The organism is Pseudomonas sp. TH08 (assembly GCF_016651275.1).
Lineage (GTDB): Bacteria > Pseudomonadota > Gammaproteobacteria > Pseudomonadales > Pseudomonadaceae > Aquipseudomonas.
Map to the genome: position 1 here is coordinate 173,014 of NZ_JAEKEE010000004.1, position 115,343 is coordinate 288,356.

Annotated in this window: 94 protein-coding genes and 3 pseudogenes (1 of these 97 running past the window's edge); 53 read left to right on the plus strand and 44 right to left on the minus strand. The window is 58.7% G+C overall.

The features are described from left to right. Window positions 1–46: 46 nt before the first annotated feature. The 4 genes from JFT91_RS17985 to JFT91_RS18000 form a co-directional block, all read right to left on the minus strand. A complete protein-coding gene (locus JFT91_RS17985; RefSeq protein WP_201233359.1) occupies window positions 47–406 on the minus strand; it encodes a DUF6124 family protein in 360 nt (119 codons plus the stop codon). 408 nt (window positions 407–814) lie between these two features. Further along, window positions 815–1,375 carry a hypothetical protein gene (locus JFT91_RS17990; protein ID WP_201203583.1) on the minus strand — a complete coding sequence of 187 codons (561 nt, stop codon included), beginning with the start codon at window positions 1,373–1,375 and terminating at the stop codon, window positions 815–817. A gap of 63 nt (window positions 1,376–1,438) precedes the next feature. Next, window positions 1,439–2,098, minus strand: coding sequence for a DUF3313 domain-containing protein (locus JFT91_RS17995; protein WP_201203585.1), 660 nt, complete (start codon window positions 2,096–2,098; stop codon window positions 1,439–1,441). After that, window positions 2,098–2,412 carry a hypothetical protein gene (locus JFT91_RS18000; RefSeq protein ID WP_201203588.1) on the minus strand — a complete coding sequence of 105 codons (315 nt, stop codon included), beginning with the start codon at window positions 2,410–2,412 and terminating at the stop codon, window positions 2,098–2,100. The genes JFT91_RS17995 and JFT91_RS18000 overlap by 1 nt, the downstream gene beginning before the upstream one ends. A 162-nt stretch (window positions 2,413–2,574) precedes the next feature. On the opposite strand from JFT91_RS18000, the gene JFT91_RS18005 reads away from it, so the two are divergent. From JFT91_RS18005 to JFT91_RS18015, 3 genes are all read left to right on the plus strand, one after another. Beyond that, window positions 2,575–3,282, plus strand: coding sequence for a response regulator (locus JFT91_RS18005; RefSeq protein ID WP_518524880.1), 708 nt, complete (start codon window positions 2,575–2,577; stop codon window positions 3,280–3,282). After that, window positions 3,279–4,607, plus strand: a complete 1,329-nt coding sequence (locus JFT91_RS18010) for an ATP-binding protein (protein WP_201203590.1) — start codon at window positions 3,279–3,281, stop codon at window positions 4,605–4,607. The genes JFT91_RS18005 and JFT91_RS18010 overlap by 4 nt, the downstream gene beginning before the upstream one ends. 96 nt (window positions 4,608–4,703) lie before the next feature. Beyond that, the gene (locus JFT91_RS18015; RefSeq protein WP_201233362.1) at window positions 4,704–5,888 is read left to right on the plus strand and encodes a DUF2252 family protein; all 1,185 of its coding nucleotides are present in this window, start codon (window positions 4,704–4,706) and stop codon (window positions 5,886–5,888) included. 101 nt (window positions 5,889–5,989) lie between these two features. On the opposite strand, the gene JFT91_RS18020 is transcribed toward JFT91_RS18015, so the two are convergent. The 3 genes from JFT91_RS18020 to JFT91_RS18030 are packed head-to-tail and all read right to left on the minus strand — an operon-like array spanning window position 5,990 to window position 10,011. Further along, complete coding sequence (locus JFT91_RS18020) at window positions 5,990–7,801, minus strand: di-heme-cytochrome C peroxidase (RefSeq protein ID WP_201233364.1); 1,812 nt, start codon at window positions 7,799–7,801, stop codon at window positions 5,990–5,992. 41 nt (window positions 7,802–7,842) lie between these two features. Continuing rightward, window positions 7,843–8,640, minus strand: a complete 798-nt coding sequence (locus tag JFT91_RS18025; RefSeq protein WP_201233365.1) for a dienelactone hydrolase family protein — start codon at window positions 8,638–8,640, stop codon at window positions 7,843–7,845. 15 nt (window positions 8,641–8,655) lie between these two features. Next, a complete protein-coding gene (locus JFT91_RS18030; RefSeq protein WP_201233367.1) occupies window positions 8,656–10,011 on the minus strand; it encodes an alpha/beta hydrolase in 1,356 nt (451 codons plus the stop codon). Window positions 10,012–10,167: 156 nt separating this feature from the next. Between JFT91_RS18030 and JFT91_RS18035 the strand changes: the two genes are divergently transcribed. The 5 genes from JFT91_RS18035 (at window position 10,168) to JFT91_RS18055 (ending at window position 14,590) form a co-directional block, all read left to right on the plus strand. Continuing rightward, window positions 10,168–10,605 (plus strand): hypothetical protein, encoded by a 438-nt coding sequence (locus JFT91_RS18035; RefSeq protein WP_201233368.1) that lies wholly within the window; start codon window positions 10,168–10,170, stop codon window positions 10,603–10,605. Continuing rightward, the gene (locus JFT91_RS18040) at window positions 10,602–11,072 is read left to right on the plus strand and encodes a hypothetical protein (RefSeq protein ID WP_201233369.1); all 471 of its coding nucleotides are present in this window, start codon (window positions 10,602–10,604) and stop codon (window positions 11,070–11,072) included. The genes JFT91_RS18035 and JFT91_RS18040 overlap by 4 nt, the downstream gene beginning before the upstream one ends. A gap of 277 nt (window positions 11,073–11,349) precedes the next feature. Further along, the gene (locus JFT91_RS18045; protein WP_201233370.1) at window positions 11,350–12,639 is read left to right on the plus strand and encodes an NAD(P)/FAD-dependent oxidoreductase; all 1,290 of its coding nucleotides are present in this window, start codon (window positions 11,350–11,352) and stop codon (window positions 12,637–12,639) included. Window positions 12,640–12,664: 25 nt separating this feature from the next. Beyond that, the gene (locus JFT91_RS18050; RefSeq protein WP_201233371.1) at window positions 12,665–13,222 is read left to right on the plus strand and encodes a helix-turn-helix domain-containing protein; all 558 of its coding nucleotides are present in this window, start codon (window positions 12,665–12,667) and stop codon (window positions 13,220–13,222) included. 21 nt (window positions 13,223–13,243) lie between these two features. Further along, window positions 13,244–14,590: a glutamine synthetase family protein gene (locus tag JFT91_RS18055; protein ID WP_201233373.1), complete on the plus strand. Its 1,347-nt coding sequence runs from the start codon at window positions 13,244–13,246 to the stop codon at window positions 14,588–14,590. 68 nt (window positions 14,591–14,658) lie between these two features. Here the strand turns inward: JFT91_RS18055 and JFT91_RS18060 are convergent, their stop codons facing one another. The 3 genes from JFT91_RS18060 to JFT91_RS18070 form a co-directional block, all read right to left on the minus strand. Further along, the gene (locus JFT91_RS18060; RefSeq protein ID WP_201233374.1) at window positions 14,659–15,747 is read right to left on the minus strand and encodes a hypothetical protein; all 1,089 of its coding nucleotides are present in this window, start codon (window positions 15,745–15,747) and stop codon (window positions 14,659–14,661) included. Between the two features lie 215 nt (window positions 15,748–15,962). Continuing rightward, window positions 15,963–16,376 carry a hotdog domain-containing protein gene (locus JFT91_RS18065; protein WP_201204267.1) on the minus strand — a complete coding sequence of 138 codons (414 nt, stop codon included), beginning with the start codon at window positions 16,374–16,376 and terminating at the stop codon, window positions 15,963–15,965. A 249-nt stretch (window positions 16,377–16,625) separates the two neighbouring features. Then, on the minus strand, window positions 16,626–17,543 hold the full coding sequence (locus tag JFT91_RS18070) for a LysR family transcriptional regulator (protein WP_201203606.1): 918 nt from the start codon (window positions 17,541–17,543) through the stop codon (window positions 16,626–16,628). Window positions 17,544–17,689: 146 nt separating this feature from the next. Between JFT91_RS18070 and JFT91_RS18075 the strand changes: the two genes are divergently transcribed. The 9 genes from JFT91_RS18075 (at window position 17,690) to JFT91_RS18115 (ending at window position 26,763) form a co-directional block, all read left to right on the plus strand. Continuing rightward, entirely contained in the window at window positions 17,690–17,941 is a 252-nt protein-coding gene (locus JFT91_RS18075) for a hypothetical protein (RefSeq protein ID WP_201203608.1), read from the plus strand. A 75-nt stretch (window positions 17,942–18,016) separates the two neighbouring features. Continuing rightward, window positions 18,017–18,634: an NAD(P)H-dependent oxidoreductase gene (locus JFT91_RS18080; protein WP_201203610.1), complete on the plus strand. Its 618-nt coding sequence runs from the start codon at window positions 18,017–18,019 to the stop codon at window positions 18,632–18,634. A 46-nt stretch (window positions 18,635–18,680) separates the two neighbouring features. Continuing rightward, the gene (locus tag JFT91_RS18085) at window positions 18,681–19,577 is read left to right on the plus strand and encodes an NmrA family NAD(P)-binding protein (protein WP_201203613.1); all 897 of its coding nucleotides are present in this window, start codon (window positions 18,681–18,683) and stop codon (window positions 19,575–19,577) included. Between the two features lie 304 nt (window positions 19,578–19,881). Beyond that, complete coding sequence (locus JFT91_RS18090; protein ID WP_201233375.1) at window positions 19,882–20,223, plus strand: hypothetical protein; 342 nt, start codon at window positions 19,882–19,884, stop codon at window positions 20,221–20,223. 99 nt (window positions 20,224–20,322) lie between these two features. Continuing rightward, on the plus strand, window positions 20,323–21,579 hold the full coding sequence (locus tag JFT91_RS18095) for a TolC family protein (protein WP_201233376.1): 1,257 nt from the start codon (window positions 20,323–20,325) through the stop codon (window positions 21,577–21,579). Continuing rightward, complete coding sequence (locus JFT91_RS18100; RefSeq protein ID WP_201233377.1) at window positions 21,576–22,823, plus strand: efflux RND transporter periplasmic adaptor subunit; 1,248 nt, start codon at window positions 21,576–21,578, stop codon at window positions 22,821–22,823. The genes JFT91_RS18095 and JFT91_RS18100 overlap by 4 nt, the downstream gene beginning before the upstream one ends. Continuing rightward, entirely contained in the window at window positions 22,820–25,978 is a 3,159-nt protein-coding gene (locus JFT91_RS18105) for an efflux RND transporter permease subunit (RefSeq protein ID WP_201233378.1), read from the plus strand. Before JFT91_RS18100 ends, JFT91_RS18105 begins: the two co-directional genes overlap by 4 nt. Then, entirely contained in the window at window positions 25,975–26,310 is a 336-nt protein-coding gene (locus JFT91_RS18110; RefSeq protein WP_201233379.1) for a copper-binding protein, read from the plus strand. The genes JFT91_RS18105 and JFT91_RS18110 overlap by 4 nt, the downstream gene beginning before the upstream one ends. A 132-nt stretch (window positions 26,311–26,442) precedes the next feature. After that, window positions 26,443–26,763 (plus strand): isochorismate lyase, encoded by a 321-nt coding sequence (locus tag JFT91_RS18115; protein WP_201233380.1) that lies wholly within the window; start codon window positions 26,443–26,445, stop codon window positions 26,761–26,763. 659 nt (window positions 26,764–27,422) lie between these two features. On the opposite strand, the gene alaE is transcribed toward JFT91_RS18115, so the two are convergent. Further along, window positions 27,423–27,995, minus strand: a complete 573-nt coding sequence (gene alaE, locus JFT91_RS18120; protein ID WP_242489307.1) for an L-alanine exporter AlaE — start codon at window positions 27,993–27,995, stop codon at window positions 27,423–27,425. A 66-nt stretch (window positions 27,996–28,061) separates the two neighbouring features. On the opposite strand from alaE, the gene JFT91_RS18125 reads away from it, so the two are divergent. From JFT91_RS18125 to JFT91_RS18140, 4 genes are all read left to right on the plus strand, one after another. Then, the gene (locus tag JFT91_RS18125; RefSeq protein ID WP_342367180.1) at window positions 28,062–28,406 is read left to right on the plus strand and encodes an ASCH domain-containing protein; all 345 of its coding nucleotides are present in this window, start codon (window positions 28,062–28,064) and stop codon (window positions 28,404–28,406) included. A 127-nt stretch (window positions 28,407–28,533) separates the two neighbouring features. Further along, on the plus strand, window positions 28,534–30,393 hold the full coding sequence (locus JFT91_RS18130) for an ABC transporter ATP-binding protein (protein WP_201233381.1): 1,860 nt from the start codon (window positions 28,534–28,536) through the stop codon (window positions 30,391–30,393). Window positions 30,394–30,495: 102 nt separating this feature from the next. Then, window positions 30,496–30,987 (plus strand): P-loop nucleotide/nucleoside kinase family protein, encoded by a 492-nt coding sequence (locus JFT91_RS18135; protein ID WP_201233382.1) that lies wholly within the window; start codon window positions 30,496–30,498, stop codon window positions 30,985–30,987. Between the two features lie 132 nt (window positions 30,988–31,119). Then, on the plus strand, window positions 31,120–31,689 hold the full coding sequence (locus JFT91_RS18140) for a DJ-1/PfpI family protein (protein WP_201233383.1): 570 nt from the start codon (window positions 31,120–31,122) through the stop codon (window positions 31,687–31,689). Between the two features lie 269 nt (window positions 31,690–31,958). Here the strand turns inward: JFT91_RS18140 and JFT91_RS18145 are convergent, their stop codons facing one another. From JFT91_RS18145 to JFT91_RS18160, 4 genes and pseudogenes are all read right to left on the minus strand, one after another. Then, window positions 31,959–33,092, minus strand: coding sequence for an aminotransferase class V-fold PLP-dependent enzyme (locus JFT91_RS18145; protein ID WP_201233384.1), 1,134 nt, complete (start codon window positions 33,090–33,092; stop codon window positions 31,959–31,961). A gap of 110 nt (window positions 33,093–33,202) precedes the next feature. Beyond that, entirely contained in the window at window positions 33,203–34,030 is an 828-nt protein-coding gene (locus tag JFT91_RS18150) for an EamA family transporter (RefSeq protein WP_201233385.1), read from the minus strand. A 223-nt stretch (window positions 34,031–34,253) separates the two neighbouring features. After that, window positions 34,254–35,552 carry a carbohydrate porin gene (locus JFT91_RS18155; protein WP_201233386.1) on the minus strand — a complete coding sequence of 433 codons (1,299 nt, stop codon included), beginning with the start codon at window positions 35,550–35,552 and terminating at the stop codon, window positions 34,254–34,256. A gap of 104 nt (window positions 35,553–35,656) precedes the next feature. Beyond that, a pseudogene (locus tag JFT91_RS18160) lies at window positions 35,657–38,060 on the minus strand (glucose/quinate/shikimate family membrane-bound PQQ-dependent dehydrogenase). A 349-nt stretch (window positions 38,061–38,409) separates the two neighbouring features. Between JFT91_RS18160 and solA the strand changes: the two are divergent. Both solA and JFT91_RS18170 read left to right on the plus strand, forming a co-directional pair. Then, on the plus strand, window positions 38,410–39,633 hold the full coding sequence (solA, locus tag JFT91_RS18165) for an N-methyl-L-tryptophan oxidase (protein ID WP_201233387.1): 1,224 nt from the start codon (window positions 38,410–38,412) through the stop codon (window positions 39,631–39,633). Between the two features lie 81 nt (window positions 39,634–39,714). Further along, window positions 39,715–39,954: a hypothetical protein gene (locus tag JFT91_RS18170; RefSeq protein ID WP_401386179.1), complete on the plus strand. Its 240-nt coding sequence runs from the start codon at window positions 39,715–39,717 to the stop codon at window positions 39,952–39,954. Between the two features lie 46 nt (window positions 39,955–40,000). Here JFT91_RS18170 and JFT91_RS18175 read toward each other — a convergent pair whose 3' ends face one another. Together JFT91_RS18175 and msrA are read right to left on the minus strand one after the other, a co-directional pair. Then, the gene (locus tag JFT91_RS18175) at window positions 40,001–40,480 is read right to left on the minus strand and encodes a GNAT family N-acetyltransferase (protein ID WP_201233389.1); all 480 of its coding nucleotides are present in this window, start codon (window positions 40,478–40,480) and stop codon (window positions 40,001–40,003) included. 67 nt (window positions 40,481–40,547) lie between these two features. Next, on the minus strand, window positions 40,548–41,054 hold the full coding sequence (msrA, locus tag JFT91_RS18180; protein ID WP_008088550.1) for a peptide-methionine (S)-S-oxide reductase MsrA: 507 nt from the start codon (window positions 41,052–41,054) through the stop codon (window positions 40,548–40,550). A gap of 250 nt (window positions 41,055–41,304) precedes the next feature. On the opposite strand from msrA, the gene JFT91_RS18185 reads away from it, so the two are divergent. Continuing rightward, window positions 41,305–41,448: a hypothetical protein gene (locus tag JFT91_RS18185; RefSeq protein WP_201233390.1), complete on the plus strand. Its 144-nt coding sequence runs from the start codon at window positions 41,305–41,307 to the stop codon at window positions 41,446–41,448. Here the strand turns inward: JFT91_RS18185 and JFT91_RS18190 are convergent. Together JFT91_RS18190 and JFT91_RS18195 are read right to left on the minus strand one after the other, a co-directional pair. After that, window positions 41,427–42,329, minus strand: a complete 903-nt coding sequence (locus JFT91_RS18190) for a bestrophin family protein (RefSeq protein ID WP_201233391.1) — start codon at window positions 42,327–42,329, stop codon at window positions 41,427–41,429. The two genes, JFT91_RS18185 and JFT91_RS18190, sit on opposite strands and share 22 nt — an antisense overlap. A gap of 157 nt (window positions 42,330–42,486) precedes the next feature. Further along, window positions 42,487–43,377, minus strand: a complete 891-nt coding sequence (locus JFT91_RS18195) for a LysR family transcriptional regulator (RefSeq protein WP_201233392.1) — start codon at window positions 43,375–43,377, stop codon at window positions 42,487–42,489. Between the two features lie 110 nt (window positions 43,378–43,487). On the opposite strand from JFT91_RS18195, the gene JFT91_RS18200 reads away from it, so the two are divergent. The 6 genes from JFT91_RS18200 to JFT91_RS18225 all read left to right on the plus strand — a co-directional run bounded on the left by JFT91_RS18200 (window position 43,488) and on the right by JFT91_RS18225 (window position 51,306). After that, a complete protein-coding gene (locus tag JFT91_RS18200; RefSeq protein ID WP_201233393.1) occupies window positions 43,488–44,495 on the plus strand; it encodes a zinc-binding alcohol dehydrogenase family protein in 1,008 nt (335 codons plus the stop codon). Window positions 44,496–44,711: 216 nt separating this feature from the next. Beyond that, window positions 44,712–45,719 (plus strand): zinc-binding alcohol dehydrogenase family protein, encoded by a 1,008-nt coding sequence (locus JFT91_RS18205; RefSeq protein ID WP_201204329.1) that lies wholly within the window; start codon window positions 44,712–44,714, stop codon window positions 45,717–45,719. A gap of 52 nt (window positions 45,720–45,771) precedes the next feature. Further along, complete coding sequence (locus tag JFT91_RS18210; protein WP_201204328.1) at window positions 45,772–46,956, plus strand: L-dopachrome tautomerase-related protein; 1,185 nt, start codon at window positions 45,772–45,774, stop codon at window positions 46,954–46,956. 29 nt (window positions 46,957–46,985) lie between these two features. After that, window positions 46,986–47,294, plus strand: a complete 309-nt coding sequence (locus JFT91_RS18215; RefSeq protein WP_201233394.1) for a putative quinol monooxygenase — start codon at window positions 46,986–46,988, stop codon at window positions 47,292–47,294. 37 nt (window positions 47,295–47,331) lie between these two features. Next, window positions 47,332–49,995: an alpha-ketoglutarate dehydrogenase gene (gene mdeB, locus JFT91_RS18220; protein WP_201233395.1), complete on the plus strand. Its 2,664-nt coding sequence runs from the start codon at window positions 47,332–47,334 to the stop codon at window positions 49,993–49,995. A gap of 210 nt (window positions 49,996–50,205) precedes the next feature. Then, a complete protein-coding gene (locus JFT91_RS18225; protein WP_201233396.1) occupies window positions 50,206–51,306 on the plus strand; it encodes an alkene reductase in 1,101 nt (366 codons plus the stop codon). Between the two features lie 46 nt (window positions 51,307–51,352). Here JFT91_RS18225 and JFT91_RS18230 read toward each other — a convergent pair whose 3' ends face one another. Continuing rightward, window positions 51,353–52,237, minus strand: a complete 885-nt coding sequence (locus tag JFT91_RS18230; RefSeq protein ID WP_201233397.1) for a LysR family transcriptional regulator — start codon at window positions 52,235–52,237, stop codon at window positions 51,353–51,355. Between the two features lie 377 nt (window positions 52,238–52,614). Between JFT91_RS18230 and JFT91_RS18235 the strand changes: the two are divergent. The 9 genes and pseudogenes from JFT91_RS18235 (at window position 52,615) to JFT91_RS29700 (ending at window position 73,676) form a co-directional block, all read left to right on the plus strand. After that, window positions 52,615–54,737 (plus strand): annotated as a pseudogene (locus JFT91_RS18235) (type I secretion system permease/ATPase). Continuing rightward, window positions 54,737–56,122, plus strand: a complete 1,386-nt coding sequence (locus JFT91_RS18240) for an HlyD family type I secretion periplasmic adaptor subunit (RefSeq protein ID WP_242489308.1) — start codon at window positions 54,737–54,739, stop codon at window positions 56,120–56,122. Before JFT91_RS18235 ends, JFT91_RS18240 begins: the two are co-directional and overlap by 1 nt. 2 nt (window positions 56,123–56,124) lie before the next feature. Beyond that, complete coding sequence (locus JFT91_RS18245) at window positions 56,125–58,266, plus strand: type I secretion system permease/ATPase (protein WP_201233399.1); 2,142 nt, start codon at window positions 56,125–56,127, stop codon at window positions 58,264–58,266. A gap of 82 nt (window positions 58,267–58,348) precedes the next feature. Then, window positions 58,349–59,002, plus strand: a complete 654-nt coding sequence (locus JFT91_RS18250; protein ID WP_201233400.1) for an anthrax toxin-like adenylyl cyclase domain-containing protein — start codon at window positions 58,349–58,351, stop codon at window positions 59,000–59,002. 113 nt (window positions 59,003–59,115) lie between these two features. After that, a complete protein-coding gene (locus tag JFT91_RS18260; protein ID WP_242489309.1) occupies window positions 59,116–67,872 on the plus strand; it encodes a TcdA/TcdB pore-forming domain-containing protein in 8,757 nt (2,918 codons plus the stop codon). 20 nt (window positions 67,873–67,892) lie between these two features. After that, the gene (locus tag JFT91_RS29695; RefSeq protein ID WP_242489310.1) at window positions 67,893–68,429 is read left to right on the plus strand and encodes a hypothetical protein; all 537 of its coding nucleotides are present in this window, start codon (window positions 67,893–67,895) and stop codon (window positions 68,427–68,429) included. Between the two features lie 87 nt (window positions 68,430–68,516). Next, window positions 68,517–69,938, plus strand: coding sequence for a TolC family outer membrane protein (locus JFT91_RS18265; protein ID WP_201233401.1), 1,422 nt, complete (start codon window positions 68,517–68,519; stop codon window positions 69,936–69,938). A gap of 61 nt (window positions 69,939–69,999) precedes the next feature. Next, window positions 70,000–73,368: a PAS domain-containing protein gene (locus JFT91_RS18270; RefSeq protein ID WP_242489311.1), complete on the plus strand. Its 3,369-nt coding sequence runs from the start codon at window positions 70,000–70,002 to the stop codon at window positions 73,366–73,368. An 8-nt stretch (window positions 73,369–73,376) separates the two neighbouring features. After that, window positions 73,377–73,676 (plus strand): hypothetical protein, encoded by a 300-nt coding sequence (locus tag JFT91_RS29700; RefSeq protein ID WP_242489312.1) that lies wholly within the window; start codon window positions 73,377–73,379, stop codon window positions 73,674–73,676. On the opposite strand, the gene JFT91_RS18275 is transcribed toward JFT91_RS29700, so the two are convergent. The 3 genes from JFT91_RS18275 to JFT91_RS18285 form a co-directional block, all read right to left on the minus strand. Beyond that, window positions 73,657–74,577 carry a LysR family transcriptional regulator gene (locus tag JFT91_RS18275; protein ID WP_201233402.1) on the minus strand — a complete coding sequence of 307 codons (921 nt, stop codon included), beginning with the start codon at window positions 74,575–74,577 and terminating at the stop codon, window positions 73,657–73,659. The genes JFT91_RS29700 and JFT91_RS18275 overlap by 20 nt on opposite strands. A 20-nt stretch (window positions 74,578–74,597) precedes the next feature. Beyond that, window positions 74,598–75,575, minus strand: a complete 978-nt coding sequence (locus JFT91_RS18280) for a response regulator (protein WP_201233403.1) — start codon at window positions 75,573–75,575, stop codon at window positions 74,598–74,600. Between the two features lie 125 nt (window positions 75,576–75,700). Further along, window positions 75,701–76,600: a LysR substrate-binding domain-containing protein gene (locus tag JFT91_RS18285; RefSeq protein ID WP_201233404.1), complete on the minus strand. Its 900-nt coding sequence runs from the start codon at window positions 76,598–76,600 to the stop codon at window positions 75,701–75,703. Between the two features lie 135 nt (window positions 76,601–76,735). Between JFT91_RS18285 and JFT91_RS18290 the strand changes: the two genes are divergently transcribed. The 4 genes from JFT91_RS18290 to JFT91_RS18305 all read left to right on the plus strand — a co-directional run bounded on the left by JFT91_RS18290 (window position 76,736) and on the right by JFT91_RS18305 (window position 80,692). Next, window positions 76,736–77,500: an SDR family oxidoreductase gene (locus tag JFT91_RS18290; RefSeq protein ID WP_201225786.1), complete on the plus strand. Its 765-nt coding sequence runs from the start codon at window positions 76,736–76,738 to the stop codon at window positions 77,498–77,500. Between the two features lie 20 nt (window positions 77,501–77,520). Further along, the gene (gene aroE / locus JFT91_RS18295) at window positions 77,521–78,336 is read left to right on the plus strand and encodes a shikimate dehydrogenase (protein ID WP_201203637.1); all 816 of its coding nucleotides are present in this window, start codon (window positions 77,521–77,523) and stop codon (window positions 78,334–78,336) included. Between the two features lie 55 nt (window positions 78,337–78,391). Beyond that, the gene (locus tag JFT91_RS18300; protein WP_201233405.1) at window positions 78,392–79,834 is read left to right on the plus strand and encodes an MFS transporter; all 1,443 of its coding nucleotides are present in this window, start codon (window positions 78,392–78,394) and stop codon (window positions 79,832–79,834) included. A gap of 246 nt (window positions 79,835–80,080) precedes the next feature. Continuing rightward, the gene (locus JFT91_RS18305; protein ID WP_201203630.1) at window positions 80,081–80,692 is read left to right on the plus strand and encodes a dTMP kinase; all 612 of its coding nucleotides are present in this window, start codon (window positions 80,081–80,083) and stop codon (window positions 80,690–80,692) included. 174 nt (window positions 80,693–80,866) lie between these two features. Here the strand turns inward: JFT91_RS18305 and JFT91_RS18310 are convergent, their stop codons facing one another. The 17 genes from JFT91_RS18310 to JFT91_RS18390 form a co-directional block, all read right to left on the minus strand. Further along, a complete protein-coding gene (locus tag JFT91_RS18310) occupies window positions 80,867–81,382 on the minus strand; it encodes a cupin domain-containing protein (protein WP_201233406.1) in 516 nt (171 codons plus the stop codon). Between the two features lie 433 nt (window positions 81,383–81,815). Then, window positions 81,816–83,168, minus strand: coding sequence for an LLM class flavin-dependent oxidoreductase (locus tag JFT91_RS18315; protein WP_201203639.1), 1,353 nt, complete (start codon window positions 83,166–83,168; stop codon window positions 81,816–81,818). Then, window positions 83,161–84,588: an MFS transporter gene (locus tag JFT91_RS18320; protein ID WP_201203640.1), complete on the minus strand. Its 1,428-nt coding sequence runs from the start codon at window positions 84,586–84,588 to the stop codon at window positions 83,161–83,163. Before JFT91_RS18320 ends, JFT91_RS18315 begins: the two co-directional genes overlap by 8 nt. Window positions 84,589–84,668: 80 nt before the next feature. Further along, the gene (locus tag JFT91_RS18325; protein WP_201203646.1) at window positions 84,669–85,418 is read right to left on the minus strand and encodes a tRNA-dependent cyclodipeptide synthase; all 750 of its coding nucleotides are present in this window, start codon (window positions 85,416–85,418) and stop codon (window positions 84,669–84,671) included. 3 nt (window positions 85,419–85,421) lie between these two features. Beyond that, window positions 85,422–86,198, minus strand: a complete 777-nt coding sequence (locus JFT91_RS18330) for a 2OG-Fe(II) oxygenase family protein (protein WP_201203648.1) — start codon at window positions 86,196–86,198, stop codon at window positions 85,422–85,424. A gap of 271 nt (window positions 86,199–86,469) precedes the next feature. Next, window positions 86,470–87,516, minus strand: a complete 1,047-nt coding sequence (locus JFT91_RS18335; RefSeq protein ID WP_201233407.1) for an aliphatic sulfonate ABC transporter substrate-binding protein — start codon at window positions 87,514–87,516, stop codon at window positions 86,470–86,472. Between the two features lie 3 nt (window positions 87,517–87,519). Beyond that, window positions 87,520–89,988: a TonB-dependent receptor plug domain-containing protein gene (locus JFT91_RS18340; RefSeq protein WP_201233408.1), complete on the minus strand. Its 2,469-nt coding sequence runs from the start codon at window positions 89,986–89,988 to the stop codon at window positions 87,520–87,522. Between the two features lie 25 nt (window positions 89,989–90,013). Further along, window positions 90,014–90,511 (minus strand): RidA family protein, encoded by a 498-nt coding sequence (locus JFT91_RS18345; protein WP_201203649.1) that lies wholly within the window; start codon window positions 90,509–90,511, stop codon window positions 90,014–90,016. Window positions 90,512–90,602: 91 nt separating this feature from the next. Continuing rightward, entirely contained in the window at window positions 90,603–92,180 is a 1,578-nt protein-coding gene (locus JFT91_RS18350) for a flavin monoamine oxidase family protein (protein WP_201203650.1), read from the minus strand. A 211-nt stretch (window positions 92,181–92,391) separates the two neighbouring features. Further along, the gene (locus JFT91_RS18355; RefSeq protein WP_201203651.1) at window positions 92,392–93,591 is read right to left on the minus strand and encodes a dipeptidase; all 1,200 of its coding nucleotides are present in this window, start codon (window positions 93,589–93,591) and stop codon (window positions 92,392–92,394) included. A gap of 41 nt (window positions 93,592–93,632) precedes the next feature. Continuing rightward, window positions 93,633–94,601, minus strand: coding sequence for an ABC transporter substrate-binding protein (locus JFT91_RS18360; protein WP_201203652.1), 969 nt, complete (start codon window positions 94,599–94,601; stop codon window positions 93,633–93,635). A gap of 11 nt (window positions 94,602–94,612) precedes the next feature. Further along, window positions 94,613–95,431, minus strand: a complete 819-nt coding sequence (locus tag JFT91_RS18365; RefSeq protein ID WP_201203653.1) for a class II aldolase/adducin family protein — start codon at window positions 95,429–95,431, stop codon at window positions 94,613–94,615. A 12-nt stretch (window positions 95,432–95,443) separates the two neighbouring features. Continuing rightward, window positions 95,444–96,382 (minus strand): D-isomer specific 2-hydroxyacid dehydrogenase family protein, encoded by a 939-nt coding sequence (locus JFT91_RS18370; protein WP_201203655.1) that lies wholly within the window; start codon window positions 96,380–96,382, stop codon window positions 95,444–95,446. Continuing rightward, complete coding sequence (locus tag JFT91_RS18375) at window positions 96,379–97,584, minus strand: acyl-CoA dehydrogenase family protein (protein ID WP_201203657.1); 1,206 nt, start codon at window positions 97,582–97,584, stop codon at window positions 96,379–96,381. The genes JFT91_RS18370 and JFT91_RS18375 overlap by 4 nt, the downstream gene beginning before the upstream one ends. Beyond that, window positions 97,581–98,360 carry an ABC transporter ATP-binding protein gene (locus JFT91_RS18380; RefSeq protein WP_201203658.1) on the minus strand — a complete coding sequence of 260 codons (780 nt, stop codon included), beginning with the start codon at window positions 98,358–98,360 and terminating at the stop codon, window positions 97,581–97,583. Before JFT91_RS18380 ends, JFT91_RS18375 begins: the two co-directional genes overlap by 4 nt. Before the next feature lie 2 nt (window positions 98,361–98,362). Beyond that, complete coding sequence (locus JFT91_RS18385) at window positions 98,363–99,184, minus strand: ABC transporter permease (RefSeq protein WP_242489313.1); 822 nt, start codon at window positions 99,182–99,184, stop codon at window positions 98,363–98,365. A gap of 138 nt (window positions 99,185–99,322) precedes the next feature. Further along, the gene (locus JFT91_RS18390; protein ID WP_201203660.1) at window positions 99,323–100,216 is read right to left on the minus strand and encodes a LysR family transcriptional regulator; all 894 of its coding nucleotides are present in this window, start codon (window positions 100,214–100,216) and stop codon (window positions 99,323–99,325) included. A 104-nt stretch (window positions 100,217–100,320) separates the two neighbouring features. On the opposite strand from JFT91_RS18390, the gene JFT91_RS18395 reads away from it, so the two are divergent. Together JFT91_RS18395 and JFT91_RS18400 are read left to right on the plus strand one after the other, a co-directional pair. Then, complete coding sequence (locus tag JFT91_RS18395; RefSeq protein ID WP_201233409.1) at window positions 100,321–100,950, plus strand: cysteine dioxygenase family protein; 630 nt, start codon at window positions 100,321–100,323, stop codon at window positions 100,948–100,950. Continuing rightward, window positions 100,947–102,528, plus strand: a pseudogene (locus tag JFT91_RS18400) (rhodanese-related sulfurtransferase). The gene JFT91_RS18395 and the pseudogene JFT91_RS18400 overlap by 4 nt, the downstream one beginning before the upstream one ends. A gap of 154 nt (window positions 102,529–102,682) precedes the next feature. Here JFT91_RS18400 and JFT91_RS18405 read toward each other — a convergent pair. Continuing rightward, entirely contained in the window at window positions 102,683–103,537 is an 855-nt protein-coding gene (locus JFT91_RS18405) for a helix-turn-helix transcriptional regulator (protein WP_201233410.1), read from the minus strand. 111 nt (window positions 103,538–103,648) lie between these two features. Between JFT91_RS18405 and JFT91_RS18410 the strand changes: the two genes are divergently transcribed. Beyond that, entirely contained in the window at window positions 103,649–104,851 is a 1,203-nt protein-coding gene (locus tag JFT91_RS18410; RefSeq protein WP_201233411.1) for an MFS transporter, read from the plus strand. 17 nt (window positions 104,852–104,868) lie between these two features. On the opposite strand, the gene JFT91_RS18415 is transcribed toward JFT91_RS18410, so the two are convergent. Next, window positions 104,869–105,531 (minus strand): TetR/AcrR family transcriptional regulator, encoded by a 663-nt coding sequence (locus JFT91_RS18415; RefSeq protein ID WP_201233412.1) that lies wholly within the window; start codon window positions 105,529–105,531, stop codon window positions 104,869–104,871. 142 nt (window positions 105,532–105,673) lie between these two features. Here JFT91_RS18415 and JFT91_RS18420 point away from each other — a divergent pair, with 142 nt between their 5' ends. Beyond that, on the plus strand, window positions 105,674–106,552 hold the full coding sequence (locus JFT91_RS18420; protein WP_201233413.1) for a DAPG hydrolase family protein: 879 nt from the start codon (window positions 105,674–105,676) through the stop codon (window positions 106,550–106,552). 60 nt (window positions 106,553–106,612) lie between these two features. Here the strand turns inward: JFT91_RS18420 and JFT91_RS18425 are convergent, their stop codons facing one another. Next, window positions 106,613–107,209, minus strand: a complete 597-nt coding sequence (locus JFT91_RS18425; protein ID WP_103302446.1) for a TetR/AcrR family transcriptional regulator — start codon at window positions 107,207–107,209, stop codon at window positions 106,613–106,615. Between the two features lie 447 nt (window positions 107,210–107,656). On the opposite strand from JFT91_RS18425, the gene JFT91_RS18430 reads away from it, so the two are divergent. The 6 genes from JFT91_RS18430 (at window position 107,657) to JFT91_RS18455 (ending at window position 114,013) form a co-directional block, all read left to right on the plus strand. Then, window positions 107,657–108,745: a hydroxymethylglutaryl-CoA synthase gene (locus tag JFT91_RS18430; protein WP_207196950.1), complete on the plus strand. Its 1,089-nt coding sequence runs from the start codon at window positions 107,657–107,659 to the stop codon at window positions 108,743–108,745. Between the two features lie 29 nt (window positions 108,746–108,774). Next, complete coding sequence (locus JFT91_RS18435; RefSeq protein WP_201233414.1) at window positions 108,775–109,971, plus strand: thiolase family protein; 1,197 nt, start codon at window positions 108,775–108,777, stop codon at window positions 109,969–109,971. 11 nt (window positions 109,972–109,982) lie between these two features. Continuing rightward, window positions 109,983–110,423 (plus strand): Zn-ribbon domain-containing OB-fold protein, encoded by a 441-nt coding sequence (locus JFT91_RS18440; RefSeq protein WP_201233415.1) that lies wholly within the window; start codon window positions 109,983–109,985, stop codon window positions 110,421–110,423. Between the two features lie 194 nt (window positions 110,424–110,617). Beyond that, complete coding sequence (gene phlD / locus JFT91_RS18445) at window positions 110,618–111,667, plus strand: phloroglucinol synthase (RefSeq protein WP_201233416.1); 1,050 nt, start codon at window positions 110,618–110,620, stop codon at window positions 111,665–111,667. A gap of 130 nt (window positions 111,668–111,797) precedes the next feature. After that, a complete protein-coding gene (locus tag JFT91_RS18450) occupies window positions 111,798–113,069 on the plus strand; it encodes an MFS transporter (RefSeq protein ID WP_201233417.1) in 1,272 nt (423 codons plus the stop codon). 5 nt (window positions 113,070–113,074) lie between these two features. Next, the gene (locus tag JFT91_RS18455) at window positions 113,075–114,013 is read left to right on the plus strand and encodes a fumarylacetoacetate hydrolase (RefSeq protein ID WP_242489315.1); all 939 of its coding nucleotides are present in this window, start codon (window positions 113,075–113,077) and stop codon (window positions 114,011–114,013) included. A 121-nt stretch (window positions 114,014–114,134) separates the two neighbouring features. Here JFT91_RS18455 and JFT91_RS18460 read toward each other — a convergent pair whose 3' ends face one another. Further along, window positions 114,135–115,343 carry the 3' portion of a TonB-dependent receptor gene (locus JFT91_RS18460; protein WP_201233418.1) on the minus strand. The gene runs 1,194 nt beyond the window's last position, so 1,209 of the gene's 2,403 nt are visible here — the last part of the coding sequence; its start codon lies off the right edge, out of view — the gene reads right to left on this strand; it ends in the stop codon at window positions 114,135–114,137.

Consider the following 115,343-nt stretch of genomic DNA (forward strand, 5'->3'; position numbering starts at 1 on the left):
GCAAGAGGGTTACTGAGTAACTCAGCAAGTGCTCACAGTCGCGGCCTCAACCCGGCACCTGCAGATTATCCAACACCCGATTCACCGCCAGTTCTCCGAGCATAATCAGTTGCGCAATGCCCTGCAACGTTCGGCGCTGCGACGCGGGTAGGAGGTTGGCGAAGTCATTGGTGATGGTTCTTGCCGAAGCGAGTGTTTCGCACGCATCGACCAGCATCTCCTCGTTTTTGAAGTCGGCGGTAACGGCGTACATTCTGCGGATTCTACGTGGAGGTGGCGTTGAGCCGGGCGGGCAGAGGTAATGATCGAGCGCGCGGTCGGCGGCTTCGTTGAGCTTTTTCGATTCGAGAGATTCGTAGGGAGAGGTCGGGTCGGTTTCGGGCGGATTAGGTGTTGGTTTGATCATGGCAAAAGCCTCTAGAGTAATGAAGCTGCCACCGTTCGCTGCTAACGAAGGAGGTGGCGGCTGTACGCGGGTTAGCAGACCAGGACTCTAGAACCCGGCGCACCGAAGTGCCCCACGCAAAGCCGCCATAACGACAACGGACCTTGTGCGTCTAGAAGATAACCCGGGCTGCTAAACCCGATCACTGAAATCTCAGCGACCGCACCACAATAGAACCCGCCCCCAAGGCGCACAAGCCGGCGGATTCTGGCGTAGCTGTAGGCAATTACGCAAGGATGTGTAGCCTTGGGCGCGTGTCTGGAAGTGTCTTTTAAACGTGTCCGTGTAGATCAAAAGATCGCAGCCTTCGGCAGCTCCTACATAGGCCGGTGTAGGCGCTGCCGAAGGCTGTGTTTTCTAACGCAACGCCTAATTCGTCAGCGAAACAACGATATCCAGCGCATTGATCGGCAGGTATATCAGGGTGACAGTCGTGTAGGCCTTGCGTGATTTCGCCGCGAAAGCACACAGCGGAAGAATGATCATCAACACATCCAGCACACCCCACAGCGCAATCGGCGAGGCTTGAAACAGGAACACGTTAACGATCAGCCCGAGAAACAGATACGTCGACAACGAGAGCAGGGCGTAGCGGCCGTCCTGTTCGAAATAGACCCGCAAGCCGTTCTGTTCATCTTCGCTTCGACTCGGCAGCAACAGCGCCGAAGAGACGAACAGCGACAGCGCCAACAGCACCAGCAACAAAAACTCCGCGAAGGAAAAGGTCGACTTGATCTGCGGCAGCGAATTGACCGCCCACCAAAAATCCAGCTGCGTGGCGAACAGCGTAACGGCCCAGACCAACGCCACCCAATCCGGCGCCGCCACCCGGCGGATGCGGAACACCGTCAACGCACCGAGCAGCAGCCGAGTGACCGACAGCCCCAGAATCATCGAGAGAATTGTCGCTACGATGGGGAAATTGCTCATCACTGGCCGTGTCCCGTGTGCTGCCAATACCTGCATTTCACGTTAGACGAGAAAACGGCCGCACTACCGACGAATCGCTCCATATGATTGCCCCAGATCACTGGCCCAGCCATCCAGCACCCCTTTGACGTCATCCGCCGTCAGCACCTGTTTGTCGTTTTCCAGCGCCACACCGGTGCCCTTGCGCACGACTTCGGCAACCACTTCGCCGGTCGAGCCATCCTCGAACGAGACTTCGGTGGCTATTTCACTGTCCTGATCGCGAATGCCGGCAGCGGTGCTGACCCCGGCAGCCACCAAAGTGACCGGCAACCATTCATAAAAGCGCAACCCCTGAGTGCTCGCGGCAACCCGGGTAATCGCGGGCCTGACGATCAGCGTATCCGGGCCGGGCATGGACACCAGTTGCAGGACTTTGCCCAGTTCGTTTCTCAGGGCCGCGTCGTAATACTCGGTGACGCCAGACAGCGTGCTCAACGGAATACGCCCGGTCGGTTCAACACCGGGGTAAAACTGGCTCGGCGCCAGATAAACTTTGGTGTAGCGGCCCCTGGCCAAGGCCGGGCTGACCCAACTCAGGACGTTGTGCCCCGACGGTGATTGGTGCTCTTTCAGAACGCTGTAATCATGCAGAAACCCCGTCTGTTCAGCGTTATTGCTGCTGCACCCGGACAGGCTCAGGGACGCGGTGCACAGCAACGACATCAGGCAATGGCCTCTCATCAACGCACTTCCTGTTGCTTGGGCGTGGAGTGGTCCGAGCACTCGATGTGCAACTGGCCGTGGCGCATGATCCAGTCGATAAGGTCGGCGGCGGCGATACTGTGGACGTACTCGACCCAGTGCGCACTGGTCGGGCTGAATTGCTCGAAGTAGCGACGCAGGACGATCCGGCTCTGATCGCTGGACACGCCCAGGCATGATTCCTGAAACACAATCGGCGTGTCGGGGCCGAGCGCGGCGGTACGCTGGCTGAGGATCAAGGGACGACTGCTGTGATGTCCCCCGGTGCTATGGCTGTTGTTCAATACCTTCATGCGAACCCCCTGGATTGGAATGGCTGCAGAGTGCCCGAGGGGTTTTGCCGGACGATGTCCGCTTGATGTCTGTCATGCAGGAATGTTGCTCGATTGAAATAAATGACCCGGGCGGCGAAATGGCTTTAGATAAGCTCTTTTTGGTCCATGGATCCTGTAACCGTGAGCAGACTGCTGATCGTCGACGACGACGTGGAAATCCTCTCGCTGCTGAAGAAGTTTTTCATCCAGCACGCCTATGAAGTCGACGTGGCGCCACACGGCGAAGCCATGTGGGCGGCGATTGCGCAGCAGCGCCCGGACACGATCATTCTTGACCTGATGATGCCCGGCGAAGGCGGCCTGAGCCTGTGCCAGAAGGTGCGGGCGCAGATGGCGATTCCGATCATCATGCTCACCGCCATGGCCGAGCTGAGTGACCGCATTGTCGGCCTGGAACTGGGCGCGGACGACTACCTGACCAAGCCGTTCGCGCCGCAGGAATTACTGGCCCGCGTGCGCCCCCTGCAACGCCGCGCCGGCGAACAGCGGAGCCCGGTTGAACCGTCGCGGCCGGTGATCGGCTTTGCCGGTTGGCATCTGGATATCACCTGCCGCGAGTTGCGCTCGCCGGACAACGTGATGATTCCGCTGTCCGGTGGCGAATTCGATTTGCTGGTGGTGTTTCTCGATCATCCACAACGCATTCTTACCCGCGAGCAGTTGATCGATCTCACCCATGGCCAGGGCCACGACGCTTTCGACCGCAGCATCGATGTGCAGGTCAGCCGCTTGCGGCGCAAGATCGAACCGGACTGCAAACGTCCGGATCTGATCCGCACCGTGCGCAATGGCGGTTATATGTTCACCGCCAAGGTCAGCCGCTCATGATCCGCTCCATCCTGCGTCGCGACACCCTGAGCCGACGGATTGCCCTGACGATCGTGGCGGCGATGCTCACTTCGCTCGCGCTCAATGCACTGTTTGTGCAGGTCGCTGGCATTTGGGCCAAACCGCCAATTGAACGCACTGGCTTGCTCGAGCAGATAGCCGCGACCACCAAAGTAATCGAAGCGGCACCCGCCGGTTTGCGCCCACAACTCGCCGCAGCTGCGACCAGTCCCATGCTGGAGGTCACATGGAATGAGCAACGCGCCGGGGTGGGGTTGCCCATCGGCGGCGAGCCGGTCAAAGCGGGCAGGGTGCCGGTGCTGCATCAATTGCTGGGTGATGATCGAAACATTCAGGTATTCAATCCGGCCGACTGGCCCAGTGACAACCCGCGCGCACGCTATGCCGCGCTGGTGCAGTTGAAGGACGGCAGCTGGTTGTCGTTTTCGCCGCCGGAGCGTTCCTGGGGAGTGGACATCGGTACACGGATCGCGGTCATCATCGCCCTGGGTTTGATCGCCACCTTGCTGGTTGCCTGGATTGCCACCCGCCAACTGGCCAAGCCCCTGCAACGTTTCGCCAACGCCGCCAGACGCTTTGGCGGCGATCTGCGCGCGCCGCCCATCAAGATTGAGGGCCCGGACGAGATCCGTCAGGTCATCGTTGCCTTCAACACCATGCAGGCACAGATTCAGCATTTCATTGGCGAACGCACGCACATGCTCGCGTCGATTTCCCACGACTTGCGCGCGCCGCTGACCCGCATGCGCCTGCGCAGCGAATTCATGGAAGACCTCGATCACCAGGGCAAACTGATTCGCGACATCGAAGAGATGCAATCGATGATCAACGCCGCGCTGGCGTTCTTCCGCGAAGACACCCGGCCAGAGCAACGCACTGCGTTCGACCTGTCGGAGTTGCTGCACACCATCGTCGATGACTATCGCGATCAGCACATCGCCATCGACTACGACGGCCCGGCGCGCCTGGTGTACGAAGGCCGGCCACTCGGCATCAAACGGGTGATCGTCAACTTATTGGAAAACGCCGAGAAATACGCCCAGCACCCACGTATCGAGTTAAGCGCTGATGAGCGCTTGATTCGCATCGATGTCAGCGACGAGGGCCCGGGCATTCCCGAAGAGTCGTTGCAGCGCGTATTTGATCCGTTCTTTCGCCTCGAAGCCTCACGCAACCGTCATACCGGTGGCGTCGGCCTCGGGCTCTCGGCGGCGCGGGCCATCGTGCGCGAACAGGGCGGAGAGCTGACTTTGAGTAATCGCAGCGGTGGCGGGCTGTTGGCGCGGGTCGAGTTGCCGCAGTAAAGGGTGGGCGACGATTATGCGGATAACTCTGTAACACTTTGAAACATTCATGGGGCGCGGGCGGTCAACAGGTCACATTCACGATAAGAAGCGCCCATGAAAATCCCACGGCCATCCGCACGCCTTGAACCGCTGTCGCAACTGCGCAATCTGAAAATGGCCCGCTCGGCGCACGCTTATGTAAGGGGCAGCACCGTGCAGTTTTACGAATGGCTGCACAGTCAACCTGGGCGCAGCCTGCCCAAAGGCCCGGCGGTGTGGATCTGTGGCGACTGCCATGCCGGCAATCTGGGGCCGACCGGCGATTTGAAAGGCAAAATCGACATTCATATCCGCGACCTCGATCAGACCGTCATCGGCAACCCGGCGCATGATCTGGTGCGTTTGGCGCTGTCGCTGGCCACTGCCGCCCGAGGCTCGGATTTACCCGGTGTGGCCACCGCACGCATGCTCGAAGAAATGATGCGCGGCTACGAGCAAGCCTTTGAAGGTGATCTGGATGAAGAGCCGCCGCGCCCGGCTCAGGTCAAAGCCGGGATGCGCAGCGCGGTGCAGCGCACCTGGAAGCATCTGGCTCAAGAACGCATCGAGAACACCAAGCCGACGATTCCGCTAGGCAAGCAATTCTGGACGCTGTCCCGGCCTGAACGGGCGGCGCTGAAAGCGCTGTGTGCCACACCAGAAATCCACACACTGGTGACTTCGCTAAAGGGCCGGTCAAAGGACGACAGGGTAAAAATGCTCGACTCGGCGTATTGGGTCAAAGGCTGCAGTTCGCTGGGGTTGCAGCGCTATGCGGTGTTGCTGGGCGTGGGTGAGGAGGACGATCAGGAATATTGCCTGCTGGATGTCAAAGAGGCCGTTGGCGCCGCCGCACCACGTGCAGCACGCGCCTCGATGCCTCGCGACAACGGCAAACGTGTGGTCGAAGGGGCGCGTTTCCTGTCACCGGGGCTGGGCAATCGGATGATTGCGACACGTATGCTTGATCACGGATTCTTCATCCGCGAGTTGCTGCCGCAGGACATGAAACTTGAACTGGATCAGTTGAGCCAACGCGATGCGATGCTCGCGGCCGGTTATCTGGCGCGGGTCGTGGGGCTGGCCCATGCGCGTCAGATGGATCTGTCGACGAGAGCCTCATGGATAGGCGAGCTGCAAGCCTGCCGTTCGAAAACCCTCGATGCGCCGTCGTGGCTGTGGACGAGTGTGGTGCAACTGGTCGGTAATCATGAGCGCGGGTATCTGGAACATTGTCGTCGGTACGCGTTGGCGCATTGATGAAACGTCGACAGCGTGCCATGGAACTGCTGGCGGCGCGTAATGCAAAAAGTGCCCGGAATGTTGATCCGGGCACTTCGCTGGCCGAGTTGCCCTGTGCATCAAAGGGTTTTCATGTACTCGATCAGCGCATAGCGTTCATCATCATTGAATGAAGACGCGCCATAGTCATGGCCCGCATTGGAGTTGCCCGGTAAAGACGTGTCGAAGGTAAACGGACTGCCGGGACCGTTGGCATCAACAAAACCGACATTCTTCGGATCAAAGATGATCGAACCGGTCTTGAAGCTGGAAGGACGCTCGCTGGGCGGGCGAAGCAGGTCAAACAATGTCCGTACCGAACCATTGTGCAAGTAAGGGGAAGTTGCCCAGATGCCAGTGAGAGGGCGCGCCTTGTAGGCCAGAGTCGGATACTTTTTGATATCGAGGGCAAGCTTGTAGCAGGCGCTGAGCCGGCGGCTCCTTTCTGACTGGAAGGATCGCAGGAAAGCAAACGTGCCTGTGCGCGAAGGCCTTACGGCTACTGGTTCGACGTCAAGGAAATCCGCCAATGCCAACCCTAGTATGTCTGGGGTCTGATTCAATAAAACTTCTCTCGCCGTCACACCCAGTTGAGTCACCAAAGGCGACTGATCGGTGATTTCACCAATGAGTTTGTTCAGGTGCGCGCCTTTTAGCTTGCCGGGGTCGCTGATGAACTGGACGGCGTTGCACGCCATCCATGGGTCGGTCGCAATTGATTTTGAGGTTTCGGTGTCTGCGGTGATCGTCGCCATCTGGGCGAAGACCTTGGTTTTCAGATCATCGCGTGCAAGCGGCAAGTGACAGCTTGAGCAATGGCGGGCGAACAACTCAGCGCCGTGTGGTGTTTTGCTTGTGTCGATCGCACCAAGCTTTTCTGGCCATTTCGGTGGTTTGAGACGCTCCAGCGTGCGCTCAAGTGTATCCAGGTTACTCACTCGTACGCTGGAGTCGAATCCTTTCAGGAACGTATCCGCACGAAACGCCACATCCCCGAACACCCCCACCACTTCGGAGGCGTTGCGCGCGAGAGCACCTATATCCAAGCCGTGTTTGCTCAATCGCGCGTTAGGCGCAACCCCGTTCCACTGCACTTTGTCGTGCTGGGGAGTGTTCCAGAGAAATGGATAGCTGACCGGAGCATCAGATGGATTGGGGGTCGGGTCAGGTGCGTCATTGAGTTGTGCGACGCGGTTGAGAATGTGCCCGACAGCGTCGACACGGCCTGGCCCATATTCAAGATCTGTGTGATTGAGCGAGGCGCTTTTTGCAAGAAACTGGTTCAGCGTGTTCAATGCATTGGATAACAGTCCACGATTTTGTTCGGTGTCTGCGTCAGCCAGGACTTTGACTGCAAAGCGATCGAATTTCTGGCCGTCGCTGTGGGTCTCGGTCAGTGCCTCGCGAAAGGCCTGGAAAAACTTCTGGTAATCGGCATTGGTTGGGCCTCCCTGTATTTCCCAGGTATGGCCGCCGTAGGAAATATTCGCTGTATGGCAGGCCGCACAGTTCATTCCCACCCAGGGTTCCTGATTGGATTGTCCGCTTTGCCAGCGCAGTCGTGAAAACGTCAACGCCTTGTCGTTGCCTTGATCGACGACAAAGCCACGGGGCAACCGATAGCTGCGGTAGGCGAACTCCAGAGTTCGCGGCGTATAGCCAAAAGTCTGGACGTTAGCGTCGGACATAAAGGGCACTTTCGAGCCTTTTATTTCTAAAGCCATCATCCAGCTGAGCGGGATCAAGCGCGAACCTTGAGAGGTGTCCCGCCAGATTGCCAGGTCTTTTGCACTCCAGTTCTGATCCAGCGTGTAGTCGTCTGCCGGAACCAATGTCGAGTTCAGGGAAACGATTACGATGCCTGCCGCTACCAAGGCTGACTTCATTGTCATTTGCTCGTTCCTTCATGGCCGTTGCGTGGGGGGATGGCAGGCTACGCCTGCAAATGGAGATGCAAGAAATCGGTGACTCGTTGCAAGGCCAATCGAGTCGGGTGGTTTTGAGTGGGATTTTTTGCCGAGTCGTACTCATACGTCAGCAACGCGTGGTGGGTGCGCCGACCATCTGCTGGCGGTGCGTACGTGTAGACGATGCCGGTTTCTGCAAACGCCTGTTCGAGTCGCTGGATGCGCGGCGAAGTGCATAGCCGGTCATCGCTGAAGTGCTGGATCAGTATTGCGCAGCCCTTGGTCGCGGCAGTTCGGCTGGCTTCTTCAAGTTCGTCGTCGGCAATGTTCAGTTCGCTCATCCAGGGGCCTTCACCTCTGCCGGTCAGCCAGTATCTGAACTTGAAGGGTATCGCCGGCTGGGATGCCACGGCCGCACCGACATTGGTTTCAAGAACCAGCGGAATGACAAATGCCCCGGTGACACACATTCCAATGACGCCGATACGGTCATGGCCGCGTGTGGCACCCAGCTCTTTGACAAGGGCACGCAACCAATCACTGACAGGTGCACTTCGACCCGCCTTGAGATAGGCAAACTCCTTGCTGATGCAACGGAAGTATCCCTTCAGCAAGGAGCCCTTTTCTTGCGGTTGGCCGAACAGCAGCGGTATGTACACCTGGAACCCGGCGTTGATCAATCGCTCGGCGAATTGCAGGGTGTCGCGGGTTAGCCCTGGCAATTCATGCATGACCAGGATTGGGATACCGTTGCCCTTCATGTAGACGGTATGGGTGTAGTCCGAATGGCTGAAAACAAATGACTGGTATCCACTCATGTCCATTACTGGCCTCCAGCATCAGTTGCTTATTGTCTGGGTGATCAGGCCACCAATGAAGGTCATCAGCTGGCAGCTATAAATTCCCCCGTGTCCGTCAATGATCGGCGCAGACACTTTGACGTTCAGCACGGGGTTGTGGTCCGGTGGATTTTTCAATTGCGGATTCTTCTCAAACATCAGAACAAAGTATTTTGGTGTGCCGTCTTTCTGCTTTTGTTGCGAAGTGAACGTGGCGATGCTTGCGTGCGCCGTCGTTGAAAGTTTGGTCAGGCTCATTCGCAGTTCAGCCCGTTTAAGAGGGTTAACGTACTGTTCGCATCCCTCAAAGGTTTGCCGCTCGGCGCTGTCAGTCGAATATTGCGGAGAAGAAAGAAAGTGTGTCTGGTAGGGGCCGTAGTGACCAACAGCCGTTGAGTTGGCTTGATAACCTTCAGGTACATCAGCGGTGTACTTCTGAAATCTGGCCCTGGGTGCCCGGGCGATGTGAAAAGCCCGCTTTGTCGCCAGATCCGTCGTGCCGGTCACGATTGCCAGAACCGGCTGCTGATCTTTCGTGTAATGACAACCCATACTCAGTTTCTGCAAGGTGGCCAAGCGCATTGCCTCGAACGCAGGGTTGATCAGAACGACCAGATCTCCGACTGTTTTCAGAGATTCCTTCGGGTTCTTCTGGCAACCGGTAGTCGAAAGTTCGTCGGCTGGATCGAAGCTCGTGCTCTGAGTGAATCGCTCGACCAATATTGGTGCCAGCGCTGTATACAGAACAGCGGCACCGAAACTATGACCAATGAATACCAAACGGCTTTGTGTATCTTCTTTTGCCTGAAGCTGGCTGTTGCTGTTACGCCGCACGCGCTCTTTATCCAGACGCAGCAACACTTCGGTGACCGCGCCACTGCCGACACTGTGCGCTGTCTGTTTACGATCCCAGAACGTGATCAGATCAAGTGGCGAGTTTCTGGCAAATACCTGGCCTCGCCACCCCATGTACAGTCCGATCACCTTGCGCTTGCAACCATCCATCGCAGCGATGTTGCGCATTGCCAGTTTGAACTCACGGACATCTTCATCATCCGGCGCCGCGGAGTGCCTCCAGCCGTGCAAGTACGTCACGATTAGGACTGGCCCTTGAACTGCCCGGATGTCTGCCATTTGCGCTTCAAACGCGGCAGGATTCAGCAGGTTGCCGTATTCGTCGAACTCTACGAAACCATGCTGGAAATCAGCCTTGCGGGCGTCATCAGCCGAGCAGGAAGCCAGCGGGGTGTCGAGGTCGTAGTTTTTCAGGTATGGGGGAGCAGGGTGATACTGTTTGAGCGGGGCACAGCCAGGGAGCGTCAGGCCCAACACAATGACCATGATCAGTGCGCGCATCACCATCGTCCTCTGTTTGTTGCATCCTGATTTGCAGAGTAGAAGGTTTTTGTATCGATGCTGGCATTTTGTTATGCCCGTTCAGTGCTCCTGGAGCTGACGTGTACTACTGTTCGATAAAACATCTCCCTGAAACCACAGCAAGGATGCGCGAAATTGAATTCATTTCGGACTTTTGCAAAAGCAGTCCCATGGCTCGCTGTCGTTTTAATGCAGGTGGGTTGCTCTACTGATCAGCAGATTCACCAGTTGAAAGCTGTTCCAGCGAAACCCGGCTCCGCTACATCGACCAGCGCGAAGGGTTCAACTGTCGACGATCCGAGCGTCTTTTTCGCAAAGGATGGGCATTTTTATACCGCTGGTTACGTCGCTTATCTGGCGGGGTATCACGACCTTGATAAGCTCCAGCGAATTTCGTGTTTCACTCAAACTCCCGATGAGGAGTTATGGAAACTCAACGCTGTGCCTGTCTCCATTTACGGCATTGCACCTGGGCTCTGGAGCTATCGACGTCAAGTCGTGAATGGACTTCATTCTTTGCACGGGGGCGACACAGCGGCGGTTGATGAGCGAAGGGCACGCCTGAAAAAATGATTGAGGAGGCCGTCAAACCAGATTCTGGTGTTCCTGATTGGCAATTGGGTTTCTTGATTCACGCGTTTGGCGATAGTTATGCGCATGTGAAAGGAAAACCACCCGAGGCGTATGGGCCGGGTGTCGGGCATTTGTTTGACTCGCTCTTTGGTGATGATCCCGACGCGATTTTCATCAACCATCACTATGAAAAATACAACGCTTACGTGAACTCACTGTTTGCGGCGCTTTCCAGTGGCCACCCCGACTCAGCGCCAGACGAGGCGGCGCTTCAAACTTTTACCGGGGAAATCGCCAGACAGGCCGCCGAAGGTAATGATCCAGACAAAACAGTGACCATCACTATCAAGGGTGGGTCACCCACCTTCGATTGGGACAAGAACGATAAATTGTGCGAAAGCCTGAACACCCGAATTGCCAATAAAGACATTAATGACTTTCTCGAAAAGCTATCGAATGCGCTTTGACGCTAGTTGCAGGCCCCCAGCCATTTGATCGCGAGCTCTTTATTGGGTTGATCGTCCATCCTCGCCAGTTTGGCAGCGGTCGGGGCGACTTTTTCTTTGCAGTTGGCCTCGGCCAGAACCTGTGGGTTGAAGTTTCGCGCGACGTGTTGTGCGGCCAGGGCATTGTCGGGTCGCAGTTGTTGTTCTCAGTTACGATTTTTAATTTCGGGTTGCCGGCGTGAAATTTGTTCTGTAGATTTTCATGAAATTACAAGAACAGAATTTCATGAGGCCGCGAATGTTTCAGCAATCCCGTCAGCATGTCGCCAGTTATTACGCCCACAGTTGCGCCGATATCCTGAGTACCCGACCTGCGCTGGAGGGCGAACATGACACGGAAGTGGTGATCATCGGCGCCGGTTTCAGCGGCCTGCACACGGCGCTGCGCCTAGCGTTGGCCGGCAAACGGGTGACGCTGCTGGAAGCCAGTCGAGTGGCGTGGGCCGCTTCCGGGCGCAACGGCGGGCAAGCGATTCTGGGCTGGTCGTGTGACATGCCGCCGCTGGAAGCTGCGCTGGGCCATGAACGGGCGAAACGGTTGTGGGACGGCATGCGTTGGGCGGCGGAGGAACTGCGTGAACTGCCGGGGCGGCATGGTTTCGACTGCGACTATCGGCCCGGGCATCTGTGGACGTCGGTGATGCCGCGCCGGGTCAGCCTGCTCACCGAATGGCAACACGAGGCCAGCCACAAGTGGGGCCACGATGCCTTGCAGTTCATCCCACGTGAACATCTGCCTGAATGGGTCGCCAGCGAACGTTATCAGGCCGGCCTCTATGACCCGCAAGGCGCGCACCTCAATCCACTGAAACTCGCGCTGGGTCTGGCGGCCGCCATTGAGCAAGCCGGCGGGCGCATCTTTGAGCAGAGCAAAGCGCTGAGTTATCAGGAGGAGGGCACAGGCTTTCGGGTAAATACCGAGCGTGGAACGGTTCGCGCCGATGTGCTGGTGCTGGCGTGCAATGCCTACCTTGATGAACTCGATCCACAACTTGCCCGTTGCATCCTGCCGGTGGGCACTTATCAAGTCGCCACCGCCCCCCTGACGCCAGAACAGGCCACGGCACTGTTGCCAAGCAACGTCTGCGTCACCGACAACCAGTTCGTCCTCGATTACTTCCGCCGCACCCCGGATAACCGTTTGCTGTTTGGCGGCGGCTGCACTTACTTGGGCGGCATGCCCAAGGACATCGCGGCGGCAACCCGGCCGTTTCTTGAACGGGTGTTCCCGCAGCTCAAAGGCGTCGATCTGGAGTTTGCCTGGGGCGGGCACATCGATCTGACCCTCAATCGCACGCCGGACGTTGGCCGCGGGGGCAATCGTTACTGGCTGCAAGGCTACTCCGGCCACGGCGTGCTGCCGACGCTGGCCGCCGCCCGTGCTGTGTCTGCTGCAATTCTCGGCGATGCCGACGAATTGGCGTTGTATCAAGGCCTGAGCAATGGCCGTTTCCCCGGCGGCAAATACCTCGCCGCGCCGCTGGAAGCCATCGGCAAAGCCTGGTATCGACTGCGAGACAGCATTTGATGAGCTATTTTTCGGAATCCCGGCCATGAACAAGCAAGAAGAAATCGCCGCGCTGGCGATCCTCATCCACGACCTGCGCAAGCACAAGAAATGGACCCTGAAAGAACTGGCCGACAAGATCGGTCGTTCGGTGGGTTTTCTCTCGCAAGTCGAGCGCGGTTTGTCGCGGCCCACGGTCGCGGATCTCACCGCGATCAGTGAAACCTTCGGCGTGCCGACCACCTATTTCTACAGTTTGCCCAAGCCCAAAGAGCTGCCATGGGTGACCCGCCCGGACGAACGCCGCACGCTGTATTACGCCAATGGCATCACCGACATTCTGGTGTCGCCGCAGATCCGCGCGTCGTTTTCCATGCTCGAAAGTCATCTCGAAGCCGGCGCCAGCAGCGGCGACCGCCACTTGACCGACAGCTCGGAGCAGGGCGGCTACGTGCTCGAAGGCGAACTGACGCTATGGCTGGGCGATGACGAAGATCCGGTCACATTGAAGGCCGGCGACAGCTTTCAATTCGACAGCCACACCCGCTGCCGCTACGGCAACCTCACCGAGCACCTCACCCGCGTGCTCTGGGTCTACACCTGATAACAAAAAAGGATGAACACGATGGACGCTGTCTGCGCTGACCTGCTCGCTGAAGTACGGGCGTTTCGCCAACACTACCCTGAGGTGCGTTATGTCGACCTGATTTCCCTGGACATTCCCGGGCACTTCTACGGCAAGCGTTATCCCGTGGACATGCTCGAAAAAGTCGCCGCTGGCAGCGCCCTCAAACTGCCGCAAAACTGCGTGTTGCTGGGTGTGCAGGGCGGTTTGTTCGAGATTGGCGATTACTGCTTCAACGATGGCGACCCGGACGCCGTGCGCCGCTTAGTGCCCGGCACCTTGAAGCCGGTGACCTGGGAAGCGCAGCCGCTGGGGCAGATGCTGATCACCTCGGACGGCACCGAAAAACCGATCGAATTCGAACCGCGTGAAGTCCTTGCGCAGGTACTCAATCGTCTTGCGGGCAAAGGCATTCACCCGGTCGTAGCGTTCGAACTGGAGTTCTACCTGTTCGATAAAAAGCTGCGTGACGGCCTGCCGCAATTCCCTCGTGATGACTTCACTGATGACGCCGACGATCAACCGAACATGCACATCGAACGCCTGTCGCGCTTTGCGCCGGTGCTCGATGAAATGGTCGAGGCCACGCGCGCTCAAGGCATCGACGCCACCGTGATCACCGCAGAACTCGGCCCCGGCCAGTTCGAAATCAACTTCGGCCACCTCGACGACGGGTTGCGCGCCGCAGACTGGGCGGCGCTGTTCTGCCGCAGCACCCGAGGCGTTGCGCTCAAGCATGGTTATCGCGCCAGTTTCATGGCCAAACCGTACTTGCAGCATCCGGGGAGCGGCATGCATGTGCACGTCAGTCTTTACGATTCGGCGGGCAACAATCTGTTGGCCGCGAACGCCCAGCAACCGCTGCGCCACGCCGTCGCCGGGTGCCTGGAATTGCTGCCGCACAGCATGCCGATCTTTGCACCGAACCAGAATGCGATGCGACGTTTGGGCGGCACGGTGAACACCGCGACTAAAGCCAGCTGGGGCTTTGAGGACCGTGATGCGTGCCTGCGCATTCCGGAATCGGACGCGAAAAACCTGCGCGTGGAATATCGCCTGGCGGGCGCGGATGCCAATCCGTATCTGGTGCTGGCGGCGATTCTGGTGGGCCTTGAGCATGGGCTGGCATCGGGCAAAGAACCGATTGCGCCGCTCAATGAAGATCGCAGCAGCGGTATTGAATTTCCCAGGGAGATGTTCGAGGCCGTGCGTGCGATGCAGCATCAACCGCAGTTGCGTGAGGGGTTGGGCGCCGAGTTTGTCGATGTGTATTGCGAGAACAAACGCCAGGATCATCTGGCGTTCATGCAGGAGATCAGTGCGCGGGAGTATCGCTGGTATCTGTAAACCTGGCATTCAGCGTACGGCGGCTGCGCTCGCGTGAGTCAGCCGCACGGACGCTCAAACGTGCAGCGTTATTTTATTTGCGCGGCTTCCTTACCGGCATTTCTATCCATGTAGAAGGAGCCGGCAGCGCCAGTACACATCAGCCCTAATGCTACGGGCATGAGGGGTTTCGGGAGGTGCCGCTTGGTCACCGGATTGAGGCCGAAAGCTGTTATGGCTGAGCCCAATAGCGACATGCTGCTGCACGACAGCGCTGCGAGTGAGTCCGCAGTGGCTTCTGGTGTTTTAGCGGCACTGTATTTTTGCCAGTCACCATGGACTGATTTCATGTTTGAGGCGACGTCGAGCGGTGGCAAATATTTGGTGAGGAGGGGAGTGGTAAATGACGCAAATCGTTTAAATTCACGCAAGTCAGCTATCTTGCCTTTCATGTTTCCCAATTCGTGCGCCAACGTACTTTCGATTGTTTGCACGGGAAATTCAGGCAGTGGATGAAAGGACTTGTAGGGCATGTTACGGAAGAGATTCTGGAACCCTTCGGCGGTGGTTTTTGGGTTGGACGTACCCGCAAGCGCTGACTCATACGCTGTATTCATTACCTTATAGAAATCGGGCGACTCCAATATCTTCGTATATTCTCTCTTGCCTATCGGCGTTAAGTACGGTTCTGCGAACAAAACGCCCCTCATTATCTTCATCCAGCCTGAATTATCGGCAATGTGTTGTTTCATCACATGCGTTGAGCCAGTGAGCAGTCTGTTCTTGACCGAGTCGTCCAGCAAGATTTCAGCCAGCCCGGCGCCGGCGCATACGCTGCTGATCACGTTGCTCAACGCGCCATGCGAAGAAGAAACTACCTCCGAAAAAGCCGATTCATCGAAGTGTCTCGAAGCGCTGACAAATTCCGCCTTAGAACTAAAGTAGTGAGTAATCAGAGGAGTCAGTTTGCTGAAAACCGGATAATTCGTGCCTGCCATTTCAACCATGACGCTACCCGCCAAGTGGAGGCACGTCATGCGTTTTTTGTTGGTGTCTGCTTCATCCAGGCCAACATACTCGCCCATGGGGCGACCGGGACTGCTGACTGGCTCCAGCTCGGGTGTTGATGCAACGTCGGAATCGGAATCGGAATCGGAATCGGAATCGTGCTCTGGCATGGTGTGGGCTCCCTGCACAATCGCTGACAACGCGTCAGCGAGAAGACTCGCCCTTAACAACGGGCATCCTTGTCTGATCGGAGCTTAAGCAATAGTTCATGAACAGCGATTACGCAATGAAAGGGCTGGAAGAGGACGGAGAATATGCTCATCAATGCCTGCTTCAGATAATTCCGCCTTCATTTCTCCAGAGCAATGCCTGATGACCTCGCGTTTCAACTCATGGGTACCGCGAACACCGCGCTCGCGCGTGCAACTGTTCGCTCACCGACATGCAGGCTGACGGCGGCAAACGCTAGTTGACGACCCTTTTTCGAGTGTTCAAGGCGCACTTCCAGCCATTCATTGATTTGAACTGCGCCGAGGTAATCCAGGGTCATGCTCGCCGTGATCAACGGCTGCGGAGGGTCGCTGGCAAACGCCATGGCATAGCCCATTCCAACATCGGCCAACGTCGCCAACACCCCTCCATGCAAAGTGCCACGTCCATTGGCATGGCGTGAGTCCGTCAACAACCCCAACTCCAGTTGCAGCCCACTGCCTCTGGCGTAAATCGGGCCGAGCAAATCAAGCAACGGGCTACTGCGGGTAACCGGAGTGAAACCCTCGGGAATCGCGGTGGTGTCCACAGTCTCTCCTTGTGCCGGCTACTGACCGGCGTCATTGACTTGTACTTCGACTCACTCGGGGTTTATGGGGAATCACACAATGGGGCAAGCACTATACGATTGCGGAATTTGCATTGATAACCTTGTGCTCTGAGGGGCTGCAATCGATTTCAAACCGAGACCGTGAGCGAGTAGGTGAACTTCCAGCCTCTAGTAATACTAGAAATCATCGATGCGTTTCGGGAGGCGGTCACCGTTCTCCGTGAGCACTCATTCAGGCTTCCACAATTCATTCCTTTGCATCAAATCACTCACCCAGTCAGTGACTGCCCTGACGCGAGCGGACAAGTGCCGGGTATATGGATAGACCAGTGAAAGGGTAATCGACTCTAGCCTCCAATCCGGGAGAACCTCGGTCAATAACCCCTGCTCAATAAGTGGCTGCGCTTCCGCCCTCGGTACAAAAGCGATTCCCAGTCCGGCAACCGTAGCGGCGGTATGGGCGCTACCGTTGTTGAAGTACATCGATACCGGCACATCCAGGCTGAATGATTTGTCACCACGAAACATAGTGGGCAGGTACCGTCGGTTGTTAGCCGAAAATCTGTAGCCCAAATTACGATGTTGGAATAAATCTTCCGGCGCCGAAAGGCTCGGGGCTTCTCGCAAATAGTCAGGAGAGGCACAGAGTGCCAGTTGAACTTGCCCAATGATCTTGCAGACCAGGTTTGGGTCCGTTACGACGCCGCCCCTGATCGCGCAATCAATGCCTTCTTGTACCAGGTCCACGACTCGATCGCTACAGCCTATATCCAGATGGATATTGGGGTACTGCACGGTAAATTCGCGCAGTGCCGGGACGACTAACAGCAAGCCAACCCCCGCTGGCATTTCAATGTGTACCCGGCCACGCGCAGCGCTGCGGCTCAAAGAAACGGAGGCTTCCAGATCGTCGACATCTTCTAGAACGGCTCTGGCACGCAGGTAGTACGCGGCCCCTTCAGTAGTGGGGGAAACCTTTCGGGTGGTGCGGTGCAACAGCTTGATCCCCAGTAGTAACTCCAAGGCCTGGATTTGTCCCGAAACGGTCGTTTTCGCAAGCCCCAATGACTCGGCGGCACCGCCGAAGCTTCCTATCTCGACGATCCTGCAAAAGGCCCGCATTGCTTCCAGTCGATCCAGTGCCATTGTCCGAGTTCTCGTAATATAAAACCGATTTTGGCTAGATTATCTCGCATTTCCGTTCACGTAAACTGCGCAGCCTTGATAGGTGGTCCTTACATGGCAGGCCTATACATCAACTAGCTATGTTCAATGTTGTCTGGAAAAAGTTTATGAACAGTGTTTTGAAAGTGTTTGCTATTGCGTCTTTGATCGTGGTCCCTGTCGCGAGTTTTGCTGCTGATGGTGCGGAGGCGCTTCAACGGCATCATGAGCGTAACAAACAACGGTTTAATGAGATTGAAATGCGGGTACAGAGTAAAAAAGCTATTGAAACAGATAAACCTGTTGTTTCTCAGGAGGAGAATAAATCTTCAGGCGAGGTGGAAGAAGCTAATGCACGCGCGGCTAAAGAGGCAGGCTGATATCGGCTTGGTTAGTCGGCAACTTCTGGCGAAATTACCAATATTGAATTGAATGTATTAATTGGCAGGACACTTATGAGTAATCAGGTTCGAAAAGCACTTATCGTTGTCACTCACCCCGTTCCAGGTTCCCTCAGTCATGTTATTGCCGATCGTATCAGCGAAGACCTTGTCGGGCGGGACATCGAAGTAGAGATCGCGGACCTTCATGCGGAAGGCTTTTCGCCGGCAATGACTGCAGGGGATGTAATGCTCTACCGCGGGGTCGGTGAAGTTGCCTCTGAGATCGCACGTGAACAGGCGAGGGTAGATCAGGCTGACATGCTCGTGTTCGTTTTTCCTGTTTATTGGTGGTCTGTCCCCTCGATGCTCAAGGGATGGTTCGAGCGCGTATTTAACGGAGGATGGGCTTATAGCGTCGATGAGAAGGGGCGGGTTGTTGGCACCATGCGCGACATTCCCGTGCTGCTTGTCGCAACGGCAGCCGGCAATGAAAGTGGCTATGAACGCCATGGCTATGCACAGGCGATTCAGAATCAGATCGTGGACGGTATCTTCGGATATGTCGGCATGAAAAATACGCAGGTCGCCTATTTCTATGACGCGGACAACGCCACGAACGAGCGGATTGAACAGTTCGTTGAAGCCGCAACCCCGCAGTTGGAAAAAGCGCAGCTTCTGTCCACGGTGTGACGGTCAAAACCGTCACAAGGCATCGGCTCATCGTAAAGGAGATAGCATGGAAAAAGTATTGATCCTGGGCGCGACCGGCAATATCGGCGCCCTTGCAGCAGACCGGCTCGTTCGTGAAAACGTAAGTCTGCGCCTCGTGTCCAGCCGCGAAAGCGGCGTCAAGTCGCTCCGTGAACGTTTTCCCAGTGCTGAGGTTCTGCAGGCGGATTGGTATGACCCCGCGAGCCTGAAAGCGGCGATGCGAGGCGTGGATCGGCTGTTCATCGTCACGCCAGACTTCGTGACGGACGAAACGGTGGTGACACCTAACATCATTGATGCTGTCCGGGAGGCGGGCAGCGTTTCGCAGATCGTGCGCCTGACCGCGATACCACCCGGTTTGAAGGCGACGGATATTTCCAGGGAAGTGCTGGCAACCCGCTGCGGTGCAGCCCAGCATATGGTTGCCAAGCCGCTCCTGGACGCAAGCGGATTGCCGATCACCTATCTTAATGTCGCTTGCTGGATCATGTTCAACTTGTCCTGGTACCTGGCGGAACCGGTCAAGACCCAACAGCAGCTTCTTATGCCGGCTGTGACCGACGCACGCCGCCGTTGGGTGTCCGAGGAAGATATCGCTGATGTTATCGCCAGAATACTCACGGACACACCGGAGGACCATATTGGGCAAGACTACCTGATGACCGGTGCGGAGCAATTCGATTACAAGGATGTTGCGCAACTACTCAGCGATGTGACCGGCAAGACAATCACTTATGTCGACGATGATTCAATGTTAAAGACTTCGATGGGTGACTATTTCGACGCATTGATGACTTACTACACCCACGAGTCGCGTGATTATCTGTCGGTACCGGCCAGCGATGCGAAGTTGAAGATTTTGGGAGTACGTCAGACGACGCTGGCGGAATACCTGGCTCAGAATATTGCTATGTTTATCTGAAGTGTCTGCGGACGTATTTGATTGAAGCGGCATAACTTGATTCTGTATTAGTAGCTTTTGGCCGTAAATGGTCCCGAGGTGAATGTCAGCTAATGGCCGATAGCCGCCGCCCGCGAAAAGCAGCTTTTGGACAAAGGAGGGCAGTGAACAATCACGTTCAGCCGCTTTCGCAGACGGAAAAAACTAATCCTCGCTTAATACTCATGCGTTTATATCCCGCGCATCCAACGTCTCGCGCACGGCATTCGCGGGCCTGTGTTCAATCGATTGTTCGCGCCAGATCTGACGGCTACACTCCAACCCCATGAAACGCTATCTGCGGTTTTGCCTCATTTTCGTCATTAGCCTGGCGCTTCCCCTCAGCGGGATGGCGGGGGTGCAGGCGCCGACAGAACCGTGCCCGATGAAGACGATGGGCATGGCGATGATGGACGACATGGGCATGGATTGTTGCAATGACATGAAAAGTCCGACCGAGCACGGCAAACCCTGCAAACCAGGCCAGGAGTGCAAGACGGGAGGCATGCTGCAAGTGTCGATCGTCAAGCCGCCCGTGACCTTGTTCAGCCCCGTTGTGCTGGCCCTTGCCAGCGATTCCGTTGCTGTGCCGACCCTGTCCGGGGTCTGGCGACCGCCTCGCATCTGATTCCTGTCCGTTATTGAACCTCATCCTGTTTTAACGGGATGGCATGGCTGTGCGCATCTCTTTTGATGCGCTCAGCGGATCATCACAGGAATCGCAAACATGAACTCCAAGTGCTTTTGCACAGGCTGGTCCCTCGTGGCCGGCCTGGCGGCAAGCGTACTGGCCTTGCCGAGCTTCGCTGCCGCGCTGACGCTCGACGAAGCCTTGCGGCTGGCCGAAAACACCGCGCCGTCGCTGGCGGCACAGGATGCAAAGATTCAGGCGGCCAGCAGTGCGGCTATTCCAGCGGGTGAATTGCCCGACCCGAAGCTGCTCGCAGGCTTGCAGAACTATCCCATCGGCGGCCCGGATCGCTGGAGCGTCAACGACGACTTCATGACCATGCAAATGGTCGGCGTCAGGCAAGACATGCTCAATGGTGACAAACGCAAGGCGCGTATCGAGGTGGCCAACGCCGCTGTTGATCGCGCTGCTGCGGAGCGTCAGGTCGAACGGCTGAACGTTCGTCAGGCCACGGCGTTGGCGTGGATCAGCAGCTATTCGGTGGAACGCAAAGACGCGCTGTTCCAGGACTTCTACAAGGAGAACCGCCTGCTCAGCGACACCGTCCGCGCACAGATTGCCGGCGGTCGCGCACAACCGGCCGATGCCGTGACACCCAAGCAGGAAGCGGCGCAACTGGCCGAGCAGCAGGACGACCTGATTCGTCAGCGGGCGCAAGCGCGTGCGGCGCTGAAACGCTGGATCGGTCCCGCCGCCAACGAAACACCAGTGGGTAGTCTGCCGCAGTGGCCGGTCGATAACTCAGGCCTGCCGCATAAGCTGCAACACCATCCCGAACTGGCCGCGTATGGGCCGATGACCCGCGAAGCGCAAGCCCGGGTTCGCGAAGCGCAAGCGGAAAAGAAACCCGATTGGAGTTGGGAAGTCGATTATCAGCACCGCGACCGGCAGTTCGGCGACATGGTCAGCGTGCAACTTTCCTGGGATCTACCGCTGTTTGCGCAGACCCGGCAAAACCCGAAAATTGCCGCCAGAGAAGCGCAAGTCAATCAACTCGAGTCCGAGCGCGAAGCCTTGTCCCGCGAGCACACCCAGCAACTGGAGAGCGAACTGGCTGACTATGAGCGGCTTGATCGTGCGGTCCAGCGCAATGCGCAAAGTCTGCTGCCGCTGGCCAAAGAGAAAGTCGACCTCAGCATGGCCAGTTACCGTGCCGGTAAAAGCGATTTGAATACCGTTGTCGCGGCCCGACGTGAACTCATCGAGGCGCGCCTCAAACAGGTCGACGTCGAGGAACAGCGAGCGCTGATCGGTGCGCGACTCTATTTTGCGTACGGGGAGGCCCGCCAATGAACCTTAAATGGAGCGGGGCATTGCTGGCAGGCGTTTCAATGGTCGTGGGACTTGCCGGCGGCTACTGGTTTGCACCTCAGCGCATCAGCGAGACGCCGGGCGCTGCGCCTGAGCAAAGCGCCAAGACATCGGATGAACGCAAGGCGCTGTATTGGTATGACCCGATGTACCCGCAACAAAAGTTCGATAAACCGGGGAAATCGCCGTTCATGGACATGCAACTGGTTGCGCAATACGCCAGTGGCAGCAACGATCAAGCGACGGTCAGCATCGATCCCGGCGTGGCTCAGAATCTCGGTCTGCGCTCGGCGACGGTGAACCGAGGGGTGGTTGAGTCCAGCCTTGATGTGACCGGTATCCTCGCCTTCAACGAGCGCGATGTCGCGGTCATTCAGGCTCGCACTCCAGGTTTTGTCGAGCGGGTTTACGCGCATGCCCCCGGTGATGTGCTCAAAGCCAACGCGGCGTTGGCGGATATTCTGGTGCCAGAGTGGGCGGCGGCGCAGACCGAATTTCTCGCCCTCAAAGGCAATGGTGATCGCGACTTGCTCGCGGCTGCCCGCCAGCGTTTACGCCTCACGGGAATGCCGCCGGCATTGATTGCGCAGGTCGAGCGTAGCGGTAAGGTCCAGCCTTATCTGACGCTGACCAGCCCGATTGGTGGCGTGCTGCAAGAGCTTGACCTGCGGATCGGCATGACCGTCGCGGCGGGCGAGACGCTGGCGCGTGTCAATGGTTTGAGCAGTGTCTGGCTGGCGGTGGCGGTGCCTGAATCGGTGGCCGGCGCCGTCGCCGTGGGGCAAACGGTCGAGGCGCAGTTCCCGGCCTTCCCGGGGACCAGGGTCAACGGCACCGTCAGCACGATTCTGGCGGACACCAACCCGGACAGCCGCACCCTGCGCGTGCGGGTCGAACTGCTCAATCCCGACGGGCGCCTCAGGCCCGGTCTGACGGCGCAAGTACGCTTGAACCGTGCAACCGGTCAGAGTGTGTTGTGGGTGCCGAGCGAGGCGGTGATTCGCACAGGCAAGCGCGCCTTGGTGATGCTTGCCGAAGACGCAGGCCGCTATCGCCCGGTGGCGGTGCAAACGGGGCAGGACAGCGATGGCAAAACCGTCATCGTCAGCGGTCTGGAGGAAGGCCAGAAAGTCATCACGTCCGGGCAGTTCCTGCTTGACTCGGAAGCCAGTCTCAAAGGCATCGTCGCCGGTCCAAATGATCAGCAGTCGGGAGGTCAGCCATGATCGCTGCGGTCATTCGCTGGTCCGTTGCCAACCGTTTTCTGGTGTTGCTGGCGACATTGTTCGTCACCGCCTGGGGGACATGGTCGGTACAGAACACGCCCATCGATGCGTTGCCCGATCTCTCGGACGTGCAAGTCATCATCCGCACGCCCTATGCGGGACAAGCTCCGCAAATTGTCGAGAATCAGGTGACCTACCCGTTGGCCACCACCATGCTCTCGGTGCCGGGGGCGAAAACAGTGCGCGGTTACTCATTCTTCGGTGACAGCTTTGTCTATGTGCTGTTTGAGGATGGGACCGACCTGTACTGGGCTCGTTCACGGGTGTTGGAGTACCTGAGCCAGATCCAGAGCCGCTTGCCGGCGAGCGCCAAACCGGCATTGGGTCCGGATGCGACGGGGGTAGGCTGGATTTATCAGTACGCACTGGTTGATCGCACCGGCGGCCACGACTTGGCACAGCTGCGCGCATTGCAGGACTGGTTCCTCAAGTTCGAACTGAAGACGCTGCCGAATGTGGCGGAAGTGGCGACGGTCGGTGGCATGGTCAAGCAATATCAGGTGCAGCTTGATCCGGCGAAACTGGCCAATCTCGGTGTCACTCAGACGCAAGTGACCGAGGCCATCGGCAAGGCCAATCAGGAAACCGGCGGCGCCGTGTTGGAGATGGCCGAGACCGAGTTCATCGTGCGTGCCTCCGGTTACCTGAAATCGCTCGATGATTTCCGGGCTATCCCGCTCAAGCTCGGCGCGGGCGGCGTACCCGTGACGCTAGGCGATGTCGCGACGATCCAGCTGGGCCCGGAAATGCGCCGCGGTATCAGCGAACTCGACGGCGAAGGCGAGGCCGTCGGTGGTGTGGTGATCCTGCGCAGCGGCAAAAATGCCCGGGAAACCATTGCCGCAGTGAAAAGCAAACTCGATGAACTGAAAAGCAGCCTGCCGCCCGGCGTGGAAATCATCACCACCTACGACCGCAGCAAGCTGATCGACCGTGCGGTGGAGAACCTCAGCCACAAGCTGCTCGAAGAATTCATCGTCGTCGCGTTGGTGTGCGGGATCTTTCTGTGGCATTTGCGCTCATCGTTGGTGGCAATCATCTCCCTGCCCGTCGGGGTGTTGATGGCCTTCATCGTCATGCGTTATCAGGGCCTCAACGCCAACATCATGTCCCTGGGCGGGATCGCCATTGCCATCGGCGCGATGGTCGATGCTGCCGTGGTGATGATCGAGAACGCCCACAAAAAAATCGAAGCGTGGCATGCGGCGCATCCCGGCGAGGAGCTGAAGGGCGAGCGACATTGGCAAGTAATGACCGAAGCCGCGGCCGAAGTCGGCCCCGCGCTGTTCTTCTGTCTGTTGATCATCACGCTGTCGTTCATCCCGGTGTTCACGCTGGAGGCGCAGGAGGGCAGGTTGTTCGGGCCGTTGGCGTTTACCAAAACCTACGCCATGGCTGCGGCGGCGGGGCTGTCGGTGACGCTGGTGCCGGTGCTGATGGGTTACTGGATTCGCGGGCGTATTCCCGGTGAACAACAGAACCCGTTGAACCGCTGGTTGATCCGGGTTTACCAACCGGCACTGGACGCGGTGTTGCGGCGCCCCAAGATCACCTTGATGGTCGCGTTGTTGGTGTTCGTCAGTGCGTTATGGCCCCTCTCGCGTCTGGGTGGCGAGTTTCTCCCGCCACTGGACGAGGGCGATCTGCTTTACATGCCGTCTGCCTTGCCCGGGCTATCGGCGCAGAAGGCCGCGCAACTGCTGCAACTGACCGATCGACTGATCAAGACCGTGCCCGAGGTGGCGCACGTCTTCGGTAAGGCCGGTCGAGCCGAAACCGCGACAGACCCGGCGCCACTGGAGATGTTCGAAACCACCATTTCATTCAAGCCCCATGAACAATGGCGACCGGGAATGACCCAGGAAAAACTGGTGGAAGAACTCGACCGCGTGGTGCGCGTGCCGGGCCTGACCAACATTTGGATTCCGCCGATTCGTAACCGCATCGACATGTTGGCGACCGGTATCAAAAGTCCCATCGGTGTAAAGGTCGCCGGTAGCAATTTGACGGAAATCGATGCGGTCACCCAAGCGGTCGAGCGCGTCGCGAAAAACGTCTCCGGCGTCAGCTCCGCACTGGCCGAACGCCTGACCGGCGGGCGCTACATCGACGTCGATATCGACCGCAAGGCAGCGGCCCGCTACGGCTTGAACATCGCCGATGTGCAGTCCATCGTCGCCGGCGCCATCGGTGGTGAAAACGTCGGGGAAACCATTGAAGGACTCGCCCGATTCCCGATCAACGTGCGTTATCCACGTGAGTGGCGCGACTCACCGGGCGCTCTGGAACAGCTGCCGATCTACACCGCGTCAGGCAACCAGATCACCCTCGGCACGGTGGCCAACATCAACATCACCGACGGTCCGCCGATGCTCAAGAGCGAGAACGCGCGGCCCTCGGGCTGGGTGTACATCGACGTGCGCGGACGGGACATCGCCTCGGTGGTCGCCGACCTGCGCCGGGTGGTCAACGAACAGGTCAAATTGCAGCCCGGCATGAGCCTGAGCTACTCGGGCCAGTTCGAGTTTCTCGAAAGGGCCAACGCACGGCTGAAACTGCTGGTGCCGGCGACGCTGCTGATCATCTTCGTCCTGCTTTACCTGACGTTCAGCCGGTTCGATGAAGCGCTGCTGATCATGGCCACGCTGCCGTTCGCACTGACGGGAGGCGCATGGTTCCTCTACCTGCTGGGGTTCAATCTGTCGGTCGCCACCGGCGTCGGCTTCATCGCCCTGGCCGGCGTTTCCGCCGAGTTCGGCGTGATCATGCTGCTCTACCTGAAAAACGCCTGGGCCGAACGCACAGAACTCGGCGACAACTCCGAGCGAGCGCTGGTCGCAGCTATTCGCGAAGGCGCCGTGCAGCGCGTACGCCCCAAAGCCATGACCGTGGCCGTGATCATCGCCGGCCTGCTGCCCATCCTGTTGGGCAGCGGCACGGGCAGCGAAGTGATGAGCCGCATTGCCGCGCCGATGGTCGGCGGAATGGTCACGGCGCCGCTGCTTTCGTTGTTTGTCATTCCGGCGGCGTATCGGTTGATGCGTCGGCGCAATCTTTCTGCTGAACCCGTTACCGTTGAAGGAAAAATTGTATGAAACCGAGTTTGATTGTTGTCGCTGGAATAGCGGGTGTGCTGTCGTTTGCTGCGTGGGCGGAGGACATGCCGGGAATGAAAATGGAGGGAATGGCGCCACAATTGAAGCAGGCGCCCGTTGCAAATGCTGAGGGCACGATCAAGGCGATTGATCCTGCCGGGCATACAGTGACGCTTGCCCATGGCGCGGTCCCGGCATTGCAATGGCCGCCGATGACTATGGGGTTTTCCGTGACCGAGGAGCAGTTGGCCGGGTTGGCGGTTGGCGATCGGGTGTCGTTTTCTTTCCGGATGGAGGAGGGGAAGGCGACGATTGTTTCTATGAAGAAGTAAGGGCAGGGCTGTGAGTTGCCGGCATGGGTGACTGTGCCGGTTTTGGCTGTTGTTGAGTTAGGATTTAGCCGTGCGTCAGAGGTGCAGCATGATGCGGCAATTTCACTTTTTTCAGAAAACGGAGTCTCCTGCATGGAAGTCATCAATCATTTGCAGCCCGAAGCGTGTGCAGGCATGGAGGACATCCGACGTGAAATCGATGCCCTCGATCAGGCTGTTATCAATCTGTTGGGCAAGCGTTTTCAATACGTCCTCGCTGCCTCGAAGTTCAAGACCTCGGCGACTTCAGTGCGAGCGCCGGAGCGCTTCAAGGCCATGCTGGCAACACGACGCACGTGGGCAGAGGTCGAGGGCTTGAATCCGGATGCAATCGAGAAAATGTACAACGACCTGGTGAACCACTTCATTGCAGAAGAGATGAAACACTGGGCGGCTAGTCAATCTGAGACTTGAGGCTTGTGTTCGGGGTGTCTGCTTGACGGGTGGGTTTCGGCCAGTCATGACAGGTAAACGGCCAAGATCCGCCAGTCGACGTCCCTTAAATAAGCGCTAAGCAAGGTAAATTTCGCGATGAAAAGCTGGATAGTTAATACGAAAATTAATGCACTGTTAGGGGCTAGTTCTCAAAAATTTGATGGCGTGAAGGTCAGGCGGATCCTTATAGAATACTGCGACAGGTATCAAAAGATTTATCCTTTTGAAATTCTGGAAGAGCCACTTGAATTTCTGAAAAACAATGTAGATTCAGATAGTAAATATAGGGAGATGCGAGCGCTGCTTAGGGTTGCCGCTGAAGAATACTGCATTAGTTTAAACGAGATAGCCGATGCTCTTCTTGACCTGATAGACATTCGTGTCCTTACTACGGACCAAGCAAAAAAATTATTAACCACGTTTTCGAAGCTTTTTCCTGCAATGAAAGCCCCGAAGATTTCATCCCAAGAGAGGATGCCTATTTGTGCAAAAATCTATTTGCGATTACCTCCGGCTAGCAAATGGTTGAAACCTCTAGCCTTGCTCACAATGACGGGCCCGATTGGCGTGACTAGATACTCGCCTCGGGACATTTTTGGGGCTTTGATGACTGGCCGCTTTTGGCCGATAGCAGCCACTCAACTATCCAACGACATCGGCTTGTCGCCCCCAGGAGGCAAGCCAAACACCCTCCGTATCCCATTAAGAAACGCCCCATAAGGTCGCCCCAAAAACAACATCATCAACGCCGCGCCCAGCGTGCCACGCACCAGGCCGACTCCCGACGCACCACTGAAGGCAATGATCGCTGCATAGATAGGCACCTGGAAACTGACCAGGGCGATACTGTCCCAGAGTAGCCTCGAAGCCAGACGCTGACTGGCTCGCCTCATCACCCAGTCCCGCCATAAACCGTAAGGTCTCGCGACCGGAATCATCAGGGCGGCGCCCAGCAGGCGCGCGTGAAGAACCTGATCCCAAGTCATGCCGGCGATGAAACGTTCATTGATGATGCCGGTGGTGGTGAAAAACAGGATCAGCGCAGTGGTGTCTGCCACAAACGCAGTCCAACGCTTTGGCTGTTGCGGGCGTTGCAGCAAAACACATCTCCTGTCATGAGCGTGCAGAAACGTGGTTGTCCCGTGCTGACCTATTGATTCAACATACCCGTCGGTTGCAGCGCTGAACAAATGGCGGCGAATGTCGTTCATGTTTTATCGGAAACAACGCAATAGCGCGGATGACTTCAGGAGCGAACCATCAAGACCTTATCGATTGTGCGGCCCAGTGGAGGGCGAATCGCTTCGGGGGAGAAGACCCTCGAAATTCGCCGTTGGCATCCTGACCTGGATCCTGGCGAAGACCTTTTGATCGTTGAAAACGGGCGCTTTCTGCACACTGAGGGTGACGAAGACGCCGACGGCGTGGCTGTCGCCATCGTGCGGGTAAACGCTGTTCGCCCGTTTGTCCTCGCTGACATGCAAGCGGCCTGTGCGAATTACTTTGAAGAGGGTTGGCTCGCTTGGGAGTTGAGTCACGTCAGGCCGATCATTCACCCTGTGAACGTCCGCGCCGCACGCGGTATTTATGAGGTCGACTTCGTGCCTGCCGATAAAGCGTGATCATCAAACGCGACGAGTGGGGCTATCGGCCGATAGCCGCCCGGATAAAAACACACTTTTTCACAAAGCCCTCCCAGCCACCATTCAATGGCAGAATCCCCGCAACTTGAAAGTTTTGGAGATCACCATGCTTCGTGCGTTCGAACGAAGACTCGACCCTTTTCCCCCTGACGAGGTACCGCCACCGCCCAATGGTCTGGCGCGTTTTCTTTGGGCCTGTACGCGGGGCGCTCGCGGTTACATCCTCGTGCTTGCGCTGTTGAGTGCCGCTGTGTCGATCTATGAGGCCTGGCTGTTTTCCTTCCTCGGGCAGGTCGTGGATCTGCTCTCGACCTGGCAGGCCGGCGGTGAAGCCTCGGCGCAGGAGAGCCGGGTGTTGTGGGGCATGGGCATTGTCATGGTGACCAGTGTCGGGCTGGTGGCGTTGCGCACGATGGTGCAGCACCAGATATTGGCGATCAATTTGCCGCTGCGTCTGCGTTGGGACTTCCACCGGCTGATGTTGCGGCAAAGCCTTTCGTTTTTTTCCGATGAGTTTTCCGGTCGAGTCACGACCAAGGTGATGCAGACGGCGCTCGCGGTGCGCGACGTGCTCTTCACCCTTATCGAGATCCTCCCCGGGATTGGCGTGTATTTCATAGCGATCATCGCGTTGGCCGGCGGCTTCGCCTTGAAACTGATGCTGCCGTTCATTGGCTGGGCGGTGTTGTTTGCGCTGGCCATGTGGTACTTCGTGCCGCGTTTGGGCAAAGTCGGGCAGGAGCAGGCGAATGCGCGGTCGATGATGACCGGGCGTATCTCCGACGCTTACACCAACATTACGACGGTGAAGCTGTTCTCCCATTCCAACCGTGAGGCGCACTTCGCGCGTGCGGCGATGGAAGATTTCAAACTCACCGGTTTTCGCCAGATGCGTCTGGTCAGCCTGTTCGAAATCGTCAATCAGGCATTGGTGGTGGGCTTGATCATGTCGGCGGGTGGCTATGCCCTGTGGCTGTGGCATCAGGGCGACGTTGGCGCCGGTGCCGTGGCGGCGATCACTGCCATGGCGTTGCGCATCAATGGCATGTCGAACTGGATCATGTGGCAGATGACTTCGCTGTTCGAAAGCATCGGCACCGTGCAGGACGGCATGGCGACGCTGACTCAGGGCGCCAAGGTGCAAGACGCACCGGATGCCGGCGTGCTGGTGACTTCCGGCGGCGCGGTGACGTTCGACAAGGTGCGTTTCAACTACAACGGCGAGCGTCAGGTACTCGATGGCCTCAGCCTGAACATTCGCCCGGGCGAAAAAATCGGTCTGGTCGGCCGCTCTGGCGCCGGCAAATCCACGCTGATCAACTTGCTGCTGCGCTTCTATGACATCGACAGCGGGGAGATTTGCATTGACGGCCAGAATATCGCGCACGTGACGCAAGACAGTCTGCGCAGTGCTATCGGCATGGTCACGCAGGACACTTCTCTGTTGCACCGTTCCATTCGCGACAACATCGCCTACGGCCGTCCCGACGCGACCGATGCACAGATCCGCAGCGCGGCGGCCAGTGCCCAGGCCGATGAGTTCATCAGCCAACTCAGCGACCGCCAAGGCCATAGCGGCTATGACACGCTAGTGGGCGAGCGCGGCATCAAACTGTCGGGCGGCCAGCGTCAACGCGTCGCGATCGCCCGGGTGATGCTCAAGAACGCGCCGATCCTGCTGCTTGACGAAGCCACCAGCGCGCTCGACTCGGAAGTCGAAGTGGCGATTCAGGAAAGCCTCGACGAAATGATGCAGGGCAAGACCGTGATCGCGATCGCCCATCGGTTGTCGACCATTGCGGCCATGGATCGGCTGATTGTCATGGACGACGGACGCATCGTCGAGCAGGGCACTCACACCGAATTGCTGGAGAAAAACGGCATCTATGCGCGGCTTTGGCAGCATCAGAGCGGTGGGTTTCTGGGTGAGGACAAGGGCGTGGTCGAGGCGATGGATCAGGCGTGAGCGAGCAGGGCGCATGACGAATTCAATCCATGCGCCCGCCATTGGCCGAAACGGCCTGCAGCTGACAGCCGTTAAACACGTTCAGAGATAAGGAAGGTCTGCATGCCCCAACCAACATTGCACCTGATGTGCGGCAAGATCGCCTCCGGCAAATCAACACTCGCTAAGTCACTGGCAACCGAGCACCGCGCGATTCTTTTGAGTGAGGATCAATGGATTTCACGGCTCTATCCCGGCGAAGTTCAAACGGTGCAGGACTACGTACGCTGCGCAAAACGTATTCGCGATGTGCTGGGGCCTTTGGTTATCGATCTGCTAGGGGCAGGGTTGGATGTGGTATTGGACTTTCCGGCGAATACCGTTGCCGATCGCGCGTGGCTGCGAGGGCTGGCGGACGCGGGTCAATCGCCGCATTGCCTGCATTATCTGGAGGTCGATGACGACACTTGCCGAGCCCGATTGCATGCTCGCAATGAGCGGGGAGAGCATGACTTTGCGGCGACTGATGCGGAGTTTGATTTGATCACCCGTTATTTTCGGGCTCCAGAAGAGGAGGAGGGGTTGGTGATCCTCTTCACCGCACATCAACCGTAAAATCAAGGCCAATAGGTACGAAACCATGGAACATGTGTTGGCATGGCCGACAGACGATAGCGTCGTGATCGGCTAAAACAGACCCAAAAGCTATCGCCATTTGTTATTGGCACTCATGGAGGATTCTGAATAATGGCACGCGTGGGATTGATACTGACACCCGGTTTTGCGGACTGGGAATATGCGTTCATTGCTGGAACTGCGTCCCCGTTTTACGGGATCGACGTCAGGTTTTTCGCTGCTGCTACGGGGCAGTTCTGCTCGCAGGGTGGATTGGCCGTCACGGTAGATAGCAGTTTGCAACAATGTCTGGACTGGAAACCGGACGTTGTTGTGGTCATTGGAGGAATGGTCTGGGAACGTGCAGAAGCACCGGATCTTCGAGAATTTCTTCATGCCTGTCGTTCAAGCGGAGCGACAATTGCCGGTATCTGTGGGGGCACGCTGGCACTGGCGAGGGCCGGGCTTCTTGACACGGTTCCTCATACCTCGAACAGCGCTGACTTCTTACAACAGAATGCCGTGGGTTATGAAGGACGTACGCTTTATAGAAGCAGTTCAGTAGCAGTGGTTGCAGACCGAATCATTACTGCTCCAGGGCCTGCACCCGTCAGCTTCACCTGCGCAGTGTTCGAAGGTGCCGGGTTATCTTCAGAGGTCATTTCTCAGTTCAGATCAATGTTGGCAGCGGAACATGCTTGATCGCGCCGTCCCTGCACGAACACGGTTCAATCCCAGGCAGTTTCACCTGTGATTGAGCCTGGCATTTACGTGTGGGCTAGTTCTCGAATCTTGAGCGGGAGGCGGCATCGCGATTCAGCACTGAGTTGGACTCTCGGCTTTTGACTAGAAAGCGGAAATACTAGCCGGCTGCTCCTTGTACGTCTGCTACCGGCCGATTTCTGTCTGTCCCCGTCGTCAGTTTTGCTGACATTGGGCCACTGGCGTGATTTCCAGATATTCGCTGGGGCTCAGTCAACCATCACCTCATCCAGCGCCTTCTCAAGCGTACTGACCGTGCGTTCGATATTGTGCAGTTTTTCCAGCCCGAACAGCCCGATACGGAAGGTCTGGAAGTCGGCCGGCTCGTCGCATTGCAACGGCACGCCGGCGGCGATCTGCAGACCGTGATTGGCAAATTTCTTGCCGTTTTTGATATCGGCATCGTCGGTGTAGCTGACCACGACGCCCGGGGCCTGAAAGCCGGCAGCGGCCACGCTTTTAATACCTTTGCCAGTCAACAGGGCGCGCACCCGATCGCCGAGAGCCTGTTGTTCATCGCGAACTTTGTCGAAACCGTAGGCTTGCGTCTCTTTCATCACCTCGTTGAATCGAGCGAGGGAATCGCTGGGCATGGTCGCATGGTAGGCGTGTCCGCCCTGTTCGTAGGCTTGCATGATCTGCAGCCACTTTTTCAGGTCACAGGCGAAGCTGCTGCTTTGCGTTTGCTCGATACGTTCGAGGGCCAAATCACTGAACATCACCAATGCGCAGCAAGGGGAGGCGCTCCAGCCTTTCTGTGGCGCGCTGATCAGCAGGTCGACGGCGCATTTGTGCATATCAACCCAAAGCGTGCCCGAGGCGATGCAGTCCAGCACGAACAGACCGCCCACCGCATGCACGGCGTCGCCGACGGCCCGCAGATAGTCGTCGGGCAGGATAATCCCTGATGAGGTTTCAACGTGAGGGGCGAAGACAATCTGCGGCTTTTGCGCAGAGATTGCTGCCAGCACTTCGTCCAGCGGCGGCGGGGCGTACGCGGCCTGATGACCGCTTTCCACCGGCCGGGCTTTCAACACCGTGGTGGCCGCCGGGATGTTGCCCATCTCCAGGATCTGGCTCCAGCGATAACTGAACCAGCCGTTGCGTATCACCAGGCATTGCTGACCGCCGGCAAACTGTCGCGCCACCGCTTCCATGCCAAATGTGCCGCTGCCCGGAACCACCGCAACCGCCTCGGCGTTGTAGACCTGCTTCAGGGTCTTGGAGATGTTTTTCATCACGTCTTGAAATGACTGCGACATGTGGTTGAGCGAGCGGTCGGTGTAGACCACTGAGTACTCGATCAGCCCCTCGGGATCGATACTGGGATAGAGCTTTGACATGAGGTGACTCCTTTGGCAGCGATTTCAGTGGTGTCGACCCTGCCCCAAGCGTTCAGGAAGGACACCAGCCGATCCAATATAGCTGACCAGTGGTTTTGCGCCCCCTGGCGTCAGCCAATGATGATCGTACCGATGGCAATCACCGCGCAGGCAAGGATCTTTCGCACAGTCAGTGTCTCGCCGAGGAAAAAGTACCCGATCAATGCCGCGAACAACACGCTGGTTTCGCGCAATGCCGACACCGCTCCCATGGGCGCGGCGGACATCGCATAGATGACAATGCCGTAGGCCAGCAGTGAAACCAGACCGCCGATGAAGGCCGTGATGAACCCGGGTCGCAAGGTCACCAGGCTCTTCGTGTCGCGTATGCCGACGTACACCAGCGGCATCAACACGCCCCACAAGGCGCACATCCATACCGTGTAGGCCATCGGCGCGCCGGACAGGCGCACGCCAATGCCATCCGTTACGCTGTAAGCCGCAATGAAACAACCGGTTCCGAGGGCGTACGGCAGACTGGGAACGGCCAGTTTGCGCCCTTTGAAGGCCAGCGAGATGATCCCGCCTGACACCAGCAAAATGCCAAACATCGCGACGGCCCCGACCGTTTCCCCGGCAAAAACCGAAGCGGCAAGGGTAATCAGGATAGGTGAGGACCCACGCGAGATAGGGTAAGTCTGCCCAAGGTCGCCAACCTTATAGCTGCGCACCAGGAACAAGTTGTAGCCAACGTGCAGGACTGCTGAAAGCGCCGCGTAGAACCAACTGGCCTTGGCCGGAGCCTGCAAAAACAAAGCAGTTGCGATGCTGACAATCGCTACCGCCACGCACATGATCGTCATCGACCAGAGTCTGTCGGCGCCACCGCGCAACGCGGCATTCCAGCTGGCATGCAAGAGCGCTGCGAAGAGGACGAGGAAGATGATGGGATAGGGCATGCGCGATCCTATAGCGGGCGTGGGCCGTCAGCTAATCTACCTAACAACCCGGTGTCGAGTGAACGAATTTCGCGCAGTATCTGTGGCGAGGGAGCTTGCTCCCGCTGGGCTGCGCAGCAGACCTTCTTTTGCGCAAGAAAAGGGCCGCTTCGCGCCCCAGCGGGAGCAAGCTCCCTCGCCACAGATCAACTTTGGTTCGGGTAAAGGTTTTTATGGCCAGCAATCAAAGCGACGCCTTCACCTGCAAACCCACCACCAACGCATTGTCGATGTCCTGCCCGGAAAACGCCCCCGGTTCGATGATGTACTGCAGATTCGGGCGCAGGGTCAGCCAAGGGGTGGCCTGATATCCGTAGCCGAGTTCGATCAACTGTTCGGCGCTGTCCAGATTCGGGAATGCTGTGCCGTTGTTCTGCGCAGCGTCCTGCTGAACATCGCGACTGCGCGGGTTCGGTACTGCACGACCGTAGCCCAACGCAACGGTGTCACGCGGGCGTCCTTCGAACGGTTTGTACAGAACCACGCCAGTGCCATACCACTTGCTGAACGGCGAGGCCGCTTCGCTGGCCGCCGAGTATTGGCCGAAGGCGTGCAGACTGCGGCCCTCGGAAGTAGGCGAACTCCACACAGCCTGATCAATCAACAGGTAATGACCGCCGCGACCGGACACTTGCTTATCGCTGCCGATGCGTTTCACGTCGGAGCTGTCGTAGTAGTAGCCGACCTTGTATTCGCCAGGCAGGTCACCCGCGTGCTTGTACACCAGCTCGATCGGCACCACGGTGCCTGTCGTGTGTTTCGGCCCCAGGTGCCAGGCGCGGCTGGAGTTGCCGTTGCTTTCCGGGTCGACGTTGAACGCCGCCACGCGCAGTTGCCAGGACGGCGACAGGTCGTATTTCACCCGCACGCCCAAATGAGCGTTGGGGTAGTTGGTCCAGCCGCTGCCACCGGACATGTTCAGCGGGTGGCCGCAGAAACCGGCGTTCATGAAGTTGCAGAGGATGCCGCTGTCGAGGCCGCCGAGGTCGTTGCCCATGGCCATGTAACCGAGCTTTACATTCAGCGACGGGGTAAACAGGCTGCGCTCGTAACTCAGTTCGGTCAGGCGCGTGTACAGCCCGCCGTAGTTTTCCTGGATCGGCAGACGGTTGCCGACGAGGTCTTCCGAGGCACTGTTGCCGCGTCGGTCATTGATAGTCAACTGGACCTTGCCGGCATTGTCGAAGCCGTACAATTTGCTCAGATCGAACTGCACCCCGAGCTTGATGTTCTGCGAATAACGCGCCGAGCGATGCAGGCCACCGTCAGCGTTGTAGGCGGTTTCGCCGCTGTAGTCGCCAGTGAACTTGACGCCTTCTTCGTCCATCTGGTGACGCAAGCCACCCCAGTCACCGGTGAGGGTGCTGCGGGTCAACAGATCAGTATCGTTGTCGGCCAGCGCGGGGAGGGTGGTGGTGCAAGCGAAGCCCATCAACAGGCCTTTGAACAGGTCAGAACGCGAAAAACGAACAGCCGATAGCATGTAAATCTTCCTGCAGAAAACTTGAGCAATAGGGGAAAAGCAGCGCGGCACCCGAAGGTGCCGCGCTCAAAGCAAGCGTCCGCGCTTAACGTGGACGCAGTGGCTTACGGCAGGGCATACGCCATCACGTAATCGCCGCGATCCGTCGACTGGCGAGCGCCGCCGGCGGTGATGACGATGTACTGTTTGCCGGTCTTCGGCGAAACGTAGGTCATCGGGCCGCCCTGGCTGCCGACTGGCAGACGCGCCTTCCAGATTTCTTCACCGTTGCCGCTGTTGAACGCGCGCAGGTAGAAGTCCTGGGTGCCAGCGATGAAGATCAAGCCGCCCTGGGTCGACAGGGTGCCGCCGAGGGTTGGCAGGCCGATTTTGATCGGCAAGTGCATACGAATGCCCAGCGGGCCGGTGTCCTCAACAGTCCCCACCGGAACCTGCCAAGCGACTTTCTGAGTCTTCATGTCGATGGCGGTCAGCGTGCCGAACGGTGGTGCCTGGCAAGGAATGCCGGCAACCGACAGGAAGCGGTTTTTGTTGACCGCATAAGGCGTGCCTTTGAGCGGTACAGCGCCCATGCCGGTATTCAGCGCTTCGCCACCAGAAGAGGCTTGAGCTTTGTTCTGCGACGGGATCATCTGAATCCACAGACCCAGGCGCATGTCGTTGACGAAGATGAAACCGTGCACCGGATCAGTCGAGATACTGCCCCAGTTCATGCCACCCAACGAACCCGGGAAACTCAGGGATTTGTCGGTGCCCGGCGCGGTGTACAAGCCGTCGTAGCGCATGCCCTTGAAGTCGATGCGGCAGAGCAATTGATCGTAAGGGGTTGCGCCCCACATGTCGGATTCGGTCAGGTGCTGAGCACCGATTTCGGGCATGCCCACCGATTTCGGCTGAGTAGGGGAGTACGGTTCGTTCGGGATGTTCGCCGCTTTGACCGGGACTTCTTTAACGTCGGTCAGCGGTTTGCCGGTGGCCCGGTCAAGCACGTAGATCTGCCCGGCCTTGGTGCCGATGACCAGCGCAGGGATGCTTTTGCCGTCCTTGGTGAAGTCGATCAGGCTCGGCTGCATCGGCAGGTCGAAGTCCCAGAGGTCGTTGTGCACGGTCTGGAACACCCAGCGCTCTTCACCGCTGGTAGCGTCGAGCGCGAGGATCGAGGCGCCGTAGGTGTGATCGAGCTTGCTGCGTTCGACACCATAGATGTCGGTGGACGAACTGCCCATCGGCAGGAAGACCGTGTTGGTCGCCGGGTCATAAGACATCGGTGCCCAGCTGTTCGGCGTGCTGCGCACATAGGTACTGCCGTCGGCCGGTGCCTTTTTATCCTGCGGATTGCCCGGGTCGAACGCCCAGCGCATGGCGCCAGTCATCACGTCGAAACCACGGATCACACCACCTGGCATGTCGGTCTGCACGTTGTCGGCCACGCGACCGCCAACCACCACGGTGGTGCCGGCCATCAGCGGCGCGGAAGACAATTGATAGTAGCTGTCCGGGACATCACCCAGACCGGCCTTCAGATCAACCTGGCCGTTGTTGCCGAAACCCTGGCAGAACTCGCCGGTATCGGCATCGACCGCGATCAGGCGAGCGTCGATGGTGTTGGTCAGCAAACGACGCTGGCAATTGGCGGCCGGCGCTGGCCTGTTCGGTCATCGATGAGCTGGTCGGGTTGGCGACGGCGGCAGTGGCGTCGAAATAGGCCATGCCACGGCAACGCTGCCAGACTTTCGACTGCGCGTTGATCGGGTTCTTCCACAGCTCTTTACCGCTGTCGGCATCGAGGGCGATCAGGTTGTTGTGCGGGGTGCAGATGAACACTTTGTTGCCGACCTGCAGCGGGGTGAGCTGGTCTTCGGCGCCGTTGCCATCGCTTTCTGCGACGTCACCGGTGTGATATGTCCACGCGACTTTCAGCTTGTCGACGTTGCTGCGATTGATCTGGTCCAGCGCGGCGAAGCGGCTGCCACCTTCGGTATTACCGTAGTGTGCCCAGTCTTTTTGCGCCGTAGCCGGCTCAACCGGGGTCAAGCCCGGGCCTGTGCCGGTCGCCGCCACGGTAGGGTGGGCGACGAACATATTGCCCGCCGCCACAACCACGCCGACCGCCAGCACCGCAGCCACGGCGTAGGCGCCGCGACCGGCAACGCTACCGTTGGCACGCTTGAGCAGCGGATAGACCAGCGCCACGACCAGGCCAATGACACTGAACATGAACAGACGCGAGAACACCGGCCAGAACACCAGCCCGGCATCGCTCACCGCCCAGATCGCCGTGCCTACCAGGAAAGCCGCGAACAACCAGGCACCGGCCAGTTTGAAGCGCGCGATCAGCAGACCGGAAGCGGCCATCACCAGACCACCGACCAGGAAGTACCAGGAACCTCCCAGGCTGACCAATTTCACGCCGCCAGCGGCCAGCGCAAGGCCGAGCAGGGCGATGACGACGCCCAGCCCGACCAGAATGAATTTTGATATGCCCGAGAGGCGTTGACTCTGCTTCACGTTGAGTGTCCCGTTGAAATGAGGCGCGCATTATATAGTTAGGTAACTACCTAGTTAAATCACAAATTTCAACGTGAAGCGTAGTTCGCCGCTCAAGCACGCGCCTATAGAGCTGCCGGGCATTCGTCATAGGGCTGACGCAATTATCCAAAGGTCGCGGAAAGCGCTGTTTATGTCAGAAGGGTTGTCACTTATGACAGGTATGAAATTTCGGCAATCAGCCAGCGATTGCCCGACGTACGGCAGGATTGAGAGCCGCTCCTTCACACGATCAGGCAAATGCTCCGTCAATCTTTGATTCCTGATAGGTTTACCGCTCAACTGGCGCTTTTTTGATAGGTGGCTATTCATGTCCGAGCGATACGAAGTGGTGGTTCTGGGCTTGGGCGCGATGGGCGCTGCCACGGTTTATCAGTTGGCGAAAGCAGGTGTGAAGGTTGTCGGTATTGATCGGCATCACCCGCCGCATAACCTTGGCTCAAGCCACGGCGACACGCGCATCACTCGGCTTTCAGTCGGCGAGGGCGCGCAATATGTGCCCATCGTGCGCAATTCTCATCGCATCTGGCGTGAACTTGAGGCGTTGAGTGGAGAATCGCTGTTCGAGCAGTCGGGGCTGCTGGTGCTGACATCGAGCGCCGATTTCGATCCTCAAGACCAGACCGACTTCACCTTGCGCACCATCAATCTGGCGCAGACCTACGGCATCGAGCACGAAATCTTGTCCGCCGAACAGATTCGCCAACGCTTCCCGCAATTTGCCAACGTGCACGACAGCGCAATCGGTTACTTCGAGCCCGGCGGAGGCTTTGTACGTCCCGAACGCTGCATCGACGTGCAACTCAAACTGGCCGAGCAACACGGCGCGACGCTTTATAAAGGCGAGACCGTCACCGCGATCACCTCGAGCGAGGAGGGTGTCACGGTCACCACCGACCGCCGCACGCTGTTTGCCAACAAACTGGTGATCAGCGCGGGCAACTGGAGTGGTGAATTGCTCGGTGAGCCCTATGAAAATCTGCTCAGTGTCTACCGGCAGAAGCTATTCTGGTTCGAACTGGAGGAGGGTGCCGGGCTGGTCGGCCACTCCCCGACATTCATCCTCACCCATGGCCGGGGCGACGATAAAGTCAATTACGGCTTTCCCGCGTTACCCGGCGAAGGCAGCCTGAAAATTGCCACCGCGCAGTACCACACCTCATCGTCGCCGCAAACAATCGAGCGAACGGTTTCGGCCGCCGAAGCGCAGGACATGTATGAACATCAGGTGCGCGGCCACCTCGCCGGCGTGACCTCGAAGGTGCTCAAGTCGGCGGTCTGCGCCTACACCGTCACGCCCGATCGCCACTTCATCATCGACGAGCATCCGTCGCTGCAACACACGCTGTTCGTCTCGGCGTGTTCCGGTCACGGTTTCAAACATTCCGCCGCATTGGGCGAGGCGTTTGCCCAGTGGTGCACGCGCGGCTCGACCGACCTGGATCTCTCGTCTTTCTCCCTGAAACGCTTTGAAGGGGAAACCACGAACGCCCACACGCCTGGCCCGCAGCAAAATAATTTGAACCGCGCTTGAGCGCGCTCACCCTAATGATCAGCTTGTGGTCAATTGCACAGGCGTTGTGCCAATACCGGCATATTCCGAGAGGTGGTCAGCGTGGCTAAAGACGAGAAGAAAAACAAAGGTGAAGCTTCGAAAGCCAGCAAGGATTTGAAGGACAAAAAGTCATCACCTGAAAAGAAATCCGCAGCGGCCTCGGCGCTTTCAAAATCGTCCGATAAGAAGGACAAGAAAAAAGACGCCGAACCGAAGAAATCTGCCAAGAAAGCTGACAGCAAGCCAGACAAGGCCAAGGACTCGAAGAAGGCAGACAAGCCTGCGAAAAAGAAAAAGTGATAGCTGCTATCTGCCAGGGCTTTACGCCCTGGCAGATGCTTGCAAATCAGCCGTCAACCCAGCACATGGTCTGCACCGAAATATGCGGGTGACTTTCCAGCGGTTCCCATTCATCCAGGAACTCGAAACCCTGCTTCAGATAGAAGTTTGCGGCTCTCGCGTTGTCGGGAGAGACGTCGAGGAACACCCGATCAAAGCCTCGCTGCGTCGCACGCGCCTTTACGACGTTGACCAACCGAGTCGCCGCAACTGAGCCTCGGGCAGCAGGCTCGACCCACATCCCGATCAGGTTAAAGCGATTAGCACTGCTGACGGCCGCACCGATCATGCCGACAGGTCTGTCTTGCTCGTAAGCCAGCCAGAATTCGGTTCCGGCTGACGAGGCGCGTTCTTGCCACTGTTCATCGGTGTAGGCAGCGGCGGATTGGTAGCTCACGCCAAACGCTGTTGGAGCGTCCAACAGCGCGGCGAGTCGTACTTGCTTGAGCAGCTTCCAGTCCCTGGTTTGCGTCGATCGAATGTCCATGGTCTTCCTTGAAAAATTAACGTCCTCCCCGACGTCGCACAGACGAATGAGGGGAGCAACCTTAGGCTCAGGCGCGCTTCGGCAACTTCCAGTTCGGCCGGATGAAATGGCAGGTGTAGCCATTCGGAATGCGCTCCAGATAATCCTGATGCTCCGGTTCCGCTTCCCAGAACGGTCCCGCCGGTTCGATTTCGGTGACTACCCGGCCTGGCCACAGTTTTGATGCGTCGACGTCGGCAGCCGTGTCTTCGGCGACATCGCGCTGCGCTTCGCTGAGGTAGTAAATCGCCGAACGATAGCTCGGGCCGAGGTCGTTGCCTTGGCGGTTGGGTGTGCTCGGGTCGTGGATCTGGAAGAAGAACTCAAGAATCTGTCGGTAGCTGATCACGGCCGGGTCGAAGACGATTTCGATGGCTTCGGCGTGATTGCCGTGGTTGCGATAAGTCGCATTCGGCACATCGCCGCCGGTGTATCCGACCCGCGTCTGCAGCACACCGGGATAGCGCCGCAGCAGATCCTGCATGCCCCAGAAGCAGCCGCCAGCAAGAATGGCAGTTTCGGTTTGCGTGGTCATGGTGTGTCCTTCCTCTCGGGGACGTGGGTATAGCTGATGTTATGAGGGCGTGCAGGGCAATTCCAAGGGTGAGGCGCATTTTTATGGCCCCATCAATATCCGTCGTAATGGATCTTTCCTTTGCCTGCAGTCAATTTAGACTCGCGACACGCTCATTGCCCTGATGGAACGCAACCCATGCCTGCAACCGTTTTCGACTGCCAACCCACCTTGTCCGGCCCGACGCTGAGGCTTGAGCCGCTGGCCGGCAATGAAGTTGAGGCTGGGCGCCGTGCACCTGTATGACGCCGACCTGACCCTGGCCAACGTGACCAAACCGTGCAAGTGCTACGGCCTCACCCGCGCCCGTTGGGACGAGTTGAAGGGCGGCGTTCAAGCGATTTCTTCCACCTGACGCACGTCCCCCAATGAATCACGCTGCATCGACTGCAGGTTTTTCTCGATGGTTTCACAGAGCGCCTCCATCTGAATCTGATGCTCGCTGTGGCGAAACGGGCTTTGCAGATCGGTGCCGATGCGTTCGATGGCCAGCAACATGAAACCGACCACGGTGGAGGCCAGCGGGGTAAACCAGCCCAGCGACTCCACCAGCCCCACCGGTACGATCAGGCAGAACAGCGAAATAAACAGGCGCGGGAAATACACATAAGGGTAGGGCAGCGGCGTATTGGCGATCCGCTCCATACCGCCCTGGCTGTTGGACAGATCCACCAGGGTCGACTCCAGCCGTGCCAGGCGAATGCTGTCCAGACGCCCGGCCTTGTATTCACGCGCGAGCAGCGCAGCGGAACCGGTCAGGATGTCGTTGGCAAAGTTATTGGTGGTGCCACTGCGGGCGAATTCGTCAGCAGGAATGAATGCACGGATCTCATCAGGGCAAGGCTGGCCTTGCAGATGCGCCGCCAGGCAATTGACATACGCAACGTGGCGTCGCAGCAGGGTCGACTTGACCGGGTTCACCTCACTACCAGGGTCATCCAGTAACGTCAGCACCTGCCGAGCGAAGCTGCGCGAGTTATTGATCATCGAACCCCACAGCGTCCGCGCTTCCCACCAACGGTTGTACGCGCTGCTGTTTCGAAAACTGATCAGCACGATCAATGCCGAACCCAATAAAGTCAGGGGCATCAGCGGCAGATTCAGCTTGGCGTTGAGAAACAGCATGAAGTCCACGGTGACCGCAATGTCCCAGAGCAGCAGCCAGAACAAGGCCCAGCCCACGTAGCCCATGGTCTTGATGATCAAACGGTATTTTTTGACGATGGCAGCTTTCAAACGGAAACCTCGTGGCGAGCGGTAAGCATTGATGCCTTAGCTCGGACGGTGTTTCCGTGGGAAAGGTTCGGCGGCTGACGTCGGTCCGTCGGGAAGTCACGAGCTAAACAACTCCCTGCTCACTCTTCTCGACGCCTGACACCCGCACGCCCCGGATTCAAATTCGCTCCATGCGGGAAAACTGTTCTCGCAACCACGAATAGAGTTGCGAAACGGCAGGAGAGATCTGCTTGCGGTGCGGGCAGACCATACTCAACGGCGAGGCATTGCCCGGATGATCCTCCAGCAATACGACCAGTCTGCCGGCGATCACGTCAGCGCTTACGTCCAGCCAGGACTTGCAGGCAATGCCTTCGCCCTCCAATGCCCAGCGTCGGACTACATCGGCGTCGTCGCTGAACAGCGGGCCCGAGACCTGTATGGTTCGCCCGCCCAGGTTCCATTTGTCGAATACCCGCCCATTCTGCAGATAGAGCAGGCAGGGATGCTCGAGCAGTTGATCCGGCGTTGTCGGCTGACCATGGCGCTCCACGTATTCCGGTGAAGCGACCAGCACCCGACGGTTCCAGGGTGCCAGAGGCAACGCCACATAGTTGGCGTCTTCGTTGGAGCCGTAGCGGATAGCAACGTCCACCGGGTCGCGGAACAGATCGGCGACCTGATCGGACAACACGAAACGTAGTGTCAGTTCCGGGTGCTCACGGCGGAAGGCCGACAGCCACGGCAACAACACATTGCGCCCCAGATCAGACGGGGCGGTGACTTGCAGTGCGCCTCGAAGCGGGGTGTTCTCACCGCGCAGGTTTTCCCGCCCGAGCTTCAGCGCTTCAAGCACCGAATGCGCGGTAGGCAGGTATTGCTCACCCTCGGCGGTCAGTCGAAGGCTGCGGGTGGTGCGTGCGAACAAGCGCACATCCAGTTCGCGTTCCAGGCGCTTGATGGCGGCCGCGACCTGGCCTGGCAACAAGTCCGCTTCCAGCGCAGCCGCCGTGAAGCTGCCCAGCGCGGCACTGCGCGTAAACAAACCAAGATCATCAATGCGAATCATCTTCACTCCTGCTGTGAAAGTGTTGGCGCATTCTGTAGGTTTTTCTTTGTTCAAAGGAGGACGAAAATGTTTGTAAGTGTGTGCGTCAACCCTTCGAACAGCGAGTCTTCATGAACGTCTTCACCTTCACCCCATCGGGCTCATCGATCGAGGACGCCTATTCGCAAGACCCAACCATCAGAGCGGTTCCCGGCCCAAGAGCAATGCAGATTGAACTGCTTGCGGTTGCCGTCAATCCGCTCGAGACAAAGGTTCCAATAGCAACCGGTACCAAAGAATCGAAAATACTCGGCTGGGGTGCCGCTGGCATTGTTCGTCAAGTCGGGCCAGAGGTGACACTGTTTCAACCCGGCGATGAGGTGTTTTACTCCTTTGCAGGGACAATTGCCGCGCCCGGCGGCTACAGCAGATTCCATTGCGTGGATGAGCGAGTTGTCGGAGACAAACCGCGCTCGTTGAGTGCGGCTGAGGCGGCGGCATTGCCTTTATATTGCGTAACCGCGTGGGAACTGCTGTTTGACCGCCTGGGCGTTGCGCAGGATTCGGCGCAAGGCGAATGTCTGCTGATCATGGGAGAGGCCGCAGGCACTGGCGCGATGCTCGTGCAACTGGCCCGTCAGTTGACTCGCCTGACCGTGATTGCAACGGCCTCATGTCAGGACAAGGCAGAGCGGCTTCGGCAGTTGGGTGCGCACCATGTCATCGATCCCGGTCAGCCGCTGGGGGCTCAACTGCAAGCACTCGAGATTGCCGACGTCAGCCATGTCGCCAGCCTGGCAAACACCAATGAGCATTTTTTGCAGTTGATCGAGATACTGCGCCCGCAGGGACGTCTGGGCGTGATCGACGATCCCGGGCACCTGGACGCGACAGCGCTGAAGACAAAGTCTTTATCGTTGCACTGGGAAATGATGTTCACCCGATCGCTGTTTGAAACCACCGACATGATCAACCAGCATCACTTGCTCAATCGTATCGCCAGCTTGATTGACCAAGGTGTTTTGCTGCCCGGCGCCAATGGGCGTGGGAGCGCTGCCGATACGTCAGCCATGAGTCGTACCCGCGCACTGCTCGATGGTTTCAAAGCCAAAAACGGCCGCGACAGCCAAGGTCGCTGAGCACCGCCGCTGAGGGCGTCCTGCCATGCATTTGCGTTTCGTAAGGCGCGAGTGCGAGGTGCTTTGCCGAGTGATCACCATGGGGCTCAGCGCATTGGTGATCAATTTTCACTGCAAAAGTGAAAGTGTTGGCGCATTCTGCTGGTTTTTCTTTGTGCATGGGAAGTCGAAGATGGCGGCAAGTGAGCACGTCAACTCTTCAGACAGCGAGTTTCCATGAAAGCCATCACCTTTACGCAACACGCTTTGCCCATTGATGATCCGCAAGCATTGATCGACATCGATCTGCCAGTGCCCACGCCTGGCCCGAGGGATCTGCTGGTGGAAGTGCGCGCAGTTTCGGTCAATCCGGTCGACACCAAAGTCCGCGCTGGCACTTTCACCAAAGAACCAAAAATCCTCGGCTGGGATGCGGCCGGCATTGTTCGCGAGGTCGGTAGTGAAGTGACACTGTTTCAGCCGGGCGATGAAGTGTTCTATTCGGGCTCGATTGCGCGTTCCGGCAGTTACAGCGAATTCCATTTGGTGGATGAGCGAATCGTCGGGCACAAACCACGCTCGTTGAGTGCAGCCGATGCGGCGGCGTTGCCGTTGACCTCGATTACCGCTTGGGAATTGCTCTTCGAGCGCCTCGGTATCGCCGAAGGCTCGGGGCAGGGCAAGTGCCTGTTGATCACCGGCGCGGCGGGCGGCGTCGGTTCGATGCTGGTGCAACTGGCCCGCCAGTTGACCCGGCTTACCGTGATCGGTACCGCCTCGCGCAAGGAAACTGCTGACTGGGTTCGGCAGTTGGGTGCGCATCACGTCATCGATCACAGCCAGCCCATGCTCGCTCAGTTGCAAGCACTGGGCGTGACCGAGGTTGATTATGTCGCCAGCCTGACGCACACCTCGCAGCACTTTTCGCAACTGATCGATGTGCTTCGACCACAGGGGCGTCTGGGTGTGATCGACGATCCCGACAGCCTCGATGTGATGCCGCTCAAGCGCAAATCGCTGTCGCTGCATTGGGAATTGATGTTCACCCGTTCACTGTACGAAACCGAGGACATGATCAATCAGCATCACCTGCTCGATCGCGTCAGCGCTCTGATTGACCAAGGCATTTTGCACACCACCGTGGGCGAACATTTCGGCGCGATCAACGCGGCGAACATGCGCCGTGCCCATGCGTTGGTCGAAAGCGGCAAGGCCCGAGGCAAGATCGTTCTCGAAGGTTTCTGACCTAACTCATTCATTCAGACGGGCCTGCTGGCGGGCCTGTCAGGAGCTGCTCATGCGTATGAAAACCCTTCCCGCAGTCATGGCGATGGTCTTGGCCGCCACATTCACGGTGCCGTTCGCTCATGCAATCAACGCTGTTGCCTTGCCGGCTGATGCACCGGCCGACCGCTCTTTCGGCAAGCTTGAACAGGTGCATGCGTTCTACGATGCAATGCCCACCGGCGTGACGGTCACCGAGACGGGGCGGATCTTCGTCAACTTCCCGCGTTGGGGCGACAACGTGCCGTTCACCGTGGGCGAGATCCGCGCTGGCAAGGTCGTGGCCTATCCGAACGCGGCGATCAACCAGGAGAATCCAAGCGACCCGAGCGATGGCCTGATCAGCGTGCAAAGCGTGGTGGCCGATGGTCGGGGCCGTGTCTGGTTGCTCGACACGGCAGCGCCGGGCTTTGCAGATCCGAAACCCAAAGGCGCGAAACTGATGGCGGTGGATCTGGCTACCAACAAAGTCGTCAAACGCCTGGTGTTCCCGGACCACGTCATGTTGCCCAGCACCTACGTTAACGACATGCGTTTCGACTTTCGTACTGGCGCGCAAGGCACGGTCTATCTCACCGATTCTTCATTGCGCGGCCCCGGCGCGATCATCGTCATGGACATCGCCAGCGGCCATGCGATGCGCCGTTTGAGCGGAGTGCCGGCGACCTCGGTTGACCCGACATTTGTACCGGTGGTCGAAGGTTTGCCGGTCACGGTCGAGGCTGCGAACGGCCAGCGAAAACCGCTGGGTGTGGCCTCGGACGGTATCGCCCTGTCGGCGGACGGCAAGACGCTGTACTTCACGCCTTTGTCGAGTCGACATCTGTACTCGGTTTCCACCGCGCTTTTACGCGATGCCAACTTCAGCGAGCAACAACTGGCAGCGGCCGTGCAGGATCTGGGCGAAAAAGGTGCATCCGATGGTCTGGAGGCCGACGCTGACGGCGCGATCTACGCCGGTGATTACGAGCACAACGCGATCCGCAAGCGATTGCCGGATGGCCAGTGGCAAACGCTGGTGCATGACCCGCGCCTGCTGTGGCCCGACACCTTGTCCATCGGCCCGGATGGCTATCTGTATTTCATTGCCAACCAATTTCATCGGCAGGCGGCGTTCCGCTCGGGGCAGGATCAGCGGCAAAAACCTTACAGCCTGCTGCGTCTGAAAATCGACGCGGCGCCGGCGCCGACCCGCTGAAAGCTGTTTTAACCATTGGAGAGTTGATGATGAATGCGTCCACTGAAGTGTTGGTGTCGATTGCGGTACTAAAGGCCAAACCAGGCCAGGAACAGGCATTGCAAGAGGGACTGCTGGCGCTGGTTGAGCCGACGCGCACAGAGCCGGGCAATCTCGACTATGTGTTGTTTGAGCTGCGCGACCAGCGTGGCACGTTCTACATGCGCGAGGCTTTCAAAGACCAAGCGGCACTCGATGCGCATTTCGCCATGCCGTACTTCCAGCACTTTGCGGCCACGGCGGATGACCTGCTGGAAGAGCCGCTGCAGTTGATTTTTCTCGAACAAGTCTCGTCCTGATAACGCTTGCCCATTCAACCTTTCGGGGTGTTCTGCAATGAAAGAGTCAGTGCCACGGCCAAATCATTTACTGCCGGTTCCGCAAGACAGCGACGAGATCGAAACCAGCGAATGGCTGGAAGCCCTGACCGGTGTTGCGCGGGTCGGTGGCAAGGCGCGTGTGCGGTACTTGCTTCAGCGTTTGGCCGAGCAGGCTGATCGGTTGGGCGTACAGAGTGCCACGAGCGCCTACTCGCTCTACCAGAACACCCTGGGGATTGAGCAACAGCCCGACTATCCCGGCGATCTGGTGATGGAGGAGCGCATCACATCGATCATCCGCTGGAACGCCTTGGCAATGGTGGCGAAAGCCAACAAGGCCTACGGCGAGTTGGGCGGGCATATCGCGAGTTTTGCCTCGGCCGCCGAGATATTCGAGGTCGGTTTCAACCACTTTTTCCGGGCAGACAGTGAGGCCGGGCGCGGTGATCTGGTGTACTTCCAGGCCCATTCGGCGCCGGGCGTGTATGCGCGGGCATTTCTCGAAGGGCGCTTGCAGGAAGCGCAATTGCAGCGTTACCGGCAAGAAGTGGATGGCGGTGGCTTGTGCTCCTATCCGCACCCTTGGCTGATGCCGGACTTCTGGCAGTTTCCCACCGGTTCGATGGGCATCGGTCCGATCAATGCGATTTACCAGGCGCGCTTCCTGCGTTACCTGCAACATCGCTCGATTGCGACGACGCAAGGGCGGCATGTCTGGGGCGTGTTCGGCGATGGCGAGATGGACGAGCCAGAATCGATTGCCGCGCTGTCGCTGGCGGCGCGGGAAAATCTGGACAACGTCACCTTTGTGATCAACTGCAATCTGCAACGCCTCGATGGCCCGGTCCGGGGCAACGGGCAAATCGTTCAGGAACTGGCGGCGCTGTTCAGTGGTGCCGGCTGGAACGTGATCAAAGTGTTGTGGGGTTCCGAGTGGGACCCATTATTCGCGCGCGATGAGGGGCATGCGCTGTTACGCCACTTCGCCGCCATGGTGGACGGCGAGTATCAGAATCTGGGCGCCAATGACGGTGAATACAACCTCAGTCATTTCTTCAATCAGGACCCGCAATTGCAGGCGCTGGTGGCGCACATGAGCCCGCAACAGATCGATGCGTTGCGCAGGGGCGGTCACGACTTTCGCAAACTGCACGCGGCTTTTTCGGCGGCAAAACAGCAAAAGGGCAGGCCGACCGTCATTCTGGCGAAAACCAAGAAAGGTTTCGGTATGGGCCGGATCGGCGAGTCGCGCAACACGTCTCACCAGCAGAAAAAACTCGATGTCGAAGCGCTCAAGGCGTTTCGTGATCGCTTTGCCTTGCCGCTGGACGACCAGGCTGTGGAAGAAATGCGTTTCTACCGGCCTGCCGACGACAGCCCTGAGTTGCGTTACCTGCATCAGCAGCGACAGGCATTGGGCGGCTATTTGCCCAAACGCAACAGCCGCGCCGCCGCCATCAGCGTTCCGCCACTCGACAGCTACGCGCGCTTCGCACTCACGCCGGATGATCGGGAAAACTCCACGACCATGGCGGTCGTACGCCTGTTCACCCACCTGCTCAAGGACAAACAACTGGGGCCGCGGATCGTCCCGATCGTTGCTGATGAAGCACGCACTTTCGGCATGGCCAACCTGTTTCGGCAGATCGGCATCTACTCCTCCGTGGGGCAGTTGTACGAGCCGGAAGATGCCGGCGCATTGCTCTACTACAAGGAGGCTGCCGACGGGCAACTGCTGGAAGAGGGTATTACCGAAGCCGGGGCGATTTCGTCCTGGGTCGCTGCGGCCACGTCGTACAGCGTCAGCGGCGAGGCAATGCTGCCGTTCTACATCTACTACTCGATGTTCGGTTTCCAGCGCGTCGGTGATCTGATCTGGGCTGCGGCGGATCAACGCGCCCGGGGCTTCCTGATCGGGGCAACGTCCGGACGTACGACCCTCGCCGGCGAAGGTCTGCAACATCAGGACGGCTCCAGCCAATTGATTGCCGCCACCGTCCCCAACTGCCGCGCCTACGATCCGGCCTTCGCCAGTGAGGCGGCGGTGATCATCGACCATGGCAGCCGGCGCATGCTGGAGGAGCAGCAGGACGAGTTCTATTACCTGACCGTGACCAACGAAAACTACGTACAGGCGCCACTTGAACCTGCGCAATACGACGACGTCATTCGCGGGATGCGCCTGTACGCCCGTCATGGGGCTACCCCGGCGACGGTACGTTTGCTGGGTTCGGGGGCGATCTTGCGTGAGGTGATTGCGGCCGCGCAGATGCTTGAGGATGAATGGCAGGTCAGCAGTGAAGTCTGGAGCGTCAGCAGTTTTTCCGAACTGGCCCGTGATGCCCGCGAAGTGCAGCGCCGGCAACTGTTTGCCGGGCACTGCCAGACGCAAAGCCATCTGCAACGCTGCCTGCCCGGCAGCGCGCCGATTGTGGCGGCCAGCGACTACGTCCGCGCCTATGCGCAACTGGTGGCGCCATATCTGGAGGCACCGTATGTGGCGCTGGGCACCGATGGTTTCGGCCGCAGCGACACGCGCTCGGCGTTGCGCGGGTTCTTTGAGGTGGATCGTTTGCACATTGTGCTGGCGGCGCTGGCTTCGCTTGATCCGCAGACCCACGCCCGGGCGCTGGAGAAGTACGGCATTGATGCACACGATGAGGCGCCCTGGAATCGTTGAGTCTTGGTGTCGCAAGGGCTTTTGCAGGTCATCTGCGGTGTGTTGGCGTACGCAGAGTGGCCTGTTCAGCCCGGAGCAGGATCGGCCTACCAGCGTATCGATTATCCGGATTGACCGTAATATGTTTCCCGGTCGGGGCCGATTATCAGAAATCTCCAAAGGGCTATTCTGCGCCCGGAAGATCCACTGAATCTCTACGAGGAGACGCTCATGTCCAAACTCTTTAGTCCCGGCGCGGTTGGTAAGTTACGTACCCCGAATCGCGTGGTCATGGCCCCCATGACCCGCTCCCGCAGCACTCAGCCTGGCGATGTTCCGAATGCCATGAACGCGATCTATTACGCTCAGCGGGCATCGGCGGCGTTCATTGTCAGTGAAGCCACGCAAATCTCTCCGCAGGGAAAAGGCTATTCCTTTACCCCGGGAATCTACAGCGACGAACAGGTAGCAGGCTGGCGTCTGGTGACCGATGCGGTGCATGCCGCGGGTGGACGTATTTTTCTGCAACTGTGGCACGTGGGGCGCATGTCGCACCCCGATTTCCATAACGGCGAGCTACCAGTTGCGCCTTCTGCAATCCCGTTCGACGGCAGCATCTGGAAAGTCGACCCGTCGACGGGTGCAGGCAGTATGGTCAAATGCCCTACGCCACGTGCGCTGAGCCGCGACGAGATTCACGACATCGTCAACGACTACCGCAAAGCCGCCCGCAACGCCATGACGGCAGGTTTCGACGGAGTGGAAGTTCATGGCGCCAATGGCTATCTGATTGATCAGTTCCTGCGTAGCACCTCCAACCTGCGTACGGATGAGTACGGCGGTTCGCGCAAAAACCGCCTGCGCTTTCTTAAAGAGGTCATGGATGCGGTGATCGATGAGGTCGGTGCCGATCGCACGGCGATTCGCGTGGCTCCGTTTCTGACGGCACGAGGCATGGAGTGTCCGGACATTCTGCCGACGATTCTGGAAGCGGCCACCTATTTGCAGGAAAAAGGCATTGCGTATCTGCATCTGGTCGAAGCGGACTGGGATGATGCGCCGGTATTTCCCGAGGCGTTCCGGCGGGCGGTGCGCGAGCATTTTCACAACGCCATTGTGGTGGCCGGCAAGTACGACCTGGAACAGGCCGACTGGATGTTGAGTAAGGGCTATGCCGACTTTGTCGCTTTCGGCCGCAAATTCGTCGCCAACCCGGATCTGCCTCTGAGACTGGAGAAGGGTTATCCATTAGCCGATCTGGAAGGTGCCGAGCTGTTTGGTGGCACCGAACGTGGTTACTCCGATTTTCCTGCCTGGTCTCAGCACGGCTGAGCCAAAAGGCTCAGAAAACCCAGCCACAAATCTCCTTGAATCGGGCTCAAGTCGCCAGCTTCAAGGAGATTTCGTCCATCAGCAATTTGACCCGCCGTGGCAGTGCATGGCTGGAAGGGTAGACAATTTGCAAGTCCACCCCTTGCAGTGAATAGGCCTCCAGCACCTCGATCAGTCGACCCGCTTTCAAGTCATCGCGCACGTCGATGTACGACTTGATACAGATACCATGACCGGCCAGACACCACTGCCGCACTTGATCGCCGTCATTGGCGATGCGCCGGCCCGACACCCGGACCTTGAAAGAACGACCATTGGCGCGGAACTGCCATTCGCGATGAATGTTGCTGCCAAAGCGCATCAGAATGCATTGCTGCTGCGCCAACTCCGATGGGTGTTGTGGCGTGCCATGAACACTCAGATAGGCCGGTGATGCACAGACAACGCGCCGTCCTTCGCTGAGCTTTCGCACACGCAGCGTACTGTCGGACAACGCGCCATAACGAATGGCAAAGTCGATGCCCTGGCCAGCAAGATCGAGGTAACCGTCAGTCAAGTTCAGGTCAAGGCTGACGTCAGGATTTTCTTCGAGAAATTGATCCAGAATGGGCACGAGACGATTTCGCCCCAGGTCAACCGGTGCACTCAGCCGTATCAGGCCGGAAATGCGTTCTGTGCCCAGTTTGATATTGCTCTCGATGTCTTCAGCGTCCGCCAGTAGTCGACGCGCACCCTCCACCAGAAGCCGTCCTTCATCCGTCAAGCTGATCGACCGGGTGGTACGGGTGAGCAATGTCGCCCCGTAATGCTTCTCCAAAGCCCCGAGTCGCTCCGAGACTGATGTCGGCGAAAGCCCTACCTCACGGCCTGCGGCCGACAGGCCACCTTTCTCGACAATCAACAAAAACAGCGCCAGATTTTCGAAGAGCATTATTCGGATTTCCCTGAATGCGATTGCGCTTTTCGCTGGATTCTACGCCATCTGAATCAGCGATAGCGTTCCTCCATTGTCTGGCTGGCGAGGGTTTCTCCAGGCCAAAGACATTCCTCAGCGTGTGAATAACCAGCCGTGGCACGAGGAGCGGCAGAGGGGCGCAATGCACCTGGCAGAGGCTCGTTATCAATTTTTCCTTAACAGTTATCAACTGGGCCGCTGATTATCAATTTGCAGTCGCTGCCACATGATCGGGTTATGCCAGCCCCATCAAGGAAAGCGAGTTTTATGCGAAGCGCTCGTCACACCACACCGTACCGCGCGCCATCGAGCGCCCTGCGATGACGCAGATCTTTGTGACCGAAACTCCTTTTATGGAGCGGCCTGTCGCCAGCCAGGCCGAAGCGATCATGACGGACTCGGCACTCGGCTGTTGCCGACTGTTGTTGCAGCTGAGTCAGCGCCATGAGGCGGATGTCGAGGCCGGACGGTTTCAGACTGACCTGCGCACCGCCGTTAGAGCCTACGGCACCGCCAATGACATTGACCTGCGTCTTGAGCGCCTGTCCTTGCGCAAGTTGACCCCCAAAATGCTGCCACTGGCCTGGCGAAACGAGGCCGGAGACTTTGCGGTGTTGGCCCGACTCTCCGAGACCCAGGCCTTGATCCAGTCTCCCTCGGCCGACACCCCGCAGGTGATCGAGCGCGAGCAACTGGCAGCGCAGTGGAGCGCGCAAGTGATCCGCGTGCGCCAGGGCGGACTGCGTTTCGATCTGTCCTGGTTTGTCCCTGAGTTATTGCGCCATCGGCGAGTGCTGGGCGAAGTGTTGCTGTGCTCTTTGCTGTTGCAAGTACTGGCGCTGGCCACACCGTTGTTTTTTCAGGCGGTGATGGACAAGGTTATGGTCCACCGGGCGCTGGCCACTCTGGATGTACTGGTGGTGACGCTGGTGGTCGTGGGCGTATTCGAAGTCCTGCTCAAGGGGCTGCGCGAATACTTGTCGGCGCATACCGCCAACCGCATCGACATTGGCCTCGGGGTCAAACTGTTCCGCCATCTGCTGGGCTTGCCGCTGCTGTATTTCAAGCAACGGCAGGTGGGCGCGATTATCACCCGGGTGCAGGAGCTGGACAGCATTCGCGAGTTCCTCACCGGCTCCTTGCTGACCCTGTGTGTCGACGTCGCGTTCACCCTGGTGTTCTTCGCGGTGATGGCGTGGATCTCCTGGCCGCTGACACTTTTGGTGCTGGCGACGTTGCCGGTGTATTTCCTGTTGGCTTGGGCCAGCAGCGGGCCGCTGGAAAAACGTATCGAACGGCAATTCCAGAGTGCTGCGCGCAACACAGCCTTTCTCAATGAAACCGTCAGCAGCAGCGAAACGATCAAGAGCCTCGCGGTAGAACCCCGGATGCAACGGCGCTGGGAGGCGCAGACCGCCGAGATGGTCGAGGCCGGGTTTGCCAGCCAATCGCTGGGCAGCGCGATCAGTCAGAGCGTGACGCTGCTGCAGAAGCTCACGGCCGTTGCCGTGATCTGTTGGGGGCACACAAAGTGATCGGCCTGGAGCTGACGCTGGGCCAGTTGATCGCCTTCAACATGATGCTGTCCCACGTCAGTCAGCCGCTGGCCAAGCTGATTGATGTCTGGCAGCAATTCGTCCAGGTGCGGGTGTCGGTGGACAAGTTGGGGGACATGCTCAACCTGCCGGTGGAGCAAAGCCACGGCCAGCAACGCCCGGTCGCGGCGCTGCGCGGTGAAGTGCGTATCGAGCAATTGGCCTTCCGCTATCGCCCCGACCTCGATCTGGTGCTGCAGAATCTGGATCTGTACATCGCCCCCGGGCAGACCCTCGGCATCGTCGGGCCTTCCGGCTCGGGGAAAAGCACGCTCACGCGCTTGTTGCAGAAACTCTATGTGCCCGACGCAGGGCGCATCTTGATCGATGGTCAGCCGCTGCAAAAGCTGGAGCCGGGTTGGCTACGCAGCCAGATCGGCGTGGTGTTGCAGGAAAACTACCTGTTCAACCGCAGCGTGCGGCAAAACATCGCTCTGCGCCATCCGACCGCCAGCCTGGAAGACGTCATCGAGGCTGCGCGCCTGGCCGGCGCTCACGAATTCATCCTGCAATTACCCCTGGGTTACGACACGGTGCTGGCCGAGGCGGGCAGTTCGCTGTCCGGCGGCCAGCGTCAGCGCATGGCCATTGCCCGAGCGTTGATGGGCGATCCGCGACTCCTGATTTTCGATGAGGCCACCAGCGCCCTCGACGATGAATCCCAAGCCCTGATCCAAGACAATATGGCGCGGATCGCCGAGGGCCGCACGGTGATCATCATCGCGCACCGGCTGTCGGCGGTGCGTCACTGCCAACGCATCATTGCGCTGGAACAGGGGCAAATCAGCGAGTCCGGCAGCCACGTCGAACTCCTCGCCAACGGTGGTTGTTATGCACGGCTTTGGGCTTTGCAGCAGGCGCTGCTCAAGGAGGATGCATGATGGCCGGCTCTACACTCAAAGCCCTGCGACAAGCGTGGCGAGCATTACGCGCAGCCCCTGCCGTGCTCAAGCGCAGCAGGGACGAATATGAGTTTCAGCCCGGCTATCTGGAGATCGTCGAGCGGCCACCGGCCCCGTGGGCGCGGGCCACAGCCTTGTTGCTGATAGCGTCGGTCCTGCTGGCATTGGGCTGGGCAATTCTCGGGTTTCTCGATATCCACGCCAGCAGCACCGGCCGGCTGATGGTCTCCAGTTACACCAAAGTGATTCAGGCCCACGAGGCCGGCGAAGTCAGCGCGATCCACGTGCGAGACGGGCAACGCGTCAAAGCCGGCGAGCCTTTGGTGGCGCTGAACCCGATTGGCGTCGATGCCGAGTTGGGCGAGTTGCAGGCCCAGTTGGCCTTCAAGCTGCTGGAGCGGGCGCGGGCGCAGGCGTTATTGAACAACGACCCGCTGGGCAGTTATCAGCCGCCTGCTGGCTTGAATCCAGAGCAGGTGGCGACGGCAAGGGCGCAGCTGGCGAGCACCTGGCGCGAGATCAGCGCCAACCTCGACAGCCTGCGCGCCGAGATCAGTATCAATCACGCCAATCAGCGCGCACGCAGTGTGGAGATTGCCGCCCTGGGGAAACTCGCGAGCAATATTCGCCAACGCTTGAACGCCCGGCGGGCGATGGCGGCGGAGCAACTGATGCCGCAGGTCGAATTGCTTGAGCAGGAAAAAGAACAGTTGGAAGTCGAGCGCTCGCTGGCCCAGCAAAACGCCGAACTCCAGGTGCTCAAGGCTGAGGCACAGAACCGAGTCGAACAACGCGACAGCTTCCTCGCCAGGACCCAGCGCGAGCAGCACGATCTGCTCAACAGTACCCATCAGGACATCGCCGTACTCGAGCAGCAACTGATTCGTGGCCGTGACCGGCAACGCCTGCAAACCTTGCTGGCGCCAGTGGACGGAGTGGTCCAGCAACTGGCGGTGCACACCCTCGGTGGCGCGGTGCAACCGGCCCAGCAACTGCTGGTGATCGTGCCCGAAGGCGCCGAGCTGGATGCCGAGGTCATGGTGCTGAACAAGGACGTCGGCTTTGTCCGCGCCGGGCAACCGGTGGAGGTCAAGATTGATACTTTTCCCTATACCCGCTACGGCACTTTGCGCGGCACTGTCAGCCACGTCTCTGGTGACGCAATCAAGGACGAACAGCAGGGCCTGGTGTTTCCTGCACGCATCCGCCTGGACCGTGCCGCCATCGCCGTAGGTCAGGAATGGCTGACGTTGCAGGCGGGCATGAGTGTCACCGCAGAGATCCGCACCGGCGACCGCCGGGTGATCGACTACTTGCTCAGTCCCATCCAGCAGTATCAATCCGAAGCGTTGCGGGAGCGTTGAGCATGACTGATGCCTTTGCAGTTACGCCCGACCAGGCTCCGCTACTCCTCGATACCGGCTTGCAGGCCCTGGCATGGGCCGCGCGGCACTTTGATCTGAATATCAGCGTGGCGCAGTTGAGTCATCGCCTGGGACGTATTGAAGGTACGGCCGATCGCCTTGATCTGTGCCGCTGCGCCGGCTGGGTCGGCCTGCGGGCGCGCACCGTGCACAGCACGGCCCAGCGTCTGGAACATCTACCGCTACCGGCGCTGCTGGAAACCGTTCACGGCTGGGCAGTGCTCAACAGCATCGAAGAGGACCAGGTCGATATTTACTGGCCACTGGAAGATCGTTGCCAGACGCTACCCCGCGAAATGCTGAGGTCTGTCTGGCACGGCCAGACTCTGCTTTTGGCCGAGCGCCACACGGGCCTGAAGCCTCCGGCATTCAGCATTGCCTGGTTCCTGCCATCGATCCTCAAGCACCTGCGTCAGTTTCGCAGCGTGTTGCTTGTCTCGCTGATGTTGCAACTGGTCGCGCTGGTCACGCCGATGCTGTTCGAGAACATCATCGACCGCGTCCTGGTCAGTCGCGGTCTGTCCAGTTTGCAGGTGCTGGGTATTGCCCTGCTGGCGTTGGCGATATTCGAGCCGCTCTATGGCTTCATACGTTCGTGGTTGTTTTCCAACCTGGCCAGCAAGGTCAATGCCGAACTGTCGGCACGCCTGTATCAGCACTTGGTGCAGTTGCCGTTGGGCTATTTCCAGCAACGCCAGACGGGCGAGATCATCGCTCGCGTCGGTGAGATGCAGCAAATCCGTCAGTTCCTCACTGGCTCGGCGCTGACTCTGGTACTGGACCTGGCGTTCTGCGGGTTGTTTATCGGCGTGATGTACAGCTACGCGCCGACGCTGACCTGGGTGGTCGTCGGCTCCCTTGCGTTGTATTTCCTGTTCTGGTTGTGCGTGGGGCCGTTGCTGCGCAGTCGGGCGCTGCGCGAATACGAGCTGGGTGCTGATAACACGGCTTTTCTGACCGAGGCCGTGACGGGCATCGAGACCATCAAAACCGGCGCCACCGAAGGGTTGTTCCAACAGCAGTGGCAACGCCAGTTGGCCGCTTACGTGCGCGCTGCTTTCTCGACCCGTCTGGTCGGAATCTGGGCGGGGCAGGGCATTGGCCTGATCCAGAAACTCACTTCGGCAATCTTGCTGTGGTGGGGCGTGACCCTGGTGATGGACGGGCAGATAACCCCGGGCCAACTGGTGGCGTTCAATATGCTCGCCGGTCATGTGGTGGAACCGATCCTTCGTCTGGCTCAGGTCTGGCAGGACTTCCAGCACACCCTGATTTCGCTGCGGCGCTTGGGCGACATCCTTGAAACCGAGTGCGAAAGCGGCAGCGGTGGTCTGGCCTCGGTGCCGGCATTGGCGGGGAGCATGAGCTTTCAAGGCGTGCGCTTTCGCTATGACGAAGACGGCCAGGAAATACTGCGCAATCTCAATCTGGACATCCAGCCCGGGGAATTTGTCGGCATCACCGGCCCCTCGGGTTCCGGCAAATCGACCCTGACCCGCTTGTTGCAACGCCTCTATGTGCCACAGCACGGCCGCGTGCTGGTGGATGGCATCGACCTGGCCATCGCCGACCCCGTGGCGCTACGTCGCAACATGAGCGTGGTGCTGCAGGAAAGCGTGCTGTTCGCCGGCAGCATCGCCGAAAACATCCGGCTCTGTCGGCCACAAGCCACGGATGCCGAGGTGCACGAAGCGGCGGCTCTGGCCGGTGCTGATGAGTTTATCCAGGCCCTGGGCCAGGGCTATGACACCCAGGTCGGCGAGCGCGGCGGCCAGCTTTCCGGTGGTCAGCGCCAGCGCATCGCTCTGGCCCGAGCCCTGCTGACCCAGCCGGCCATTCTGTTGCTCGACGAAGCCACCAGCGCTTTGGACTACGAGTCCGAAGCCGCGGTCATGGCTAACCTGCACCGCATCGCCCAGGGCCGCACGGTGATCAGCGTTGCCCATCGCCTCAATACCTTGCGCCACGCCTCGCGAATTCTGGTGATCGACAAAGGCCAGGTGGTGGAGCAGGGCAGTCATGAACAGTTGCTCGACCTGGACGGGGTGTATGCCCGGCAGTGGGCATTGCAGATGAAGGATTGACGAAAAGACTGTCGGCGCCAAGGACGATTGAAAGCGCCACTTATTTTTATTCGGACGAAGAGAAGGTAACGGGGTGAATACTATGAAGTTCAATCAAGAAGGTATTAAAGCCGACCAGGCATCAGGCGTTCCACAAGCACTGGTGGACGAATATAAAACCATCGCCAAAAACAATAAAACCATCTTGTTGTTCAGACTGGTCAATCCGTTTTCCACCGGGCTGATCAGTGAGGGGAGCAGCACCAAAAACCTCCAGGTTCACGCGAAGTCTGCCGATTGGGGGCCACAGTCTGGCTATATTCCCGCGGATCCGTCGTTGTCCAAGCTCTGGGACGGCATTACCGCCGTATTTGAAAAGGCGAAAGCTGATGTCAGCCACAGCCTTGAGCTGGGGTATACATCGCCGCAGTTGAAGTTGAGTGAGCAGCGATTTCAATTTCTGCTGCAATCCAGGCTGATCAGCACGATCAAACCGGATGGCACTTTTTCAGTGTTCGGAAAAGGAGAGGGCGCTTTTGAGTTTCGTGCGGTCGCCGAGGGCAGTCATTACGCTATCAGTTACCGACGCCCGGGTGAGTCTGCCTACACAGCGCTGCGCATACTGGCAGACCGCAAAGGTAGCCCGTTGACGGCGGACATCGATATGTTTGCCATTGTTCCGCACTTGTCGAACTTCGCCGATCCCGTGTCCTCCGGGGCCACCGTGGTTGAAGCTGGGCAAAAAAATCTTCGGTGATGTGGAGCAAAGCGGTGGAAGGCGCATTGAGAAGCCTCGGCGCTGCTGAGCGTCGGACCACTCATGACATGCTCGGAACCATCAGCGACTTTGAGCTCAATATCCGATACCTGATGAATGACGCTGCCCTGTCATTGGGCATGAAAGAGGTCGTCAATCATGGCACCGAGCAAGATAATCCGTATCCCGAAAAAGACGAATTCATTTACGGGATCGATCCGGGAGGGGCGTCGTTCATCGCCACGCGAGCGCAATTAAAAGACTATATCGCCGAGCAACGCAGAGAGGGTTTTGTCTTTCATGAAAACCGCAAGTACTCCGCAACCGCCTTGCAGATTATCCAGGACGCCGCGACTGATCAGTCGAAGTTGATTACATCGCAGGTTGTTCCAAAAATGCAGGCCAGGCGCCTGGCCTCTTATCTGAACGAACTAAAAGCGGTGTTTTCGCCCTCGGGCACCTTCCCTGATCGCAAATCCCTGGATCGCGGCCCTGTCGGACGGCTCAGTGAACGCTTTGAGGTGATTGGCGAGGTGCATGATCTGCTGAGCAAGCACCTGCTCGAAAGCGGTGTGACTCCAGCAGCGAATGCCGGGCGGCTCACCAGAAGTGAACTCGACGCATTGAATCTCGGCGGGTTGGAAAAGGCCCTTGTCGAACGTGTCAGCGCGATGCCGTTACCCGCCGGTACCACGTTGACTCAAAGCCAGATCGCGCGAATCGCGAACCTCGCGGTCGACGGCATTATTCGACAGAACTTCCGCAAGCTCACGGAATTGATGACCTATCTTGGATCACTGGATTTTCCCTTTGAATCAGGAATGAATACTGACCTGCTGCTGGCGTCCGGTGGCGCGGTAAATGCGCAGTATCAGGCGGCGTTGAATGAGCGGATGGCGGCAGAAGGCAAGCCGCTGGTAGCGACGCCGAATGATATGGCGGCTATTGGTTTCGTGCAGAAAATAGCAGAGAGCCTGACCCAGGCTGTCAATGCCCCAGCGTCTGCTACAAACGAGGCGATCAAGAAAGCCACGAGTCAAGGGCATCGGGACATGGAGGGTTATTTGCGCTCGGTGAGTGCGACCTTCGCTGCTGATGCTTACGGCACCGTCTATGTGGCGCCAGATGCCGGGGGCAAGTTCGACGGCACTTTCTGGAATGCCGATCTACCGATGTTGCGTGCCTTGCAGAAGTCGGGGCTGATCGGCGACATCAGGGTTTTGCATGAACCGGCTGATACATATCACGGCAAACAGCTCAAGGATGTCGGATCGCTGCTGACCGCACAGGATACCGAGTTACAGGTCAATTCCAGGAGTCTGGTAGAACCGGTGTATCTGGAGGTGCTCGCCGGCATGCACAAACGATGGGTTCAAGGCGAACCCATGGCTGACCTGATCAGTTTGCATGGCGAAGTGAAAGGTTATATCGACCTTAATCCGAAATCCGCACGTAATAAGGCATTGCACCTGCTGCTCGAGCAAACGGGGAACAAGCTGCTGGAACTCGATGCCATGGATCGCATGGATGCGGGTAGCCGAGTTAAAGCGGCCAAGGCTAACCGCTTGGGTGAATCGCAAATCTGGAGCCGTGAACAACTGACTGCTCATACAGCGGTTTTTGGCAAGACACGGGAGGAATCCTACCTGCGCATTCTGTCGCTGCTCGATGCATGGCAAGGCCACCGGCAGTCTGACTCATTCCCGATCCAGGCTGACAAAAACGGCGAGTTCGTCGCTTATTTGCCTTTTAAAGGCGACGTTATAGACCAGTACTCAAATCAGATTGCAAGCAAACCGGCTTTCGAAATGTTGCGCGGCATGTGGTCCGATATCGAGGTAATCAACGATGCCGCCGCTGGCAAAGCCACGTTCAAGTTCAAGACAGGCGCGCAGACCGAGATCACGTTCAGTCCCGCCAACACGCTGGCACAGGCGTTTGCCCAGCAAAAGCAATTGGCGAATCTGCAAATTATCCTGTTCATGAGCTTCAAGTCGGAGACCATGCCCGCGCAAATCGCGATCCAGGGCGATCAGATTACTGCCAGCAAAAACATCGGCGATACGCCCACGGTCATCTCCAAAGCTCAGAATGACGGCTCATGGAGCACGCCGACGAGCGAAGCGCTGCTGGCGGTAAGGCGTGATGCCCCCGCGAGTTCAACGCCTGTGGTGTCAAGCCGGTACGTCGACCGTTGGGCTACGCCTGTGGTTCAAGGCAACCCGGAAGGCAGCGATAGCCAGTACGCGGCGCAAATCATTGTTCAGACCCAGAATGACGAACCCGTGGCTCGCGCTGCTGTCCGTTTGGCGGGCAAGCACCCTGACAGCTCTTTGGTGATACAACTTGATGCCGATGGCAATATGCGGCTGGTCTACGGTGATCCAGCGATCTTCCAGAAGCTTGGCGCAATCGACAGAGTGCGCTGGCAGATTGTCGGACACGGTGAGGGGCCGGTCGGCGCGCGCACGCTCGGTGATCTGGATGCTGCCCAGTGGTCACAGCACATTCGCCGTTTTCAGCAAAGCCTTTACGACGAATACAGCATCAGTTCGGTGCCGGCGCGGATCAGCCTTGTCGGTTGCGCGGTCGAAGACGCGGACCTGCTCGGTGGTTTTGGGCACAAGCTGGTGGAAGCCTTGCAAATCCCGGGTCTCGAAATATCGGCCCGCAGTGCCAACGTCGTTGTCCAGGCAAACGGAATCAAGACCACCAGGGATGCCAACGACGAGTTGAGGCATAAAGACCCTAGGCATAAGGTCGTGCTGGAATGGAGCCAGGACCAAGGCGTGACCGAGGTTTTCGAGGCGCTGCCCTCACGGGCACTGCTGGGGCGCGATGGTATCGACGTAGGGGCCTTGCTCGACGACCTGCGGCTGGGTCGGGTTGCATTGGAGCAGTTGGGGGCAGCGCAGAATTATGTCCTGACGCTGCTGTTCCCCGGGGACAATGACGAATTGGATCAGGCGCAATTGCGTAGCGTTCTGGAAGATGCAAGTACCTTTAAAATCTTGCAGGACCTGCTGGCCCGGATGTTCAAAAACCCTGGTAGCAAGGTTGATCCGGCCAGCGTGGATGCCGCTGATCTGGTCCGCCAGGCTTTCGATATCAATGGGCAAATCAATGCCGGATCGGCGAGTGCGCGCGGCGATTTGGGCGGTCGTGCAGGCAGCATCGATATCCGTCAGTTCGCCGCCAACCCCGCGCTCTTTGCCAAGACCCATGCCCTGAGTGTCGAGACGCTGGTCAGCGCAGGACGGTTGCCGGACCAGGCTTTTGCCAAGTTGATCAAGATGAACGCCGGTGTGTACGAGGTCGAATACACCGCGACCAGTGGCCCTGACACCGTGCCGGCTTACTTCCTTGGTTACAACGGCCCCAATCAGGGCAACGCGTCGCCGGCCTACATCGATATCCCCAAACAGGCCGCAGCCGGGAGCTTTCTGTTCACCGGTACGTTGTCAGGCTGCTCGCTGGTGGTGACCAGCCTGGATGCCAATACTTTCCGGGTCTACCACGATGGCCGGGTCAACAGTTCCGTGCTCTACGACAATGTGGTGATGTCGGTGGACTGGAACGACTACCGGATCGGCGCTACGGCGGAAGGGATCGCTGCGGCGTACCTGCAGTTCGTCGATGGTCAATGGCAGTTGGCGGTCCAGCGCCAGGCGTATCACGGCACTGACAGGGCCCTCTCGCCAACACTGCGGGTCATGGAAGAACCGCTGTCGATCCAGCACGCCGATAGCCAGATCGGGCCGCGCAAACTGGCCGAATTCACTGACTATCGCGAACAGGTACACCAGCGACTGAAGAAACTGGCCGGCCAGTTCGCTGTGTCTGCCGACGGCGTCACGGACGGTGTATACAGCGGGGGAGCGTTCTCTTACGACCATCCGGCAATTGCCGCATGGACTGCCTTGCGTCGTGAGGTCAATCGTAAGTATTTGCTTGAGATCGACCAATTGAAGGCTCAGCGCGACGAGCTTTATAAACAGCGCAGTACCGCGTCGCGGCCACAATTGATCGATCAACAGATCAAGCAGAACCTCCTTACCCATGAATATTACAAGGCGCAGTTCGACACGGTCTTGCGTGAGAGCGGTTCGGTCGACCGAAGCTGGCTATGGACGCAGATCAAGGCCAAGGAGGGAATGCCTGGCGTCCTCCGTTTTGACGATACCGACCTGCGGGGTGGAGACCAGGATGCTACCAGCAGCCTGGGCGAGCGCTATGCAAACGTCGAGGCGTACCAGCGAGGCGCATTGGACGTTGAGTTCATGCAGGGATTACGCGCTTTTCGCGACATCAGTATTCCTGGCGTAACCCAGAAAATGTCGGCGCTGGACCTGAAACAGCTGTTTCTCGAGGGGCAACTCACCGCGCAACAACGGGGAGCCTTGAGCGCTCGCATCGAAGAAATCAGTCAGGCCGAAAACATTGAAAAGATACTGAAACGTGCAGCATTGCTGAGTGAGGGCTTAAAGCACGCGGGAAGTACGTTCAGTCAACTGGCCCCGCAGGATTTCTTTCTGTCACTGGTCGGTGATGGGTTCGGTGGCCGCTGCTATCCATTGGTCAGGGCGATGGCGGTGGCACTGGCCGACGCTGGCTCTACAGGCATCAACAGTCTGGTGCAAAAACTTTTCCTGGCGGCCGCGGAGCCGCAAGCAGGGAGTTCGACGTTGCTCAAGAACAGTCTGGTCAGGCTGCATTCCAATGGTGATACGGTGCAGGCGTCTACAACGATCGGCAAACTGAATTTGGCCGATGTGGTCGGGCGTCTCAAAGGGGCGACCGGTACCTCGACATTTGCCCTCAATACCCGCAATCACTCAATGCTGGTAGCGAGCACGGTTATGGCCAAGGGCCGTCGCTATTATTTCTATGATCCAAACGTCGGGATCTTTGCCTATGACGATACAGCCAGCTTTCTCAAGGCAATGGAGCAGCATCTGGTAGGCCGAGGGCTGGCAGATTTTTACGGCGCATTCGGCAGCAAGCAGTCTCCGGAATTCAATCTGGTTCAGATCGATGCCGACAAGATGGCCAAAGTCCAGGTAGGTAATGGCCTGGAAGTGGCCGACCTGAGCCGTCCAGGCGAACTGGCGACACTGATCGATCAGCGTCGGCAAGTGCAGGAAACCGTAAGCGTCCAGTCACGAATTGCCGAAGATATGCAGTTGCGCGGTAGCCTGGTGACCCTTGATGTTGAGCAATGGGGCGCCAGATTTGCCGAGTCCAGCACGCGGCTTGCGACGGAAAATGGCCTTGACCCGCGCTGGATGCCGGTCATCGCCACGACCGAGGACCAGGGTGCAGGCAATTATCGGGTGCAATTCATCAACCGTGATCAGCCGGAGCAGAGCCGCTGGCTGAACACCCGGGATTCGAACTTTACCGAATTTCGTCGTTTTATCGATGTACACACCGCTACTTTGGGCAAGCACTTCACCCTCGAGCGTGGGCAGATGCGGCCTCGGGGCAGCGTGGCTGAGGCCGGTTCGATTGATGGCCTTAACGCCGGATTTGCCTTGCAGACACTGATCCAGTGGTTCGCCGACAAGCAGCGTGACGCCAGCGCCCGTGGTGTCGATTCGACTGATCTGGCAACTGCACTGAAGATCCATGGCTACCTCAATATGGTCCAGATGGGCCATGGGGTTTTGCAGGACGTGGGCAAGGTCACCGCGCTGGTACGCACCGCGCTGCGTGGCGAAGTTGTCGCCGGCGAGGCCACTCTCAAGGACTTCGCGTCGACGCTGGGCCACACCGTCAGTGAAGGGGCTGGCGTGATCTTTGGCGGCGGTATGGTGATCCTCGACGCCTATGAGTTGGCCCATGCTGAAAATGAAACCCAGAAGGCAGTGTTCGGCACTCAACTGACCTTTGATTCGGCGAGCTTCATCACCGGTGCCGCAGGTGTCGGTGCGGGGATGCTGGGCGCCACGACGGCAGGTGCCTTGCTGGGCGGGGCCGGAGTGATCGTTGGTGGGCTAGCTGTAGGTTTTACCGCATTGGCTCAGGCCTTTGGGCCGGTCGCCGAGGATGCCAAGGCGGTGGGGCGTTACTTCAATACGGTCGACGATGCCTACAAGGGCCATGGCTACCGCTATGATCAAGCGCATAAAGTGTTGGTGCCACTGCCCGGGGCGGTGGTCAAGACGCTCGACCTGCAACGCAACCAGATCAGCTTCGACAGTCAGTACATCTACCGCACCCATTCCGGCCCGAGCGGCTCTGGCGAAATCAATTATTTCGTGTGGGCCGGCGATTATCCGGTAATGGTCCGAGACCGCAATCAAGCAATCGAAATACGCAGCGGAATCGGCTACCGGGATGCAACCTACACACTCGACCACGGCGAGAGCAACGTGGTGATTCTCCCAAGTACGCCCAAGTCCTACATCAGCTATGAATACGAGCAGTTGCCTTTTGTGACCGCTCGCCACGATGCTGGTTTCGATGTGATCCGACGCCTTGAGCGCGACAAACGTTTCGACTATGACTTCTACATTTTTCCTGCCGAGCGGACGATCCGCAAAATTTCTCAAGAATATGTAGCGACCTCAGTCGAGGTGAAACTTGATCAGCGTAACCGGCAATTGATCGTGCCCGAGTTGCCCAAAGAGCTTCACGGTTTCATGAGCTACGAGATCAAGGGTGCGGGCGGCGAGTATCTGGTGAGCCTCAAGGAAGGCGCATGGTTGAAACTCACGAGCGAGACGCCGGCTTTCGATCCGAATATCAAGGTCGAGATCCATCAACTCGATAGCACGGTGGGGGGCGGTGTTCCATACAGCCTGGTGGGCAACACGCCTTCGCGCTGGATCATCGACACTAGCCGACTCGCTGGAGGCAACATTCAGGTCCTGCGGGATCGGCTGGTGATCGGTGGAGTCAGTGTTCTGCTGGACCCGGCCACTAATGGACGGATACTGCTGGTCAATGGCAAGGGTGAAGTGCGTGAAGTCGATTTCACCGACCTGAGTGCTCGCGTGGTGTCCGAGGATGCGAGCAAGTGGCAAGCACCCGGCCAGGGAATCGAAAAACATCTGAAGGATCTGGCCAGCGCGCATCAGTTACATGGGCAGTATGTGGTAGTCGAAAACTACCAGCACAACGGGCGCAATCTTGGACGCGCTTACTACGACGTTGCCAAAGACCGCATGATGTTCACCGACACCTCCGAAGTGAAGGCCGGGAAGGCTCAGCTCGGCGCGGTGATAGGAGACTACGCCTACTTCCACGATGACGAGAACGCAGCGGCATGGCGCGTCGATATCGCCAGTGGCAAGGTCGACGCGCAGTACACACCATGGTTCAACGACAGCGTGGGCAAGATCAGTCGATTGTGGGCGGAGGGCGGAGAGGTCTATCTGGCGCGTCGGTATCAGATGAAAGACGGCCAGGGCGAACTCAGTTACCGCCTCGTCGGTGATCGTATGGAACTGGTCAGCGCTGTCGGCGACGATGCTTTGCTCAAACTGTTGGCGCGTACCCGTCAGCATGGCGATGCATTCATGAACTTGCTGCAAGGCTACGAAAGCTTCAGCACGCAGCGCGAAACTCCGGTTTACAAGGTCGGTGAGCGGCTCATTCATCCGGTTCCCGCCGCCCTGGTCACGGTGTTTGGAACCGATGCGGCGGGGGTGGCGCATCGTTATTGGATACGCACCGCCGATGGCATGCTGATCAAGCCGAATCTGGCACCGCCGGCGGATCAGGTTCTGCGTTTTGAAGCGCACGAGAGCACCCGCAGCGCCTGGACAATTCCGGCTGATCTGGTATTCGCGGGCAGTATTCCTCAGCCTGACGGGCAGGAAGTGTTTTTCTTCTACAGCAAGGCGCAAAAGGTCCTGTTCCGCCAGAACGGAGCAGGCCAGGCGATTCTCGATGCCAGTCATCCAACTGCCTTGCGCATGGATACTCCGGAGCTGGCGAACGTGTTGGCGCTGGAAGGCCAACTGCTTGCGGTCACTGTGGATGGGCGTGTGGCCCGGCTTGATGCGCGGGGCTCGCTGAACTACGAAGCTGTCAATGAGCATTGGCTCAAAGGGCGTCCGACGTGGTGGCTGGACTTGCCCAAGGTCTCCGGCACTGACGCCACCCTGGCCGTTTTCGGGGTCAAGGACCGCGACGGCCAAAGCGCGCTGTCGGTGTGGTACCACAGTGGTCGTGTGGTGGTGGCTGCGTCGTCATTGCAGGGCAAGCCATTGCAATTTGTCGGCTTTGAAGACGATGGGGTCACGGCACGGCTGTTCGAACCCGGCAGCGGCAAACTTTATCTCCAGCCCTCCATGGCGGCGGATACGTTGGCCACGGCATTCGGCAACGATGCAGTGCTGGACGCAGCGGCGAAAACGCCTGTCGCGAGCGAACTGACACCGACGATGCAGCTCAAGTCAGTGCTGCAAGTCGAGAACGGTTTGCGTCTGACAACGCACAGCGGCGAGATTTTGTTGCGCACCAACAAGGGCAACTTACAGCTGGTGGCAGTCGATGAAAAATGGCAGCAGGACAACCTGCCACGCTTGCCAAAAGCCCTCGCCGAGTTGGCCGGGCAGTGGCGGGCGAAGGGCGTGCTGACCTTGCAGGGCAAGGCAAGTCGAGGCTGGTTCGATATCGACAGTGGCCAGATGTTCTCCGGCAATGGCATCGCGGCCACGGACAACCTTGATTTTGTCGGGGTGGGCAAAGGCGAGCAGGCGGCCTATGTGTACAGTTCGACCGCCCAGGTTCTTTATCGGGTCAACAGCGAGGGCGCGCAGGCCTGGAATCACTTCACCGGGGTCGACCGTACCGATTCCTCCCTGTTGCTCCAGGGCACGGGGGGGCAAGCGGCACAGACGAACTGGCACCACCGCTGATTACCGGGATCGATACGCTGGTGCTCCATGGTGGCGGTGGTCACGATACTTACCGCCTGAGCCAGAAGGCGTGGGGGCACTACCGAACCATCGTCATCGACAATGAAGACTCGGGCCTGGCGCTGGACCGCCTGATTCTGCCGCCGAACGTTTCGCCAGACATGCTGGTCAGCCGGCATGGCGACGACCTGATTCTGACTGACTCAGCGACGGGCACGGCACTGATGATCCGTAAGGTGCTCGGCGAGCAGGCAGCGGTGCATCGTCACCTGCAGATTGAACTGAAAAGCAACCGGGAGGTGATCGACATCAATTACCTGGCCAAGGACTTCGCTGGAAAGGAAAGTCTTCAGGACGGACTGGTCCAATTGTCCTGGAGCAAGCAGCAGTCCGCCAAGTCGTTAGATGAGGGGGTGGTTTTCGCACACACGAAGAGTCCGAATCTGGCCAAGTTGAGCGGCGTCATGGCGGCCTTCCCTGATGAGGGCGGTAGCCGCGAGAAACTGCCGATGAACCGCCAGAGTGTGCCAAGCGTTCTGGTGCCTTCGATGTCTTGATGGCGCAGAGGAGATGACAGGAGGAGCGCAATGCTCCTTCTGTCGCTGCGTACTTTCGATCCATTTTTTGCGGAACAACCCAGCACCATGAACCGATCAATAATTTTCTCACGGCAAGCCGTGGCCGGCTGGCTGCTGGTCGCTTGGCTGCCCGCCGCGCCAGCCATCGCCGCCGCCAGCGATCTCTGGCAGGTCTACCAGGATGCTCAACAGAACAACTCCGAACTGGCCGCAGCCCGTTTTGACCAGGCTGCCCGGTCCGAGGCTGTGCCCCAGGCAAGGGCCGCGTTGTTGCCGACATTTTCGGCTGGTGCGGAGATCAATAACAATGAGACCACACTGCAACAGCCTGCACAGCAGACCCGGCGCAGCGGTACCAGTTATCAAGCGACGCTGAATCAACCGCTGTTTCGCATTGATCGCTGGTTCAGCCTCAAGGCTGCCGAGGCGCAAAGTGAACAGGCATTGCTGGAGTTATCAGCGGCCGAGCAGAAGCTGATGCTCGACAGCGCTCAGGCTTATTTTGGCCTGCTCAAGGCGCAGGATGGTCTTGCCGCAAGCAAAGCCGAGGAGGCGGCGTTCAAGCGTCAACTCGAACAGGCTGACAGAGGGCTGCAATTGGGGGTGTCTGATCGCACCGATGTGCTGCAGGCCCAGGCCAGCCATGACACGGCACGGGCCAGTCGAATCGTCGCGCAGAAACAACTGGACGATGCCTTCGAAGCCCTGGATACCCTGAGCCACCAGCAATACCCGGCAATCCAGGGCGTGCGCCACGATATGCCAGTGTTGCTGCCCACACCCAACGATGCACGCGCCTGGGTCAACACCGCCATGCAACAAAACCTCACACTGCTGGCGAGCCGGCAGGCCCTGGAAGCCGCGCAGCAAACCCTGAGCGCGCGCAAGGGCGGGCATGCGCCTACCCTGGATGCGGTGCTGCGTTATCAGACCGGCGACAACGATAACCTCGGCTACGGTAACAGCAGCCTCAGAGGTGGCGGTTATGGCGGTGATGTCGAGCAGCGCTCGATCGGGCTGCAACTCAATATCCCGCTGTTCAGCGGTGGCCAGGTGAGTTCTCAGGTGCGCGAAGCGTATCACCGGCTGAACCAGCGCGATGCTCTCAACGATAACCTGCGTCGCCAGGTGGTCGAGCAGACCCGAAATCTGCACCGCGGTCTCAACAGCAGCGTCGAACAGATTCAGGCACGTCGCCAATCAATCATTTCCAACCAGGGCGCGGTGCTGGCCTCGCAGATGGGTTTCCAGGTCGGCACGCGCAATATCGTCGATGTGCTGGAGGCCCAGCGTCAGCTCTACAGCGCGGTGCGCGAGTACAACAACAGCCGATATGACTACATTCTCGATACACTGCGCCTGAAGCAGTCCGTCGGAACCTTGGCCCCTGAGGATCTTCGAGCGCTCTGCGACTACCTCAAGCCGGACTACGATCCGGATCGTGATTTCCTGCCACCGGAATTCCCCCGCCAATTGGCGAGACGCTGATCGAGGCGCAGCAGGTGGTGGAGGGTTACAGTGACGGGCAGGGTGATCAGCGGGGGATCCGATGTTGCATAGATTAATGACGTTCTTTGATCGCCATAAAGTGTTTTGCTACGCATTGGGCGTGATCCTTTCCGTCGGTGGAGGGCTGCTGCTGGGCAATCTCTACCGCGCACAGGCCGAGCAGCGTTACCGGATCGATACCCAGGCCATGACTGAGGACTATGCCGCGCGCCTTGGCGCCTGGAACGCTGACGGCTTCGCCATTGGCGCACTGTCGATGCTCGGGCGGCATGCGCAGTCGCTTAAACAGGTGATCAGCGAGCCTGCGCCTTCGACCGCTTTGAAAGTAGAGGCCGCCACCCCATTGAAAAGCCTCGCCATGGTGGTTGGCGCAGGTCATGCCTATGTCGTCAATCAGCAGGGTGTGATCGTGGCGGCGTACGATAGCCTTGGGCGTTCGGTGGAAGGGTTGAACATAGGCTTTCGCCCCTATTTCAAGACCGCGATGCAGGGCAAACCGACTGTCTACGGTGCCATCAGTCGCACACTGGGCCAGCGCATGTTTTACATGGCGGCGCCGGTGTATGCCTCCAGCACCAGCCAGGAAAAAGCTATCGGCGTGGTGGTGGCGGGTTTTGATGCGCGGATTCTGGACGCTGAGCTGAATAAAACCACCCGCCACCATCTACAGATGATTCTCTCGCCTGGTGGGGTCGTGCTGTCCTCCAATCTTTCTTCGCTCTTGCTCAAGTCTGACCGGTCGTGGGCACCTGAGACATTTACCGGTGATGTGCGCCAGCAATTTGGCAACTACCCATTCACCAACGGCGTACCTGAACGGCTGCCGTTCGATGTCGGGCAACCGGTGGTGTCATTCGAGGGGCAGCGTTACGCCGTGTCCCGGGCCAGTTTCGACTGGAACGACCCGAATGGTTCCTGGGCCGTGATCAGCCTGGACAGCCTGGATGCAGTCCTTTCCGAAGGCCAGTTTCTGTTGATCGAAGGCGCCAGTGCGCTGTTGTTATTTCTGATGTTGTGGGCCGGCCTGCGGCGGCTGACCGATGCTGTGCAACACAAGCGTGATATGCAACGTATCGAACAGAGTGAGCGGCGCCTGGATCTGGCGCTGCAAAGTGGCGCGTTGGGCTTGTGGGACTGGAATGTCAGCCTGGGCACCATTATCAACAACGATGTCTGGATGCGGATGCTCGGCTACAGTCAGGCGGAGCTTGATCGGACATTCGGCAATGGTCTGGAACGCTGGACCTGCCTGGTTCATCCCGAAGACCGGGAACCGGCCATGACGAAGCTGATGGACCACCTCAATCATCGCGTCGGCGAGTATCGCGCCGAATACCGGATGCGCCACAAGAGCGGGCGCTGGTTATGGGTACTGGACATCGGCAAGGTCATGGAACGCGACGCTCGGGGCGAGGCCATTCGTGTGACCGGGGTGCTGCAGGACATCACCAAGGCAATCGAAGTGCAGCGATCCATCGTGGACAGTCAGACCAAGCTGCAGTCGATGATTGCGAACATTCCCGGCGTCGTGTTTCGCAGTCTGCCCAGTCGTGAGCGCGAGATGGTATTTCTCAGCGATGCCATAGAAACGCTCAGCGGCTACCCCGCGCACCATTTCCAGTCCGGGCATGCCTATCGGGATATCGTTCACCCCGATGACCTGGAGATTTTCAACCGCAGCCTGGACAGCACCAGCTATATCCTCGAATACCGGATCATTATGGCCAGCAACGAAGTGCGTTGGGTCTATGACAAGGGCCAGATCATCCAGAGCGATGGCTCACCGCAGTACCTGGACGGGGTTATTTTCGATATCAGCGAGCGCAAGGCCGTGGAGGCGCAAGTACAGCAGTCACGCCAGGAGGCGGAGCTGGCGACGCAAGCCAAGTCCGAGTTTCTCGACAACATGTCCCATGAAATCCGCACGCCGTTGAATGCCATCATCGGCATGGCGCATCTGGTCCTGGATATGCCGTTGGAGAGGGCGCAACGACAATGCATCGAAAAGATGGACCGTGCGGCCAAGGGGTTGGTGAGTGTCGTCAACAGCGTGCTGGACCTGTCCAAGATCGAGGCCGGCAAGTTAAGTATCGAACAGGTCAGCTTCGATCTTCCTGAGATGGTTCAGGATGTGCTCGGCCTCGTGAGCCAGCGCGCCCGTGAGCGGAACATCGAGCTGCGGCTGGATATCCCTTCACACTTGAGTCGTGTCTATATTGGCGACCCGTTTCGCCTCACTCAGGTGCTGATCAATCTGGTGGACAACTCGATCAAGTTCACTGACGTCGGGCATGTGACCCTCGGTGTGCGCCAACTGAGCCAATGGAGCGACACCGCGATGCTGTGCTTCAGCGTCGCCGACACAGGCGTGGGCATGAGTGAGGAGCAGCGCATCCGCTTGTTCAGCGCCTTTGTCCAGGCCGACCCGTCCATCAGCAGACGGTACGGCGGAACGGGGCTGGGGTTGACGATTTCCAGGCGCATTGTGCGTCTGATGCAGGGCGATATCTGGGTCAACAGCATCGAGGGGCATGGCAGTGAGTTCAAGTTCACGGCCCAGTTGAAGTTGGCGCACCCTGCGTCGACCAAAGAACTGACGCCCAGACCCGTTTGCTGTGCGGTTAATACCGGTGGTGTTACCACGCTCGCTGATTCGGGAATGTCCACCTGCGACTATGCGCAGCTATTAGCCGGTACGCGAATCCTCGTGGTGGAGGACAACCTGTTGAACCAGGAGGTGGTGGACGGGTTACTGCAACACGCCAAGGTCCATGTGGTGATGACGGAGAGTGGAGAAGAAGCGCTTAACCTCTTGATGCGCGACGCACAGTTCGATGCCGTGCTGATGGACTGCCAGCTTCCCGTCATGGACGGCTACGAAACGGCCAGGCAGATTCGCCTTCATGCTCATTTGCAGCGGCTGCCGATCATCGCGGTCACGGCCAACATCCTGGCGGATGTGAAGGGCCGAGCCTTATCTGCCGGAATGAACGATTGCATTACCAAGCCGCTGGAGATCAAGGCTTTCTACCGGACTCTGGCGTGCTGGATCAAAACGCAGGAATTGCAGGTGCTGCCGTCGGTCATTGAGTCACCGTCGGCGGCAATAATATCCCGACCGGAGTCATTGCTGGCCCTCGACGGCTCCTCGATCAACACCGCCCTTGGCCTTGCGGTGGTCAATCAGGACGAAGCGCTCTACGCGCATCTGCTACGGATTTTTTATGCGGATAATCAGCAACTGCTTGAGCATCTCTGGCTTGCTCATGAAGCTTTGGACACGACCACCATCGGCCGTCTGGCCCACAGTCTGAGGGGTGTGCCGGGCATATCGGGGCGACGGCGCTGCAAGAGGCTGCAGGATTGCTGGAAGAAGGCTGCACGCGCGAGGATGATACTGCGTCGTTGATTCACCACTTGGCTGACTGTCTACGGCCGGTGCTGGCTGATCTTGCCGATTTTACGGCCCAGGCGGTGCCCCCAACGGCTGTCAGTCCGCCTCTGACAAATGACGAAAAAGATCTGCAACTGGATCGACTCGCTCGTTTGCTGGTGGAGGACAATGCTGAAGCCCTGAGCCTGATCGACCGCCTGTGTCAGCAAGACGACGGCGCCGGTTTGCGGGTTATCCAGGAACTGATCTATGACCTGGAGTTTGCCCAGGCCCACGCGCTACTGGTGCACTACCGCCAGTCGATCACCGACCGCTTGCAGTGAGGAGCGCCTGACAGGCCGCCACACGCTCCTCACACACTTGCACCAGTCGACGGTGCAGGGCCCGCAATGGTTCGCAGATCTGCGAACGGTGCGACACCACCAGGTTCAGCGGGGCCGGATCCCCCAGCCAGCCGCCCAACAATGGCAGCAGGCGGCCGGCGGCCAAGTCGTCGGCGACAGTCAACAGCGGCAGATAGATCACACCATGGCCGGCCAGGGCCCAACGGCGGGCAGCGTCGCCATCGTCGCAGTGAAAGAGTCCCTGCACCCGCACCTCTTCGACCTCGCCCTGGGCATGGAAGCGCCAGCGCGATTCCGGGCGGCCGATGCTATGGCTGATGATGCAGTCGTGTTCACCAAGTTGCGCCGGTGTGACGGGTGCCGGGTTTGCGGCCAGATAAGCCGGGGCGGCACAGACAATGAAATGGTGGTGTTTGAGTACCGGCAGTTCCACCAGATCCAAAGACAGGCTGCGGCCAAAGCGCAAGGCTGCGTCGAACTTTCCTTTGAGCAGGTCTTCTTCCTTGTCGCTCAGAGACAGCTTGATGTGCAGTTTCGGCTTCTCCTGCTTCAGTTGGGCCAGCAGGTCGAGCAACAGATGGCGCCCCAGGTCTGAAGACACGGTGAGTTCGAGCATGCCGTCATCATGAGTCAACGAGCGCTTGCCCATGGCCAGGATCTTCAGCGCATGCTGCGCGCTTTCCAGATAGCGTGCGCCCTCGGAGGTGAGTTTCATGGTGCGGGTGGAGCGGGTAAACAAGCGCACGCCCAGGCGGTTTTCCAGACGCTTGAGCGCCATGCTGGCAGCGGCGGGGGTGATGGACATGGCACGAGCAGCAGCCGACAGGCCTTCCAACTCGGCGATGAGTACAAACAGCTCTAGATCTTCCAGGTTGGCCATAGTGAATACTCGCTGTTTGCTCAGAGGCCGGGAAAGTTAGAGGAGGCGGTGAGCATCGCTGCTGACAGTGCCTGCTGGTCACTGGGCAGGCATGACATCAGTTCCTGGTGGTCGAGCATCTGTCTGAAGGCGTGGGCATGCCGTTGAGGTAGATCGATGCCGGGTTGCAGAAACGCCAAGTGATAGGTCAGGGCCAGGGTGAACAGGCGTGTCGACAGTGGCGTGGACTCAAGATCTTTAGCGCTTGCCCGACTATCGAGCAGAGCGCTGGCGTGGCTGATGCTCCAGGCCAGGTTGAGCAGACGGTCTTCCGGGTCGACATGGTTGAGTATTTCCTCAATCAGCAGCCGGCTGTTGACGAGCGCCTGGGAGAGACTGGCATACGGCTGATTGAGGCCGACCAACGCCAGGCAGGCAGCGCTGCGAAACTCCGCCGGGTCGCTTTCGACGACGCTGTTGTCGAGCAGGATTGTCAGGGTATCGAGGAGCGCATCCAGGCGAATGTGTGGGTTTTGCGCCAGCTGCAGCGCCAGTGCACAGATAAAACCGTCACGCATATTGCTGCCCGCTGACGGCTCGGCGGCCGGTTGCGGGCTATGCAGCGGTTTGTCCCGGTACCCCAATTGCGCCGCCACCCGGGCCAACACGACTGGCGGCGAGATCGGCTTGGCGATGTAGTCCGCAGCGCCCAGCAGCAAGCCAAGACGTTCGTCCTCGATGCTGCTGCGCGAGGTCAGGAAAATCACCGGAATGGTCGCCGTGGCCGGATGGTTTTTCAACTCACTGAGCACCTGGAAACCGTCCATGCCTGGCATGGTGATATCGAGAATGATCAGGTCAGGCCTGGAACTATGAGCCAGCTCGATACCGCGTTCGCTGTTCTTGGCCAGCAGCACTTCGTATTCAGTGGTCAGCGTCTTTGACAGTACGATCAGCGACTGCGGATCGTCGTCGATGGCCAGGACGGTATAGGAATTGGAGAGGCGCGCTGCGTGCATGGGATATTCGCCTGTGCGAGGTAGGCCGGCATTCTAGCGTATTTGCCGTCAGGCATCCTTGCTCAGAGCCTTGTATTGTCGTCGTTGTAATCGTGAAGATTCAAACTCGATCCTCACCTGCAACGCTAGGTAAGCTGAGAACTCGACGCTGGATAAAGTTCGTCCAGCACCATCATTAGCGCACGTTTGCGCGGGGTTTCCAGGCCGAGCCAGGCCACGCCGATGCCAGCGCCGCTCATGGGCAACGTGAGTGGTCGAGTCACGACACCGACGGGCAGTGCCGACGCAGCGCCGCTGGGCAAGATGCCGATGCCTAAGCCCGCGGCCACCAGCGCCAGTTGGGTCGTGAATTCGCCCATTTCCCGGGCGATTGTCAGGGTCACTTTGCGTCGGTGAAAACCTGCCAGCATCTGGTCATACAAGCCGGGAGCGAACTTGCGCGCCAGCACCAGTACCGGACACCCGACCAAATCCTGAGGCTTTATACGACGCAAGATGCACAGCGGATGGTCTTGCGGCAGCGCAACCACCAGTGATTCTTCGAACAGCATGCGCGTGTGTACGCCAGGCACATTCAGTGGAAGACGTACCAGGCCAAAATCCAGGGCATTGTCCATCAAGGCCCGCGCCTGCGGTAACGAGGGCATGTCCTTGAGCTCCAGTTCGATACGCGGGTAGCGCTCTTCCAGCGTACGCACGAGCAATGGCAACAAGTGCGACAACGTTGACGACACAAATGCCAAGCGCAATATCCCTACCTCTCCGGCCGCCGCTTGCTGCAACACCTCCCGGGCGCGCCCGGCCTGACGCAGGGTCGCCAGGGCCTCGGGCAGAAACAGCATTCCCTCCTCGGTCAACTCGACTCGGTGCCGATCACGCTCGAATAACTGCGCGCCGACATCTTCTTCCAGAGCACGTATCTGCGCACTCAAGGCCGGCTGGACAATGTGCAGGCGCGCCGCCGCACGGCCAAAGTGCAGCTCTTCAGCCAAGGTCGCAAAAGCCCGCAGATGCTTGAGTTCCACTCTTTACTCCCGATAAGACGCAGGTTTGGTGATCACGATCAGTGATCACGACATCACCATAAACGATTGGCACGTCAGCGCGATAGCGGTCGAAAGTGGGGCCATTGCCAGCTTGTGAAGGGTAGGGAGATGCGCATGATCGACAGTTTTCGTCTGAACGGGCGCAGGGCGCTGATCACCGGCTCGGTGCGCGGTATTGGCCTGGCCCTGGCTCGAGGGTTGGCACAAGCGGGTGCTCAAGTGGTGATTAATGGCCGCGATGACAAACGCGCTCAAGGCGCCTGCGCGCTCTTGCGCGATGAAGGCCTGGAGGCGGAATACTCGGTGTTCGACGTGACCGACCATCAAGCCGTCGCATCGGCGGTTGATGCACTGGAAAACCACTTGGGCCCCATAGACATTCTGATCAACAACGCCGGGTTGCAGCATCGTCAGCCACTCGAAGATGTAAGTGCCGAAGATTGGCACAGGCTGATGGGCACCAACCTTGACGGTGTATTCAATGTGTCCAGGGCTGTGGCCCGTCACATGATCGCGCGCCGGCGCGGCAAGATTATCAACATCGGCTCGGTGCAAAGCGAATTGGCCCGACGCTCCATCGCACCTTACGCCGCCAGCAAGGGCGCCGTGCGCATGCTCACGCGTGGCATGTGTGCTGATTGGGCAGGCCATGGTCTTCAGATCAACGCCCTGGCCCCCGGCTATTTCCAAACCGAACTGAACCAGGCACTGGTCGACGATCCGGCGTTCTCCGAATGGCTGGTACAGCGCACCCCCGCAGGGCGCTGGGGCAGGGTAGAGGAACTGTGCGGCGCGGCCGTTTTCCTCGCCTCATCAGCGTCCGACTTCGTTAACGGTCAGACCCTTTTCGTCGATGGTGGCTTGACCAGCGTCGTCTAACTTTCGCAAAGGACTCCACGATGCCTCAATCCCTGCCAACCCTCTGTGGCTCAATCATGGGCTCGCCGTTTTCACTCTCGGCAAAGATCCACAATGCCGCTTACGCAGCCTTGGGCCTTGACTACACCTTTGTCTGTTTTGGCGTCGAAGATCCGGTTGCCGCTGTGGCGGCCATCCGCGCTTTGGGCGTGCGCGGCATGAACGTTTCCATGCCCTACAAAACTGCAGTAATGCCTTGCCTGGACAAGATCGACGACTCGGCCCAAGTGATTGGTGCGGTCAACACCATCAACAATATTGACGGCGTATTGACCGGCTATAACACCGACTACCTGGGCGCGATACGGGCCTTGGAGGAGGTCACCGAACTACAAGGCAAACGCATTGCTGTGATCGGTGCCGGCGGCGCTGCTCGTGCGGTGGTTTACGGTTGTCTACAGGCGGCGGCCGAGGTCACGGTATTCAACCGCAGTGCCGAAAGTGGGGCCATCCTGGCCGAGGATCTGGGTGCCCGCTGGGGCGGCAGCGTCGAGGCGTTCACGGCCGAGGCTTTCGATATCGTCATCAATGCCACCTCCGTTGGCTTCAAACAACCAAACAGCAACCCGCTGGACGGCCGACTGGCCCGTCACCTGATCGTCATGGATGTGGCGTTCATGCCGGTGCAGACCGCGTTGCTGTTGCAGGCCAAAACGCTGGGGTGCCGCACCGTGCCCGGCACCCGCATGTTGGTGCACCAGGCCTGTCGGCAAATCGAGTTGTACACCGGCAAAGAAGCGCCCATCGACATCATGGAGCAGGCCATGCTCAAGGAAATACAGCGGTTGAAACTGTAAGCAATCCAACGACCTTTCAATAACAAGATGCCGTAAAGGCACCTGGAGAGACTCCATGACTGACGATCATTCAGTAGCCAACATTGCCTCGCCCGAAGCAGTACAAGTGCACAAGAAAGATCTTCACCGCGCGGCATGGGCCTGCTCTCTGGGCAGCGCACTTGAATACTACGACTTTGCGCTTTACACCCTGGCGTCGGCGCTGATTTTCGGGCCACTGTTCTTTCCTGAGCAGACCCGCGCCATGAGCCTGATTGCCAGTTTCGGTACCTACTTTTTGGGATTCGCGATACGGCCGCTGGGCGGGGTACTGTTCGGCATGATCGGTGATCGCGTCGGGCGCAAGTTCGTGTTGGCGTCGACGGTGCTGCTGATGGGTATTTCCAGCACGCTGATTGGTGCGTTGCCAACCTTTCATCAAGTCGGCTACCTGGCACCGGTGCTGCTGGTGATCCTGCGTCTGCTCCAAGGTTTGGGCGCGGGTGCCGAACAGGCCGGTGCCGCCGTGATGATGACCGAATATGCCCCCGAGGGCCGGCGTGGTTTCTATGCGGCGCTGCCATTTCTCGGCATCCAATTGGGCACCATCCTCGCAGCGCTGGTGTATTTCCTGGTGGTCAGCGGCAATGACAACGTGATCGAAAGCGGGCTGTGGCGTGTGCCGTTTTTCAGCAGCGTGGTGATCGTTGCATTGGGCTTGTACATGCGCCTGTCGCTCAAGGAATCACCGACCTTCATCCGCCTCAAGGCGCTCAAGCGCGTCTGCGAAAATCCGCTGAAAAGCGCAATGAAACACTCCAAACCCACCTTGCTGATCGGCATCGGGCTGCGCCTGGGAGAAAACGGCGGTTCATCAATTTACCAGGCACTGGCGGTGAGCTACATCGTTGGCGTGGTCGGTCTGCAAGGACCGGTGGGTGTGCTGACCCTGATCTGCGCGGCCAGCCTCGGCGCACTGACCGTACCGATTGCGGGCAAGCTCAGCGATCGTTTTGGTCGAGTCGTGGTGTATCGGGCGTTCGCGCTGGTGCAATTGGCGTTGGCGTTCCCGGTGTGGTGGATACTCAGCCTTGGCAATGTCGTGGCGAGCATTATTGCCATCTCGATTGCATTGGGCATCGGCACCTGGGGGATGTTCGGTACCCAGGCGGTGTTGTTGCCTGAGTTGTTCGGCTCACGCCATCGTTACATGGGTGTATCCATCGCTCGGGAAGCATCGGCAGTGATCGCCGGTGGCATTGCGCCAATGATCGGGGCCGGAATCATTGCTTTGGTGGTGGCGAGCCATGACGGCGACACCAACGCCGGTATCGGCGCCTGGCTGCCGATTGCCTGCTACTTGACGCTACTCACACTGATCACGCTTTACAGCACATTCAAGACTCCAGAAACACTTAATCGCGACCTGGATGAACCGCGTGATGCTTGGGAAATAGACCGTGCCGGAGCGGCGGTACCGGTCGAGCCTGGAAGTCGTAAACGTACGCGAATAGCGTGACCAGGTCTGATCTCATCTTGGCCAACACGTTGTCGAGATTGACTGGAGGAGGGTGGGCGCCTGGATCCGAACGCCTATCAGCGTAAAGCCACTTTGGGAACGGAGTGTAAGCCGAAAGTGGATGTGCTGATGGAATTCCAAAAATGAGGTTAGAGTGTTCATCCATGTCTGTTTTCGCGCAATTGCACCAAGCGGTTCCAGCGAACCTGCAGAGCCATAAACTGTATATCTACCGTTGTGTGAAGAATGAATCCCTCGCTGTTTATTTCTCTGGATGGGCCCAAAGGCACCGGCAAAACCACACTGTTGGAAGCCGTGACGGCAGCCCTGAGAGCTGACAACCAGAAAGTCATCCGGCTCTGCGAGAGAAAAAGCGATCCCTTCAGGGCTGAAACCATGGCCCTCGTTAACCAGCTCGCCAGAAATCCTTCCCCGGAACTCGAATGGGCTGTGTGTCAGCGTTTTGCCGATAGCCGAAGCTGGATCTCCCAACACGTGCTGCCTAAACAACCGCCGAACAGCATTATTCTGATTGATCGATGGTATCCGTCGGATGCCGCATTTCGCCACACCGTGCCGTTTGCAGAGATTCTGCAATTGAACATGGAGCGCGACGTGCGAGTACCGGATCTGCATGTCGGGGTCATCACTGCACCGGATATTTCATGGGCGAGGGCGACGGCACGATCGCGAGGACTGGGCGGCACCGTGATCCAGAAGCACGCCGAGCATGTCGCGTGTACCGAGATGTTCGAACAGGCGGTTGCGGATCACGGCTGGGTGTTGTGCCGTAATGAAGGAACCATCGAAGAGGCGACGATGCAGGTGGTTTCAGAGATCTATAAAGTACTTCGGTGATTATCGGAGTGGAGACAGACGTTGCTATGAGCGTGCGTAGCGTAATACATGATTTAACATAATATACATTACACGTAACAATATGTTTCTGGATTAGCCCGTTTGCCTAGTGGATTTCAACCTACAGAATCGACCTGAATCCGAGCTACGGCGTTTCCTTGATTTCGATGCCGCTCAACCCTCACCACGCGTCAGCTTTTCAATCAGCGTTCGATGCTGTGGAAATTGCCGCGTGAGTTTCTGCCGATCAGCCATTTCCATATCGGCAAAATCAAATCCTGGCGAAACGGCTTCGCTGATCAGCCCAAATCCGTTCTCGCCGTCGAGCAACCGTGAAGCTTTCCAGATTCCACCCGGTACATGTAATTGCAAAAGCTGTCCTGCCAAAATGTCGCTGCCCATCACTAATGTCTGTAACGAACCATCCGCATGGATCAGGCTGTACTCAATGGCGTCGCCTATGTGGAAATAATGCAAGATGTCGGATCGATTGAAATGAAACTGGCCCACCGGTGATTGCCGATCCAGAAGATAGTAAATCGAGGTCATCAGATACCGTGGGCCGCTGGGGGTTTCGAGTGGGTCGCGATGATCTGCCTGATAGGTTCTACGGAAATAACCACCTTCAAGGTGAGGTTCAAGATTCAACGCTCCAATGACGGCTTCAGCCTTGGCGCTAAACTCAATCATGGTGCCTTCTCCGTCGAATATGCTTCTAATTTCGTGTTAGCTCGACTAAACGGCTATTTAGTAGAGTTATAGAAAAGCAAATCTGTGCCGGCCTTTTCTGATGTTTCCGGTGCATATTCGATAATCGCTGATCGCCAGAGTAAACAGCAATATTGAAAGCTGTTACTCGACCATGGATTAAAGCGTTCTGGCCACATTATCAACGCTTTTCCGCCAATTCGGCCTTCAACACTGAGCGAGCCCTGAATAGCCTTCTGGTAGTGGCGACTTCAAGGGAAGTGTTGACTCTTGGCGACATCGAGATTGGCCTGACTACGTCCCCCAGCTGAAAATCGGCACGTTGGTTGAGGGGATGAAGCCCCCTGCCCCCTGCCCCTCTACGAATAACTGACCGAGGTCGCGCGGCAGACCATCGCTCAGTGGCATTACCGGTTTAGCCATTTTTCCCGCTCCCGAAGAAGCGATTTTCCACCCGTTGCAGCCCGAGATTTTCTCGCAGGCTGCGGCCTTCGTACTGCGTGCGAAATAGCCCGCGCCGTTGCAATTCAGGCACCACCAGATCAACAAAATCATCGATGGCGCCCGGCAGATGAGTGAACAGCACATTGAAGCCATCCGCTGCATATTCTTCATACCAGGTGGCCAGTTCGTCGACGATCTGCGCCGGCGTGCCGACCTGAACCTTATGTCCACTGGCCGACAGGCTGCGCAGCAGTTGCGCGACTGTCGGACGCTCGCGACGGATCAGTTCGACCACCAGTTGCTGCCGGCTCTGGTGCCGTTGCGTCGGTGCGAGATGTTCCGGCAACGGCACTACGGCGTGCATTGGCAATGCCGACAGATCAATGCCAAGGTCTAGCAGCCAGGACAAGCCCTTGAGCATCACTTCGGGGTCGAGTAGTTCTTGCAACTGTTGGTACTTTTCTTCGGCCTCGTTGAGGGTTCGGCCGACGGTCGGCGCAATGCCCGGAAAGATCTTCAGTTGCTCGATGCCTCGCCCGTAGCGCGGCAAACGCTCCTTGAGGCCGGCGTAAAATGCTTTGCCCTCCTCCAGGGTTTGCTGGGCGGTGAACACCAGTTCAGCGCTGCGCGCCGCCAGCTCTCGACCCGGGCCAGATGAACCGGCCTGAGCGATCAGCGGCCAACCTTGCAGGGGGCGCGGCGCGTTCAACGGACCGCGAACCTGGAAGTGTCGGCCGTGATGTTCAAGCACGTGCATCTTCTCGGTATCGAGCCAGGTGCCTGTGACCTTGTCACGCACAAACGCATCATCGGCCCAGCTGTCCCAGAGCCCGGTTACCACGTCGAAAAACTCTTCGGCCCGGGCATAACGATCAGCGTGCGCCAAGGGCTGGGCATGATTGAAATTTTCGCTGCCAATCAAACCGGTTACCAGGTTCCACCCCGCTCGACCACCGCTCAGGTGATCGAGTGAAGCGAACTTGCGCGCGACGTTGTAAGGCTCGTTGTACGACGTATTGACCGTGGCGATCAAACCGATGTGTTCGGTCAACACCGCTAGCGCCGGCAGTAGCGTCAACGGGTCCCAGCGCAGGCTGTAAGACGTGCGGCTGAGCACCCGCGGATCGAGGTTGCCCACCGCAACATTGTCATTGAGAAACAACGCATCGAAGCAGCCTCGTTCCAGCGTTTGCGCGTAGTGCCGATAGCGCTGAAAATTCAGCGAAGCATCGGCATCCGCCTGTGGGTGACGCCAACTGCCACCGTGCGCGCCGGAGCCGGACAGAAAAGCCCCAAGGCGTATTTGCCCCGGACGTTCAGCCATGCCCCGGCCCTTCTTCGGCGATTGCCTGCGCCGTTTTTGCGCTGCGCAGCAACCACGCCACCGAGGCCCAGACACTGAGACTGGCCACCGCTAGAAACACCATCACCGCACGATAGCCATTGAGGAATGCGCCCTGCACATCATCCAGCGGCAGTGCGGAAAAGTGATGATAGATCCCCACGCCGAGCGCCAACCCGAGACCGCCACCCACGTTGTGCAGCGTCATCAGCGACCCCATGGCTACCGAGCCAACCTGTTGCGGCACCGAAGAAATTCCCAACACCGTCGACGGCCCGAGAATGCTCGCCCAGCCCAGGCCCATGACCACGAACGCGGCCAGGACATAGGCCAGAGACGTCTGGCGATCAAAGCCAGCCTGCAACAACGCCGACACCACAAACAGCAGTAACCCGGTCTTGATCAGCAACGCCGGCCCCTTGCGATCCACCAACCGCCCCACAAGCGGTGACAATACCGCGACCCCAAGTGTGGTCGGCAACAGCAACAGACCGCTGGCCTGAACGTTTTCGCCGCGAATCAACGCCAGGTAAAGCGGCATGACAAAAAACGCCACGCAGTAAAACAGCGCCAAACCGAAACTGGCGGTCACCGCGGCCACGAAGCGCCGGTTGGCGAATAACCGCAAGTCGATGATCGGCGCCGCGACACGTTTTTCCACCTCGATGAACGCCCAGAGCGCCAGCACCGCCAGACTGATCAAGCCCAGCGTAAACGGCGAACGCCAACCCCACGCTGCGCCTTGCACGATCACCAGCACCAGGCTTGGCAGCCCGACCAGCAGCAAAATCGCTCCCAGCCAATCAAGCCGGGCGCCTGTCTGTTCAGCCCGGGACTCATCGACGCTGACGCTGCAAATCGCCAGGCTGAGCAGCACCAACGGCACGTTGATCAGGAAGATCCATTGCCAGCCGAACACACTGGTAATCACTCCGCCCAACACCGGCCCGATGGCCAGCCCGACGCCATTGACGCCGAACAGCACACCAAATGCCTTGCCTTGCTCGGCGCTGTCGAACGTGCTGGAAACAATGGCGCCGGACGCGGTATAGAGCACCGCGCACGCCAGGCCTTGCACGATGCGCGCGGCGATCAACTGGTCGATGTTGCCGACCAGGCCGGCCGCCAACGAAGCCAGGCCAAACACGCTCAGGCCGATGAACAGCACGCGTTTGCGCCCATGCACATCCGCCAGCCGCCCGACCAGCACCATAAAACTCGACAGCGCCAGAATGAAACCGTTGATAACCCACTGCAAACTGTCGACGTCCGCCCCCAGATCCTGCTGCAACGCCGGCAGTGCGGTGTTGACGATGGTGAAATCGACGCAGCCCAGAAAACTGGCAATGCTCACTCCGAGCAATGCCCACCATTTGCGTTGCTGTTGCGCAAAAACGCTCATGGAAACTCCTTGTTCAATTGAATAAAAACAGCGGTACGGTGATGCAATGCGGCAGGAGCGCACTCGCTCCGCCGTTGTCTTCAAATCGCGATCGCGCCACTCGACCAGTTCGGGTGAATTACCCCAGGCAGCGTGAAGGGAATCGGGATCCCGCGTTTCTTGAATTTCAACGGCAACCAGCGCACACGGTCCGGGCTGTGAGGCTCGATCAGCAGATCACGGCTGGTGGCCATCGCGGCGGTCATCTGCTGCGGATACAGCACGTAGTCGTAACCCTCGGCGGCCCATAGCGGCAAAATGATCGGGATTTCTTCGAGGATGTATTCGCGGCACTGGTTGGCGGCACGCGTGATGTCGGCGTGTTCGTCACGCAATCGCAAACGGTCGGTAAACACCGCGATGGTGCTTTCGATCGCGTCGCGCAACTCATGACGCTCGTGGTAGATCACATTGAGTTGCTGGCGCAGTTCGGCGTATTGGTCGCTTGCCAGTTCCTGGTTCCAGCGGGTGATGTGATAGGGCACGCGCAAACCGTCGAGAATCTGCTGATTGCGTGCCAGCCAGGCGTCGCCGTCGCGGATGGATGCCGACAACGCTTCGCCGGGGGATTTGCCGTGCTTGTTATGGCGCTGCAAGGTGTCGGCGACCACGACTTTGACGTGGCTGAAGCCCGACTGATTGATCAGGTGGATGGTCGAACGCAGCTTTTGGTCCTCGTGATACTCCTGGCCAACGCTGACCGCCAACACCACCCGCTTACCTTCAAATTCGTGCTCTTCGCCACCCTTGTTGAAATAGGCCTTGAGGTTGATTTCCTGTGCGTTGCTCATGAGTTAGCTCCAGTAGGCCAAAGGCTGGTGTTCGCCGTAAAAACCGATAAAGACGCCGAGTGTCACGCGAGTGCTGCTCGCTGAAGGGCGCACCGCATGGATCAGCCGCGGGTTGAGCAGGATCAGGTCGCCAGGCTCGGGCTTGATCACAAAGTCCGGTGGCGGTAGCAAATGCCGCTCGATGCCGTAGGCGCGGTCGCCACGCAGGCGCTGGTATTCCTCCTCGTCCGGCTCGATGCCCCAGATCTCGAGTTCGCCACCGTCCTCGGGGATTTCCAGATAGATGTTGGTCGATAACTGCGTGAGCAATTTCGGGTGGTGCCCTTGAGGGGCATTGCGTTCCAGGTTGTCAGTGTGTGGCGTCAGGTCGACGCCGCTGCCCTGGAAGCGCGCGATGCCGACGAAGCATTTTTGCCCATCCACTTGCAGCAGGTGCGCTCCGTGGGGCCAGACTTCATCGAGCAGCAAACGCAGTTCGTCGATCGGTGAAGCCAGTGGCCGGAACAAGTTGCGAATCCGGCGGATGTTGGCGTGGGCCTGAGCGTGATAGTCGGCACGGCTCTGCTCATCCTGGATTTCGATGTAGGCCTTGCCGATCCGGACAAATTCCTGCTGCTCGGTAAAAGCGCTGCGTAATTCGGGGCGGAATAAATGATCGCGTGCGACCTGCAAGGTGTCCGGTGGACAAAAGCCTTTTAGTTGCACGCCGTAAGAGCGTTTTTCCACGACATCAAGAATATGCCGTGCTTCAAGTTGGTCGGCAGTAATGACTGTAAACATTCAAGCTTCCTCATTCCCTGGAAGTAACGACGGGACAGACCGGGCAAATCTTTCAAATTATTTCAAGGCAACCTTAGGTAATTGCCTGAGGCTTGTGAAATATCGTTTATCTCTAACCACCCAACTAAAAAATGTATCAAAAATCAGGCAAATAGAACCTTGCACAGACCATTGACAGAACGTGTCAAAGATTATTAAAAATACTGATAATTAAACTAAGTAACGCACATTGTTCGAGCTCTCTAATTGATCACCCTCCTTCAAACAGTCATCAATTTGTCACGTCGTTAAATTGCTCATCAAAGTAAGCCGGCGCATTAAATGAGTTCTGGATAATGCCCTCCTCTCGATAAAGATCGGCGGTGTGTTGCACGTCTTCTACGACCGCTGGCGCAACCGGAATACGGTGCGGTACGGCGAAGCGATTGGAGCGTTCGTGGATTTCCACCGGCAAACCGCTGTAGCCCGCCTGGATTTTCGAGAACGCCTCCTGATGCTGATTAGCCCAGGCATAGGCGCGATCAAGCCGTTTGAGCAGGTCACGAATTTGCAGGGATTTGTCACGGATGGCGTTGTCATTGGCGACCAACAACATATGCCCGGCAAACAGCCCTTCGCCACTGACCAGCACCCGCGTGCCTCCTTCCATTTGCACCATGCTGGTGTAAGGATCCCAGGTCGACCAGGCGTCTGCCTGACCGTTGGCCAGCAAGCTGCGGGACTCGCCGGGTTGCAAAAAAATGAACTGCGCATCACGGCCGTGCAGCCCCGCCGAACGCAGCGCCGCCAACGCCATGAAATGCCCGATGGAGCCACGGGTGGTGGTAATGCGCTGGCCCTTCAGGCTCGCGGCGTCCGTCAGCGGCGAGTTCTGATTGACCACAATCGCCACCGCGGTTTGCGTCACGTTGACCTTGATCACTCCGACGGTTTTGATCGGCGCTCCGGCGGCCGCCGCAAACACGAACGGCGCGTCCCCGAGGCTACCGAAGTCCACCGCGCCGGCCGCCAATGCTTCGGCGGTAGGCGCGGCGGCGGCGAACGAGGCGAACTCGATCGGGTAAGGCAGATTCTCCAGCTCACCGGCCGCTTGCAGCAAGATTTTCAGCGACTGCTTTTGGCTGGACACACGCAAGGTGTCGTCGGCCACGACCGGAGTGCTCAAGCCCGAAATAATGAGCAGCAGCGTCAACAGCCCGCCGAATTTTGCAACCGCGTTACGGGCCTTATCTCCTGCAAGCCGGCGCCCACGGATTGGGCTGGCGCCGCCAACATCGTCGGTGAAACGTTCGTTGCCAGCAGATGTGCGTTGGCTCATCGGTCAGAACGCCAGGCTGACGCGGCTGTAGTAATACCCGCCGCCTAGACCGTACGGCGAGAACATCCCGTATTCGTAGGTGCCGGCCCAGGCCTTGAGGCCGATCTTGTCCGGGTATTCATCGAACAGGTTGTTGGCGCCCAACGCCACGGTGAGGTTCTTGGTGACGTCGTAGGCCACGTCGATATCGGTGATCCACTTGGCGCTGTAAGTGCGATCGTTGGCCGGGATGTTCGAGCCTTCGGTGTACTCGCCGAACCGCGTCAGTTGCAGGTTGGTGGTCCAGTCGCCAACCTTGTAGTTGGTCGACAGAATCCACTTGTCTTTGGGCGTCGACTTGGTCAGGTCGATCTGTTGCTGGCGGTCGAACAACAGGTAGCTGGAACCCAGCCGCGACAGGGCTGCCGGGGTGTCGGCCAGGTCACGGATCGTGGTTTTGTTGTGGTTGTAGGCGATGCTCCATTTCGCCGTGCCGTACTCACCAAACGACTGGCTGTAATCGGCCACCAGGTCCACGCCTTTGGTGCGGGTGTCGGCGGCGTTGGTGTAATACTGCCCGGCGAGGTTCGGTGCCAGTCCGTTTTCGACGAGGATCTGCGAGACGGCGGTTCCTTGCAGCAAACCGGTCTGCAGAATGCGTTTGTCGATATCGATCAGGTAAAAGTCAGCGGTAAAACGCAGGCGTTCGGCAGGCTCCGCCGTAAAGCCCAGGCTGTAGTTACGCGAGGTTTCCGGTTCCAGGTCTTTGGCGCCCAGGGCAATCGCTTCGGCCGAATCCGGACGCATTTGCTTGGTGCGCACTGAACTGGTGGTGCCGTTGGCGCCGAACTGGGTCACGGTGCTGGTGGTGGAGAACACACTTTGCGCCAGCGACGGTGCGCGGAAGCCATTGCTGACCGCGGCCCGCACTGCGTAACCCGGCAGGAACTCGTAACGCGTGGTCAGCTTGCCGCTGGTGGTGTCGCCCACGCCCAAGTTGTACTTTTCATAGCGCCCGGCCGCACCCACGTACCAGTTGGGCGTGATGTTCAGACCGAAGTCCAGATAGGCCGCTTCGCTGTGACGCTGCAAGTCATAGGCGTCATCCGGTGTTGTGCCGTTTACCGAAAACAGGCCCGGGTCTGGACGCACGCCGGCGAATCGCCCGACTGCCGGCACATAACTGCCGTAGTTGTAGGAGTTCGGCTCGCCCTCCTCCAGCGCGTACTTCTCCCATCGATATTCGACGCCGAACGAGGTCTCTAGCGGGCTGCTCCAGCCGATATCCAGCGCTTGGGTGAAATCGAGGTTGTTGGTCCACTGATCGAAAATCAGATTGCCCAGGTGAAAGTCGTGCTGGCCGTAAGGGCCGTTGGAAATGTTCAGGTTGTTGTCGGTGTCGAGCACCGCGCGATCCTTGCCGTAGGTACTCGACAGATCCCAATCCCAGTTGCCCAGCGCGCCCTTGGCGCCACCGGCCACCTGAAAGTCCACCTCGTGGATCTCCCGTCGCGCCTGCCCGCCATTGGGGTACGGCGCATCCGGCACGCCGTTGAGGCTGGTGATGTCGGTGGGTTTGCGGTGGCCCAGGTCCTTGTTGCTGTTGCGGTAGCTCAGGGTCGAAAACGAATACAGCTTCAGATCATCCTGCAACGGCAACTCGGCGTTATAGGCGACGCTGGTGGTGCGATCGCGGCCAAGCCCGTACTCGGTACCCCAGCCTTGGCGATTGCTTTCACGCGGGTCGGGCGTGCCGTTCGGCTGATTGAAATACAACTGGCCGGTGGCAGCGCTGGAGCGCTCGTAAGGCTCTTGCAGTTTGCCGTCCCACGACAGGTTGAAAAAGCCGCCGTTTTCGCCCAGTGCAGAACCCCAGTTGAACGCTTCATGGCCGGTGGTGCCATCGCCGTCGTAGTACTGGCCGACGCTGGTGTCGGACGTCAGGCCTTCGGCATTGCGCTTGAGGATGATGTTGATCACCCCGGCAATGGCATCGGAGCCGTACTGCGCCGCCGCGCCGTCACGCAGCACTTCAATGCGCTCGATGGACGCCGTCGGAATCAGGTCCAGGTCCACCGGCACCGAGGCGTTGCCGACGCGGGCGCCGTTGTTGATCAGTGCCGAGTTGTGGCGACGCTTGCCGTTGATCAGGACCAGCACCTGATCACCGCTGAGGCCACGCATGCTCACCCCGCGCACCAGGAACGCAGTACCGCCGCCGTTGATGGTCGGGACGTTGAACGAGGGCAGCAGGCGCCCGAGCATTTCTTTCAGGCCGTTCTGGCCGATAGTGCGCAGTTGCTCACTGTCGATCACATCGATCGGCGCCGGGCTGTTGGTGACAGTGCGCGGCTGACTGCCGCGAACCCCGGTAACCACCACGGTGCCCAGGGTTTCATCGGCGGCGAACAGTTCGGGGGGCACCACCATGCCGAACAGGCCGAAGCTCAAAGGCGCCGCACCGAACAGGGTTTTATGCAAAATTGAACGCATGACAAAGATCCTTTTCTGACGGCGCTCAGTGCGACCTGGCGGCAACGGTTTCGACTTCGATCAGGGCACCTGGCAATACCAGCCCGGCCACTTGCACGGTGGTTCGCGCGGGTTTCAAAGGTTGTTGTTCGGTACCGAAAAACTCGCGGAAGGCCACTTGCAGCCCGTCGAAATCCAGCTTGCCGCCCAACGCCGGGTCGCCCACCAGATAGATCCGCAGTTGCACCACGTCGGCCAGTTTCAAACCCTGGCTCGCCAGAATGCTCTCGACCTTGCGCAGCACCACGCGGGTCTGCGCTTCGGTATTGCCGACGGCACGCACCTGATCTTTCGGGGCTTTGGGATCGACCGGATCGGGCAGCAGGCCCGAGAGATACGTGACTTCGGTATTCGCAGCGAGAGTCACCGATTGCAGAATCGGCGAGTTAGGGTACGTCGACGGCACCCGCGAAATCGAAGCGGCCAAGGTGTTGCTGGCCGCAAAGAGGATCCCCATCCCCAACAAGGTTTTTTTCAAAGACATGCAAAGACACTCCAAGGTTATTTAATGCCAGCCTCGGAGGTCCGCTACCTGGCAAATCGTGTGTGGCTGTTTGAATGAAAGCGCGGCTTTTTCAGGCCGTTTGCTTGATAGGCGAGCTTTGCGCCCGCTCGAAAAGATTGCGCACCACACGCCGCGCCGCGCCGGCCGCCGCTTCCTGCCAGATCCCCACGCCGCTGTGCGCCAGGCCGTCACTGGTCAGGTACACCCGACCCTGTGGCTGGTTGAGCAAGCTGTAATCGGGTTCGGCCACTTCGTGATTGATCCACGGACCGAGGTTGTACGGAATTTTCGCCCAGGCAATAGCCAGGGGTTTGCGCAATTCATGGCCGTGGCCGGGGTGCAGCAATTCAACGGCCTGACGGGAAATCGCGATCTGCTGATCAAGGCTTTTTTCGCCGAACTTTCGTGCCGTTTCGCCATTGTTGTAAGCCGCCACCAACACCCCTTGCGCTTGGTTGAAACCCCCGCTGGGGTACCACAGGCCCGACGCTTCCTGATTGATAAACGATAGACCGCCGTAAATCTGATAGTCGCTTTCCCAGAAGCGCCGCGACTGCCAGGCGACTTTGTTGGCGTAGCCGAATTGCACGGTGGCGATGGCTTGGCGGACCGGTGCAGCGAGGTTGCTGTCGATCTTCGCCAGCAGTGGCAGCGGCAATGCGCTGATCAGGTAATCAGCGCGGATTTTCTGTTCGTGGCCACTGCGTCGGTCCAGATAAGCGACCTCGACGAAATCCGCGTGATTAGTGATCGAGCGCACTTCGGCGTTCAGGCGCAGCGCTGCTTTCAGGTGCCGCGCGAATGCCTTGGGAATGCGGTCCATACCACCCACCGGCTGAAACATGGTCGGCGAAAATTCCGGGTACTCATCAATCATCAACGCGGTGGTCAACGCCGGGTTGAGCAACGTCTGCAATGGCAGCGGGTCTTTTTTCTGTGCGAGTTGGTCTCCGGCGCCCGGCCATACCTTGTACCCGGAGCGAGCAGAACCGACGTACTCGAGTTTGTCCGAGAGGTCGCCCCAGGTCTTGAGGAAACTCAGCAGGTTGCTGCGGTCTTCGAGGCTGAGTTCCTGATCCAGCGCGTGGCGATTGACCGCTTTTGCCAGCAGCTCGGAGAAGTGCCCACGGCTGTCGTTCACGGCCTGGCGAATCTGGATCGCCGGTTGATTCAGGTCGGGCCGCACCAGTGCGTTGCGGCTGGTGTTGACCAACACTTCCAGCTCCACCCCAAGCTCGCGGCAATAGCCGAGCATCAACTGATGATGGCTAGGCAGACGGCCGGGGCCGGCGTTGAGGTAGAAGCCGTTGTCGAAGTCCGCGACCTGCACGCTGCCGTCGGTGTACTCGACACGATCACCCCCGCGTACCGTCCAGTTGCGCCCGCCGACCCGATCTCGGGCCTCCAGCAGCGTGACGTTGAAACCGGCCTTTTGCAGTTCATAGGCGCTGACCAGACCACCGATGCCGGCACCGATCACCACCACGCTGACACCGTGCCCCACACGGGCGGTGGGCAACGCGGCATAGTTCTCCGCAGCGGCCTGCGCCGTGTCGGTCACACCGAGCATGCCCATCACCGCAGAGGCCGCCTGAAGGCCGCCGACGGCAGCCACGCGGGCGATCAATTGTCTTCTGGTCAACGGCATTCAAGCGCTCCCTGCCTGGCGGATAGATAGTGCATTCGGTTATAGCCCAGAGACTTGTTCAGTCACTTGGGTCTATGCGAAGCCATCCTAGGGGGCGCTCTTTAATAAGAGAAATACATTTTAAGCATATGCAAATATTAATTTGTATCATATTCACCAGAGGTGATTCTGCGGCGATTGCATAGTCACATCGTCAGTCGATCCAAGCCGATCAATGTGCGCGCTGCGCCTCGCTCAGCACCCGCAGCAAATTTCCGCCCCAGATCTTCGCCACATCACTTTCGGTGTAACCCGCCGCCAGCAAGCGCTCGGTAATCCGTGGCAACTGCGACACATCACTCAAGCCTTGCACCCCGCCGCCACCGTCCCAGTCGGCACCGATCCCGACGTGATCCGCGCCGACGACTTGCAGGATATGCAGCAGGTGCCTGATGAAATCATCCAGGTTCGCTTGCGGCTGCGGGTAGCGGTTTTCGACCTCGTGGATACGCGCTGCCAGGTCCGCCACCTCGGCCGGGCTGAGACTCGCCGCCAGGCGAAACTCGCGGTACAGCGGGCCCAGCGCCTTGTCGCGCTCGGGGTTGGGCTCGCGGTTGATCAAATCACTGGGAAAGCTGTTGACCTGCACCACGCCGCCCTTCGCCGCCAACCGGCGCAAGCGCTGGTCGTCGAGGTTGCGTGGGTGCGCCGTGATCGCCCGACTGCTGCTGTGCGAAGCAATGATCGGGGCACTGGACAGCTCCAGCACTTGATCGAACACCTGATCCGAGGCGTGCGAGACGTCGAGCAAAATCCCCCGCCGGTTGGCCTCCGCCACCAGCGCTCGACCGGCCGGGCTCAAGCCGTGCCATTGCGGCAACGCGGTGGCTGAATCGGCGAAATCGTTGTTGGCCGCATGCACCAGTCCGAGCATGCGCAACCCCAGTCGGTAATAAGTCTGCAATCGTTGCGGATCAGCCGCCAGCGGCTCGGCGTTTTCCATGCTGATAAACACCACCCGCTGCTGGCGCGCGACGATGGCCGGTACGTCTTCGGCGCGCAACGCCAAGGCAAAATCCTTGGGATGCGCCGCAACCATGTCGCGAATGCGCGTGATCACCGCCAGGCCATGTTCGCTGGCCAGTGTCCGGCCTTCGGCGGTAAGCGGGCCCTGCGGGGTGAATATCGCCCAGAAGCCACCGTCCAGCCCGCCCTCCTTCATGCGCGGCAAGTCCACTTGGGACAGGTCGGTGTCGAAGCTGTGCCGCTGGGTGATGTCCCAATCCGGACGCGCCAGTTGCATCGGAGTGTCGAGGTGGCTGTCGAGGACGGTGAGGCGCTGGTGAAGTTGCGTGACGGTTTCCCCGGCGTCGGTGAAAGCGCTGATCAGGCACAACAGCACTGCACAGCAGCGCGCAAAAGAAGTGAGCATGCATGCCCTCCCTGGCAAGTGTCGGATATGGAAATGCGGGGTCAGCTCCAGTGAAAACTGCGGTCCCACAAACCGGATACGTCGAGCTGCTGCGGCAACACCCCGGCCTCGAAAAACAGATCGGCGACATCCTGCTGGGATTTCACCGCCGCATCATCCACCGGTTGCAGCAGACGCGGGCCACTCTGGGCACGGTACTGGGCCAGGAACACTTCCCGTGGCATGCCAAGGATCTTCGCACTCTTGGTTGCCCACTCTTCGGGATGCGCCGCAATCCATTGCCAGGCACGGTACTCGCGCAGGATGTAATCGGTAATCGCCTGATGTTTGAGCGGGTCGGCAATGCTGTTCTGATTGGCGGCGATCACGTAATTGCCGGACAGATAGCCCTGACCGGTTTTCAAGACACGGGCGCCGGTGCGTTGCTCGGCGAGCTGAATGAAGTAGCCAAAACTGACCCAGGCATCCAGCGCGCCGTTCTGAAACGCGGCAAAACCGTCTTGCGGTGTCAGCGCCATGGGCACGATGTCATTGAACGTCAGGCCCTGCTCCTTCAGCGCTTTAAGCAAAAAATAGTGTGAACTGGTCGAGCGGATGTAGCCGATTCGCTTGCCCTTGAGTTGCGCGATCGACTGCACGTCAGAGCCTTTGGGCACGATGAACGCCTGGTTGTTGACGTCACCGGTCAACACCGCAATGAGCTTCACCGGCGCGTGATTCTTGATCCCGAATATCGGCGGTATCTCACTCATTGGCGAGATGTCCAGAGTGCCGCTGACCAAGGCCTCGAAACTCAGGTTGCCGCCCGTGAACTCGGCGTATTTGACGGTGTAAGGCGCAGGCTCGATTCCCGCTTCGGCGAAGAATGTCGGAGCCGCGCCTTTGTAGGTCGCCACGTTCAGCGTGACCCCACGCAAGTCGTTGGCGGCCAGGCCGAAGCGTGGCAGGCCGACGCTGAATGCGCCGAGGCCGGCCAGCGCCGAAAGTTCGAGAAAACGTCGACGGTGCATGGTGCAACTCCTTAAGTCAGAACATCCGGTTCTGCGCGCAAAATCCGTTCGCGAAACGGCTGGAAGCTGAACCAGCCGCCAAATTCAGTACCGACCTGCCTGGCCGTGTGTCGTGCAACGTCATGCGGGATAAGCCGTGGTGAACCCGCCGCTTCGGCGAGCAGTTGCGTGCGTGCGGCGTTGTCCATCGCGATAAAACGCCAGACGGCCGCTTCGACGGTTTGGCCAACGGTTAGCAGGCCATGATTTTGCAGGATCAACGCGTTGTGTTCGCCAAGGGTCTGGGCAATGCGCGCGCCCTCGCTGGTGTCCAGCACCACCCCGGAAAAATTGTCGAACAGTGCGTGCTTTTCATAAAAGGCACAGGCGTCCTGGGTCAGCGGGTCCAGCAAGCGTCCCAGACTCGACCAGGCCTTGCCGTACAACGAATGTGCATGCGCCGCGGCGATCACCTGCGGGCGGGCTTCATGCAGCGCGGCATGGATGGCGAACGCGGCCAGGTTCAACGCGCCCTCGCCTTCGAGGATTTCACCGTTAGGGTTGACCAGCAACAAATCCGACACCCGCAAATGACCGAAATACACGCCCACCGGGTTGACCCAAAAGTGATCCGGTCGCCCAGGGTCGCGCACCGTGATGTGCCCGGCGCCGCCCATATCAAACCCTTGCAGGGCAAACACCCGGAACGCGATTGCGAGGCTCTGTTTGCGCTGCAACCTTTCCTGCTCAACGCTCTCTCGCTGCGGCGGGTGCTCCCAGCGAAACACGGTGTGGCCGTCGCGCGGCAAGTCGTACACCCCCGGCCGATGAATTGCGTTGGCTGTGCTCATGGCTGACTCCTTTCAATATCCACGGCTGATCTCCACCGGGTTTTCCAATGGCAGCCCTTTGCGCTGGCGTTCAATGTTGCGCGCCAGCAAGCGGGCAATGTTGAGGTACACCTGCGGCGAATTGGCCGAGGTGTGCGGTGATAAATGGATGCGTCGATGACGGTAAAACGGGTGCCCCGCCGGCAGCGGTTCCGGGTCGCTGACATCCAGACTCGCCAGGCCAACTTGCCCGGCATCGAGGGCGCGCAACAACGCCTGCTGATCGATCAGCGCCCCGCGCGCAAGGTTGATCAGATGCAGCCCCGGCCGGGCTGACGCCAGCACCGCTTCGCTGACGATGTGCTGTGTCGCGGGCGTGACCGGTGCCGCCAGCAGCACATGATCGGCACGGCCAAACAACTCATGAATGTCCGCCACTGCGCGCACGCCGGGCACTTCAAAGGGTTGCGCGGAGTGACGCAGCGCGAGGACGTGCATCCCCAGTGCCTGCGCTTTCGGTGCCAGGGCCTGGGCAATACTGCCGAAACCGAACAGCCCCAGCGTGCTGCCGGACACCGAAGCCAGTGGCCGCTGCTGCCAGTGCGCCGCGTCGTTGATCCAGACGTCCGGCAGTTGCTTGGCGGCGGTGAAAATCGCGGCCAGGGCAAACTCGGCCATCGTCTCTGCAGTAGTGCCCCGCGCACTCGCCACCGGCAAACTGTCGAACAGCCAGCGAGGGAAATAATCGAGGCCGCTGGTCACCAGTTGAACCAGCCGCAAACCAAACGGCCAACCGGGCGGCGGCGCCGACGCATCCCGAAAGTCGGCATGTGGGGCGGCGAGCAATACCTGAACATCCGCCGGCAGATTCGCTGGCAAACCCCGCGCTAACTCAAGCACTTCAACATCGGGCAATTGCGCTCGCAGGTGTTGATTGAACGCCGCGTCCAACTGACTGGCGATGCGCGTCATGCCTGGGCGCCCCGGCTGGGCAAAGCGAATGCGGCGCGGCCGACGGCAGCGAGGATCGCGTCGTTCTGCGGCGTGTGAATCCGGCTGCACAACACGTCGCGGTAATGCCGCTCGATCGGATTGCCACGGGCCAGGCCCGGGTTGCCGATGGCTTCGATCCCCAATTCGACGGCGCTGATGGCGTTGCTGGTGACCAGGTATTTGACCTGTGTGGCTTCGCTCGGATCGACCCGTCCTTGCGCCGCGGCATCCAGCAGCACGCGGTTGGCAAACAGTAGCGCGTCGATGCGCCCGATCAGTTCATGAAACCGCGGCAGGCTCGACAGCGGCGCCCCCAGATTGGCCGGCGTGCGCTCGGCAAGCCAGCCCACTAACCAGTCGCGGGCGGCGCGGGCTACGCCGTCGTAGATCGACGAAAGCAGCACTGCCAGCCACAACACGCCGGTACTGTCCAGTTCCGAGGGACGCGGGACGTTGGCCGGCAGAATGTCCACGGCGTATTCGCTGGCGACGAACACGTCTTCGAAAATCACATCGTGGCTGCCGGTAGCGCGCATGCCCAAGTGATCCCAGGTTTCCTCGATGCGAATCCCCGGCGTATCCCGATGCACCAGCCAGGTGCCCACGTGCGGCTCGCTGTCGTCACTGCGCGCCCAGACTGCCAGCCAGGTCAGGCCGGGAATGCCGGTGGAATAAATCTTCCGGCCGCTAAGCAACCAGCCACCGTCCACGCGTCGCGCAATGGTGTTGGGCAGGCCGCCACGGGCCGGTGTGCCGAGATCCGGCTCGACCCGCAACGCGTTGATCAATGCGCCCTCTTCCACTGCTTCGCGTGCCAGTCGTTCGCGCAAGTGCAGCGGCCAGGCCTGATTGCCTTGCAAGCGCGTGTGCTGCAGGTATTGCATCACCAGCACCAACGCGGTGGACGGTTCGCCGCGAGCCACTGCGCTGACGACCCGGCGCGCCTGGGCCAGGGTCGCCTCGCTGCCACCCAGCCGGCGCGGCACCGTCAACGCCAGCAAACCGTGCTCATGCAAACGCCGCAGATTGGCGTGGGGGAACTCGCTGTGCTTGTCGTAATAAGCCGCCGTCGCGGCGAATTCGTCGCTGAGCGCTTCCAGCCGTTCGGCGAATGCCGGGGCGTCGAGATCAGGTTGCCGAGCCTGACGCTCGGCGCGTGGTTGCGCGGTGGATAAGCTCATCGGTTGCCGGTCCTGCTCAAGGGTTGGGAATCGTCAGCGGCACTGGCAACGTCGGGATCGCTGTCGACCCCGAGCAATTCCAGCAGGCGCGCACGCAAATCATGGAACGCCGGCGTCGCGATCTGACGCGGGCGCGGCAAGCGAATCTGGATCTGTTCGGCGATGCGCCCGTGGGCCAACACCACCACCCGATCTGCCAGCAGCACCGCTTCGTCAACGTCGTGCGTGACCAGCAACACCGCCGGGGTGTGCACTCGCCACAACGCAATAATCAGTTGATGCATGCGGATGCGCGTCAAGGCATCGAGGGCGGCGAACGGTTCGTCCAGCAGCAACAGTTTCGGCTCACGGACCAGTGCCCTGGCCAGCGCGACGCGCTGCGCTTCGCCTCCGGACAAAGTGCCGGGCCAGGCATTGAGCCGATGTTCCAGGCCGACCTCAGTCATCGCCGCCAATGCGCGCTCTTTCGCCCCTTCGCCACGCACCCCGAGAGAGACGTTGCGCCAAGCGCGTTTCCACGGCATCAAGCGCGGCTCCTGAAACACCGCCGCCAAGGCTTCGGGCACCTGCAACCGGCCTTCGTCGATCCGGTCGAGCCCGGCCAGCGCTCGCAACAAAGTGGTTTTACCCGAACCGCTACTGCCCAGCAGGGCAACAAATTCGCCAGGCGCAATCTCCAGGTCCAAGTGATCGAGCACCGCCTGGCTGGCAAACCGGCGCGTGACCTGTCGGCACTCGACGGCTGGCAATGAGGGTTTGGCAAACAGCACAGTCATGGTCAGCTCCTGATAAAGGTCGGGCGCCAGGCCAGCGCAAACCGTTCAAGCAAACGCACCAGGCCGTCGATACCCAGCCCCAGTACGCTGTAAATGATCAGGCAGATGACGATGACGTCTGTACGCATGAAGTCCCGCGCATCGTTGACCAGGTAACCAATGCCAGCGCTGGCGTTGATTTGCTCAACCACCACCAGCCCCAGCCAACTGATGCCGAAGGCGTAGCGCAAACCGACAAAGAATGCCGGCAAGGCACCGGGCAAGATCACGTGGACGATCAGCTCCCAGCGTTTGAGCCCGAGCATCGTTGCGGCTTCGACAAGCTTGGGATCGAGGCCGCGGATACCGGAAAACAGCGTGAGGTAAATCGGGAAGGTAGTGCCGAGGGCGATCAAGGCGATCTTCGGCGTTTCGCCTACGCCAAACCACAGAATGAACAGCGGCACGATGGCCAGGAACGGCAAGGTTCGGAGCATTTGCATCGGCGAGTCGATGGCGATCTCGCCGCGTCGCGACAACCCCGCCACCAACGCCAGGACGGTGCCGACGCTAACCCCGATCGCCAGGCCGCTGAGGGCGCGTTGCAGGGAAATCCACAAGTGGCCGGCCAACTCGCCGCTGCCGAGCATCTGCCACAGCGTGGCGCCAATCGCACTGGGCGCAGCGATGATGCGCGGTGGCAACAGTCCCGTGCGCGAGGCCAGCTCCCACAGCAGCAACAGCAACAACGGGCTGAGCAAACGCGCGAGCAGATCGCGCCCGGCGGGCCATTGGGCGATGGACTTGAGGCGATCCAGCGGTGTAACGAGGGGGGGCGCAGACATTTCAACTTCCCTGATTAAGCGCGTCGAACCCCATGCTAACTACATAAAAACTGCCCGTGAAATTCGTTTTAGTTCTAACCTAATATACAAATAATGCATTTATTCAAATCAACGATATGCAAGAAACAATGAAAATGATCAGTGCTTGCCCACCCGAGCCGCGACCATTTCGCCAAATACGCTGACCGGTTCTTGCAGGTTGCCGAGGAAACGCGGATGGATCAGCCACAAATCAATCACCGGTTTGAAGTCCGAGACCGGGACAATTTCAAGTTTGTCGCGATGGCTGCTGTTTTCCAGCAACGGCAACGGCACCAGACCATAGCCCAGGCCATTGGCGATCAACCCCAACTGCAATTCGGTGCCGAACGTTTCCAGGTTGATTTGCAACGACAACCCCTGCGCGCTCAAGGCCCTTTGCAGGCCGGCGCGGAAACCACAGCCGTCAGGGTTGAGCACCCAGCCGCGCTGGTAGCAATCGGCGAGTTTGCAGTTGCGTTTGCGTACCTCGCCTTTGGCGGCGACCACCACCAGGCTCATGCTGGCCAGCGAACGCCCGACCACCCCCTCCGGAAACACCTTACCGGCGGGAAACAGCGCCGCGACCACGTCCAGTTCGCCGTTCTCGACCTTGCCCAGCAAATGGCTTCCCCAGCCTGTGGCCACCGACGTCTGTAATTGCGGGTAGAGGGCTTTCAATTGGCTCAGGGCATCCAGCAACACCACATCGCCGATGGTCTGCGGGACGCCGATGCGTAACGCACCACTGGGCGGGCCGTCGCTGGCCACCAATTCGCTGAGGGCATCAATGGTGCGCAGCACTTCCAGGCACTGCCCGTAAACCCGAAGGCCCATGCTGGTCGGTTTCAGCGGTTTGGTGTTGCGGTCGAGCAACTCGACGCCCAAGGCTTCCTCGAAGTTCTGCACCCGCCGGGTGATCGCCGGCTGGGTCAACTGCAAGGAATCAGCAGCCTGGCTGATGGTTTGGCAGCGGATCACTGCCACGAACGCGTTCAGATCATCTATCTTCATTCTTTTTTCGCATAATAAATGACTGGAAAAATGTGCATAAAGAATAATACCTTTTAGCTCGCCCGTGTAGTTCGCGTTTATTTCAGTTTCCACGGAGGGAGCTCATGCCCCAGAACCTTGTGTCCAAACCATCTGCGCCACCGAACCTGACGCGCTTGCGACAGTTCATCGAACAACTGGCCACGCTGCTCGACGAACAGCCCGGTGAAGCAGCGATCCTTGAACAGGGCGGCCGTTTGCTGCAGCAACTGGTCAGCGTCGATGACTGGCTGCCGGAGGCATTCGCCCGGCCTGACCCCGAACGTTACCAGCAGTTTTTGCTGCACGCTGATTCCCGGCAACGCTTTTCCATCGTCAGTTTTGTCTGGGGTCCGGGGCAACGCACGCCGATCCATGATCATCGGGTCTGGGGGCTGATCGGCATGCTGCGTGGCGCGGAGTATTCGCAAGGATTTGCCCGGCAACCCGATGGCGCATTGGCAGCGGCCGGAGCAGCGCTGCGCTTGGATCCGGGCCAGTTCGAAGCGGTGTCGCCAACAGTGGGTGACATTCACCAGGTGGCCAATGCCTACATCGATCAGGTGTCGATCAGTGTGCACGTGTATGGCGCCAACATCGGCGCGGTGAGGCGCGCAGTGTATGGCCTGGACGGCACTGAAAAACCTTTCATCTCCGGCTATTCCAACAGCCTGTTACCAAACCTCTGGGATTTGTCGAAGGAGCTCCCGCAATGACCGATTTCGCTATCCGCCGTTACGTCGATATCCGTAAAGCTCTGCTGGCACGCGAGGAACTTGCATTGCTGGACGTGCGTGAAGAGGCGCCGTTTGCCGAAGCTCATCCGCTGTTTGCGGCCAACATCTCGCTGTCCAAACTCGAACTGGAAGTGCTGGCACGGGTGCCGCGCAAAGACACCCGGGTAACCGTGTATGACGATGGCGAAGGCTTGGCCGCCATCGCCGTTGAACGCTTGCAAACGCTGGGCTACACCGATGTGGCGCTGCTTGAGGGCGGCCTGCAAGGCTGGCGCGATGCCGGTGGCGAGCTGTTCAAGGACGTCAATGTGCCCAGTAAATCCTTCGGTGAACTGGTGGATGCCGAACGCCACACCCCGTCCCTGGCAGCGGAAGAAGTGCAGGCGCTGCTCGATGCCAAGGCTGACGTGGTGGTGCTGGATGCCCGACGTTTTGACGAATACCAGACCATGAGTATCCCCGGTGGCATCAGCGTACCTGGCGCCGAACTGGTGTTACGGGTGCGCGAGTTGGCTCCGGACCCGCAAACGCAGGTCATCGTCAATTGCGCCGGACGCACCCGCAGCATCATCGGCGCCCAGTCACTGGTCAACGCCGGGATTCCCAACCCCGTGTCCGCCCTGCGCAATGGCACCATCGGCTGGACCCTCGCCGGCCAGACCCTGGAGCATGGCCAGGACCGGCGCTTCAAACCCGTCAGCGCTCACAACAAAAACCTCGCCATCGAAGCCGCCCGCGCGGTCGCCAAACGCGCCAACGTGAGCCGCATCGGCCTGGCCGAGTGGCGACGCTGGCAAGCCGACCCGGCCCGCACTACGTATTTGTTCGATGTGCGCACGCCGGAAGAATTTGCTGCCGGCCACTTGCCGGGCTCGCGCTCCACACCCGGCGGACAACTGGTCCAGGAAACCGATCATTTCGCCAGCGTTCGTGGTGCGCGCCTGGTGCTGGTGGATGACGATAATGTGCGGGCGAACATGAGTGCGTCCTGGCTGGCACAGATGGGTTGGCAAGTGTCCGTACTGGATGACTTGAACCCGAGCGACTTCAGTGAACAAGGCCCATGGCAGCCCCCTGCCGACCGCCCCCGCAGCCGAAGAAATCAGCCCGCAGACGCTGGCAGACTGGCTGAAAGAGCCGGGCACGGAGGTGCTGGATTTCACCGCCAGTGCCCTTTACGTACAACGGCACATCCCCGGCGCGTGGTGGGTGTTGCGCAGTCAGTTGCAGGCAGCGCTGGCGAACATTCCGCCGGCCCAGCGTTATGTCTTGACCTGTGGCAGCAGCCTGCTCGCCCGTTGGGTTGTGCCGCAGTTGCAGGCACTGACCCAGCGCCCGGTGGTGGTGTTGCGCGGCGGTACGAGCGCCTGGATCGAAGCTGGACTCCCGGTGCAAGCAAGCCCGCAGCATTTGGCGTCACCGCGTATCGACCGCTATCGCCGACCGTATGAAGGCACCGACAATCCGCGCGAAGCCATGCAGGGCTATCTGGATTGGGAATATGGGCTGGTGGCACAGTTGGGCCGTGACGGAACGCACGGGTTTTTCGTGATCTGACCGTTCGGGACAGGGTCGACCCGCTCGGCCCTGTTTCAGCCCTTTACCGCACCCCCGACAATTCTGGCGACTGCCCCCGGCGCTGGCTCAGGTACCGGGTGCAACTGATGCGCTGTGAGTGTCTGGCGATTTCCCATTTCCATGTCGGCGAAAATCAAAACCCGGGGAAACCAACGCCCTCCTCCAGCCACTTCTCGAATTCGAACAGAGCGGCTCCTTGTTCCATTGGCGCGTAGTAGACAAGGCGCAGATGCCGTTCGACATCGATCGTCAGCGTGGTGTGCTCGAGACTGACATCGCCAAATGAGTCGATCGCCAAGTGTCGAATACCCTGACAGGGACCATGAATGTCCTGCCGGGACCACCAGCCTTTGAATTCCGCGCTGACACTCTCAAGTTCACGCACCAGCGAAGCAACGTCACTTTCGTTAGAGGCGTGAACATGGTCACGACGAAAACTGGAGAGCATCTGGATTGCCTGGTCGTCCCAGGGCTGAAAGAGAGACTTCGTGCGCGCGTCGGTAAACAACATTGATAAAAAGTTGCGTTGTTCGGGCGTCTTCTCGGAAAACTTGAAAATCTTGTCAGCTGCGGGGTTCCAGGCCAGGACATCCCAGCGAAGGTTCAGCACATAAGCGGGTCGCAACGGCAGATCCGCCATCAGCCGATGAACGATCTGCGGAACCACACACCAGGTCTTGCCCTCCTCGGCCGGCGGTCGCTGGTGGGAAAGCAGGTAGAGATGTCGGCGCTCCACAGCATCCAGTTTGAGGACCCGGCAAAGATTATCCAGAAAAGCAGGTGACACACCAATATCGCGTCCCTGTTCGAACCATGTGTACCAAGACAAGCCAACACCGGCCAGTGCCGCTACTTCTTCTCGACGCAGTCCGGGTGTACGGCGTCTGCCAGTCGGGGGTAACCCTGCTTCCGCAAGTGATATGCGCTCTCGGCGGCTGCGTAAAAACTCAGCCAGGTCCTGTCGTGTGCGCTCAAGACTCCTTTCCATTATCCGATTACTCCCAGTAACACCATAAACAGTGGCCATTGTACTGACGATCAGGCTGCTAAAGAATCCGCCCGGTCCGCAACAAGTTGCCAAGAGCACAAGGAGTGACTCATGTCTAAAACAATACCGGCACCCGTTTACCTCATTGCAATCGGCGCTTTTGCGCTGGGGATGGCGTCTTACGTCACCGCCGGCCTGATCCCGATGATCGAGCAGGCCTTTGATGTGCAGGTCGCCGTCGCGGCACAACTGGTCACGGCGTTTACGCTTGCTTACGGTATTGGCTCCCCAGTCTTCGTGGCCATGTTGCCAGCGCAGCGACAACGCTTTGGCTTGTTGGTCGCATTGGCGTTGTTCGTGGCAGCCAACGTCGCCAGTGCCCTGGTTGACGACTTTGTCGCCCTGCTGGTTTGTCGAGCCGTCGCGGGTATCGGCGCCGGCGTTTATCTGGCCACCGGCATCGCCGCCTCGGCCGCTGTTTCAGGCCCGGAACTGCGAGGCAAGGCGATTGCCGTGATCATGGGCGGCATGGCCAGCGGCACGGTACTTGGAGTGCCTGTCAGTCTGCTGCTCGCCGAGCAGTTCGGTTGGCAGATGGCGCTGTGGCTGGTGGCGTTTCTCGGCCTGATCTCCTGGCTGGGCCTGCTGATCAAGTTGCCTGCGATCTCTGCCGGACCGGCGCTGCCGATCAGCCGCAAGCTGGCCCTGCTGCGAGACCGCAACGTGATGACCATTCTGCTGGTTTCGCTGTTGGCGGCAGTCGCCAGTCTGGGCATGTACACCTTCATGGTGCCGTTGATGGCTGACCCGGCCTACGGCGGCGTCGATAACATCACGCCGTATCTGTGGGTCTGGGGCCTGGGGGGTGTGGCGGGCAGTTTCCTCGTTGGGCCGCTGGTGGATCGCATCAAGGGACCGATGCTCACGTTCCTGATTCTGCTCATCCTCAGCGTCTCGTTGTTCGCGTTGCCGGCTGCCGCTGCTGTGACACCGTGGCTGGCGATGATCCCGATTGCCGTCTGGGGCGCCGTAGGCTGGGCACTGCAAGTGCCGCAGAACAACCAACTGATCGCTGCGCGTGATCACAAGGGCGACGGCAATCTGGCCGTGGCGCTCAACGAGTCCGCACTTTATCTGGGCAGCGCCATGGGCGCCGCGGCCGGTGGCTTCATATTGCTGCTGCAGATGCCAGGGTGGACGTTGGCGATCAGTGCCGGCGCGGTATCCGTTGTCGCTGCGCTGTTGCAATGGGTGCAACTGCGCAACGGAAAAACCCATGCGGTCAACGGTGCGCCAAGGGTTTCTGCGCAATAACCCGTTTGCATCGTTCGCTATTGCGCCGACACGGCTTTGAGGCCCGCGAGAGCGTAAGTCATCATGTGCTCGATCAGCACGGCGGGTTCCATTTTCAGCCCCGGCAGCACGTTCTCGCTCAACGCTTCATGGGCCAATAGCAGGAAAAGACAAGGCGCAAATACGCCCAGCGCACAATGCAGCGTGGTCGGGTGATCGTCCGGCAAGCCCAGGATCTGCCCAAGAATGCCGCGAAAGACCTTCGCTTTCGGATAGGCCTGCTGCTCCAGCACCGAGGGCAGCAGGCTCGAAGGCGACAGCAGTTCCCGGCTCAACACCTTGAGCGCCCAGGCATCTCGATGATTGCGCACGCGCTCGATCAGGACAGTGATGATCAAACGCAATTTGTCCTCAGGCGAGGCAGGGCTCTGGCTCAAGCTGAACAATATATCGATGCTGAGCAGGCGCTCATGGGCTTCGAGCAGCACGGCACGGTACAGGCCCTCCTTGTTCTCGAAGTGATAATTGACCGACGCCACGTTCGAGTTGGAGTTCTCGCAGACCTGTTTGCTGGTGGTGTTGGCATACCCCAGATCGGCAAACAACTGCCCTGCTGTCTCCAGAATATGCTGGCGGGTCACCCGGCCATCTTGTCGCTGAGCACGTAGAGAGGCTTCCTGATTCGGACCGGACACGAGCATGAACTCCTATTAACTCAAATTCAAATTTGACTTTTATTTTTATGAAGCTTAGCTTCAAATCACCTACATACCTCGAAAGGCATGGATATTGGCGACGAATGTTGTCAGCTCCAAGGCCATTTAGCCAAAGGAAAACATCGCAATGGATGCGCGCGTAATGACCCCGTTCACCTACTTCTCTCTGCCGATGCAGAAGCAGTTCCTGCGCAATCGCGAGGCGATCAAGGATAAACCCTACGCCAAGTATTTCTCTGCGCAGATGAATGTCCCCCTTTCCGCCGTGTGCAAGATCCAGCAAGGACCACTGCCGCTGGAACAGACCATCACGCCGAGCATCGAGGACATCAATCGGTTGCTGGAGGCGGACTTCGTCAGCGAGGAATCGGGATACGCCCTGCTGCCCGGGCCAATGGCGTATGTGCAGAGCCGCAAGTTTTTCCCGCGCTCGACCGCAGCGATGCTGAAATGGTGGTTCATGTGGCACCCGCTGGAAGCCGAACGCTATACCCTGTGGTTTCCTTATGCCCATGTCAGCAATCCCTGCGTCAATCACGAACGCCTCAAGCAGACGTCCCTGAGTTTCGAACAGCGCTTGTACGGCAACACCTTCTGCGCCTCGGAATATGTCGGCGATCGCCTGATGCACCTGCATATCCACTTCCAGGACCCGGAAAAACTGGGCTTGCGTGCCGATCTGTACCGCGACGCGAAAATCGACGGTAGCGTCAGCGCGTTGATGAGCCTGGCGGAACAACCCGATGTGCCGGTGTCGCTGATGGTGCACTTATTCAAAGAAACTCCGGAAGGCCTTCATCTCACCAGCCGCTACTGGGTCGGCAGCCATCCGTCGATGTCGCGTTTTCCTGGTGCCGAAAAGGCTGCCGCACTGATGGCGGCCAACGGCTTCGGCGAAGCGGAACTGGAAACTCTCGCCTATGAATTCGCCGTTCATGACCTGTGCGAATTCAACCATCTGGCCAGTTTCCTGCCAGAACTGTATCGAGAGTTCGGCGCTGCCTGAACCCGCAAAAAAATGTTCCCCCCAGCGACAAGGCTAAGGGGAACATTTCGTAAACCAGAATCACCCCTTCGAACTGATACCGTTTAGTAAAAGAGTCGTAAATTCCTCGATATCTTTCTCCATCTCCAACTGCTCGGTCAGCAATCGGTACCAGCAAAATCCAAAGATCATATCCAGCAAAAGTTCGCGATTGGTGTCCTTCGGTAACTCACCACGGCTGATGGCATTTTCCACCAATTTCTTCGGCATTTCCCTTCTGCGCTCCATGAATTGGTTTTTTAACTGAACCAATGTCACAGGGTCCAACTGAGCCTCGGCGATGACGCAGCGAAATGCTTCGCCGCAAATCGTTTCACGCCAGACTTTCCAGAGATTGTGCAGCAAAAAGTCGAGATCCGCTTTTAATGAGCCTAGATCAGGATGCTTTCTGACCTGCTCGCTTTCGTTTTCGTAGACTTCCGCAATCAATGCAGCCTTGTTGCTCCACCAACGATAAATCGTCGGTTTACTCGCTCCCGCCCGTCGGGCAACCGACTCAATACTGAGTCCCGAATAACCGCATTCCTTGAGGATCTCAATTGTCGAACTGATGATCGCCTTGTGCGTGTGGGGATTCCGTAGGGATCCGATGGAGCTGCGAGAGGGTGTACGAGCCACAGTAAATTCTCCAGGCAGGGTGCTTGACAAATACAATGCAAGGTATAGGATTTCCGAAAATCGCAACGAAACGGTCCGTTTCGTTTCGGACTGGGTAAGCGCGTTGAACATTGACGCCAATCAATTCGCTTCGAGCTTTTCTGGTTACTTTAGGGGTTTCTGACTCCTCGAGCAGGATGTGTGAGCAGGTAGGCGTCCTCTAGGACTATCGAGTCTGCCGTTTTAATTCTGAAACGATACGTACCGTATCATAGCAGTGAGAGAGGCAAAGTGGCAGTATCAGCGCCCTTTTTTGAGTAACCGTCCGGAAACTCCAAACGGCTGATTTTGCTGGCTAAACGACAAAACTCCGATATCCGGGGCTTTAAAGATAGTTTTCCGTATGTTTCACGATATACGGCGACGCAACACCCTTGTTTTCTGACAGCGAATGGAATCAAAAGGAAAATGAACGTGAAAAAAGCAGGAATAGTGAGCTATGGCACTGGCGTTCCCGTTTGTCGCTTGAAAGTCGAAGAAGTGATTAACGTCTGGAAGAACACCGATCTCCATCTCGTGCAAAACCAGTTGGGGGTGGTCGAAAGAGCAGTTCTTCAACCTGATGAAGATGTGATCACTCTCGGTGTCTTGGCAGCCCAGCGTGCATTGGATATGGCCCCCGGCAGTAGCGTCGAGGCTTTGTATCTGGGCACTTGCACCAACCCCTATGACTCCCGCGCCTCGGCCTCTGTCATCCTCGAAATGCTCGGTTCCGGCTATGATGCCTATTGCGCCGACGTCCAGTTCGCGGGCAAATCCGGCACTTCTGCGCTGCAGATTTGCCAGGCACTGGTCGCTTCCGGCATGACCGGCAGCGCCCTTGCAATCGGCGCCGACACTATCAATCGCAACACCGCACCAGGTGATCTGACCGAATCCTATGCGGGTGCCGGTGCGGCAGCTTTATTGGTGGGCACGGAGAATGTCATCGCAGAATTCGATGGCAATTTCTCTTGTGCAGCCGATGTCGCCGACAACATTCGCCCGCAAGGTGATCGTTATATTCGCTCCGGGATGGGGCTTGGCTCGGACAAAAACAGCATCGGCCTGGAAGACCAGACTCGCCGGGCGGCGGAAGGCTTGATGGCCAAATTGCGCACCTGCCCGCAGGACTACGATTATGTCGTGTTCCAGCAGAATCTGGTGTCCACGCCCTACTCCCTCGCCAAGCATCTGGGATTCAATCCGAAACAGGTTGAGCCCGGCATCTACGCGAGCAGCGTTGGTGACACCGGTGCTGCCAGCCCGCTACTCGGTTTGATTAACGTGCTTGACCAGGCGCGTCCCGGTCAAAAAATCCTGCTGGTGTCTTACGGTTTTGGTGCCGGCAGCGACGCAATCGCCTTGACAGTTACCCCTGCCATCGAGGCCTACCAAAAGCGCAACAAACCACTGCGCGAATCGCTCGAAAACAAGCTGTACGTAGATTACGGCACGTCGATCAAATACGAGTTCAAGTATTTGCGAGCTGACTACGCCCTCACCGCCTACCTCTGATTTCGCCTGTCTACGCAAGGAGCATGTACATGTGCGCACGTCGTGTTGCAATCGTTTCGGCCGCCTATACGCCGAAACCGGGAAGTTCCAGGGTCCGGCAGACGTTCAAGGAAATGATCGTCGAGTCGGCTTATAAAGCTATCAAAGACGCCAGAATGCATCCTCGGGAAATCCAGGGTGTGGCCTACGGTTATCACGGCGAGGGCATTTCGGAATATGGCGGTCTCGGGCCGACCATCTCCGACACTTTGGGCATCAGCCCGGCGCCGACGTTCATGAGCACCGCCAACTGCACCAGCAGTTCCGTGTCGTTCCAGATGGGCCATCAAATGATTGCCTCCGGGGAATACGATATTGTTCTGGTCGGCGGCTTCGAGAAGATGACCGACCACTTCAACTATGCCGAATACATCGGTTCCAGTACCGAATGTGAGTACGACTACTTCCTGGGTATTTCCCACACCGATGCTTTTGCCCTGGCGACGGCGGAATACTTTGAAAAGTTCGGTTATGCCGGACGTGAAGCTGATGTGTTGGCGACCTTTGGCCGGCAGATGCGTATTTATGCGCACAACACCCCGAATGCCACGCGCTTCGGCCATGCGATTCCATCTATCGACACCCTGAAAAACAGCGAAGCCTTTGGCTCGATGCTGGCTTGGGGTGAAGCGAGCGGTTGCGCGATTCTGGTCGCCGAACACCTGGCTCACAAATACACGGACAAACCAGTATTCGTTCGCGGATGTGCCTATACAGGCGTTTCCCATTACTTCGGCACGCGTTTTCACAACCCGACCCTGCATCACCCGGGACTGCCAAAAAATGTCGGCATGGCCGTCTCGGCCAACTCCATCGCTTGCGCTGAAATCGCCTATAAAAAGGCCGGAATCACCGCGAAGGATATCGATGTCGCGCAGGTCTACGACTTGCTCGGCGCGGGTCTGATCCAGATGGAATCGATGGGTGTCTGCAAGCAGGGTCAGGCCGGTGATTTTGTCCTGGAAGGCGGCATCAGTATTGACGGTCCGCTGCCATTGAACACCGACGGCGGCAACATTGGGCGCGGTCACGCGTCCGGTTGTGACGGCATTCTGCACATCACCGAACTGTTCCGGCAGTTGCGCGGTGAATCCGACAACCAGGTCAAGGGCGCGCGCATCGGCGTGTCGCAAAACCTGGGAGGTTATGCCGCCCACAACTCAGTGATCGTTCTTTCCAACGACTAAGGAGCCCGACCATGTCTATGTACCCCGAACAGATTCATCGGATGACCACTGCCAGCATGCTTCGCGAATGGCGAGAACACGGCGGCAAATATCGTCTGGAAGGCAGTCAATGCGAAGACTGCAAGGAAATCTTTTTCCCGCGTCGTACAGTTTGTGGCGCTTGCAATTCCCTCAACGTAAAACCGTACCGCTGCGCCCGCACCGGCAAGATCGAAGTCATGGCTCACGCCGAGAATCCGATCCTTGCCGCCATGGGCTACGGTGAAACAGTGCCTCGCTGCATGGCGATGGTTCGTCTGGACGATGGCTTGGTGATCGCGTCGGAAATCGTTGACATCACTCATCCGGAACAACTGAAAACCGGCGCGCCGGTACGCATGGTCGTACGCAAACATGTGCGCGAAAGCAATCTGGCCTGGCAATACGCCTACAAGTTTGTATTGGACGTATAAATAAAATCGTCGAGCGTTAGTTTCTGACGCTCGACGGTTTTAATATTAAAACAAGAACTGCGTTACTTATAAAAATACCTTACTCGCCAAAAGCTTTTAACCCTTGTTCCTCAGGGGGTAGCAAACTGCCGTTTTTTTAAATCGGGAATTATCCCAAAAACTATTTATTGGCTTTATATGGCCGAGGACTCATCATGTCGACTCTTTGTCTCCCGCACGTAATGTTCCCGAAAAACAAGATCACTCAGCAACAGATGATTGAACATCTGGAGAGCCTGCACGCCGACCATCCGCGCATGGCCGTGGCCAAGCGTATGATCCAGAATACCGAAGTCAACGAACGGCATTTGATCCTGCCGATCGACGAGCTGGCGGTGCACACCGGCTTCACTCACCGCAGCATCGTCTATGAGCGTGAAGCGCGCCAGATGTCTTCCGCCGCTGCCCGCCAAGCCATTGAAAACGCTGGCTTAACGACCAATGACATCCGTATGGTGGTGGTCACCTCGTGCACCGGTTTCATGATGCCATCGCTCACCGCACACCTGATCAACGATCTGGACCTGCCGACGTCTACCGTGCAGTTGCCGATCGCCCAGCTCGGTTGCGTCGCCGGTGCTGCAGCAATTAACCGGGCGAATGATTTCGCCAAACTGGATTCGCGTAATCATGTGTTGATTGTCTCGCTGGAGTTCTCGTCGCTGTGTTATCAGCCTGACGATACCAAGTTGCACGCGTTCATTTCCGCTGCACTGTTTGGCGATGCTGTTTCTGCCTGCGTATTGCGCGCTGATGATCAAGCGTCAGGGTTCAAAATCCGTTCCACCAACTCTTTCTTCCTGCCGAAGAGCGAGCACTACATTAAATACGATGTAAAGGACACCGGCTTCCACTTTACCCTGGACAAAGCCGTCATGAACTCTATTAAAGATGTCGCGCCGATTATGGAGAAACTCAACTACGACACTCTTGAACAGAACTGTGCGCAGAACGACTTCTTCATCTTCCACACTGGCGGCCGCAAGATTCTTGACGAATTGGTCCTGCAACTGGACCTTGCCTCGAACCGGGTTTCGCAGTCGCGCAACAGCCTCGCCGAAGCCGGCAACATTGCCAGCGTTGTGGTTTTCGACGTGCTCAAGCGACAGTTTGAGTCGGGTCTTAACTCCGGCGATGTCGGCATGCTGGCAGCTTTCGGCCCGGGCTTCACCGCCGAAATGGCCGTGGGTGAATGGGTAGCCTGATTCCCACGTTTGCCGGGGCTACGTTTGAGTCTGCAAGAAACCTTGGCGGTCTGTAGGACGCCAAGGTTTCTCGGCCTCTTTCGCAACCCTTCATTGCACCTGATTAATGGTTTCACATGGAGGATGAACGATGATCAGAGACAATTTCGCTACGCCGCCCAAGCGGCACTATGAACAACGGATGGTTTTGCTGCTGTCCTTGAGTTTCGGCCTCGTCGGGCTTGATCGCTTTATCATTCTGCCGCTGTTTCCCGTGATCATGCGTGACTTGCAACTGGATTATCAGGACCTCGGCATGCTGTCGGCAGCACTGGCCTTCGCCTGGGGCTTTTCAGCTCTTGGCGCGGGCTATGTGATTGATCGATTGGGTCGCAAGAACGCACTGGTCCTTTCAATTGCAGTGCTGTCGCTGCTCTCGGGGATGTCGGCTCTGGCCGGAGGACTTTTCGGGCTGGTGGTCATCCGCGGGCTGATGGGTCTCTGCGAAGGCGCGTTCACACCGACCAGTATCATCGTCACCGATGAGGTTTCGCATCCGCAGCGCCGCGGACAGAATCTGGGTTTCCAGCAGGCGTTATTCCCGATTCTAGGACTGTGCCTGGGGCCATTGCTGGCTGCCAGTCTGTTGGAGCTATTCGACTCGTGGCGCATGGTTTTCGCGATTATCTCGTTGCCCGGTCTACTGCTGGCCGGCTATTTGTGGAAAATCTATAGACCGGCGTCCTTGCCGGCACATCAGCAACCCGCTTCAGGCAGGGGGTGGGCAAACTGGTTGAGCGCGTTCAAAAGCGGCAATGTCAGCCTGAACATCCTGATCATGTTTTGCATTCTTACTTGCCAGTTCGTGCTGTGTGCCATGTTGCCCAGTTACCTCACGGACTACATGCACCTTGAAACGCTGTCGATGGCCGTCGTGATATCCGCCCTTGGTGTTGGTGGTTTTATCGGTCAGTTGATCATTCCGGCGATGTCGGACCGACTGGGACGCAAACCGGTGGTCATTGTTTCCTTCATGACCAGCGCAACGTTGGTGGGGCTGTTGATCATCAGCCCGGCCATTACCGGGTTGTTATTTCTGCTGCTGTTCCTTTTGTCTTTTTTCAACTTCAGCCTGATCTGCATGACCGTCGGGCCGTTGACCAGCGAGTCGGTGCCACCTGCACTGCTTCCCACTGCCACCGGCATTGTCGTCGGCTTCGGCGAGATCCTTGGCGGTGGCGTTTCACCCGCCGTCGCCGGATACGCCGCGATGCATTTCGGCCTGCCATCGATTTTGTACGTCGCACTGGCCGGGAGCGTCGGCGGCCTGCTGTTGTCGCTGGGTCTGCGCGACAATCTGCAACCCCTCCCTGCCCTGTCAGCCGCGAACGCATTGCCGATCAGCCTACCCCTCAAGGATTAGAGATCATGGGATATTATTTGATGTTGCTCGACCTTTGCCAGCATGAACACCGAGGCATCGGTGTGTTCGACTTCCAGACAGGCCAGAGCCTGCGCATGTTTCCCGAGCAGGGCGGGCTGTATGAAACATTGCAGTATTGCAGTCGCTGGCATCGCGGCTGGGCCGAGCATCTCAAGCATCTGCCCGCCAGTGACAGCACCCAGGACATCGACCTGCAGCCACCACTCAAACCCGGCAATAATTTGCTCGCCCAGGTCAGCACGGTCAACCTGACGATGTCGACAAAGCAGGCGTGGAGTTACAAAGGCAACGGCAGTCTGCTGAAGACACAAGGCGAGGCGCTCAACATCCCTTATCAGGCGCTGAGCATTGCCAGTGAACCGGGAATCGTCTGCATTTATATGGTCGACTCCTTCGGCAAACTGCACTTTGTCGGATTCACCATCGGTAACGAAGTGCACGATCCACTGCTCGGCAACCTCGACTCGCCGGACGCCAACCAGGCGTGTCTTCGCGAATGCGCACTGGCTCCGGCAATGATTCTTGGAGAGTTGCAGTGTCGATTGTCGATCAACGCTCGTATCGAGCGTCAGGACAGGCAAATCTCCTATCGCGAGTACGATATCGATCTGAAGGAATGGCACTCACTGCGCAAATACACCCAGGCATTCCTCGAACAGCACGAACAGTTCCTGCAGCCAGGCATGGTCCACTACGCGTTTCATGGCCTGGGCCATCCTGACAGCGAACCCCCGCTGCAACACGGTGACTGGCTCGATCTCGATTGCCCGGAACTGGAGTTGGGCCTGAGCAATCGCATCGTCGAAGAAGAGTTGTTGCATCTGTGCCCGCTTGATAAACGCACGCTTGGAGCGGGTCTGCCCCCGCGGGCGACGCGACTGCATCAGCGCTGCAACGACCCGAACTTGCTCAAGCGCAAATAACGCTGATAGATCGCTATCGGGCGCCAGTTCACCGGCCTCGATCGCGGTTTGCAGGCGCGCCTCCAAGTCATCAGGGTCGTTGAGCAAATATCGCGCAATTGACGATATTCGCCACTCGGCTCTAAAAATCCACAGTCGCCGACAACAGATAAGTTCTCGGTGTCGACAGGGTCAACCCCGGTTCACTGTCATCCGAGGCCCCCGCCGAACTCCAATAACGTTTATCCAGTATGTTCTCGATATTGGCGCGCAAGGTGACGGTTTTCTGATCGACTTTGAACGCGTAACGCGTGCCCACATCGAAGCGCTCCCACGAGTCGATCTCCTTCTCGTTGGACTGATCCAGATACTGCGAGCTGGAATAAATCCCGCGCCCGGTCAGCGTCAGTCCCTGCACAGTCGGCACGTCCCACTCGGCGCCCAGATTGACGTTGTACTTCGGGGTCGCCGGCGCGCGATTGCCGTCGAAGGTGCCGTTGGTGGTTTTGGTCAGTTCGCTGTCGATGAACATCACACCGCCCAACAGCCTGAAGCCTTTCAGCGGCTCGCCGAACACGCTCAGTTCTACACCGTCGTTCTGGCGCTTGCCGTTGGGGCCGAAGACGCGTGTTGTGGCATTGGTTTCGTAGGCGGGTTGTTTGATCCGGAATACTGCTGCGGTCAACGCGTAAGAACCGGCGTCGTACTTGGCGCCGACTTCAACCTGGCGACTGATGAACGGCGGGAAGATTTCGTCCTCGTTGATCGAGGTCGATGGGGCGATCTTGCCTTGGCTGAGACCTTCCATGTAGTTGGCGTACAGCGACAGTTTGTCGGTCGCCTTGAACAGGATGCCGCCCGAGGGCGAGACTTTTTCCTCGTCGTAGGCCGTGTCGCCTTTGACGTCATCGCTCCAGTCATCGACTTTCACCCGTTGCCAGCGGGCGCCCAGCGTCAGTAGCAGTCGATCATCGAAGAATCCCAGCGTGTCGGATAACGCCACCCCACTGAAGCGATTCTCGGTGTAGACCTTGGCGTCATTGCGCGTTGGCGTACCGGGTTTTGCCGTTTCTACCGGCTCATACAGATTGCTGCGACCCGCCGCATAACGCGCGCCACCGTTCTCGAAATCCATATAGAAATAGTTGGCCGCCAGATTGACTTCATGGCTCACCGGCCCGGTGTGGAACCAGTTGCGCACACCCGCCGTGGCCGTGCGCACATTCTCGTCGCGGGTGAAATCGCGCGGCAGAACGCTGAAATCACCGGCGTCGTTGGTCACGGAAACGGCGTGGCGCAAGAAGTCATGATTACTTTTGCGCGCACCGACGCCGCCGTACAGCATCACCGA

What these genes read in the sequence shown, in the direction of transcription:
- JFT91_RS18210 (WP_201204328.1), top strand. Translation starts at nt 45,772, where the DNA reads ATGCGTATGAAAACCCTTCCCGCAGTCATGGCGATGGTCTTGGCCGCC.
- JFT91_RS18130 (WP_201233381.1), top strand. Translation starts at nt 28,534, where the DNA reads ATGCTTCGTGCGTTCGAACGAAGACTCGACCCTTTTCCCCCTGACGAG.
- JFT91_RS18200 (WP_201233393.1), top strand. Translation starts at nt 43,488, where the DNA reads ATGAACGTCTTCACCTTCACCCCATCGGGCTCATCGATCGAGGACGCC.
- JFT91_RS18360 (WP_201203652.1), bottom strand. Translation starts at nt 94,601, where the DNA reads ATGCACCGTCGACGTTTTCTCGAACTTTCGGCGCTGGCCGGCCTCGGC.
- JFT91_RS18205 (WP_201204329.1), top strand. Translation starts at nt 44,712, where the DNA reads ATGAAAGCCATCACCTTTACGCAACACGCTTTGCCCATTGATGATCCG.
- JFT91_RS18150 (WP_201233385.1), bottom strand. Translation starts at nt 34,030, where the DNA reads ATGCCCTATCCCATCATCTTCCTCGTCCTCTTCGCAGCGCTCTTGCAT.
- JFT91_RS18405 (WP_201233410.1), bottom strand. Translation starts at nt 103,537, where the DNA reads ATGGAAAGGAGTCTTGAGCGCACACGACAGGACCTGGCTGAGTTTTTA.
- JFT91_RS18055 (WP_201233373.1), top strand. Translation starts at nt 13,244, where the DNA reads ATGGACGCTGTCTGCGCTGACCTGCTCGCTGAAGTACGGGCGTTTCGC.
- phlD (WP_201233416.1), top strand. Translation starts at nt 110,618, where the DNA reads ATGTCGACTCTTTGTCTCCCGCACGTAATGTTCCCGAAAAACAAGATC.
- JFT91_RS18240 (WP_242489308.1), top strand. Translation starts at nt 54,737, where the DNA reads ATGGCCGGCTCTACACTCAAAGCCCTGCGACAAGCGTGGCGAGCATTA.
- JFT91_RS18265 (WP_201233401.1), top strand. Translation starts at nt 68,517, where the DNA reads ATGAACCGATCAATAATTTTCTCACGGCAAGCCGTGGCCGGCTGGCTG.
- JFT91_RS18250 (WP_201233400.1), top strand. Translation starts at nt 58,349, where the DNA reads ATGAAGTTCAATCAAGAAGGTATTAAAGCCGACCAGGCATCAGGCGTT.
- JFT91_RS18090 (WP_201233375.1), top strand. Translation starts at nt 19,882, where the DNA reads ATGAAACGCTATCTGCGGTTTTGCCTCATTTTCGTCATTAGCCTGGCG.
- JFT91_RS18225 (WP_201233396.1), top strand. Translation starts at nt 50,206, where the DNA reads ATGTCCAAACTCTTTAGTCCCGGCGCGGTTGGTAAGTTACGTACCCCG.
- JFT91_RS17995 (WP_201203585.1), bottom strand. Translation starts at nt 2,098, where the DNA reads ATGAGAGGCCATTGCCTGATGTCGTTGCTGTGCACCGCGTCCCTGAGC.
- JFT91_RS18070 (WP_201203606.1), bottom strand. Translation starts at nt 17,543, where the DNA reads ATGGCACTGGATCGACTGGAAGCAATGCGGGCCTTTTGCAGGATCGTC.
- alaE (WP_242489307.1), bottom strand. Translation starts at nt 27,995, where the DNA reads ATGAACGACATTCGCCGCCATTTGTTCAGCGCTGCAACCGACGGGTAT.
- JFT91_RS18390 (WP_201203660.1), bottom strand. Translation starts at nt 100,216, where the DNA reads ATGAAGATAGATGATCTGAACGCGTTCGTGGCAGTGATCCGCTGCCAA.
- JFT91_RS18345 (WP_201203649.1), bottom strand. Translation starts at nt 90,511, where the DNA reads ATGTCTTTGAAAAAAACCTTGTTGGGGATGGGGATCCTCTTTGCGGCC.
- JFT91_RS18110 (WP_201233379.1), top strand. Translation starts at nt 25,975, where the DNA reads ATGAAACCGAGTTTGATTGTTGTCGCTGGAATAGCGGGTGTGCTGTCG.
- JFT91_RS18305 (WP_201203630.1), top strand. Translation starts at nt 80,081, where the DNA reads ATGAATCCCTCGCTGTTTATTTCTCTGGATGGGCCCAAAGGCACCGGC.
- JFT91_RS18310 (WP_201233406.1), bottom strand. Translation starts at nt 81,382, where the DNA reads ATGATTGAGTTTAGCGCCAAGGCTGAAGCCGTCATTGGAGCGTTGAAT.
- JFT91_RS17990 (WP_201203583.1), bottom strand. Translation starts at nt 1,375, where the DNA reads ATGAGCAATTTCCCCATCGTAGCGACAATTCTCTCGATGATTCTGGGG.
- JFT91_RS18105 (WP_201233378.1), top strand. Translation starts at nt 22,820, where the DNA reads ATGATCGCTGCGGTCATTCGCTGGTCCGTTGCCAACCGTTTTCTGGTG.
- JFT91_RS18420 (WP_201233413.1), top strand. Translation starts at nt 105,674, where the DNA reads ATGGATGCGCGCGTAATGACCCCGTTCACCTACTTCTCTCTGCCGATG.
- JFT91_RS18340 (WP_201233408.1), bottom strand. Translation starts at nt 89,988, where the DNA reads ATGCGTTCAATTTTGCATAAAACCCTGTTCGGTGCGGCGCCTTTGAGC.
- JFT91_RS18395 (WP_201233409.1), top strand. Translation starts at nt 100,321, where the DNA reads ATGCCCCAGAACCTTGTGTCCAAACCATCTGCGCCACCGAACCTGACG.
- JFT91_RS18045 (WP_201233370.1), top strand. Translation starts at nt 11,350, where the DNA reads ATGTTTCAGCAATCCCGTCAGCATGTCGCCAGTTATTACGCCCACAGT.
- JFT91_RS17985 (WP_201233359.1), bottom strand. Translation starts at nt 406, where the DNA reads ATGATCAAACCAACACCTAATCCGCCCGAAACCGACCCGACCTCTCCC.
- JFT91_RS18300 (WP_201233405.1), top strand. Translation starts at nt 78,392, where the DNA reads ATGACTGACGATCATTCAGTAGCCAACATTGCCTCGCCCGAAGCAGTA.
- msrA (WP_008088550.1), bottom strand. Translation starts at nt 41,054, where the DNA reads ATGACCACGCAAACCGAAACTGCCATTCTTGCTGGCGGCTGCTTCTGG.
- JFT91_RS18155 (WP_201233386.1), bottom strand. Translation starts at nt 35,552, where the DNA reads ATGCTATCGGCTGTTCGTTTTTCGCGTTCTGACCTGTTCAAAGGCCTG.
- JFT91_RS18040 (WP_201233369.1), top strand. Translation starts at nt 10,602, where the DNA reads ATGATTGAGGAGGCCGTCAAACCAGATTCTGGTGTTCCTGATTGGCAA.
- JFT91_RS18000 (WP_201203588.1), bottom strand. Translation starts at nt 2,412, where the DNA reads ATGAAGGTATTGAACAACAGCCATAGCACCGGGGGACATCACAGCAGT.
- JFT91_RS18435 (WP_201233414.1), top strand. Translation starts at nt 108,775, where the DNA reads ATGTGCGCACGTCGTGTTGCAATCGTTTCGGCCGCCTATACGCCGAAA.
- JFT91_RS18030 (WP_201233367.1), bottom strand. Translation starts at nt 10,011, where the DNA reads ATGCGCGCACTGATCATGGTCATTGTGTTGGGCCTGACGCTCCCTGGC.
- JFT91_RS18430 (WP_207196950.1), top strand. Translation starts at nt 107,657, where the DNA reads ATGAACGTGAAAAAAGCAGGAATAGTGAGCTATGGCACTGGCGTTCCC.
- mdeB (WP_201233395.1), top strand. Translation starts at nt 47,332, where the DNA reads ATGAAAGAGTCAGTGCCACGGCCAAATCATTTACTGCCGGTTCCGCAA.
- JFT91_RS18025 (WP_201233365.1), bottom strand. Translation starts at nt 8,640, where the DNA reads ATGGACATGAGTGGATACCAGTCATTTGTTTTCAGCCATTCGGACTAC.
- JFT91_RS18290 (WP_201225786.1), top strand. Translation starts at nt 76,736, where the DNA reads ATGATCGACAGTTTTCGTCTGAACGGGCGCAGGGCGCTGATCACCGGC.
- JFT91_RS18455 (WP_242489315.1), top strand. Translation starts at nt 113,075, where the DNA reads ATGGGATATTATTTGATGTTGCTCGACCTTTGCCAGCATGAACACCGA.
- JFT91_RS18355 (WP_201203651.1), bottom strand. Translation starts at nt 93,591, where the DNA reads ATGCTCACTTCTTTTGCGCGCTGCTGTGCAGTGCTGTTGTGCCTGATC.
- JFT91_RS18350 (WP_201203650.1), bottom strand. Translation starts at nt 92,180, where the DNA reads ATGCCGTTGACCAGAAGACAATTGATCGCCCGCGTGGCTGCCGTCGGC.
- JFT91_RS18375 (WP_201203657.1), bottom strand. Translation starts at nt 97,584, where the DNA reads ATGAGCTTATCCACCGCGCAACCACGCGCCGAGCGTCAGGCTCGGCAA.
- JFT91_RS18330 (WP_201203648.1), bottom strand. Translation starts at nt 86,198, where the DNA reads ATGTTTACAGTCATTACTGCCGACCAACTTGAAGCACGGCATATTCTT.
- JFT91_RS18060 (WP_201233374.1), bottom strand. Translation starts at nt 15,747, where the DNA reads ATGCCAGAGCACGATTCCGATTCCGATTCCGATTCCGATTCCGACGTT.
- JFT91_RS18175 (WP_201233389.1), bottom strand. Translation starts at nt 40,480, where the DNA reads ATGGACATTCGATCGACGCAAACCAGGGACTGGAAGCTGCTCAAGCAA.
- JFT91_RS18415 (WP_201233412.1), bottom strand. Translation starts at nt 105,531, where the DNA reads ATGCTCGTGTCCGGTCCGAATCAGGAAGCCTCTCTACGTGCTCAGCGA.
- JFT91_RS18100 (WP_201233377.1), top strand. Translation starts at nt 21,576, where the DNA reads ATGAACCTTAAATGGAGCGGGGCATTGCTGGCAGGCGTTTCAATGGTC.
- JFT91_RS18280 (WP_201233403.1), bottom strand. Translation starts at nt 75,575, where the DNA reads ATGCACGCAGCGCGCCTCTCCAATTCCTATACCGTCCTGGCCATCGAC.
- JFT91_RS18050 (WP_201233371.1), top strand. Translation starts at nt 12,665, where the DNA reads ATGAACAAGCAAGAAGAAATCGCCGCGCTGGCGATCCTCATCCACGAC.
- JFT91_RS18335 (WP_201233407.1), bottom strand. Translation starts at nt 87,516, where the DNA reads ATGAGCCAACGCACATCTGCTGGCAACGAACGTTTCACCGACGATGTT.
- JFT91_RS18135 (WP_201233382.1), top strand. Translation starts at nt 30,496, where the DNA reads ATGCCCCAACCAACATTGCACCTGATGTGCGGCAAGATCGCCTCCGGC.
- JFT91_RS18270 (WP_242489311.1), top strand. Translation starts at nt 70,000, where the DNA reads ATGTTGCATAGATTAATGACGTTCTTTGATCGCCATAAAGTGTTTTGC.
- JFT91_RS18325 (WP_201203646.1), bottom strand. Translation starts at nt 85,418, where the DNA reads ATGAGCAACGCACAGGAAATCAACCTCAAGGCCTATTTCAACAAGGGT.
- JFT91_RS18230 (WP_201233397.1), bottom strand. Translation starts at nt 52,237, where the DNA reads ATGCTCTTCGAAAATCTGGCGCTGTTTTTGTTGATTGTCGAGAAAGGT.
- JFT91_RS18145 (WP_201233384.1), bottom strand. Translation starts at nt 33,092, where the DNA reads ATGTCAAAGCTCTATCCCAGTATCGATCCCGAGGGGCTGATCGAGTAC.
- JFT91_RS18185 (WP_201233390.1), top strand. Translation starts at nt 41,305, where the DNA reads ATGAAGTTGAGGCTGGGCGCCGTGCACCTGTATGACGCCGACCTGACC.
- JFT91_RS18080 (WP_201203610.1), top strand. Translation starts at nt 18,017, where the DNA reads ATGAGTAATCAGGTTCGAAAAGCACTTATCGTTGTCACTCACCCCGTT.
- JFT91_RS18385 (WP_242489313.1), bottom strand. Translation starts at nt 99,184, where the DNA reads ATGTCTGCGCCCCCCCTCGTTACACCGCTGGATCGCCTCAAGTCCATC.
- JFT91_RS18260 (WP_242489309.1), top strand. Translation starts at nt 59,116, where the DNA reads ATGAATGACGCTGCCCTGTCATTGGGCATGAAAGAGGTCGTCAATCAT.
- JFT91_RS18140 (WP_201233383.1), top strand. Translation starts at nt 31,120, where the DNA reads ATGGCACGCGTGGGATTGATACTGACACCCGGTTTTGCGGACTGGGAA.
- JFT91_RS18320 (WP_201203640.1), bottom strand. Translation starts at nt 84,588, where the DNA reads ATGAGCGTTTTTGCGCAACAGCAACGCAAATGGTGGGCATTGCTCGGA.
- JFT91_RS18095 (WP_201233376.1), top strand. Translation starts at nt 20,323, where the DNA reads ATGAACTCCAAGTGCTTTTGCACAGGCTGGTCCCTCGTGGCCGGCCTG.
- JFT91_RS18410 (WP_201233411.1), top strand. Translation starts at nt 103,649, where the DNA reads ATGTCTAAAACAATACCGGCACCCGTTTACCTCATTGCAATCGGCGCT.
- JFT91_RS18010 (WP_201203590.1), top strand. Translation starts at nt 3,279, where the DNA reads ATGATCCGCTCCATCCTGCGTCGCGACACCCTGAGCCGACGGATTGCC.
- JFT91_RS18275 (WP_201233402.1), bottom strand. Translation starts at nt 74,577, where the DNA reads ATGGCCAACCTGGAAGATCTAGAGCTGTTTGTACTCATCGCCGAGTTG.
- aroE (WP_201203637.1), top strand. Translation starts at nt 77,521, where the DNA reads ATGCCTCAATCCCTGCCAACCCTCTGTGGCTCAATCATGGGCTCGCCG.
- JFT91_RS18365 (WP_201203653.1), bottom strand. Translation starts at nt 95,431, where the DNA reads ATGAGCACAGCCAACGCAATTCATCGGCCGGGGGTGTACGACTTGCCG.
- JFT91_RS18115 (WP_201233380.1), top strand. Translation starts at nt 26,443, where the DNA reads ATGGAAGTCATCAATCATTTGCAGCCCGAAGCGTGTGCAGGCATGGAG.
- JFT91_RS18380 (WP_201203658.1), bottom strand. Translation starts at nt 98,360, where the DNA reads ATGACTGTGCTGTTTGCCAAACCCTCATTGCCAGCCGTCGAGTGCCGA.
- JFT91_RS18440 (WP_201233415.1), top strand. Translation starts at nt 109,983, where the DNA reads ATGTCTATGTACCCCGAACAGATTCATCGGATGACCACTGCCAGCATG.
- JFT91_RS18075 (WP_201203608.1), top strand. Translation starts at nt 17,690, where the DNA reads ATGAACAGTGTTTTGAAAGTGTTTGCTATTGCGTCTTTGATCGTGGTC.
- JFT91_RS18315 (WP_201203639.1), bottom strand. Translation starts at nt 83,168, where the DNA reads ATGGCTGAACGTCCGGGGCAAATACGCCTTGGGGCTTTTCTGTCCGGC.
- JFT91_RS18195 (WP_201233392.1), bottom strand. Translation starts at nt 43,377, where the DNA reads ATGATTCGCATTGATGATCTTGGTTTGTTTACGCGCAGTGCCGCGCTG.
- solA (WP_201233387.1), top strand. Translation starts at nt 38,410, where the DNA reads ATGTCCGAGCGATACGAAGTGGTGGTTCTGGGCTTGGGCGCGATGGGC.
- JFT91_RS18020 (WP_201233364.1), bottom strand. Translation starts at nt 7,801, where the DNA reads ATGACAATGAAGTCAGCCTTGGTAGCGGCAGGCATCGTAATCGTTTCC.
- JFT91_RS18215 (WP_201233394.1), top strand. Translation starts at nt 46,986, where the DNA reads ATGAATGCGTCCACTGAAGTGTTGGTGTCGATTGCGGTACTAAAGGCC.
- JFT91_RS18450 (WP_201233417.1), top strand. Translation starts at nt 111,798, where the DNA reads ATGATCAGAGACAATTTCGCTACGCCGCCCAAGCGGCACTATGAACAA.
- JFT91_RS18085 (WP_201203613.1), top strand. Translation starts at nt 18,681, where the DNA reads ATGGAAAAAGTATTGATCCTGGGCGCGACCGGCAATATCGGCGCCCTT.
- JFT91_RS18245 (WP_201233399.1), top strand. Translation starts at nt 56,125, where the DNA reads ATGACTGATGCCTTTGCAGTTACGCCCGACCAGGCTCCGCTACTCCTC.
- JFT91_RS18370 (WP_201203655.1), bottom strand. Translation starts at nt 96,382, where the DNA reads ATGACGCGCATCGCCAGTCAGTTGGACGCGGCGTTCAATCAACACCTG.
- JFT91_RS18015 (WP_201233362.1), top strand. Translation starts at nt 4,704, where the DNA reads ATGAAAATCCCACGGCCATCCGCACGCCTTGAACCGCTGTCGCAACTG.